Below are 111,417 nucleotides of genomic sequence, written 5' to 3' on the forward strand. Positions count from 1 at the left end.
GTCAACGCCGCCCTCATGAACGACCTCACCGGCGAGCGCAACGTCATATTGGGCGGGCTCGCGATGGGCATGTCCCGGGAGCAGATCAAGGAGCGCTACCAGGAGATCGTCGACTTCTCCGGCATCAACGAGAAGGGCGACTTCATCACCCTGCCCATGCGGACGTATTCGTCCGGCATGGCGGCCCGGCTCCGCTTCTCCATCGCCGCCGCCAAGGACCACGACGTCCTGATGATCGACGAGGCCCTCGCGACGGGCGACCGCAAGTTCCAGAAGCGGTCCGAGGCGCGCATCCGCGAGCTGCGCAAGCACGCGGGCACGGTGTTTCTGGTCAGCCACAACAACAAGTCGATCCGGGACACCTGCGACCGGGTGCTGTGGCTGGAGCGCGGCGAGCTGCGCATGGACGGGCCCACCGACGAGGTCCTCAAGGAGTACGAGAAGTTCACGGGCAAGTAGTCCACCCGGACCTGGACGCCCCGGACCAGGACGTTTCTCAGGGCCCCGCCGGAACTGCCGCCGCGGGGCCCCGCGTCTGCAAAGGAAACGTCAACTTCGGTACCGCGTAGGAATCTTGAAGTCAATCGGTGTGTTGTTGTGATGTGCAGGACACCCCGGGGATCCTCCGTGCGCTGTACAACGTAAGCTGTACCGGTCCCGAATCGCGGCAAGTGGGGCGATAATGCCCGACGTCCCCAGGCAGGGCGGCCGCGCGGAAGGCCGGGCGGCGTGTCCGAAATAGTGCGTATTGGGTCTGCGGTGTAGAACGGGAGATGTGACGGCCATGGCTATGGAAACTCCCCAGCTCAACGCAGCGAGTGCGGTCTGTGGCCCGGGTGACGGACGGTGACGGGGACGAGCACGGCGCGCGCCTCGGACACGGAGCGGGGCACGCTGGACAAGGCCGCGGGTGAGAACTTCCCCGTGGCCCCCTTCTTCCTGCCCCGCGCCTGGCGCGCGGACCTCATGGCGGTGTACGGCTTCGCCCGTCTCGTCGACGACATCGGCGACGGCGACCTGGCCCCCGGCGGCGCCGACGCCCGCCTCCTCGGCGTCGCCCCCGAGCAGGCCGACGACCGGATCGTGCTGCTCGACGCCTTCGAGGCCGACCTGCGCCGCGTCTACGACGGCACCCCCCGCCACCCCCTGCTGCGCCGGCTCCAGCCCACCGTCCGCCGCTGCGCGCTGCCCCCCGAGCCCTTCCTCGGCCTGATCGCCGCGAACCGCCAGGACCAGACCGTCAAGCGGTACGAGACCTACGACGACCTGCTCGCCTACTGCGAACTGTCCGCCAACCCGGTCGGCCGGCTCGTCCTCGGCGTCACCGGCACCTCGACCCCCGAGCGGATCCGGCTCTCCGACGCGGTCTGCACGGCGCTCCAGATCGTCGAGCACCTCCAGGACGTGGCCGAGGACCTCGGCCGCGACCGCATCTACCTGCCCGCCTCCGACATGAAACGCTTCGGCGTCCAGGAGACGGATCTCGCCGCGCACACCGCGGGCGCATCGGTGCGCGCACTGGTCGCCCACGAAGCAGAACGCGCCCGTGGCCTCCTGAATGAAGGCGCCCCCCTCGTGGGTAGCGTCCACGGCAGGCTCAAGCTGCTGCTCGCGGGGTTCGTGGCGGGGGGAAGGGCGGCCGTCCACGCGATCGCCGCCGCCGAATACGACGTACTTCCCGGCCCGCCCAAGCCCGGCAAGCTCCGGCTGCTGCGCGAGGTGGGCCTGACTCTGCGAGGAGAGGGGTGATCCGGACCGTGGAGGCCGAACCACACGTGTCCGCACCGGTACTCGCCGCCTACAGCTACTGCGAGGCCGTCACCGGACAACAGGCCCGGAACTTCGCGTACGGCATCAGGCTGCTCCCGACGACCAAACGCCGGGCGATGTCCGCGCTGTACGCGTTCTCGCGTCGCGTCGACGACATCGGTGACGGGACGCTGGAACCGGACGTGAAGACCGTCAGGCTGGAGGAGACCCGGGCGATGCTGACCCGGGTGCGCGAGGGCGCGGTGGACGAGGACGACACCGACCCGGTCGCGGTCGCCCTCTCCCACGCCGCCACCGCCTTCCCGATCCCGCTGGGCGGCCTGGACGAGCTGATCGACGGCGTCGTGATGGACGTGCGCGGCGAGACCTACGAGACCTGGGACGACCTGAAGGTCTACTGCCGCTGCGTCGCCGGGGCCATCGGGCGGCTCTCGCTCGGGGTGTTCGGGCCGGACGCGGGGGCGCGCGGCGCCGAGCGCGCGCCGGAGTACGCCGACACGCTCGGGCTGGCGCTCCAGCTCACCAACATCCTCCGGGACGTCCGGGAGGACGCCGAGGGCGGACGCACCTATCTGCCCGCCGACGACCTCGCGAAGTTCGGCTGCTCGGCCGGGTTCGACGGACCGACCCCGCCCGAGGGCTCCGACTTCGCGGGGCTCGTGCACTTCGAGGTGCGCCGGGCCCGGGCCCTGTTCGCCGAGGGTTACCGCCTGCTCCCCATGCTCGACCGGCGCAGCGGCGCGTGCGTCGCGGCCATGGCGGGGATCTACCGGAGGCTCCTCGACCGCATCGAGCGCGACCCCGAGGCGGTGCTGCGGGGCCGGGTGTCGCTGCCGGGACGCGAGAAGGCGTATGTCGCCGTACGCGGTCTGTCGGGGCTGGACACCCGGCATGTGACACGGCGAACCGTCAGGAGGCGCACCTGATGGACAATTCGGTCCAAGGTGATGCCACCGGCGAAAGGTGGCACGCAACCCTCCGGCGGGGGACCGCGTCCCTGACTGCAACGGCCTGCCGTCCCACGTTCAACCGACGCGGCGGTCGCTCGGGGGAGGACGCGTGATGACCGACGGCAAGGAGCCGGGACGGGACGCCGTCGTGATCGGCGGCGGGCTCGCCGGCGTCACCGCGGCACTGGCCCTCGCGGACGCGGGTGTCCGCGTCACCCTGCTCGAAGGGCGGCCACGCCTGGGCGGGCTCGCCTTCTCCTTCCAGCGCGGCGAGCTGACCGTCGACAACGGACAGCACGTCTATCTGCGCTGCTGCACCGCCTACCGCTGGTTCCTCGACCGGATCGAGGGCAGCGCGCTGGCGCCGCTGCAGGATCGTCTCGACGTGCCCGTACTCGACGCGGCCAGGCCCGAGGGGCGGCGGCTCGGCAGGCTGCGGCGCGACGCGCTGCCCGTGCCTCTGCATCTGGGGCGCAGCCTCGCGACGTATCCGCATCTCTCGCTCGCCGAGCGGGCCATGGTGGGCCGCGCCGCGCTCGCGCTCAAGGGGCTCGACCTCGCCGATCCGGAGCTGGACGCGCAGAGCTTCGGCGGCTGGCTGACCGCCCACGGTCAGTCGGCGCGTGCCGTCGAGGCGCTGTGGGACCTGGTCGGGGTCGCGACCCTCAACGCGGTCGCGGGCGAGGCCTCGCTGGGGCTCGCCGCGATGGTGTTCAAGACCGGTCTGCTGTCCGACCCGGGCGCGGCCGACATCGGATGGGCGCACGTCCCGCTGGGCGAACTGCATGACCGGCTCGCCCGCAAGGCGCTCGACTCAGCGGGCGTGCGTACCGAGGTCCGTACACGCGTCACCTCCATCTCCACCGAAGAGAACGGACGGTGGAGCGTTCAGGTTCCCGGCGAGACGCTGTCCGCCGACGCGGTCGTCCTCGCCGTACCCCAGCGCGAGGCCCACGACCTGCTGCCGGACGGGGCTCTCGACGCCCCCGGGAAACTGCTGGAGATCGGCACCGCGCCGATCCTCAACGTGCATGTCGTCTACGACCGCCGGGTGCTGGAGAAGCCGTTCTTCGCGGCGCTCGGCACCCCGGTCCAGTGGGTCTTCGACCGGACCGAGGCGTCCGGTCTCAAGGAGGGCCAGTACCTCGCCCTGTCCCAGTCGGCCGCCCAGGACGACATCGACGCACCCGTCTCCGCGCTCCGGGAGAAGTACCTCCCCGAGCTGGAGCGGCTCCTGCCCGGCACCCGGGGTGCCGAGGTGAAGGACTTCTTCGTGACCCGGGAGCGCACGGCGACGTTCGCCCCCGCCCCAGGCGTCGGCGTGCTGCGGCCCGGCGCCCGTACGAAAGCCCCCGGCCTCTACCTGGCCGGAGCGTGGACCGCCACAGGGTGGCCCGCGACCATGGAGAGTGCGGTCCGCAGCGGCGTGAGCGCGGCGGACGCCGCGCTGGACGCCCTGGGCCGGCCCCGCCCCAGCCACCTCTTCGACCTGGAAGAGGCGGCGTGATGCTGAACCAGCGCACGGCGGCAGGTCTCCGCACCTCCGGTACAGCAACAAGAGGAGAACCTGTGCCCACTGTGCCCCCGGCCGCCGAGACGGCCGCTCGAGCGACCGCGGTGGACGTGACCGCGCTCCTGGAGCGCGGTCGGACCCTCGCCACACCGGTACTGCGGGCGGCCGTGGACCGGCTGGCCCCTCCCATGGACACCGTCGCCGCCTACCACTTCGGCTGGATCGACGCCGCGGGCAACCCGACCGCGGGCGACGGCGGCAAGGCCGTGCGCCCCGCGCTCGCCGTCCTCTCCGCCGAGGTCACCGGTGCCGCGCCCGAGGTCGGCATCCCGGGCGCCGTCGCCGTCGAACTGGTCCACAACTTCTCGTTGCTGCACGACGACCTGATGGACGGCGACGAACAGCGCCGCCACCGCGACACCGTCTGGAAGGTGCACGGCCCCGCCCAGGCGATCCTCGTCGGCGACGCCCTGTTCGCGCTGGCCAACGAGGTGCTGCTGGAACTCGACTCCGTCGAGGCCGGCCGTGCCACCCGCCGCCTGACCACCGCCACCCGGGCCCTGATCGACGGCCAGGCCCAGGACATCTCCTACGAGCACCGCGACCGCGTCAGCGTCGAGGAGTGCCTGGAGATGGAGGGCAACAAGACCGGCGCCCTGCTGGCCTGCGCCAGCTCCATCGGCGCCGTCCTCGGCGGCGCGGACGCCCGCACCGCCGACACCCTGGAGAAGTACGGCTACCACCTCGGCCTCGCCTTCCAGGCCGTCGACGACCTCCTCGGCATCTGGGGCGACCCCGAGTCCACCGGCAAGCAGACCTGGAGCGACCTGCGCCAGCGCAAGAAGTCCCTGCCGGTCGTGGCCGCGCTCGCGGCGGGCGGCGACGCCTCCGACCGGCTCGGTGAGCTCCTCGCCGCCGACGCCAAGAGCAGCGACTTCGAGACCTTCTCCGAGCAGGAGTTCGCCGCCCGCGCCGCCCTCATCGAGGAGGCGGGCGGTCGCGACTGGACCGCCGAGGAGGCGCGCCGCCAGCACGTCATCGCGGTCGAGGCCCTCGACGCCATCGACATGCCCGACCGGGTACGGGACCGCTTCACGGCGCTCGCGGACTTCGTCGTCGTACGGAAGAGATGAGCACCACCGGGCGAAAAGAGATGATCAGTATCGGCCGAATAGCCCTCGCGTAGTCGCCGGCCGGACGCGTACCGAAGCGCTCCGGCCGACGGCGGACCCACAGCAGAGCACCGATTGCACACTGCACGAAGGGGAAGCCATGACAGCGACGACCGACGGAAGCACCGGGGCCCTGCCGCCCCGCGCTGCCGCGGCCACCGAGACCGACACCGAGACCTCACGCGCGGCCGGGGTACGGGACACCGCCGCGTTCGCCGTACAGCGCGCCACGGACTTCCTGCTGGCCCAGCAGGACCCGCAGGGCTGGTGGAAGGGCGACCTGGAGACCAACGTCACCATGGACGCCGAGGATCTGCTGCTCCGTCAGTTCCTGGGCATCCGCGACGAGTCGACCACACGCGCCGCCGGTCTGTTCATCCGCGGCGAGCAGCGCGAGGACGGCACCTGGGCCACCTTCTTCGGCGGCCCCGGCGACCTCTCCGCCACCATCGAGGCGTACGTCGCCCTGCGGCTGGCCGGTGACGCGCCGGACGCCCCGCACATGGCGAAGGCCGCGGAGTGGGTCCGCGCCCAGGGCGGGATCGCCGCCGCCCGGGTCTTCACCCGGATCTGGCTCGCCCTGTTCGGCTGGTGGAAGTGGGAGGACCTGCCCGAACTCCCGCCGGAGCTCATCTACTTCCCCAAGTGGGTGCCGCTCAACATCTACGACTTCGGCTGCTGGGCCCGGCAGACCATCGTCCCGCTGACGATCGTCTCGGCCAAGCGTCCGGTACGGCCCGCGCCCTTCGCGCTGGACGAGCTGCACACCGACCCGGCGAACCCCAACCCGGCCAGGCCCCTGGCCCCGGCGGCGAGTTGGGACGGCGCCTTCCAGCGCCTGGACAAGGCGCTGCACCAGCTGCGCAAGGTCGCGCCGCGCCGGCTGCGCAGGGCGGCCATGAACACCGCCGCCCGCTGGATCATCGAGCGGCAGGAGAACGACGGCTGCTGGGGCGGCATCCAGCCCCCGGCCGTCTACTCGGTCATCGCCCTGCACCTGGTCGGCTACGACCTCCAGCACCCGGTCATGCGCGCCGGGCTGGAGTCACTGGACCGTTTCGCCGTCTGGCGCGAGGACGGCGCCCGGATGATCGAGGCCTGCCAGTCCCCGGTGTGGGACACCTGCCTGGCGACCATCGCCCTCGCCGACGCCGGGGTCGCCCCGGACCATCCGCAGCTCGTCAAGGCGGCGGACTGGATGCTGGGCGAGGAGATCGTCCGGCCCGGCGACTGGGCCGTCAAACGGCCGCAACTCCAGCCGGGCGGATGGGCGTTCGAGTTCCACAACGACAACTACCCCGACATCGACGACACCGCCGAGGTGGTCCTCGCGCTGCGCCGGGTCCGGCACCACGACCCCGAGCGGCTGGAGCGGGCCATCGGGCGCGGGGTGCGCTGGAACCTCGGCATGCAGTCCAGGAACGGAGCCTGGGGCGCCTTCGACGTCGACAACACCAGTCCGTTCCCCAACCGGCTGCCGTTCTGCGACTTCGGCGAGGTGATCGACCCGCCGTCGGCGGACGTCACCGCCCATGTGGTGGAGATGCTCGCCGTCGAGGGCCTCGCCCACGACCCGCGCACCCGGCGCGGCATCGAGTGGCTGCTCGCGGAACAGGAGCCGGACGGCTCGTGGTTCGGGCGCTGGGGCGTCAACTACGTCTACGGCACCGGGTCCGTCGTCCCCGCCCTGGTCGCGGCCGGCATCCCCGCCGCGCACCCCGCGGTCCGGCGGGCGGTGGCCTGGCTGGAGTCCGTCCAGAACGACGACGGGGGCTGGGGCGAGGACCTGCGCTCCTACAACGACGCCCAGGGCTGGAGCGCCAGAGGTGCCTCCACCGCCTCCCAGACGGGCTGGGCGCTGATGGCGCTCCTCGCGGCCGGGGAGCGGGACTCCAAGGCCGTCGAGCGGGGCGTGGAGTGGCTCGCGGCCACCCAGCGGGAGGACGGCTCCTGGGACGAGCCGTACTTCACCGGCACCGGCTTCCCGTGGGACTTCTCCATCAACTACCACCTGTACCGGCAGGTGTTCCCGCTGACCGCGCTCGGACGCTACGTCCACGGCGAACCGTTTGCGCAGCCGGGCCCGGGCCTTCTCGCCGAGGCCGGGGAGGGCTGAGATGGACAGCCGGCCCGCGCGGACGCCGCTGCTGATCGCCTGTGCGCTCGGCATCGAGCGGCTCGCGCTGCGCGGCGGCGACCGGGGCGCGGCGGGCGGGCCCGTCACGGTGCTCCGCACCGGCATGGGGCCGCGGGCGGCCGAGCTGGCCGTCACCCGGGCCCTGGCCGCACCGGAGCTGGCGGACGCCGCGGTGCTGGCCACGGGCTTCTGCGCCGGTCTCGCGCCGGGTATGCACCCGGGCGACCTGGTCGTCGCGGAAGAAACCCGCGGACCGAAGGGAACCGTTCCGTGCGTGGGGACCGACCTACTCGTCAAGGAGCTGGTTCGGGGGGTACCCGGACGAACCGTCCACACCGGACCGCTGACCGGCTCCGACCATGTCGTCCGTGGTCCTGAACGGTCCGATCTGCTCGCGACCGGCGCGATCGCGGTCGACATGGAGTCCGCCACCACACTCCACAGCGCCGTGCGCGCGGGCACGCGCCCCGTTGCGGCCGTCCGGGTGGTCGTGGACGCTCCAGAACATGAACTAGTCCGTATCGGCACGGTGCGCGGTGGAATATCGGCCTTCCGCGTCCTTCGTTCCGTACTTCCAGCTTTCTTTGAATGGCACCGTAATGTGATGCTCCCCCGGAGGTGAGCCAGATGGCCATGCCGCTGCGTCAGTCCATCAAGGTCGCTACATACCTGGCCGAACAGAAGCTCCGCAAGCGGGACAAGTTCCCGCTGATCGTGGAGCTGGAGCCCCTCTTCGCCTGCAACCTCAAGTGCGAGGGCTGCGGGAAGATCCAGCACCCGGCGGGCGTGCTCAAGCAGCGCATGCCGGTCGCGCAGGCCGTCGGAGCGGTGCTGGAGTCCGGTGCGCCGATGGTGTCCATCGCGGGCGGCGAGCCCTTGATGCACCCTCAGATCGACGAGATCGTGCGGCAGTTGGTGGCGAAGAAGAAGTACGTCTTCCTCTGCACCAACGCGATGCTGCTGCGCAAGAAGATGGACAAGTTCACGCCCTCCCCGTACTTCGCCTTCGCGGTGCACATCGACGGGCTGCGCGAGCGGCACGACGAGTCCGTCGCCAAGGAGGGCGTGTTCGACGAGGCCGTGGAGGCGATCAAGGAGGCCAAGCGGCGCGGCTTCCGGGTCACCACCAACTCGACCTTCTTCAACACCGACACCCCGCAGACCGTCATCGAGGTGCTCAACTTCCTCAACGACGACCTGCACGTCGACGAGATGATGATCTCGCCCGCCTACGCCTACGAGAAGGCGCCCGACCAGGAGCACTTCCTCGGCGTGGAGCAGACCCGCGAACTGTTCAAGAAGGCCTTCGCGGGCGGCAACCGGCGCAAGTGGCGGCTCAACCACTCCCCGCTCTTCCTGGACTTCCTGGAGGGCAAGGTCGACTTCCCCTGCACCGCCTGGGCGATCCCCAACTACTCGCTCTTCGGCTGGCAGCGCCCCTGCTACCTGATGAGCGACGGGTACGTGCCGACGTACCGCGAACTCATCGAGGACACCGACTGGGACCAGTACGGCCGCGGCAAGGACCCGCGGTGCGCCAACTGCATGGCGCACTGCGGCTACGAGCCCACCGCCGTCCTCGCCACCATGGGGTCCCTGAAGGAGTCCCTGCGCGCCATGCGCGAGACGGTCTCAGGAAACCGGGAGTGACGTCATGACCGCCGTTTCGCTGGGCGTCCCCGAGATGCCGGTCCGCCCCCTCGCCGAACGGCGCCTGTCCCGGCAGATCCAGGTCGGGCCGGTGGCGGTCGGGGGCGGGGCCCCGGTCTCGGTGCAGTCGATGACCACGACCCGCACCTCCGACATCGGGGCCACCCTCCAGCAGATCGCCGAACTCACCGCCTCCGGCTGCCAGATCGTCCGCGTCGCCTGTCCCACGCAGGACGACGCGGACGCCCTCGCCACCATCGCCCGCAAGTCGCAGATCCCGGTGATCGCGGACATCCACTTCCAGCCGAAGTACGTGTTCGCCGCCATCGAGGCGGGCTGCGCGGCGGTGCGCGTCAACCCGGGCAACATCAAGCAGTTCGACGACAAGGTCAAGGAGATCGCGCGGGCCGCGAACGACCACGGCACGCCGATCCGGATCGGGGTCAACGCCGGGTCGCTGGACCGGCGGCTGCTCCAGAAGTACGGCAGGGCGACACCCGAGGCGCTCGTCGAATCGGCGCTGTGGGAAGCCTCGTTGTTCGAGGAGCACGGCTTCCGGGACATCAAGATCTCCGTCAAGCACAACGACCCGGTCGTGATGGTCGAGGCCTACCGGCAGCTCGCCGCCCAGTGCGACTACCCGCTGCACCTGGGCGTGACCGAGGCGGGTCCCGCCTTCCAGGGCACGATCAAGTCGGCCGTCGCCTTCGGCGCCCTGCTCAGCCGGGGCATCGGCGACACCATCCGGGTCTCGCTGTCCGCGCCGCCCGCCGAGGAGGTCAAGGTCGGCATCCAGATCCTGGAGTCCCTGAACCTCAGGCAGCGGCGCCTGGAGATCGTCTCCTGCCCGTCGTGCGGGCGGGCACAGGTCGACGTCTACAAGCTGGCCGACGAGGTCACGGCGGGCCTGGAGGGCATGGAAGTGCCCCTGCGGGTCGCGGTGATGGGGTGCGTGGTCAACGGCCCCGGCGAGGCGCGCGAGGCGGATCTGGGGGTCGCCTCGGGCAATGGCAAGGGGCAGATCTTCGTGAAGGGCGAGGTCATCAAGACCGTGCCCGAGTCGAAGATCGTGGAGACCCTCATCGAAGAGGCGATGAAGATCGCCGAGCAGATGGAACAGGACGGCGTCGCCTCGGGGGAGCCGGCCGTCACCGTGAGCTGAACAGCACGGACCTAAGGGGGCCCGACCGTGACGATTCTGGAGAGCATCCGCGGACCACGCGACCTGAACGCGCTGTCCGAGACGGAACTTCGCGAACTGTCGGAAGAGATCAGGGAGTTCCTCGTGCACGCGGTCGCCAGGACCGGCGGTCATCTCGGGCCCAATCTGGGGGTGGTGGAACTCTCCATCGCCCTCCACCGGGTCTTCGAGTCGCCGGTCGACCGCCTGGTGTGGGACACCGGCCATCAGAGCTATGTGCACAAACTGCTGACGGGACGTCAGGACTTCTCGAAGCTGCGCGGCAAGGGCGGCCTGTCCGGCTACCCCTCCCGCGAGGAGTCCGAGCACGACATCGTCGAGAACAGCCACGCCTCCACCGCGCTCGGCTGGGCCGACGGACTCGCCAAGGCCCGCCAGGTGCAGGGCGAGAAGGGGCATGTCGTCGCCGTCATCGGGGACGGGGCGCTCACCGGCGGCATGGCCTGGGAGGCGCTGAACAACATCGCGGCGGCCAAGGACCGGCCGCTGATCATCGTCGTCAACGACAACGAGCGCTCCTACGCGCCCACCATCGGCGGCCTCGCCAACCACCTGGCCACCCTGCGCACCACCGACGGCTACGAGCGGGTGCTCGCCTGGGGCAAGGACGTCCTCCAGCGCACCCCCGTCATCGGCACCACCGTGTACGAGGCGCTGCACGGCGCCAAGAAGGGCTTCAAGGACGCCTTCGCCCCGCAAGGACTCTTCGAGGACCTCGGCCTGAAGTACGTCGGCCCGATCGACGGACACGACATCGGCGCCGTCGAGTCCGCGCTGCGCCGGGCGAAACGCTTCCACGGCCCCGTGCTCGTCCACTGCCTCACCGAGAAGGGGCGCGGCTACGAGCCCGCCCTCGCCCACGAGGAGGACCACTTCCACACCGTCGGGGTGATGGACCCCCTCACCTGCGAACCTCTCGCCCCCTCCAACGGGCCGTCCTGGACGTCGGTGTTCGGCGACGAGATGGTCGCCATCGGCCAGGAGCGCGAGGACGTCGTCGCGATCACCGCGGCCATGCTGCACCCCGTCGGGCTCGGCAGGTTCGCCGAACGGTTCCCGGACCGGGTGTGGGACGTCGGCATCGCCGAGCAGCACGCCGCCGTGTCCGCGGCCGGCCTCGCGACCGGGGGCCTGCACCCCGTCGTCGCCGTCTACGCGACCTTCCTCAACCGGGCCTTCGACCAACTCCTCATGGACGTCGCCCTGCACCGCTGCGGGGTCACCTTCGTCCTCGACCGGGCCGGGGTCACCGGCGTCGACGGCGCCTCCCACAACGGCATGTGGGACCTGTCGATCCTCCAGGTCGTCCCGGGCCTGCGGATCGCCGCGCCGCGCGACGCGGGCCAACTGCGGGCCCAGCTGAGGGAGGCCGTCGCGGTGGACGACGCGCCCACCCTCGTACGGTTCCCCAAGGAGTCGGTGGGGCCCGACATCCCCGCGGTGGACCGGGTGGGCGGCATGGACGTACTGCGCCGCGCCGAGGGGAAGAAGCAGGACGTCCTGCTGGTCGCCGTCGGCGTGATGGCGCCGGTCTGCCTCCAGGCCGCCGACCTGCTGGCCGAACGGGGCATCGACTGCACGGTCGTGGACCCCCGGTGGATCAAGCCCGTCGACCCCGCGCTGCCCGCGCTGGCCGCCGGGCACCGGCTGGTCGCCGTCGTCGAGGACAACAGCCGTGCCGCCGGGGTCGGCGCCGCCGTCGCCCTCGCGCTCGGGGACGCCGAGATCGACGTACCCGTACGGCGGTTCGGGATTCCGGAGCAGTTCCTCGCGCACGCCAAACGCGGTGAGGTGCTCGCCGACATCGGGCTCACCCCGGTCGAGGTGGCCGGCCGGATCAGCGCGAGCCTCGCCGTCAAGGACACGGAACAGGCCGACGGCCCTCTCAAGGAGAACGCTGAATGACCACCGAGTTCGACCTCGGCCGACTCCTCGCCGAACGCGGGGCGGAGCGCTACGAGTTGCACACCAGACACCTCAACCACCAGCTCCCGCGCATGCTGCGCACCATCGGCTTCGACAAGGTCTACGAACGGGCCGAGGGCGCCTACTTCTGGGACGACGAGGGCAACGACTACCTCGACATGCTCGCCGGGTTCGGAGTGATGGGCGTCGGCCGCCACCACCCCGTCGTCCGCAAGGCGCTGCACGACGTCCTCGACGCCCAGCTCGCCGATCTCACCCGCTTCGACTGCCAGCCGCTGCCCGGACTCCTCGCCGAGAAGCTCCTCGCCTACAGCCCGCATCTGGACCGGGTGTTCTTCGGCAACAGCGGCACCGAGGCGGTGGAGACCGCCCTGAAGTTCGCCCGCCGCGCCACCGGCAAACCGCGGATCCTGTACTGCGACCACGCCTTCCACGGCCTCACCACCGGCTCCCTGTCCGTCAACGGCGAGGACGGCTTCCGCGACGGGTTCGCCCCGCTGCTGCCCGACACGGCCGTCCCGCTCGGTGATCTCGACGCCCTGGCAAGGGAGTTGAAGAAGGGCGACGTCGCCGCCCTGATCGTCGAACCCATCCAGGGCAAGGGCGTCCTGGAGGCCCCGCCGGGCTGGCTGCGGGCCGCGCAGGACCTGCTGCACCAGCACAAGGCGCTGCTCATCGCCGACGAGGTGCAGACCGGCCTCGGCCGGACCGGGGACTTCTACGCCTACCAGCACGAGGACGGCGTCGAACCGGACCTCGTCTGCGTGGCCAAGGCGCTCTCCGGCGGCTACGTCCCCGTGGGTGCCACGCTCGGCAAGGACTGGATCTTCAAGAAGGTCTACTCGTCCATCGACCGCGTCCTCGTCCACTCCGCGAGCTTCGGCTCCAACGCGCAGGCCATGGCGGCCGGGCTCGCCGTCCTGTCGGTCATGGAGAACGAGCAGATCGTCGCCAACGCCCGGGTGACGGGGGAGCTGCTGAAGTCCCGGCTCGCCGCGCTGGTCGACAAGTACGAACTGCTCGCCGACGTGCGGGGCCGGGGGCTGATGGTCGGCATCGAGTTCGGGCGGCCCCGGTCCCTCGGGCTGCGCAGCCGCTGGACCATGCTCCAGGCCGCCCGCAAGGGACTCTTCGCCCAGATGGTCGTCGTCCCGCTGCTCCAGCGGCACCGGATCCTCACCCAGGTCTCCGGCGACCACCTGGAGGTCATCAAGCTGATCCCGCCGCTGACCGTCGGGGAACGGGAGGTCGACCGGTTCGTCGACGCGTTCACCGCGATCATGGACGACGCCCATGGCGGGGGCGGGCTGATGTGGGACTTCGGGAAGACGCTCGTCAAGCAGGCGGTGGCCAACCGGTAGCGACGGGGGCGCGGGAGGAAGATCCCCATGGTTTGCCTCTGAGGCAAGGAATTTGCCGCAGGGGCAAATCTTCGGCTGAATGGAGGGCATGAGCTCTCCGGAACCTCCGCCGGACGATGTCACCACCGTCGTCGCCCCGCAGCTGCGCTCCCTGCGCCGCCGGGCCTCCCTCACCCTGGAGGCCGCGGCCCGCTCGGCCGGGCTCTCGCCCGCGCATCTGTCCCGGCTGGAGACCGGACAGCGCCAGCCCTCGCTGCCGATGCTCCTCGCGCTGGCCCGTATCTACGGTACGACGGTCTCGGAGCTGCTCGGCGAGACGGTCACCGAACGCGACGCCGTACTGCGCGGCGCCGACATGGAACCGACCGAGGCGGGCGGCTGGATCTACCGCCAGGCCGGCTCGCCCGGACGCGGCATGCAGGCGCTCCGCGTCCAGGTGCCGTACGGCTCCCAGGGCGACATCGTGCGGGTCCACCCCGGCGAGGAGTGGCTGTACGTGCTGCGCGGCCGACTGAGGCTGCGCCTCGGGGACGCCACCCACCGGCTCGGGGCCGGGGACAGCGCGCACTTCGACTCGCTGACCCCGCACCGCATCGCCGCACTCGACGCCGACGGTGTCGAACTGCTCTTCGTCCACACCCTGCTGCAGAGCCCCACGGCCGCCCTGTGCCTGGGCCCCCTCACCGGAGAGACGCCATGACCGACATGGAAGAGAAGTTCCCGCGCGCCCTGTGGGTGCGGCTGCTCATCTACATCGCCGTGGGGCATGTCTTCGCGGCCTTCATCTATCTGCTGTTCGAGGTGGGCGCCGGGCAGTGACCCGCCGGGCCCGCCGCCCGGCCCGGGATCAGTCGAGGAGCCGCTCGCGCAACCGCTCCCGGATCGGCGGGGTCACGGCCAGGCCCCGCTCCAGATAGGCGTCGACGCCGCCCCAGGTCTCGTCGATGGTCTCGAACGCGGCCTCCAGATACTCGGCGCGCGCGTCGAACAGGGGGCTCAGCAGCTCCATGACCTCGGGGGAGTACGCGGCGGCGTCACTGCCGCTGCGGCGCACCTTGTAGCGGCGGTGCTTGGCGTTGGACTCCAGGTAGTCGGTGACGATCGCCTCCCGCTCCACGCCCAGCGCCAGCAGTGTCACGGCTATCGACAGGCCCGCGCGGTCCTTGCCCGCCGCGCAGTGCATCAGCGCGGGCACGCTGTCCTCGGCGAGCGAGTGCAGCACCCGCGCGTGCTCGGCGGTGCGCTCCCTGACGATCGTGCGGTACGACACGATCATCCGGTTCGCCGCCTTGCCGTCGCCCAGCAGCCCGCGCAGCTGCTCGATGTCGCCGTCCCGGACCATCTTCCAGAACTCGGCGCCGTCCGCCGGGTCGCTCAGCGGCAGATTCACGTTGCGCACGCCCGTGAGGTCGACGTCCGGGCCCTCCAGCTTCTGGTCCGCGGCGTTGCGGAAGTCGAAGACCGTGTGCAGCCCGAGGGAGGTCAGGAACGCGGCGTCCGTGTCGGTCGCGTGTGCCAGATGACCGCTGCGGAACAGTACTCCGTACCGCACCCGCCGGCCGTCCTCGGTCGGCAGACCGCCCACATCACGGAAGTTGCGGACTCCGGCCAGCTCCGGCTCGGTCGACGGGATCTGCTGCGTCACGGGGGCTCCTCCCGGTCGGCTCCGTCGCCGCGGCTCGTCGACGGGCGCCTCCTCGACGATACGACATGGCTTCGCAGGGCAATCAGTTGTCCACAGGCGTTGCACACGGGCCCCGCGGCACTTGATGATGTTCGTACTTGTGCATGACTGTTCGTCTCTGTGAGGATTTGATGCTGGAGATCTCCGCCGCCGGCCGTACCTGGCTCCTGACCGGCCCCACCAGCGGGTACGCCGTCCATCTCACCGAGGGTGACGAACTGCTGCACCTGCACTGGGGTGCGGCGATCACCCTCGCCGACGCCGAGGCCCTCGCGGCCCTGCCGCTCCCGCAGACGTCGTCGTTCGAGTCCCCGCTCGACGGGCGCGAGGAGTACCCCGTCGAGGGCGGCCCCCGCTTCGCCCGCCCCGCCCTGTCCGTGCGCACCGCCGAGCGGCGCGGCACCGAGTGGGCCTTCGAGGGGTACGACACCGAGGGCGACGAGCTGCGGCTGCGCTTCCGCGACGCGGGCCTCGCGATCACCCTGCACTACCGGATGCGCGGCGACGTGCTGGAGCGCTGGGTCACCCTGGAGAACCAGGGCACGGAGGACCTGGAGCTGCTGCGCGCCGACTCGGCCACCTGGACCCTGCCCGAGCGCGACCAGTGGCGGCTCTCCCAGCTGCACGGCCGCTGGGCCGCCGAGTCCCGGCTCACCCGCACCCCCCTCACCTACGGTGAGAAGGTCATCGGCAGCCGCCGCGGCCACACCGGCCACCCGCACCTGCCCTGGGTCGCCCTCGACACGGACGCCACCGAGGAGCACGGCGAGGTCTACGGCGTCGCCCTCGGCTGGTCCGGCTCCTGGCGGATCGCCGTCGCCCAGCTCCCGGACGCGCGCGTGCAGATCACCGGCGGCGCCGGCCACGACGAGTCGGGGCTGCTGCTCCTCGCGCCGGGCCGGTCCTTCGTGACACCCCTCTTCGCCGGACTGTGGAGCGACGGCGGCCACGGCGGCGCCAGCCGCACCTGGCACGCCTACCAGCGCGACCACGTCATCCCGCAGGCCGATCAGGACCGGCCCGTCCTGTTCAACTCCTGGGAGGCGACCACCTTCGACATCTCCGAGGAGCAGCAGGCGGCCCTCGCCCGGCGGGCCGCCGACATGGGCGTCGAACTGTTCGTGGTCGACGACGGCTGGTTCGGCGCCCGCACCAGCGACCGTGCCGGGCTCGGCGACTGGACGCCCAACCCCGAGCGCTTCCCGCACGGCCTGAAGCCCCTCGCCGACTCCGTGCACGACCTCGGGATGCAGTTCGGCATCTGGGTCGAGCCCGAGATGGTCAACGCCGACAGCGACCTCTACCGCGCGCACCCCGACTGGGTGCAGTACCAGGACGGTCGAAAGCGGACGGAACTTCGCAATCAGCTCGTACTGAACCTCGCGCGGGAGGACGTCCAGGAGTACCTCTGGCAGCGGCTCGACACCCTGCTCTCCAGCGCCCCGATCGACTACGTCAAGTGGGACTTCAACCGCAGCTTCACCGACGCGGGCTGGCCCGGTGACCCCTACCCGCAGCGGCTGTGGGTCGATCACGTGCACGCCTTCTACGCCCTGTTGGACCGACTGCGCGCCGCCCACCCCGGCGTGGCCTTCGAGTCCTGCTCGGGCGGCGGCGGCCGGATCGACCTCGGGGTGATGAGCCGCACCGACCAGGTGTGGACCTCCGACAACACCGACCCGCTCGACCGGCTCACGATCCAGCACGGCTTCAGCCAGATCCACCCCGCGCGCGTGATGGCCGCCTGGGTCACCGACAGCCCCAACCACCAGCTCAACGACCGCGTCAGCTCGCTGCGGTTCCGGTTCGTGAGCGCCATGGCGGGCGTGCTCGGCGTGGGCGGCGACCTGTCGAAGTGGAGCGAGGCCGAGCTCGCCGAGGCCCGGGAATGGGTCGATCTCTACAAGGAGATCCGCCCCCTGGTGCAGCGCGGCGACCTCTACCGCCTCCGGGCTCCCCAGGGCGGTCTGAGCGCCGTCCAGTACGTCCTCGGTGACGAGACCGTCGTGCTCGCCTGCCTCCAGGCGCAGAGCTACGGCGAGACCGTGCCGGCGCTGCGGCTGCGCGGCCTCGACCCGACAGCCGCATATGAATGCCGCGAAACGGGCGAAGTCCACCGCGGGGGCGTCCTGCTGCACCACGGACTGCGCACCGGGCTGCGCGGCGATCTGGATGCGACGGTTCTCCGGCTACGTCGTATCTGATCCATCTGTCCGAATTGCAGCCTTCCTCATCGTTCATTCCAACTCGCTCTGGAATAAAGGGAGCTGTGAAATCGGCACGTGAGCAGCGTCATATCCGTGACGGTGAGTCGCCCGTCATGTTCACGTAATTCAGCTGTGTTCGCAGCGTGTTCGCGGTGTTCGGGCGGTGTCGAATATACGGAGGGTGACCGGGAAATTCACAGGTGATCAAGGGGAATCCATTCCGCCGGGAAACCCTCACTTGTCCCTTTGCGTCTCTCTCGCTTACGTTCGCCACCGATCCGGTCGGAACGCCTAATCCTGCCGCCGCCCGGACCCCGCGCACACCCACCCGTGCCCGGCAGGAGCGGGGGACCCACAGGTAGAAACGCCTGTCCCGGTCTCCGGAACAGGCTTGGGGTAAAGCCGCACACGCTGCGGCCGGACATCTCCAGTCCGCACCCGACAGCTCACCTCGTAGGCGCCGGAGAGGAATTCGTCATGCCCGCCAAGGGTAAGCACCGCCGTCCGAAGTCCCAGCGCCTCACCCGCTCGATCGCCGTGGCCGGAACCGGCGGGGCCGCTCTCGCCCTGCCGTTGATGGGCGCGTCCGGTGCCCACGCCGCCACTTCGCAGTCCGTTTCGGAAAAGCCCGTTCAGAGTCTTCCGGTCGCCCAGAAGACGGCCACCGCGAAGAAGAGCGCCGCGAACTCCACGAGTGCCGCGAACTCGGCGAGCACCGCGAACACCTCGACCGTGCACACCTATTCGGTGCGGTCCGGCGACTACCTCTCGAAGATCGCCGAGGAGCAGAACGTCAGCGGTGGCTGGCAGAAACTCTACTCGGACAACCGTGAGGCCGTCGGCTCCGACCCGTCGCTGATCCACCCCGGCCTGAAGCTCTCCATCGGCAAGAAGGCCACCGCGCGCACGGAGTCGTCGTCGGGCTCGGCGAAGTCCTCCGGCGGCAACGCGTCGACGAGCGCGAAGGAATCCTCCTCGTCGTCGTCTTCGTCGTCGTCTTCGTCCTCCTCCTCGTCCGGCGGCACGGCGAGCCAGAGCAGCGAGTCGTCCGGGAGCACCACCTCGTCGAGCGGCTTCGTCCTGCCCGTCTCCGGCGCGACCGTCGGCACCGCCTACCACACGGCGGGCAGCATGTGGTCCAGCGGCTACCACACGGGCGTCGACTTCGTCGTCCCGACCGGCACCACCCTGAAGGCCGTCGGCGCGGGCACGGTCGTCTCCGCCGGATGGGGCGGCGCGTACGGCAACCAGGTCGTCATCAAGCTGGCCGACGGCTACTACGCCCAGTACGCCCACCTCTCCTCCCTCTCCGTCTCCGCGGGCCAGAGCGTCACCGCGGGCCAGCAGGTCGGCCTCTCCGGCGCGACCGGCAACGTGACCGGGCCCCACCTCCACTTCGAGATCCGCACCACGCCGGACTACGGCTCGGACGTGGACCCGGTCGCCTACCTCCGCGCGAAGGGCGTCGCCGTCGGCTGACGGCTCCCGTCGGCGCCTCCCTCGGACCCCGGTCCCCCGGACGCCTCCCCCCTGTGCCACCGAAGGCCGGACCCAGATCCCCGGGTCCGGCCTTCGGTGTCCGTCGGCGCGGGTGCTCCTCGTCAAAGGAGCCACTCGTCAAAGGCGCCGCTCCTCAAGGGCGTTCCCCGGCACGGGCGTTGCTCGTTCATGATCGCTCGATTGCGGTCTTGTGGCGCGGGGGTCCAAGGCGTCGACAGGGGCGGGAGGGTGGGGCGAGAGTGAGGGCGACATCGGGGGGCAAGCGCTTTCCCCGGTGGTGTCGCCCCTCTCGCAAAGGAGCACCCGTGCACACCCGTTCGCGCCGTCGAAGAACCGTCGCCATAGCCGCGACGGCCCTGCTGGCCGGGCTGTTCTCCGCGCCCGCCGGGCATGCCGCGCAGGAGGACCGGCCCCGGCGGACCGTGGAGGACCTCGACCGCGGCCTGGTCGCCGTGCCGTCCGGTGACGGCCGTTTCCTCAGCTGGCGTCTGCTCGGCACCGAGTACGCCCGGTACGGCGACGCCATCGCCTTCAACGTGTACAAGAACGGCCGACGCCTCAACCGCGCCCCCGTCACCCGGTCCACGACCTACCAGGACGACACGCCCGGCGCCGGCACCTACACCGTGCGCGCCGTCGTCAACGGCAAGGAGAGCGGGCCCGGTTCGGCCGCGCTGGACTTCGCGCAGGGGTACGCCGAGATCCCGCTCGCCGCCGCCGACGGCTACACCGTGCAGCACGCCTGGCCCGGCGATCTCGACGGCGACGGACGGTACGAACTCGTCGTGAGCCGCCTGTCCGGGACCCGAGACAGGCCCGACCTGCTGGAGGCGTACACGCTGACCGGCCGGCGGCTGTGGCGCGTCGACCAGGGGCCCGGCTCGTACACGCAGGTGGGCGGGAACGGCGCCAACGACCCGGCGCCCGCGGCGATCAGCGGCTCCACGGCCATCGGCGGCTACCGCAACGACGACAACGTCACCGTGTTCGACCTGGACGGCGACGGCCGGGCCGAGGTGCTCACGCACACGGCCGCCGGGACCACCTTCGCGGACGGCTCGCAGGTCACCGCAGACTCGCCCGCCGACCAGTTCGTGTCCGTCGTCGACGGGGCGACCGGCGTGGAACGCGCCCGGCAGCCCGTACCCGACGACTTCGTCGCCGACGGCCCCTCCGGCGGCCACTTCGGGGTCGCCTACCTCGACGGCGTCCACCCGAGCCTGGTCACCAAGCTGGTGACCCGCGTCGGCGCCAAGCGGGGCGCCTTCCGGATCCTCTTCCAGACCTGGGACTTCAACGGCACCGATCTGAAGCCGCGTTGGAAGTACGTGGTGCCGTCCGGCAGCGGTGCGACCAGCTTCCACCAGATCCGCACCGTCGACGTCGACCTCGACGGCAAGGACGAGATCGCCGACGGCAACTACGTCGTCAACAGCGACGGCACCCTGCGCTACGTCGTCGACGGCGCCGGGCACGGCGACCGCTTCCACATCGCCGACCTCGACCCCGACCGCCCCGGCCTCGAAGGATTCGCCATCCAGCAGGCCGAGTCGGGCGTCATCCCGAACTTCCCCTGGTACTACTACGACGCCGACACCGGCGAACGCCTCGTCACCGGGCAGCACCCCGCCGACTGGGTCGACGACACGGACATCGACGTGGGCCGCGGCAGCACCGGCGACATCGACCCGGGCCACCGCGGCTACGAGTACTGGACCTCCACCGCCGACGTCACCGCCCCCGGCGCGGGCGTCCGCAACGTCCAGGACGGCAAGGTGTCCACAACCACGCCCAGCGTCAACTTCCGTATCTGGTGGGACGGCGACAAGGCCTCCGAGAACCTCGACCGCACCTACGTCGAGAAGTGGGACCCGGCCACACAGACCAGCGCGAAGGTCTTCGAGCCGTCCGGAGTCGTCTCCGGCGCCCGCAACGCCACCCCCTTCTACGGCGACCTGCTCGGCGACTGGCGCGAGGAGATCCTCGCCGAGACCGCCGACCACACCGCGCTGCGCCTCTACACCACCACCGAGCCCACCGGGACGCGCATCTACACGCTCGCCCAGAACCCCGAGTACCGACTCGGCTGGACCGTGCGCGGCTATCTCCAGTCCACGTACACCGACTACTACCTCGGCACCGAGACCCGTCGCGTACCGAAGCCCTCGATCAGCCTCCCGGAAGGAACCGTCCGACGTGACCACCACGCGTAGAACCTTCGGCGCCCTGGCGGCTGGCGCCGCCCTCGCGGCCCTCGCCCCCGCGGCCGGCGCGAGCGCCTCGGGCCGGGGCCCCCGCCACCGCCGTCTCCTCGCCCACGACGACTTCCGGCACGGTCTGGGCCAGTGGGCCGTCGAACTGGAGCAGGGCGGTACCGTCACCGCCTCGCGCGGCACCCTGGAGGCCGAGGTGCCCGCCGGGGCCACGATCTGGTTCAGGCAGCGCCTCGACGGCCCGTACCTCATCGAGTACACGGCGACCCCCGTCTCCGAGGGCGGCGCGAACGACCGGGTCTCCGACCTGAACAACTTCTGGAACGCGACCGACGTCCGTTCCCCCGACGACCTCTTCGCCACCCCGCGAGGCGGCGCGCTCGCCGAGTACGACCACCTCAAGACGTACTACGTGGGCTACGGCGCCAACACCAACACCACGACCCGGCTGCGGCGCTACGTCGGCGAGGCGGGGGTCCGGCCGCTGGTCTACGACTACACCGAGCCGCTGCTCGTGGCGAACGCGCCCCACCGGGTCCGGATCCTCTCCGACGGCTCCACCCAGCGGTGGTGGAACAACGGGCGGCTCGTCTTCGACTACACCGACCCGGAGCCCTACACGAGCGGTCACTTCGCCTTCCGGACCACCTGGAGCCATTTCCGCTTCCAGGACTTCCGGGTGTGGCGGTTGAGCGGTCAACGTCCCTGATCGGGGCTGTATTCCTCGCTTGGCGAACACTTTAGAAGTGGCTTATCTCACCGCAAGTCAACCCCTGGCTACGGTCGCGTAGGTCACAAACGAAGGTGAATCATGGCCTGTCGTGGCAGACGATTCGAAGAGTGACAGCAGAGCAGTGATCGGGTCGTACATCGCGGTGGGGGACAGCTTCACCGAGGGTGTGGGCGACCCCGGCCCGGACGGGTCCTTCGTCGGCTGGGCCGACCGGTTCGCGGTACTCCTCGCGGACCGGCGGCCCGAGGGCGACTTCACCTACACCAACCTGGCCGTGCGCGGGAAGCTGCTCGACCAGGTCGTCGAGGACCAGCTCCCCAAGGCGGCGTCCCTCGCGCCGGACCTGGTCTCCTTCTGCGCGGGCGGCAACGACATCATCCGGCCCGGCACCGACCCCGACGAGGTCGCCGAGCGGTTCGAGCGGGCCGTCTCCCGGCTCACCTCCGCCGTCGGCTCCGTCATGGTGACGACCGGCTTCGACACCCGCGGCGTCCCCGTGCTCAAGCACCTGCGCGGCAAGATCGCCACCTACAACGGACACGTCCGGGCGATCGCCGACCGGTACGGCTGCCCGGTGCTCGACCTCTGGTCCCTGAAGACGATCCAGGACCGCCGGGCCTGGGACGACGACCGGCTCCACCTCTCTCCCGAGGGGCACACGCGCGTGGCGCTGCGCGCCGGTCAGGTGCTCGGCATGGACGTCCCGGTCGACCCCGACCAGCCGTGGCCTCCGCTCCCGCCGCGCGGTCCGCTCGACGTGCGGCGCGACGACGTCCACTGGGCCAGGGAGTACCTGGTGCCGTGGATCGGGCGCCGGCTGCGCGGCGAGTCCTCGGGCGACCACGTGACCGCCAAGGGCGCGCTGTCGCCGGAGGACATCAGGAGCAGGATCACGAAGGTGGCCTGACGGCTGCCGCACCGGCGGTCGGCAGGACGACGGGCCGAGCGGCGGCGTCGGGGGCCGCTCGACCAGTGAGGTGATCGCACGGGAGTGGTGCGCGGCCCGGTCCGGGACGCGGTGCTGGGATGACCGCACATGTCACCCGCACCCCGGAAGGACCGGCCGCGCATGCCCGTTCCCGTTCCCCGTACGACCGTCACCGCCGCCGCCGTGGCCCTCCTGGCCCTCGGCCTGCCCCTGCTCGCCGCGCCCACGGCCGTCGCCGCGCCCGCCCTCACGGCCAGGGTCGCCCAGGCCCCCGCCCCGGCCACGGTCACCGTCACCGGGAACGGCAGCGCGACCGGCGCCGCCGACATCGCGCTGGTCAACGCCGGTGTGGAGGTGACCGCCAAGACCACCACGGCCGCGCTGAGCGCCCAGAGCAAGGCGGCGGGCAGACTGCTGGACGCGGTACGGGGCCAGGGGATCGCGGAGAAGGACATCCGCACCGACAGCGTGAGCCTCAGCCCCGTCTACGACTACCAGGACGGCGCGTCCACGCTGAAGGGCTACCAGGCCGCCCAGTCCTTCACGGTCAAGGTCCGCGAGGTGGCCGCCACCGGCGCGCTGCTCGAAGCCGTCGTCAAGGCCACGGGCAACGCCGGACGCGTCAACTCCGTCACCTTCGACCTGGAGGACCGAAGCCCGCTCCAGGCCCGCGCCCGCAAGGCCGCGCACGACGACGCCCACGCCAAGGCGGCCCAGTACGCCCGCCTCAGCGGCCACCGCCTCGGCCGCCTCGTCTCCCTCGCCGAGAGCGACACCGGCTACTTCGCCCCCGCCCCGCCCGTCGCCGCCGACGAACCCGCGGGCGGCGGGGCGGGCGTCCCGGTCGCCCCGGGGGAGATCCGGGCGACCTCCACGATCACGGCGGTCTACGAACTGGACTGAGCGGGCCCTGTGGACGGGGTGCCGGTGTCCAGCCCCAGCTCCCGGGCCAGGGCCTCGTCCACCCACTCCTGGGCGCGGGTCCGGGACACGGCGCCCGCGCCGGCCCCGCCGTAGGACGTCAGCTGGACGGCGAGGCCGTCGAGGAGGGCTGTCAGGCGCAGTGCCGTGGCCGACGGGTCGGGGCACCGGAACTCGCCCGCCGCGACGCCCTCCTCGATGACCTCGGCCAGCGCCGCCTTCCAGCGCCTGTCCAGGTCCCGGGTCACCTCGCGCAGGGCGGGCTCGCGCAGGGCCGCGGCCCAGCCCTCGATCCACAGCCGCCAGCCCTTGGCCGGACCGGTGGGCGCGTACCAGCGCACCGCCGAGCGCAGCCGCCGCAGCGCGGTCGTCCGGCGGCCGAGCAGCTTGCCCAGCTCGGCCAGGTCCCCCTCGGCGGCGTGCGCGAACGCGGCGGCCACCAGCTTCTCCTTCGTCGAGAAGTGGTACAGGACCAGCGCGTTGCTCACGCCGAGCGCCGAGGCCACGTCGGCGATCCGGACGGCGACCACACCGCGTTCCTCGATCTGCCCGACGGCGGCCCTGAGCAGCTCCTCACGCCGCTCGGCCACGCTCAACCGCACTCTCGCCACGACGTCACCCTATGCGGTGCGCCCGCCGTCAGCGGTACCAGCCGAACCGCTCGGCGATGACCGGCAGCCGGTCCGCGACGATCGCGTGCGCCGCCGCTCTGGGGGACGTGCCGTCCGCCTCCGCGCGGGCCAGCATCCGCTCCACCAGGTCCCGCATCGAGCGGCGCGTGTACGCGAACGCGTCCTCCGCGTCCGCCCCGATGTCACCGAAGAGGGTCCACCACCACCAGGCGTTCGTACCGGAGTTGACGACCACGTCGGGCAGCACGGTCACCCCCCGCCCGGCCAGCAGCTCCTCCGCCTCGGGCCGTACCGGCATGTTGGCCGCCTCGACGATCCAACGGGCCCTGATCTCCGCCTGGTTGGCCGCGTCGATCGCGTACGAGACCGCTGCCGGGACGAGGACGTCGACGTCCGCCGACAGCCAGGCGTCGCCCGGCAGTTCACGGTCCTCCTCGCGCAACACCGCGCGGTCCACGGTGCCGTAGGAGTCGCGCGCGCCGAGCAGCGCCTCGACGTCCAGGCCCGCCGGGTTGGCGACCGTGCCCTTGACGTCGGCGACGGCCACGACCTTCAGCCCCGCGTGCGACAGGAAGCGCGCCGTGGCGCCGCCCATGGTGCCGAGCCCCTGCACCGCGACCCGCGTGCCCGCGTGCGGCACCCCGGCCCGGTCCAGCGCGGCCAGCGCCGCCTCGGCGACCCCGCAGCCGCCGACCAGCTCGTCCAGGCCGATGCCGTCCACGTCGACCGCGAAGGCGTCCGCGAGCCGCTCCCGCGCGCTCGCCTCGTCGTCGAGCAGCGGGTACACGGCCTGGATCGACGACACGAGCCCCGCCTCCGCCGCCGCCCGGTCCACCAGGTCCTGGGTCAGGCCCAGGTCCTCGCCCGTGGTCCAGAAGTTCTCCACGTGCGGTCTCATGGCCCGCAGATAGCGCACCAGCAGCTCGTACGACCCCGGGTCCCGCGGGTCGCAGTCGATGCCGCCCTTGGCGCCGCCCAGCGGGATGTACCGCCCCTGGGCACGGTCGGGGTCGTAGTGCAGGGCCTCCTTCATCGTCATCCCGCGCGCGAGCCCGGTGACCTCGTCGAGCGTGCATCCCGCGCGCATGCGCAGCCCGCCGCTGGAGACGCCGCGCACCAGCCGGTCGACGACCAGGAAGCCCTGGCGGCCGGTGACATGGTCGGTCCAGGTCAGCGACATCAGCGGGGCGGGGAGGACGGCCATGCGGGCTCCTGGGGGACGGCGACGCGGGCACAGGGCCCGATGGACTGCTACTGAACGGCGAGTCAGTATCTGAGCCGGGGCGCACCTCTGTCAACGCACGCCCCGCCGGACACACGCGGGTGGCTTCGACGGCGGGAGCGGGAAGCGATCGACGATGGGTCGAATGCGATTGACGCCGCCGGGCGGCCCCCTGGATGGTGTGTCCCGGAAGGTTCTCCCCGGGGACGGCCGGGCGGCCCGGCGATCCGAACGGGAGCGTGGCATGGGGACGGTCACGGAGCTGACGTACTACCCCGTCAAGGGGTGCGCCTCGGTGACGGCGAGCGAGGCGGTGGTGACCCCGGCCGGGCTCGCCCACGACCGCGCCTTCATGGTGGTCGGCGAGGACGGGGTCTTCCGGACGCAGCGCCGTGACCCGCTGCTCGCACTGATCCGGCCCGCCATCGACGCGGGCGGCGAGCGCCTCGCCCTGCGCGCGCCGGGACACGGCGAGGTCGTCGTCGACGTCGAGGCGCGCGGGTCCGGGCGGCCGATCGAGATGTTCGGGACGCCGTACCGGGGGATCGACCAGGGCGACACCGTGGCGCGGTGGCTGACCGAGGTGCTCGGCGGCCCCGTCAGGCTGGTGCGGGTGCCGGAGGACCACGGCCGGGTGACCGACGGCATGACACCCGGCACCTCCGGCTACGCCGACAGCAGCGCCGTGCACCTCCTGTCGCGCGCCAGCCTCGATCACCTCAACGGGCGGCTCGCGGAGCGCGGCGCGCAGCCCCTGCCGATGGACCGCTTCCGCCCCAACATCGTCATCGGCGGCTGGGACGCCCCGCACACGGAGGACACCCTCCGGCGCCTCGACATCGGCGGCGTCACCCTCGGCTACACGAAACTCGCCGTGCGCTGCGTGGTGACCACGGTCGACCAGGAGACCGGCGACAAGGACGGGCCGGAACCCCTGCGGACCCTCGCCGCGTACCGCAGGGCCGCCGGGGGAGGAGTCGCCTTCGGCAGCAAGTTCTCCGTGCTGCGGACGGGCAAGATCGCGGTCGGAGACCAGGTGGAGGTCCTGGAACGGGGCGAGAGCGAGCTGAGGTAGCGCGGGCTGGTGTAGGCGATCGGGACTTGTGCCGGTGAGTCGGGACTCGTGTCGGCGATCGGGACTCGTGCCGGTGAGCCAGGACTCGTGCCGGTGATCAGGAAGAGAACAGGGGCGAACATGGTTTGTCGTGGGGACGGACCATAATGGAACACCTCACCGACTCCACCTGGAGGTACCGTGGCCGGTTCCCGTTCCCTGAGCTCCGGGCTCCGCGCACTGCAGCCCGAGGCTTTCGGCGTGGACCCGAGCGGCGAGCGCATGGCGCGCATCCGCAGATCGCCCCACTTCAAGGACGGCGTCTTCCTGAACCCCGGCGGTGAGGCCCGCACCCGCCCCTCCGGCTCGATGGTCGAGTTCGCGAAGCTCTACTTCGACAAGGACGACCGGCGGCGGCGCGCCCCGCAGGGCACGATCCCGGTGCACCCCACCACCCTCGCCGACATCGCCCGGCCGCCCGCCACCGGCCTGCGCCTGACCTGGATGGGTCACTCCAGCGTCCTCGCGGAGATCGACGGCCACCGCGTGCTGTTCGACCCGGTCTGGGGCGACCGCTGCTCCCCGTTCCCCTTCGCGGGCCCCAAACGGCTGCACCCCGCGCCCCTGCCGCTGGCCGCGCTCGGCCCGGTCGACGTCGTGGTCATCTCCCACGACCACTACGACCATCTCGACCTGCCCACGATCAAGGCGCTGGCGGGCACCGACACCCTGTTCGCCGTGCCCCTCGGTGTCGGCGCCCACCTCGAACACTGGGGCGTCTCCGCCGACCGCCTGCGCGAGCTGGACTGGAACGAGGCCACCAAGGTCGGCGGCCTCACCCTCACCGCCACCCCGGCCCGCCACTTCTGCGGACGCGGTCTGCGCAACACCCAGCACACCCTGTGGGCCTCCTGGGTCGTCGCCGGCGAGAACCACCGCGTCTACCACAGCGGCGACACCGGCTACTTCGACGGCTTCAAGGACATCGGCGCCGAACACGGCCCGTTCGACGCCACGATGATCCAGATCGGCGCGTACAGCGAGTACTGGCCCGACATCCACATGACCCCCGAGGAAGGCATGCGCGCCCACCTCGACCTCCAGGGCGGCCCCGACTCCGGCCCGCTGCTCCCCATCCACTGGGCCACCTTCAACCTCGCCCCCCACCCCTGGGCCGAACCCGGCGAGGGCACCCTCGCCGCCGCCCACGCCACCGGCGCCCGTATCGCCCTGCCCCGCGCGGGCGAGCCCTTCGAGCCGACGGCGGTGGAGTCCGTACCGGTCGCCCCGTGGTGGCGTGGCATCGCGACGGAGCCGGCCGGGGGATGGCCGACGTACGGGACGCGGGAGCCGTCCGCCGAGGGCAGCGGTGCGCCGGAGACCGTTCCGGCGGGCTGAACGAGTCGTACCCCGAACAGGCACCCTCCGGGACCGGAGGGTGCCTGTTCGTGTGTGGAGCCGGTTCGCCCGGTCGCCTCCGATGACGTTTCCGGTCACGTTCGGTGGCGATGCCGCGATGCCCCGGCCGCTCCCCGACCGTGCCGTGCGGCGGCGCAGAGCCGGGTGAGGGGCGACGCGGCCCGTCGGCGGGCGGCTTCCTCCGCGGGGCTCCGCCTGGCTCCGCCGTTCGATCGTGACCGTTTCTGAACAGCGGCGATCGTTGCGTTGTCCAATTCGTTCCATGGCCTGAGGGGTTTATCGGGCTGTCGTACGAAGGCTCATACCAGAGCGGGAAGCTCACCGGGGGACTTTGTCAACTGCCCACCGCACCTGACGCGTTGCCGACTACTGTGAGTGCCCGTCGGGCGACGCAGGGCCGAACATCTCGGCGGGCTCGACCGACACCGCGATGGCGTCTGTGCGGCCGCGAGCCGGAGGAGGGAGTCGAGGCGATGGGGATCCCCCCAGCCCGACCAGGGAGCCGGGGGACGCCGGTGACCGACGACCGTGCGGCGGCACGCGCCGCCCGCGGCGGACGTGCCCAGGACGGCACGGGCGCACGCAACGGGCCGCGCGAGCCGGGCCGGGGCCGTCCGGGCCCGCCCGGGGACCAGGCCCGACGGACGGGCCCGAGGACACCGGTGTCCCAGCTCCGCGCACCGGCGGCACGACCGGACCGCCGTGAGGGCGGCCGGCACGGAAAGCCAGCGGCCCGCCCCGTGCCGCTGCCCGAGACCCACATACGGTCACAGCTGCTGCGACTGGCCGTGCTGCCGCCCGTCGCGGTGGCCCTCGCCGCCTCGGCCGCCGTCCTGTTCACGGTCCGCTCCACCCAGGCCCCGCCCGGTCCGACCCTGTGGGGCGTCCTCGCCGGGGCGATCTGTGTGGCCCTCGCCGGCATCCTCATCGCCGCCGTGGCCGCCGACCGTGCCGCCCGCTCGGTGAGCGACCGGATCGGCGCGCTGCGCCGCAGCAGCGCGCGCGGAGAAGCGGACCTGCGGGCCCTTGTCGAGGCGCTGCGGCGCGGGGAAGCGCCCGCCCCGCGCAAGCCGCGCGGCGGTCCGCCCGAGGACGCCGACGACTTCGAGCTGCTCGCCGCCGACCTGGCCCGCGCGCACGACGGCGCCGTCACCGCCGTCGTCTCGGCCGCGCAGCTGTCCAGCCACGCGGGCAGTGAGCAGAAGCTGGAGGTGTTCCTCAACCTCGCCCGCCGCCTCCAGTCGCTGGTGCACCGCGAGATCTCCATCCTCGACGAGCTGGAGAACGAGATCGAGGACCCCGACCTGCTCAAGGGGCTCTTCCACGTCGACCATCTCGCCACCCGCATCCGGCGGCACGCCGAGAACCTCGCCGTGCTCGGCGGCGCGGTCTCCCGCAGGCAGTGGAGCCACCCGGTCCCCATGACCGAGGTGCTGCGCTCCGCCATCGCCGAGGTCGAGCAGTACTCCCGGGTCAAGCTCGTACCGCCCATCGACGGCACCCTGCGCGGACACGCCGTGGCCGACGTCATCCACCTGCTCGCCGAACTCGTCGAGAACGCCACGGTGTTCTCCGCCCCGCACACCCAGGTCCTGCTCCGCGCCAACCTCGTCACCTCCGGACTCGCCGTCGAGGTCGAGGACCGGGGCCTCGGTATGCCCGTCGGGGAACAGAGCAGGATGAACGCCCTGCTGGCCGATCCCGACCAGGTCAACGTGGCCAGCCTGCTCGCCGACGGCCGTATCGGACTGTTCGTCGTCTCGCAGCTCGCCCGGCGCCACGGCATCAACGTCCGCCTCCAGAGCAACATCTACGGCGGCGTCCAGGCCGTGCTCGTCGTGCCCCAGGCCCTGCTGGGCGGTGAACCCGGTGCGCCGGGAGCCGTACCGGGCGCGGCGGGGGCCCTCGGGACCTCCGCCGGCGGGGGTGCTCCGGCCGCACCGCTTCCGCCTCAGGCGTACGTGCCCGGCTCGGGCGGCGCGGGCGGTGCCCTCGCCGGTGACACCGGAGCGCAGCGCGTGGTGCCGAACCCGATCGGTGGGTTGGACAGTGCTGGGTTGGACAGTGCGTCGAGCGGCGGGTCGCCCGGTGTGTCGACCAGAGTGTCCGCCGCCGCGGCCCGGCGTCGGCCGGAGGGCCGGCAGCCCGGCGCCGAGCAGTCCGGCGTCCAGCGACCGGAGGCCACCGGTCCCGCCGTCCCGCTCCCCGTACGGGGGGCCGGGCAGGGGCGGGCCAATCCCGCCGAGGCGGTGCCCGGCATCCGGCCCGACGACCGGCGGATCCTCGCCGAGCGTCCCGCCGAGCCGCCGGTCCCGCGCACCGGCGCCGTCCGCGGCACCATGGGCAAGCCCCAACTGCCGCGCCGCCGCGCCCAGGAGCACATCGTCCCGCAGCTCCGCGACGGTCCCACGCCGCTCCCGCGCCAGGACGCCGAGAACCATCCCGGCCATGACCCGGGCCTGATGGCCGCCTTCCAGCGCGGCGTCGGCCTCGCGGAGACGCAACAGCACATGGAGGCCGAGGACATGGCGTCCCCCCACACGGGCGTCTCGCACATGGCGGCCCCGCATTTGGACGCCCCGCACATGGACTTCCCGCACATGGACTTGCCGCGCAGGAGTTCCTCGCCCACCGACTCCCCGCACAGGGGCGCCCCGCACGCCAGCCCTTTGCACACGGACGCGGACCACACGGCTGCGGGCCACACGGCCGCGGGCCACACATCCGCCGAGTACGCCGAGCACACAGCCGCGGGCCACCTCGACGGACCACACCCGGACGGACGGCACGGCGGCACACGCTCCTGGGAGGTCCCCCACCCGGACGTGACCCCCCTGCGCCCGCTCCTCGACGGCGAACCCGCCCCCACCTCCGCCCCGTCCCCCCTGGACCTCACGCACCTCGACTTCCCCCACAGCCCGACCCGGCACGACGGGAGCGCGACAGCCGGATGACCAGCATCCCCCTGCCCACGGACACCCCCACGCCCACCCCCGCCTCCACCCCCCTGACCCTGTCCGGCGCTCCCGCGGACCTTCGTACCTCAAGGAGACGATCCACCATGGCGAGCGAAGCGCCGACCGGCCATGTATCCGATCTCGACTGGCTGATGAGCGGCCTCGTGCAGCGCGTGCCGCACACCACGAGCGCGGTGCTGCTCTCCTGCGACGGGCTGGTGAAGTCCGTCCACGGCCTCGACACCGACAGCGCCGACCACATGGCCGCCCTGGCCTCCGGCCTGTACTCGCTCGGCCGGAGCGCCGGAATCCGCTTCGGCGACGGCGGGGACGTCCGCCAGGTCGTCGTCGAACTCGACTCCACGCTGCTGTTCGTGACCACCGCGGGGTCCGGCACCTGTCTCGCCGTGCTCGCCGGGCGCGAGGCCGACGCCGCCGTCCTCGGCTACGAGATGGCCATGCTCGTCAAGAGCGTCCGCCCCTACCTGGTCACCGCGCCCCGGCAGCACGCTGCGGAACCCCCGGCGTTGAGGCCTTGAGCGTGGCGGCGGCCGGCGACGGGCCGTGGCTCGACGACGCGGCCGGACGCCTGGTGCGCCCGTTCACCGTCAGCAACGGCCGCACCAAGCCGACCATCGCGCTCGACCTCCTGTCCCAGGTGCGCGGTACCGGGGCGACCCCCTTCGGCTACCTCGGACCCGAGCACACGCTCGCCCTCGACCTGTGCCGCGCGCCCGTCTCGGTCGCCGAGGTGTCCGCCCATCTGAAGCTGCCGGCGGCCGTCACCAAGGTGCTGCTGTCGGACCTCGTCGACTGCGGGGCGCTCACCACCAAACCCCCGGAGTTCCACCACAACCCGACTGACCGGGCCCTTCTGGAGGCAGTGCTCGATGGACTACGACGACAGCTCTGACGCCTTCCCCACCGCACTGAAGATCCTGGTGGCGGGAGGGTTCGGAGTAGGCAAGACGACCTTCGTGGGCGCGGTCAGCGAGATCGCCCCGCTCAGCACGGAGGAACTGCTCACCACGGTCAGCGCCGCGACCGACTCCCTCGACGGGATCGAGAACAAGGTCGAGACGACGGTGGCCATGGACTTCGGGCGGATAACGCTCGATCAGGAACACGTGCTGTACCTGTTCGGCACACCCGGCCAGGAGCGGTTCTGGTTCATGTGGGACGAGCTCTCCGAGGGCGCGCTCGGCGCGGTCATCCTCGCCGACACCCGGCGCCTGGAGGAGTGCTTCGCCGCCGTGGACTTCTTCGAGCAGCGGGGCCTCGGATTCATCGTGGCCATCAACGAGTTCGACGGCGCCTACCGGTACGACCCCGAGGAGGTCCGTGCCGCCATAGACCTGGCCCCCGAGATCCCCATCGTGCGCTGCGACGCGCGGATCTCCAGTTCGGGGGTGCAGACCCTGCTGACCCTCGTCCGCCATCTCATCGCCCACGCCCCGGCGCCCGCGCCGGGCCACGGCGTCCCCATGGAGCCGCACATGACGTTCACCCCCGGCGACGGAACCCGCCGATGAGCTACGACCCGGTACGCCCCGCCGGCCGGCTGCTGCTCACCCCCGAGGACCGGGACGCCCCCGCCCGTGCGCGCCGACTGCACGGGCTGGGGCTGGGCACCTGTGCCGAACCCGCCCTCGACGACTTCGCCGACCGGCTCGCCGAGCGCACCGGGGCGCCGTACGCCATGGTCAACTTCATCGACGAGAACCGGCAGTTCTTCGCCGGTCTGCACACCCCGGACGCACGGCCGCTGCCCGCGGCCGACAAGCCCCGCCCGGAGCTGGGCCGCCAGCTCGCCCGCGACCACGGGTTCTGCCCGCACGTGGTGGCGCGGCGCAAGGCCCTGGTCCTCGAAGACGTCTGCGACTACCCGAGATTCGCCGGGAACGCCGTCGTCGACGAGTTCGGCATCCGCTCCTATCTCGGTGCGCCCCTCATCGACCGGTCCGGGATGGTCCTCGGCACGGTGTGCGTCGTCGACATCGAGCCCCGGCCCTGGGGACGGCCCGGACTGGAGACCATAAAGTCCGCGGCGGCCGAACTCGTCGCCCGGGTGGAGCGCATGGAGGCCGACGGGCTGCCCCTCTGAGCCGGAGCAGGCTCCCGGTCCGCGGACCGCCGTCACACGCCGCCGCGCCAGATGTTGTCGAACGCGGCGTTCTCGACGGCCCGCCGCTGCCTGACGCCCTCCAGTTCCATCACCGCGTCGCCGACCGCGGCCAGCACGGCGGTCACGGTGTCGTCGAACTCGTCCTGCCCCTCGGCCGGTTCGCCGGACGGTTCGTCCTGGACGCCCGCCGCGGCGGCCAGCGCCGCCAGCACCGGCTCGCCCGCGGCCCGCCGCTCCTCGGCCCGGCGCCGCTCGGGCGACTCGGCCAGTTCGGTGCGCGCCGTGCGCAGCGGTATCCGGCGGCCCCGCGTCCGGGTCGCCAGCCCTTCCGACTCCAGGGCCTTGGAGTACACCGCGGACAGCCCGTCGCCCCGGCGCCACAGCCAGTCCTCGACCGACTCGTACGGCTCCTGCCGTACGGCCGCGGCGGCGGCCTCCGTCAGCAGATGGTCGTCCGGCACCGGCTGCCCGCCGGGCACCACCCGGTCGCCGTCCACGGCGAGGGCGCCCGCCTCCACCAGGTCGAGCAGCTCGGACCCCGCGAGCGCGAGGGAGAGGTCGCCCTGCTCCACGGACCGGCCGGGCGCCACGTCCAGGGCGACGAGCGCGAGATCACGTGCGGTGTTCATGAGCGGCTCCAGGTCGGACAGGTCCGGCGGACGGGTCGAGCGTCCTCGCCGGTACCAACGGGCAGGTCGACGCGGGTGTTCCCGCTTCCGTGGCGGGCGTCGACACGCGCGTGAAGGTGAGCTGCGGCGCGGCTTAAGAAATCCTCGATGGACCCGGGGCGGTGCCGTACGGCAGATTTCTTCCTGATCCCACCCCTCTTCCCGGACACGGGCGTCTTCGGCGTGCCCGGGAACCGCACCCACAGGAGCCGTGGCGTTGAAGGCGCTGGTCAAGGACAAGGCGGAGCCCGGACTGTGGCTCGTGGACGTGCCGGAGCCGGCCGTCGGCCCCGGTGACGTGCTGATCAAGGTGCTGCGCACCGGTATCTGCGGCACCGACCTGCACATCCGCGCGTGGGACGGCTGGGCGCGGCAGGCGATCCGCACGCCGCTCGTCGTCGGGCACGAGTTCGTCGGCGAGGTCGTGGAGACCGGCCGGGACGTCACCGACATCGCGGCCGGCGACCGGGTGAGCGGTGAGGGCCATCTCGTGTGCGGCAAGTGCCGCAACTGTCTCGCCGGCCGGCGTCATCTGTGCCGCGCCACCGTAGGGCTCGGCGTGGGCCGCGACGGCGCCTTCGCGGAGTACGTCACGCTGCCCGCCGCCAACGTGTGGGTGCACCGCGTCCCCGTGGACCTCGACGTGGCCGCGATCTTCGACCCGTTCGGCAACGCCGTGCACACCGCGCTGTCCTTCCCGCTGGTCGGCGAGGACGTCCTCATCACCGGCGCCGGACCGATCGGCCTGATGGCGGCGGCCGTCGCCCGGCACGCGGGCGCCCGCAACGTCGTCGTCACCGACGTCAGCGAGGAACGCCTCGACCTCGCCCGCAAGATCGGCGTCAGCCTCGCCCTGAACGTCGCCGGGTCCACCATCGCCGACGGACAGCGCTCCCTGGGGCTGCGCGAGGGCTTCGACATCGGCCTGGAGATGTCCGGCAACCCCACCGCGATGCGCGACATGATCGCCAACATGACCCACGGCGGCCGGATCGCCATGCTGGGCCTGCCGTCCCAGGAGTTCCCCGTCGACTGGGCGCGGATCGTCACCTCGATGATCACCATCAAGGGCATCTACGGCCGTGAGATGTTCGAGACGTGGTACGCGATGTCGGTCCTCCTGGAGGCGGGTCTCGACCTCGCCCCCGTGATCACCGGCCGCTACGGCTACCGCGACCACGAGGCGGCCTTCGCCGACGCCGCGAGCGGCAAGGGCGGCAAGGTCATCCTCGACTGGACCGCGTGACCCCGCCCGGCACCTCGCACCTCGTACCTCCTCCCCGGCGACAGCACCTCAGGAGCCCCTCATGTTCGACTCCGTCCGCGACGATCTGCGCACCACCCTCGACGAGATCCGCGCCGCCGGTCTGCACAAGCCCGAGCGCGTGATCGACACCCCGCAGTCCGCGACCGTCCGCGTCTCCGCGGGCGGCCGGCCCGGCGAGGTCCTCAACTTCTGCGCCAACAACTACCTCGGCCTCGCCGACCACCCCGAGGTGGTCGCCGCCGCCCACGAGGCCCTCGACCGGTGGGGCTACGGCATGGCGTCCGTGCGCTTCATCTGCGGCACGCAGGAGGTCCACAAGGAGCTGGAGGCGCGGCTGTCGGCGTTCCTCGGCCAGGAGGACACGATCCTGTACTCCTCCTGCTTCGACGCCAACGGCGGTGTCTTCGAGACCCTGCTCGGCCCCGAGGACGCGGTGATCTCCGACGCCCTGAACCACGCGTCGATCATCGACGGCATCCGTCTGTCCAAGGCCCGCCGTCTGCGCTACGCCAACCGTGACATGGCCGACCTGGAACAGCGGCTGAAGGAGGCGGCCGAGGGCGGCGCGCGGCGCACGCTGATCGTCACCGACGGCGTCTTCTCCATGGACGGCTATGTGGCGCCGCTCGCGGACGTCTGCGACCTCGCCGACCGCTACGGCGCGATGGTCATGGTCGACGACTCGCACGCCGTCGGCTTCGTCGGCCCCGGCGGACGCGGCACCCCCGAGCTGCACGGCGTCATGGACCGCGTCGACATCGTCACCGGCACCCTCGGCAAGGCGCTCGGCGGGGCGTCCGGCGGCTATGTCGCGGCCCGCGCGGAGATCGTCGCCCTGCTGCGTCAGCGCTCGCGCCCGTACCTGTTCTCCAACACGCTCGCGCCGGTGATCGCCGCCGCCTCCCTGAAGGTCCTCGACCTGCTGGAGGCGGCCGACGACCTGCGGGTCCGGCTGAACGAGAACACCGCCCTGTTCCGCCGCCGGATGACCGAGGAGGGCTTCGAGATCCTCCCCGGCGACCACGCGATCGCCCCCGTGATGATCGGCGACGCCGCGAAGGCCGGACGCCTCGCGGAACTGCTCCTGGAGCGCGGCGTGTACGTGATCGGCTTCTCGTACCCGGTGGTCCCGCAGGGGCAGGCCCGCATCCGGGTCCAGCTCTCCGCCGGGCACTCCACCGAGGACGTGAACCGGGCCGTGGACGCGTTCGTCGCGGCGCGGGCCGAGCTGGAGGGCTGAGCCGGATCCGGAGCACACGGGGGCATTTGAGACAATCGGTCTCATGATCGAAGCGCGGCGGCTCCACATCCTCCGTGCGGTGGCCGACCACCGTACGGTGACCGCGGCTGCCGCCGCGCTCTACCTCACCCCCTCCGCGGTCTCCCAGCAGCTCACCGCCCTGGAGCAGGAGACCGGGCACCGTCTGGTCGAGCGCGGCGCGAAGGGCGTACGGCTGACCCCGGCGGGGGAGATCCTGCTCGCCCACACCAACGCGGTCCTCGCCCAACTGGAGCGGGCCGAGGCCGAACTCGCCGCCTACGGCTCGGGCGAGGCGGGCACCGTCACCGTCGCCTCCTTCGCGACCGGCATCGCCCAGGTCGTCGCCCCCGCCGTGGCGCGCCTCGCCGCCACCTCGCCCGGCATCCGCATCCGCGTCCAGGACGCCGAGGGCGACGCCAGCCTGCCGATGGTCCTGGACCGGCAGGTGGACGTGGCCGTCGCCGTCGAGTACCGGGGCGCCCCGGCCGCCGACGACCCGCGGCTGACCCATGTCCCGCTGTACGCCGAGCCGTTCGACGCCGTCGTGCCCGTGACCCACCGGCTGGCCGACGCCGCCGAGGTCCCGCTGGCCGAGCTGGCCAAGGACCCCTGGATCGGCCCCTATCCCGGCAACCCCTGTCACGACGTGGTCGTCCTCGCCTGCGAGAGCGCGGGCTTCGACCCCCGCCTCGAACACTCCTCGGACGACTTCCGTGCCGTCGTCGCCCTCGCCTCGGCGGGCGTCGGCGTCGCCCTCGTCCCCCGCTCGGCGCTGCGCGGCATGGACCTCACGGGCGTCGTCGTCCACCCCGTCGACGGCGTCGCCCCCACCCGCCGCGTCTTCGCCGCGGTCCGCCGGGGCGCGGAGGACCATCCACTGATCCGGACGGTGCTGGAGGCGCTGGGGGAGGCGGCGGGGGTGTAGGACCGCGGGCCGGGAGCGGTCGTCAACCCGCCTGTTTCATATCTGGGATATCGTCCCTGATATGAAACAGGCAGAACAGGGCGCCGAAGTCCGCCCCGACCCCGTCGACGCGCGGCTCGGCGCGCGGCTGGCCGAGCTGCGGGGTGAGCGGGGCTGGTCGCTGGGGGAGCTGGCGGAGCGCAGCGGGGTCAGCCGGTCGACGCTGTCACGTGCCGAGAGAGCCGAGATCAGTCCGACCGCCTCCCTGCTCAACCGGCTGTGCGGGGTGTACGGGCGGACCATGTCCCAGCTCCTCAGCGAGGTCGAGACCGAGCCCGCGCTGCTGGTGCGCGCGGGCGAGCAGACGGTGTGGGAGGACCGGGCCTCCGGGTTCGTCCGGCGCTCGGTGTCGCCGCCGCACCCCGGACTCCGGGGCGAACTGGTCGAGGGCACCCTCGCGCCCGGTACGGACATCGCCTACGACCGGCCGCCCGTGCCCGGCCTCGAACAGCACATCTGGGTGCTCGACGGAGCCCTCGACGTCACCGAGCGCGAGATCGGTCACCGGCTCGGCGTCGGCGACTGCCTGCGCATGCGGGTGTGGGGCCCCACGCGCTTCCGGTGCGCCGGGGACACGCCCGCGCGGTACGTCCTCGCGGTGGTGCTGCCGTGAACGTCATCCGCCTCGACGCCGGACAACTGACCCGCCGGATCGTGGAGTTGGCCGATCTGCTCGTCGACACCGTGGGCGGCGGCGCCTCCATCGGGTTCCTCGCCCCGCTCGACCGCGCCACGGCCGCCGCCTGGTGGGAGGGGCGCGTCACGGACGTGGCCGCGGGCTCCCTGGCCGTGTGGGTGGCCGAGGACGGGGAGGGACGGATCCTCGGGACCGTCGGTCTGGCCTTCCCCGACAAGCCCAACAGCCGCCACCGCGCCGAACTGGTCAAGCTGATGGTGCACCGGGACGCCCGCGGGCACGGCCTCGGCCGCACCCTGCTGGGCACCGCCGAGGAAGCCGCCGCCGAGACCGGGGTGACCCTGCTCCACCTCGACACCGAGACCGGCAGCCCCGCCGAACACCTCTACGGCCGTGCGGGCTGGACCAGGGTCGGCGTCATCCCCGACTACGCGGCCGACCCCGGCGGCGTCCTGCGCGGGACGACCCTCTACTACAAGAGGCCCACCGCTCCCACCAGGTGAATGTCAGTGGCAGCGGCTACGGTGCGGTGCATGCCGGATGCCGAAGACGTACGCCGTATCGCCCTGTCCCTGCCGGACACCTCCGAGAAGGTCGCCTGGAGCATGCCCACCTTCCGGGTCGCGGGCAAGATGTTCGCCACGCTCCCCGAGGACGAGACGTCGATCGCGGTGCGCTGCCCCAAGGAGGAGCGGGACGAACTCGTGCTCGCCGAACCGGAGAAGTTCTGGATCGCCGAGCACGAGGCGCAGTTCGCGTGGGTGCGGGCCCGCCTCGCCGCCGTCGAGGACGAGGACGAACTGCGGGACATCCTCGCCGACTCCTGGCGCCAGGCCGCCCCGCCCCGGCTGCTCGACAGCCACCCCGGGCTGGGGCGTCCGGCCGACGCCTGAAAATCCCCCGGGCGCCACCGGCTGGCCGTGGCATGATCCGCACAGGCGGGCGCGGGGAGAGCGGGCCACCGGGGCGCGGAGGGGTACGGCATGGCGGCGCGTGGCGTCTGGTCGCGGGACTTCGCCCTGTTCTTCGTCGCCCGGGCCGTCGCCGCCCTCGGCCACACCATGCTCCCCGTCGCCCTCGCCACGGGCCTGCTCCAGCACGGGTACGGCGCCGGTGCCGTCGGCCTCGCGATGGCCTCGACCACCGCCGCCTTCGCCGGGTTCGTCGTCTTCGGCGGGGTGGTCGCCGACCGCTTCGACACGCGCCGGCTGATGATCGGCGCCGACCTGGTCCGGCTCGGCACCCAGGCCCTGGCCGCCGCCCTCTTCTTCTCCGGGCATGTCGTGCTCTGGGAGGTCTGTGCGATCGGGTTCGTCAACGGCCTCGCCGGTGCGCTGTTCCAGCCCGGCGTGGCCAGCACCGTCCCCCGCCTGGCCACCGACATCCAGGGCGCCAACGGCGCGATCCGCATCGCCGAGGCCGCCGCCCAGCTCGCCGGGCCGGCGGTCGCGGGCGTGCTCGTCGGGTTCACCTCGGCCGGCGGGGTCTTCACCGCCGACGCCGCCACCTACGCGGTGAGCGCCCTGTGCCTGATCCTGCTCAGGCTGCCCCCGCGCCCCCTCGACGACAGCGTCCCGCCCCGGCGCACCGCCGGCTTCCGGGCCGATCTCGTCCAGGGCTGGCGCGAGTTCAGCTCCCGGACCTGGCTCTGGGGTGTGATCGCCGTCTGGGGCCTGTACATGATCGCCGTGTCCGGGCCGACCGTCCCGCTCGTCGCCACCGAGGTCGTCCAGGAGCACGGCCCGCGCGCCTACGGCCTGGTCAACTCCGCCCTCGGTGCCGGAACCGTCGTCGGCGGACTCCTCGCCCTGCGGCTGCGCCCCCGGCGGATGCTGCGCGCCGGGTCCCTCGCCCTGGTCGGCTTCGGGGCGTTCCCCGCGGCCGTCGGCGCCGGGTTCGGGCTGCCCGTGATGGCCGCCGGAGCCGCCGTCGCCGGAGCGGGCATGTCCTTCTGGAGCGTGATGTGGACGACCAGCATCCAGACCCAGGTCCCGCCCGACGCCCTCAACCGCATCCACGCCTACGACGTCGCCGGTTCCCTCGCCCTGATGCCCGTCGGCCAGGCCCTCGCCGGACCCTCCGCCGCGGCCCTCGGCGCCGACCGGGTGCTCCTGGTGGCCGGGGCGATGAGCCTCGTCGTCTGCGCCGTGCTGCTCTCCGTGCCCGCCATCCGCGACCTGGTCCGCGCGGACGCCCCGGCACCGGCACGGGGCCCGGTGCCCGGGAAACGGGTGCGCGACCACTGACCCGAGTGCGGTATTGTTTCCCTGCACGTTGGCCCAGGGGAAACCCCAGGTCAGACAGGCACCGGGACGTGGCGCAGCTTGGTAGCGCACTTGACTGGGGGTCAAGGGGTCGCAGGTTCAAATCCTGTCGTCCCGACGGTGTTCATCAGCGGGTCCGCCGATCACGGCGGGCCCGCTGATCTGTGTGCGCCGGTCAGGCGGGTGTCTTCAGCACGGAGTCGAGCGCCGCGTCGATCGTCGGGTGCGCGAACTCGAAGCCGGCCGCGAGCAGGGCGTTCGGCACGGCCCTGCAACTACAGGTGACGGTCTCCGCGAACTCGCCGAGGGCGGCGCGCAGCGCGAAGGCGGGGACCGCCGCGGGCGTCGGACGGTGCAGCGCCCGGCCGACGGCCCGGGTGACGGCGGCGTTGGTGACGGGCTCAGGGGCGGTGAAGTTGGCCGGACCGGAGAGCCCTTCGTGCTCGATGGCGAAGCGCAGGGCCGCGATGTGGTCGGTGAGCGAGATGAACGGCCAGTACTGCTCGCCCGAGCCCAGCCGGCCGCCGAGACCGAACCGGGCCGGCGGGAGCAGCTTGCCGAAGGCGCCGCCCTTGGCCGACACGACCAGCCCGGTGCGCGGGTGCACGACCCGCACCCCCGCCTCCCGGGCCGGGTCCGCGGAGGCCTCCCAGTCGGCGCAGACCCCGGCCAGGAAGTCGTCGCCCACGGGCGCGTCCTCCCCGATCACCCGGTCGCCCGTGTCGCCGTAGTAGCCGGTCGCCGAGGCGGAGACCAGGACGCGGGGCGGGGCGGCCGACTCGGCGACGGCCCGTGCGACGGTCGTCGTGCCCTTGACCCGGCTGTCGCGGACGAGCCGCTTGTACGCCTCGGTCCAGCGCTTGTCCCCGATCCCGGCGCCCGCCAGGTGCACGACCGCGTCCGCTCCGTCGAGCGCGCCGGGCGTGATCCGTCCCGCGTCCGGGTCCCACACCGCCGACTCGCTGCCGTCGCCGTGCGGCGCGGACGCCGACCGCTCACGGACCAGACGCAGCACCTGATGGCCGTCGTCGAGGAGCGAACGGGTGAGGGCGGAACCGATGAGTCCGGTGGAACCGGTGATCGCGACGCGCATGGCGTCCTCCCAGGTGGGGCTGGACAAGCTGGCGATGATTCAAATTTGAACCCATCGTACTCCGGTGCTCCGGACGCCGGCCGGTGACGGGCCGTGCGACCTCGGTCATCCATGATCCCCGGCGAGCGCCGAGCACGGCGGCGAGCGGCGAACCGGGCTCGACGCGGCAGCCGTCGCCCCGCACCATCCGGTGCGCCCGGAGGATGTGGTCCCGGGTCGCCGCCACCGCCTCGGGGTCCCGGCGCTCGCAGGCCGCGAGGCTGGCCGCGTGATGCTTCCTCGGCCGGGCTCTCGCGCAGGTCGAAGTGCATCCGCACCCGCTCCGCCTGCCCGGCGAGGCTCTCGATCTCCCGCAGCAGCACCGGGGACTGCGCCCGCCGGTGCAGCGCCCTGTGGAAGCGGCGGTGGAGCTCGTTGAACTCCCGCTGCGGATGCTCCCCGGCGAGCGCCGGGCCCGACCGCTCGTGCGCCGCCCCCACCTCGGCCAGATCCTCCTCGCGCAGCCGCGGTACGGCGATCCGCGCGGCCTGCGTCTCCAGGTGGATGCGGAGCGCCGTCACCTCCTCGGCGAGCTCCAGGTCCGGCCCGGCGACGACCACGCCCCGGTGGGGGAGGCGCTGCACCGGCCCGGCGCTGTCCAGCTGGAGGATGGCCTCCCGGACCGGGGTCCTGCTCAGGCCCAGGCTCGCGGCGATCTCGGTGGGGTCCCTCGGTCCCCGGGAGCCGGTTCGCCGGACACGACGCGCTCCTGGAACCGGATGCGGGCAGCCCGCCGGACGCCGTCCATCGCGCGCAGCGTCACCAGCGAGTCCTCCAGTGTCCGCAGCGGTGACCGGAGCCGCCCCGCACCGCGCGACCTCCGCCGCCTCGAAGTGCAGGGCGGCGTGGCCGGTTGCGGGCCCGGTGTACGTCAGGGCCGGTCCGCCGCCCGAGGGAGATCAGCCCGCCGTCCGAGGCCCGCTCGGCCGAGACGACCTGCGGGCACTGCTCGGCCGTCGGCGCCGGTGGCTGCTCGCACAGCACGGGATGTTCGCAACCGCCGCTAAGACGGCGCCGGAGACCTGGCCGTGCAGGATGCGGGCGTGCTCGGCGCCCATGGCCCCGGCGCCGATCACCCGACCCGTATCGCGCTCACCCGAGGTCCACCCACGTCCGCCGCTCGGCGGAGCGGGACATGGCGTCCAGTGCCGTCGCGCTCGCCACCGCGTCGTCGAGGGTCGCTCCGTAGGGGGTGTTCTCGGCGACGGAGCGCAGGAACCGGTACGCCTCGACGACCTTCAGGTCGTCGTAGCCCATGGTGTTGGCCGCGCCCGGCTGGAAGGCGCCGAACTCGCCCGCGCCCGGGCCGACGTACACGGTGCTGACCGGCTGGTCCTGGTAGGTGGTGCCCTGGCTGACGGCCAGTTCGCCCATGCGGCGGTAGTCCCAGAAGACGGCGCCGGTGGTGCCGTGGATCTCGAAGCCGTAGTTGTTCTGCTCGGCGACCGAGACCCGGCAGGCCTCCAGGACCCCCCGGGCGCCGGAGGCGAAGCGCAGCAGGCAGCTCACGTAGTCGTCGTTCTCGACCGGGCCCGGTTCGCCGCCCGTCGCACGGGTGTGCCCGGCGGTGGCGCCGCCGGGGCGGGCCCGCTCGGGCACGAAGACCGCGGTGTCGGCGCACAGCGACTCGATCTCGCCGAGCAGATGGCGGGCGAGGTCGACGCCGTGCGAGGCCAGGTCGCCGAGGACGCCGCTGCCGCCGCGCTCCTTCTCGTACCGCCAGGTCAGCGCGCCCTCGGGGTGGGCGGCGTAGTCGCTGAGCAGCCGCACCCGGACATGGGTGACCCGGCCGATCCCGCCGGAGGCGATCAGCTCGCGCGCGGCCTCCACGGCGGGCGCGTTGCGGTAGTTGAAGCCGACGGCGCCCTGGACCCCGGCCGCGGCGACCGCGTCACGGACCGCCCGGGCGTCGTCGGCGGTGAGCCCGACCGGCTTCTCGATCCAGATGTGCTTCCCGGCCTCGGCCATGGCCACGCCGATCTCCCGGTGCAGGAAGTTCGGGGCGGTGATGCTCACGGCCCGCACCCGCGGATCGGCGGCCACCTCGCGCCAGTCGCGGACCGCGGACGCGAAGCCGTACTGCTCCGCCGCCTCCTCGGCCCGTCCGGGCACCTCGTCGGCGACCGTCACCGGGTCCGGTCGCAGGGGGAGGCCGGGGAAGTGGTGCGGGAGACGGGCGTAGGCCTGCGCGTGCACCCGTCCCATCCAGCCGAAACCCACCACGGCGATGCCGAGCCTGTTCACGATGACTGCCCTTCCCGCGCTGCTGACTGGGGACCGCGGACCGTGGAACGCCACTCTTTGGACCGTTCCAAAGCCTCGACGGCTCACGATGGGTCGGTTTCCGGCAGGTGTCAAGGCCTTTACAACGAGAGGCGCTCCATGGAACGGTCCATGTCATGAGGACCCCGACCATCCGTGACGTCGCCGAGCGGGCCGGTGTGTCCAAGTCCCTGGTCTCGCTGGTGCTGCGGGGTTCCGAGGGGGTGCGCCCCGAGAAGCGCGCGGCCGTGCTCGCCGCCGTCGAGGAGCTCGGCTACCGGCCCAACGCGGCGGCCCGGAGCCTGAGCGAACGCCGCACCCGCACGGTCGGCGTGCTGCTGAACGACCTGCGCAACCCCTGGTTCGTGGAACTCCTCGACGGACTCAACTCCCGCCTGTACGACAGCGGGCTGCGCATGCTGCTCGCCGACGGCCGGCTCAACCGGCGGCTCGGCGAGGACCTCACCCGCGCCTTCACCGATCTGCGCGTGGACGGCCTCATCGCGGTCGGCACCCTCCAGGACCCCGAGGCGCTGCGTGCCGCGGCCGGACGCGTCCCGACCGTCGTCGCGGGCGCCCGGGAGCCCGAGCTGCCCGGGGTGGACGTCGTCGCCAACGACGACGAGCACGGCGCCCGGCTGGCCACCGAGCATCTCATCGGCCTCGGCCACCGGCACATCGCGCACATCACCGGGCCCGGCGCGGTGGGGGAGCTGCGGCGGCGCAGCTTCGAGGCGGTCATGCGGGAGCACGGACTGGCGGGGGAGGCGGTCACCGAGCAGGGCGACCTGACCGAGGAGGGCGGCTACCGGGCCACCGTGCGGCTGCTGAGCCGTCCCCGGCGGCCCACCGCGGTCTTCGCGGTCAACGACATGACCTGTGTCGGCGCCCTGTCCGCCGCCGAGGAGAGCGGCCTCACGGTGCCCCGGGACCTCTCCCTCGTGGGCTACGACAACACGTACCTCGCCCGGCTGCGCCACCTGTGGCTGACCACCGTCGACAACGCCAGCCACGACGTGGGCCGCCGCGCCGCCCAGCACCTCCTCGACCGTATCGAGACCCCGGACCGTCCCCGCGCCGTCGACCTCGCCCTGCCGGCCCTGGAGGTGCGCGGCAGCACGGCACCGCCCGCCTAGCCGGTCCGCATCCGGTCGTTGACCGCTTCCAGGCCGTCCGCGAGGGACGTCAGCTGCTCCGGGGTGAGCACATCGATGAGGAGCTCGCGGACCAGGCCGACATGGCCGGGGGCGGCCTCCTCCAGTGTGCGGCGTCCGGCGTCGGTGAGGACGGCGAACACCGCGCGGGTGTCCGAGGGGCAGTGCCGGCGGCCCACCAGGCCGGCCTTCTCCAACTGGCCGATCTGGTACGTCAGTCCGCTCCTGGTGTTCAGCAGCGCGTCCGCCAGTGTGCTCATCCGCATCTCACCGCCGGGCGCCCCGCCGAGCCGCACGAGGATCTCGTACTGGAGGTGCGTGATCCCCGCGTCCTCCTTGAGCTGCTGGTCCAGCCGCCGGTCCAGGCGCGCGCCGGCGGCGAGGAAGGCGCGCCAGGCTCGCTGCTCTTCGGGGTTCAGCCAGCGGGTCATCCCTCCACGGTACCCACGGGTCGTTCACATGTGACAGCGGATGAGGCGCTCAGCCGCCGCCGTCGAGGTCGTCGCGCCGGCGCAGTATCCGCAGCTCGTCACCGTCCAGCCCCATCTCGTACAGCTTGCCGCGCGCGTTCTCGAACGGCCGGTGCAGGACCAGCATCAGCGTCCCGTCGAAGGTGTGGAACAGCATCCCGTGCCCGCTGTCCTCCCGCACCAGCGGCCGGCGCTGCTCCCACGGCCCCTGGAGCTCACCGGACCGGGAGACCGCGTAGGTCTGCACATAGCCGCCGGTGATGTTCCCGTCCGGGCCGACGGTGTCCTTCTCGTACGTCGACCACAGCATGAGCAGCGAGCCGTTCGGCGCCCGGTGGAGCTGGGGTCCGTCGGTGATGTACGGCGGGAGCTGCGCGGGAACGCCCGCCGGGATCCGCTCGCCCAGCCAGCCCGCGTCCGAGCCCTTGAACAGGAAGACCGGGTCGCCGATGGTCCCGGTCAGGTCCGGGGCGAGGCGGATCGCCTCCATGGTGCCGTCGACCGTCTGGAGCCACTCGTGGGCGTACACCATCCACGGCTGCCCCGACGGGTCGACGTACAGGGTGCCGTCGAGCGTCATGAGCCGCGCGGGCGGGGTGGGCCCGGACGGGTCGACGACCGTGAACGGGCCCGTCAGGGAGTCCGACACGGCGGTGACGGTGCCGCGCGCGTGGTTGGGGAGCTGGAACGGCGTGCCCCACCGGCCGGCCGGCGGCACCGGCAGAGGGCTGTTCTCGTCGTGCAGCGTGGTGAACAGGTAGTACCGGTCACGCCACTTGTGCACCTCGGGCGCCCAACAGCCCTCCGTGGCCCACAGGTTCTCCTGCGCGTCCGTGCGGAACACGACGTCGGGGCGGGTCCAGTCCCGCAGGTCCCGGCTCCGGTAGACCATCGTGCCGACGCCGGAAACCCCCGACACGGACGGCTCGTTGGCGGTGTAGAGGTGATAGGTGCCGGTCGTCGCGTCGGCGACCACGAACGGGTCGTGCAGCGGCATGCCGGGCAGCCGCAGGGGTGCGTTCTCGATCACGGCGGAAGGATACGCGGCGGTGTCCCGGCGCCCACCACGTCGTGCGCCAGCGCCACCAGGTCCGGGATCGCCGGATGCCCCTTCCCCTCGCGCCAGGCCAGCACCACCGGCACCGGCGGCGCGTCCGCCAGCGGCCGGTAGACCAGCGAGGGGTGGGCGTGGCTGCCGGGCGTGGCCGTCGTGGAGATGCCGACGGCCCGGCCCGCCGCGATGGCCATCAGCCATTCGTCGGTGTTGGTCACCTCGATGCTCGCGCCCGGCCGCGCCGACACCGGCCACAGGTCCATGGTCGTCGTGCCCGCGACCGTGTTCAGGGCGATCGGGTACGGCGTGAGGTCCGCCAGCGTGACCCGGTCCAGTGCGGCCAGCGGACTGTCCGACGGCAGGACCACCACCCGCTCCTCCCAGGTCAGCAGTTCGGTGCGGAGCCCCGGCGCGGTCACCGCCCCGCGCAGCAGCGCCGCGTCCACCGCGCCCCGGGTCAGGCCGGCCGTGCGGTCGTCGACGCGGAGCAGTTCGAGGCGGGTGCCGGGGTGCGTCTCGTCCCAGCGGCGCAGCAGCGCGACCGTGTGATCGCCGAGCGCCGCCCACGGATGCCCGAGCCGCAGCGGCCAGCTGCGCAGCCCGCCCGGGTCGAGGGCGGCGTCCACGGCGGAGAGCGCGGCGGCGGCCTTGTCGCGGAACACCCGGCCGTCGGCGGTCAGCTCCAGATGGTGCGTCGACCGGTCGGCCAGCCGTGCGCCGAGGTGGTCCTCCAGCTGTCGCAGCGTGCGCGACAGCGCGGGCTGGCTCATGTGCAGCCGGGCGGCGGCACGGGTGATGGTGCCCTCCTCGGCGATGACGAGGAAGGCCCGCAGATGACGCAGCTCGACGGTCATGTCCGCAGAGCATAACCGCAGGGAAAACGGCATTTCACGGCGAGCGTCCGGCTCCCTACCGTGGACGGCATGACTTCCCCGGTACGCACGGCGACCGTCGACGCCCCGCTCACCTCGCGCGCCCCGGACGGGCCCGGCTCGCTCGGCGGTGTCGGCCTGGTCCTGGCCGGCATGGTGTCCGTGCAGTTCGGCTCGGCGAGCGCCGCGCTGCTCTTCCCCCGGGCCGGAGCGCTCGGCACGGTCGCGGTGCGCGTCGCGTTCGCCGCACTGCTGCTGCTCGCCGTGGCCCGGCCCCGGCTGCGAGGGCACTCCCGCGCCGACTGGACGGTCGTCGTCGGCTTCGGCCTCGCCCTCGGCGGTATGAACCTGCTCTTCTACCAGGCCATCGCCCGCATCCCGCTGGGCGCGGCCGTCACCCTCGAGGTCCTCGGCCCGCTCCTGCTGTCCGTCCTCGTCGACCGCCGTGCCGCCGGGCTGCTGTGGGCCGCGCTCGCGCTCGCCGGGGTCGGTCTGCTCGGCGGTGGCGGCTTCGGCGGTCTCGACCCGGTGGGAGCCGCCTGCGCGGTCGGCGCCGGGGCCCTGTGGGCGGCGTACATCGTCCTCAACGCCCGCGCGGGCGCCCGGTTCCCCCGCCTGGACGGACTGGCCATCGCGCTGTGCGTCGCCGCCCTCGTCAGTCTCCCGCTCGGTGTCGCCTCGGCGGGCGGCGCGCTCCTGGAACCCGGGGTGCTGGGCCTCGGCCTGGCCATCGCGGTGCTCAGCTCCGGGGTGCCGTACACCCTCGAACTCCTCGCCCTGCGCCGGCTGTCCGCGGCCACCTTCGCCGTCCTCACGAGCCTCGCCCCGGCGGTCGCGGCCCTCGCCGGGTACCTGGTCCTGGGGCAGGGCATGACGGCCGCGCAGTGCGGGGCGGTGGCGCTGGTGGTCGCGGCGAGCGTGGGGGCGGTCAGGTCGGCCTGAGCGGCGACCGGTTCAGCGGCCCGCGGTGAACCGGTCGAGCAGCGCGTCCAGTCCCGCCGCCAGCCCGTCGGCCCCGCCCCGTTCCGCCAGGGACGGGGCCGCGGCGCGCAGCCGGGGGAGTTCCTGGGCCGGCATGTGGTGCAGGCCGAGCCGGAAGGCGGGGTCGGGCTCGTCGGGGCTGTCGACCATGGCCTGGAGCTCCACCGAGACATAGCCGAGCACCCAGGCCGTGAAGGCGCGGAACACGGCGGCGGAGCGGTCCGCGTCCAGCCCGGCCTCCTGGAGCAGGGCGATCACGCGCTCGTGGTGGCGCAGTGTCGCGAGCGGGCGGCGGGCCAGCGGCACGGCCAGCATGCGGGTGGACAGCAGCGGCACGACCTGGGGGTGGGTGAGGCACACCGCGTACGTCTCCCGCGCGATCCGCTCCAGCTCGGCCCGCCGGTCCGCCCGGGGCGGCGCGGCGGCCAACCGTTCCTCCAGCTCCAGATGGAGTGCCTCCACCAGCCCGTCCAGCAGGGCGTCCTTGCTCGCCGCGTACCGGTACAGGGCCATCGCCTCGACGCCCAGTTCGGCACCGAGGCGGCGCATGCTCAGCGCGGACAGGCCGTCCCGGTCGACCAGGTCGAGGGCGCTCGCCAGGACGCGCTCGCGGCTGAGCCGGCCGTAGCGGCCCCGGTCGCCCGCGCGCCGCGCCGGAGCGGGATCGTCGTCCGCCCCGTCCGCCTTCGACCGCTCCTTGGTCATGCCCGCCTCCAGACGGTCGCCGGCGGGGTGCCCCGCTCGTGTTGACTCTACGCACGCACGGGAGCAAGGTGTACGTATACGACGTAAATATACGCCAATCGGGTGAAGCGGGACTCCGGAAGCCGGTGTCACCGCGCAGACGCACCACCCCCCGGGGAGCTCCCCATGACCGTCCACCGCCTGCGGCCCCGCCCTCGGCCCCCGGCCGCCGACCCGGCCGCCGTGCCGTTCGCCGCGACCTGGATCAGCCCTCAGGCGCGCCGCGCCGTCCGCCGGGTGCTCGCCTCGGGCTGGGTGACCACGGGCCCCGAGACCCACCGCTTCGAGGACGAGTTCGCCACCCGGGTCGGCGCCCGGCACGCCGTCGCCGTCAGCTCCTGCACCGCCGCCCTCGAACTGTCCCTGCGCGCCCTGCGGCTCCCGCCCGGCAGCCCGGTCCTCGTCCCCGACATCACGTTCTGCGGCGCCGCCCAGGCGATCCTCCACGCGGGCCTGCGCCCCGTCCTCGTCGACGTCGACCCCCGGACCGCGACGGCGACCCCCGCGAGCGTCGCCCGTGCCGCCGAGGCCGTCGGCACACCCTCCGCGCTGATGGTCCTGCACTACGCGGGCGCCCCCGCCCCCGTCGCCGAACTCGCCGACGCGGCACGCCTGCCGACCGACCGGGTGGTCGAGGACGCCGCGCACGCGCTGGGCACGACCGTCGGGGACCGGCCGGTCGGCGCCCTGTCGCGGGCCACCTGCTTCAGCTTCTACGCCACCAAGAACCTCCCCGTCGGCGAGGGCGGCATGGTCACCACCGACGACCCCGGTCTCGCCGACTGGCTGCGCCGCGCCCGGCTGCACGGCATGTCCGCCGACGCCTGGCGACGCAACCTGCCCGGCGGCACCTGGCGCTACACCGTCGACGAGCCCGGCCTGAAGGCCAACATGACCGACGTCCAGGCCGCCATCGGCCGCGGCCAGCTCCCCTACGTCGAGACCTGGCAGCGCAGACGGCAGGCGCTCGCCGAACGCTACGACGACGCCCTGAAGTCCGTCCCCGGACTCGAACCCCTCGACGTCACGACCCCCGGCCGGCACGCCCGCCACCTCTACCCCGTCCGGGTCACCGCGGAGTACGGCACGGGACGCGACGAACTGATCGCCGAACTGGCCGCGCGCGGCATCGGCACCTCGGTCCACTTCGTCCCGCTGCACCGGCTGCCGCTCCTGCGGGACGCGGACGCGCCGGGCGGACTGCCGGGCGCCGACGCCCTGTACGGCGAACTGCTGTCGCTGCCCCTGTACCCGTCGCTGACGGACGACGCCCTCGACCGGGTCTGCGCGGAGCTGGCCCGATGACCCCGCACCGCCCCTGGCCCACCTGGGAACCGCGCCGCCCCCACCGCTCGCGGCGCCGGACCCTGCTCGCCGTCCTGGTGTGCGGACTCGCCGCCGTGCTCGCCCTCGCCGGACTCGGCGCCGGCGCGGTGTGGTGGGGCACCGAGCACTACGGCGGCCAGGTCACCCGCATCCCCGACGCCTTCCCCACCCAGCCCCGCCCGCCCCGGCCCACCGCCCACGACGGCGGCACCACCTTCCTGCTCGCCGGGGTCGACAGCCGCTCGAAGAAGCCCACCACCGGCAGCGACGCCACCGCCGAGCTGTGGCGGTACGGGGCACAGCGCAGCGACACCCTGATGCTCGTCCACCTCAGCGGCGACGGGCGCTCCGCGTACACGATGTCCATCCCCCGCGACAGCTGGGTGCCCATCCCCGGCCACGGCTCCGCGAAGGTCAACGCCGCGTTCTCCTGGGGCGGACCGCCCCTGCTGATCCGGACCGTGGAGCAGCTCACCGGCACCCGGATCGACCACTTCGGCGTCGTCGACTGGCACGGCTTCACCGCCCTCACCGACGCGGTCGGCGGGGTCCGGGTCACCGTCCCGCGCGACGTCTACGACCCCGAGCAGCACCGGCACTTCGCCGCGGGCACCCGCACCATGGACGGCGAGGAGGCCCTCGCCTACGTCCGCCAGCGGCACGGCCTGCCCGGCGGTGAACTGGACCGGATCGAACGCCAGCAGGACTTCCTGCGCAGCCTGGTCCGCCAGGTGCGCTCCCAGGTCGGGGTCACCCACCCGCTGGCCACCGCGCGCATGCTCGACGCGATCACCCGCGCGGTGAGCGTCGACGACCGCATGTCCGACTCCGACCTGCGCGACCTGGTGCTCGGCCTGCGTCATCTGGACGCCTCCGACGCCGCGTTCGCCACCGCGCCGATCGTCCGCTCCCGGATGATCGACGGACAGTACGCGCTGATCCTGGACAAGCAGCGGCTGCGGGCGCAGTGGCGTGCGGTCGAGACGGGACACGCGCCCACCGGGACGTGAGCGCCGTGCGCACCGCGGCGGACGCGCCCGCCCGGAGCCTCTTCCCGGCGGTCGGGTTCAGCGCCCTCGCCCAGGCGGCGCCCCTGCTCACCAACCTGGTCCTCACCCCGTACCTCATCGCCGCCCTCGGCCTGGACCGGTTCGGCGTCTGGTCGCTGATCCTGGTCCTGCTGGCCACCCTGACCGTGCTCGACGGCGGCATCGGGGCGTCCCTGGCCCGCTTCCACGCCCGCTTCGCCGCGCGCGGCGACCGCGAGGGCGCCGGACGCCTGGTCGTCGCCTCCCTCGCGGTGTTCGTCCTCCTCGGCGGCCTGGTCACCCTGCTGTGCCTGGCGTTCACCCCGGCGCTGACCGTCGCCCTCGACGTCCCGGTGCGGCTGCGCGGCGAGGCGGGGCGGCTGCTGCTCGCGCTCGGCCCGCTGCTGACCCTGGCGCTCGCCTCCAACTCCGCCGTCGCCCTCCTCCAGGCCCACGGCCGCTTCCGCACCCTCGCCGGGATCAGCGCGGGCTCGTGCCTGACGTACGCCGTCGCCGTGACCACGCTCGTCGGCCACGGAAGCGACCTCCCGCTGCTCGCGTACCTCGCCGCCGGACGGTATCTGCTCGTCACCCTCGCCGCACTGGCCGCCGGCGCCCGGCATCTGAGCGTCCGGCGCCCGCTGCTGCCCTCCCGCGCCGAGCGCCGCGACTTCGGCGGCTACGCCGCGCGCATGCAGATGTCCGGGTTCACCGTCTTCCTCAACGGCGAGATCGACGCCCTGGTGATCGCCGCGCTGCTGCCCGTCCGGTACGTCGGCGTCTACGCCGCCGGCTACCAGGCCGCGACCGCCCTGCGCAGCCTCCCGCTGTACGCCTTCCCGCCCCTGCTGACCCGGATGACCCACACCTACGCCCGGCACGGACTGCCGGGCGCGGTGGGGGAGTTCCAGCTCCTCCAGGCGCGCTGGCTGCCCTCGGTCCTCACCTACGGCGTCGTCACGACGGCCGCCGCGGGGCTCGCCGTGCAGATCTGGCTCGGCCCCGAACTCGCCCTCAGCGGAGCCGTCGCCGCCGTGCTCCTGGCGGGCTACGCGGTCCAGGTCGCCTTCACCGGCGTACGCACCTGTTTCGTGCGGGCGATCGGCAGGCCCGGGCACGAGACGCGCTACTCCTGGTTCTCCACGGCGGTCAACCTCGCCCTCACCGTGCCGCTGACGCTGCTGTTCGGGGTCGTCGGCGTGGTCCTGGCGACCGCGCTCGGCCTCATGGCCGGCTCCCTCTACTTCACCGTGCTGTGCCGGCGGCTCGCCGGACTGCGCGACCGGCGCCTGCCGCACCGCTGGCTGCCCGCGACCCTGCTCGCCACCGTCGTCGCCGTCGCCGGCGACCTGCTGATCCTGCGGACCGGCGCCCAGGGGGCGCCGGCGCTGCTGCTGGCCGGACTGCCCGTGCTCGCCGGTCTCGGCACCGCGGCGGCCCTGCTCCTGCCCCAACTGGCCGCTCTCCCCGAGGAGGAGCCGTCATGAACCCCGAACCCGACCGTCCCCGGAGGGTGTTGATCGTCGCCCAGCTCGACGGCTACGCCAACAGCGTCAAACCCCTCGCGATCCAGACGTATCTGCGCGAGCGGGGGCACGACGTGGACCTCGTCGACACCAACTACCTCGCCCGCGCCTCCGGCCGGCCCGGCAGCCTCGGCAGGATGCTCCCCGGCTCCCTGCGCCCGGCCCGGCTCACCCTGTACGCCAACGACGTGGCGTCCAAACTCCTCACCCGCCGCTGGGGGTTCGGGCGCCGTCACCTGTCGTACTACGTGCTGATGGCCGACCACCGGCTGCGCCGCCGCATCCTCGCCGGGCAGCTGGGACTGGACGACTACGACGTCGTCATCTGCGAGACGCCCTACGACTCCGGGGTGCTCGCCACCCCCACGACCGCCCGGACCCTGTACGACTGCCCCAACCCCTGGGCCGACGAGGTCCATTGCGAGGGACGCCTCACCGAGCGGCAGCACCGGCGCTTCCGCCGCTGGGAGACCGGCTTCCTGGAGGACCGCGAACACCTCTCCTTCTCCTGGGAGTCCTACGCCCGCTACGCCGTCGAGCGCTACGGGCTCAGCGGCGACAACTTCCTCCAGCTCAACTGGGGCTGCACCCCCTCGGGGCAGCGCGCCGCGTTCGCCGACCCGCCCCGGGTGGCCTATCTCGGCTCCCTCAGCTCGCAGTTCATCGATCTGCCCCTGCTGGCCCGGCTCAGCCGCCGCTACCCGCACCTGCACGTCTACGGCGGCCCCCCGCCCGACCCGGCGCTCGGCCTCGACTACCGGGGCTACGCCTCGGCCGAGGTGCTGCGCGACTACCAGTTCGGGCTGATCACCTGCACCCGGGACCTGCTGCGCCAGGAGGGCTTCTCCGCCAAGCACCTGCACTACCTGGCCCACGGCCTGCCCGTCCTGGTCCCCGGCTGGCGCCGGCACCTCGATCTGCTGCGCGGCTCGGTGCCCTACACGGAGGACACGTTCGCGTCGGTCGTCGAGGAGCTCAGCGACCCGGCGCGGTGGCGGCGGGCGAGCGCGACGGCGTACGAGCAGGCGCGGCGGCTGGACTGGAACCGGACCCTTGAACCGCTCGGGGAGCTCCTCGGCGCACGGTCGTAGGGGCGATCACCACGGCCAGCAGCGCGAAGGTCAGCGAGTTGGTGATCCCGAACGACCAGGGGCGTTCCAGGATCGAGGCCAGCAGCACCGGCAGCACCAGGCACGCGGCGGCCGGGAAGCCGCGCGTCCCGCCCACGGTGAGCAGGCACACCAGCAGGAGCGCGAAGAGCGCGAGGCCCACGACCCCGCCCGCGTACAGGACGTCGAGCCATTGGTTGTGCAGCGAGGGGGAGAGGGCGGCCGGGATCTCACCCGCCTCGTACTTCGCCGACCAGGCCTTGGCGCCGAACCCGACGAACGGCGACTCGTGCAGCTCGCGCACGGCCATGTCCCAGATCGACGCCCGGTCGCCCAGCCGGTCGGGGTCCAGGTGCCGGAACGGCAGCGAGAGTCCGACGACGGCCGCGGCGCAGAGGACCGGCACACCGAACAGCACCCGGCCCGGCGACGGCCGTGCGGCGCGCTCGCTGGGCAGGCGGGGGCGCAGGAGCGTCAGGAACACCACGACCAGGACCGCCGAGGCGCCGGCCAGCCTGCTGCCGGTGGCGACGGCCACGAACGCGGTGTACCAGGTCAGCAGCACCCGCACCCGGCCGCGCAGCCCGAGCCACACGAAGGGCAGCCCGACGATCAGCAGCAGGCTGAAGATGTTCTCGTTGGTGAACACACCGGTGTAGAGCACGCCCATCGGTCCGCACGGGTTGTCCTCGCGGCACTCGCGCAGCACGGACGCGGGCTCGACGAGCGCTTCGACGCCGCCGAGGACCGTGGACAGCATGACGACCGCCGCCCCGCCGAGCAGCGGTCCGCGCCCCGGGCGGGCGACGGCCGCCGCGAGCAGCAGGGCCATCAGCAGGAGCTGGCGGGGCGCCAGGAGCTGCTGGTCGCGCAGTCCGTCGGACAGGGCGACCAGCACGACGAGCGCGAGGGCGAGCAGGGGCGCGGTGTTGAGCGGGGCCCGTCCGGCGAGGAACCGGTGGAGGACGAACAGTCCGCAGCCCACGAGCAGGAGGCCGTTCGCCACGACACCCAGCACGTTCACCCACCCGGGGAAGCCGATGACCACCTCGCCGAGCGGGTCGAGCCGCTCCGGGCGTCCGGAGCGCAGCACGAAGGCCACGGTCGGCAGGTTGGCCAGCACACCGGTCGCGAGGACCAGGGTGGAGCCGAGGTCCCAGTCCCCGGCGGCGCGTGCGCGGCGCAGCGCGATCGTCCAGGGGATCACCGACAGGACGGCCAGGACGCCCAGGAGCAGCGCCATGTCGGTCTGGGTCCTCGTCATGCCGAGGTCACCGCCTGCTCCCGGTCGCCGGGTCCGCCGGGCTCGGCGGGCCGCGCGGGCTCCTCGTGGCGCGGAGGCCGCCAGTCGGCGCGGTCCTCGGGCCTGGCGCCCGTCAGGACGGTGCCCAGGACCCGTGCCCGGACCGCCGCGAGGGCGTCGAGCGCGCGGTCCGCGTCACCGCGCCGGGTGCGTCCGGCCCGGATCACGAGGAGCGTGCCCTCGGTCGCCGGGGCGAGCACGGCCGCGTCCCCGAAGGGCAGCAGCGGCGGGCTGTCCAGGACGACCAGATCGGCGTCCGAACCGAGCGCGCGCAGCAGCCGCGGCAGATCCTGCGAGGACAGCAGCGTCCCGGGATCGGCGGGCACGGGTCCGGCGGGCAGCACGCGGATGCCGTCCCAGGTCCTGAGCGCCTGGTAGAGCGGGACGCCGCGGGCGAGGACGCCGGACAGTCCCGGGCCGTCGCCGAGCGCGAGGTCGGCGGCGAGGCGGGGCCGGCGCAGATCGGCCTCGACGAGCACCACGCGCCGTCCGGTGCGGGCGACGCTCGTGGCCAGGTCGAGGGCGGTGCGGGTGCGGCCCTCCTCGGGCAGTGCGCTGGTCACCAGCACCGTCGCGGGCAGGCCGCCCTCGGTGCCGAACCGGAGTCCGGTGCGCAGCCGGGCCAGCGCCTCGGTGCGCTCGGTCGGGTCGGGGCGGCCCCGGACGGGCGCGGGCACCGCCGCGAGCGGGTCGAGGTCGGCGATGTCCCGGGTGGAGCGGACCGTGGTGTCCCACTGCTGCCGCAGCACGGCGCCGCAGAATCCGGCCGCCAGGCCGAGGAGCAGGCCGATGCCCAGGTTCAGGGCCGGGCGCGGACTGGTCGGCGTGGTGGGCGGCTCGGAACCGCCGACCACGCTGGCCTTCACGAGCGGCGGGGCGTTCGAGGCGGAACCCTCGATCGCGGCGATGTACTTGGTGAACTGCAGGGCCGTCTGGTCGGCGATCGCCTGCGCCCGCTGCGCGGACCCGTCCGAGACCCGGATGTCGACCAGGGTCGTGTCGAGCGGGGCCTGTGCCTCGATGCGCTGCGCGAGCCGTCCCGGCGTGGTGTCCAGGCCCAGTTCGGTGATGACTCCGTCGAGGACCGCGGGGCTGGTGACGATACGGGTGTACGACTTCACGCGCTGCTGGGTGAACAGGCCGCCCTGGTAGGCGTTTCCGCTGTCCTCGTCGCTGGTGGCGACGAAGAGCTGTGCGGTCGCCGTGTAGGTGCGGGGCATCAGCGCGGTGACCGCGATGGCCCCGGCCAGTCCGAGGAGCACACAGACGGCGACGAACCGCCACCGCCGGCGCATGGTGCCGATGTAGTCGTGGAGATCCATGGAGGTTCCTTCCACGATTCGCCTGATTTACGATGTAAACGTACGATATCAGCATACGGCTGGAACGACACGCTTCGAACGACATGCCTCGAACGACACGGCGGGAACGCGGAACGATGGACGGTCCTCTCGACCGCTGCGCGGTCACCCCCTACGGCCGGGGAGCGGGAAGCTCCCGGGTCCGGGTCTTCTCCTGGCTCGACCGCGTCGGCACGGACTTCACCGTCGGCAGCTACCTCTCCCTGCCGGACGCCCGCGCCTCCCGCCTGCTGCGCCACCCCCTGTCCCTGGCCCGCGCCGAACGGCGCCTCGCCGCCATCGCGGACGGCCGGCCCCGCCGGCTGCTGCTGCACCGCGAGGCCTCCCCGCTCAGCCGGGGCTGGTGGGAGCGGCGCCTGCTGACGAGCGCCGAGTTCGCCGTCTACGACTTCGACGACGCCCTCCAGTGGGACCACGGCGCCGGCGGTCTCCTGCGCCGGGCCGCCCCCAAGGCCGACAAGGCCCGCACCGCCGTCCGGTACGCGGACCGGGTCATCGCCGGCAACGCCCTGCTCGCCGACTGGGCCGCACGGCACACCCGCGACGTCGTCGTGATCCCGAGCTGCGTCGCCCTGGAGGACTACGCGCCCAAGACGGTGTACGCGCTGCACGACCCGCCCCGGCTCGGCTGGATCGGCTCGCGCGGCAACGAGCGCTGTCTGCTGCTGATCGCCGACGCGCTCACCGAGGTCCACCGCCGCACCGGGGCCCGCCTCACCCTCGTCGGCACCACCGGGCGCGGCCTCGGACCGCTGGAGGAGTTCACCGACCGGATCCCGTGGTCGACGGACACCCAGCGCACCGCGCCCGCCGGCATGGACATCGGCCTGATGCCGCTGCCCGTCACCGCCTACAACATCGGCAAGTGCGGCTACAAACTCCTCCAGTACGCCGCCGCCGCGCTGCCCGCCGTCGCCAGCCCGCTCGGCGTCAACGCCGAACTGCTGCGCCAGTTCGGCATGCCCGCCCCGCGCACCCAGGACGAATGGACCTCCGCGCTCCTCGCCCTGCTCGACGCCCCCGCCGCCGCCCGCGAGCGGCTCGGCCTGCTCGCCCGGGACGTCGTCGGCCTCAAGTACTCCTACGACGTCTGGCTGCCCCGCTGGTCGGCCGCCCTCGAACTCGGACCGGTGCCGTCATGACCCCGCGCGCCGTGGACGTCGTGATCGTCAACTGGAACACGGGCCCCTGCCTCGCCGACTGCGTCCGGTCCATCGCCCGCGCCGACCGCTCCGCGCTGCGCGTGGCCCGCATCGTCGTCGTCGACAACGCCTCCACCGACGGCTCCCTGCGCGACCTGGCCCCCGGCCCCATTCCCCTCGACGTCGTCCGCAACACCCGCAACCTCGGCTTCGCCACCGCCTGCAACCAGGGCGCCGTGCGCGGCGACGGCGACCTCCTGCTCTTCCTCAACCCGGACACCGAGCTGTACCCCGACACCCTCGGCGCCGTCGCCGCCTTCCTCCCCACCGAGGCGGCCCGCGGCATCGGCATCTGCGGCGGACGCATGCTCGACGCGCACGGCCGGCCCGGCGTCTCCTGCTCCCGCTTCCCGACCCTGCGCGTCCTCGCCGGCAAGGCCACCGGACTGGACCGCCTCGCCCCCGCCCTGTTCCCGCCGCACCACCTCAGCCCCACCGCCTCGGGCCCCGTGGACGAGGTCATCGGCGCGTTCTTCCTGTTGCGCCGCACCCTCTTCGAACGCCTCGGCGGCTTCGACGAGCGCTACTTCCTCTACTTCGAGGAGACCGACCTCGCCCTGCGCGCCCGGCACCGCGGCCTCGCCTCCTACCACCTGCACGAGGCCCGCGTCCGCCACCTCGGCGGCGTCAGCTCCGCCCAGCTCGGTGCCGGACGGCTCACCCACTCGCTGCGCGGACGCACCCGCTACACCTTCTCCCACTGGCCCCCCTCCCACGCCCGCCTGCTGCTCGCCCTGACCCTCACGGTCGAACCGGCCGCCCGCCTCGCGCGGGCCGCCCTGCGCCGCAGCGCACCGGAGGCCCGCGCCGTGCTCGCCGGATACGAGGGGTATCTGCGCTGGCTCATCCACGACTGGAGGCGGTCCGTATGAGAGCGCTGGTCACCGGCGGCGCCGGGTTCATCGGCTCGCACCTCGTCGAGCACCTGCTCGGCCTCGGCCACGAGGTCGTCGTCCTCGACGACCTCAGCACCGGCTCGGCGGACAACCTCGCGGCCGTCGCCGACGCCGTGACCGTCGTGGACGGCTCGATCCTCGACGAGGACGTCCTGGAACGGGCCACGGCCGGCTGCGACACCGTCTTCCACCTGGCCGCCGCGGTCGGCGTGCACACCATCGTCAACCGGCCCATGGAGTCCCTGCGCCGCAACCTCCTGGGCACCCAGGCCGTCCTGGAGGCGGCCCGCCGTCACTGCCGCCGGCTGCTGCTCGTCTCGTCGTCCGAGGTCTACGGCAAGAACGCCAAGGACAGCCTCGGCGAGGACGACGACCGCATCCTCGGCTCCCCGCTCAAGAGCCGCTGGTCCTACGCCGCCGCCAAGGGGCTCGACGAACTCATGGGCTACTGGTGCTGGCGCGAGTACGGTCTCGGCGTCGTCATCGTCCGCCCCTTCAACGTCGTCGGCCCCCGCCAGTCCGGCGCCTTCGGCATGGTCCTGCCGCACCTCGTCGAACAGGCCCTGTCCGGACTCCCGCTGACCCTGTACGGCGACGGCAGCCAGCGCCGCTGCTTCTGCGCGGTCGGCGACGTGGTCCCCGCGTTCACCGCCCTCGTCCAGGACGAGCGGGCCCACGGACAGGCCTTCAACCTCGGCGGCACGGAGGAGGTCACCATGCGCCGGCTCGCCGAACGCGTCCTGCGCGTCACCGGCTCCGCCGGCCCCGTCGTCCACGTCCCCTACGACCGGGCCTACGAACCCGGCTTCGAGGACATGGCCCGCCGGTGCCCCGACACCACCCGGGCCCGCGAACTGATCGGCTTCCGCGCCCGCACCGGCCTCGACGACATCATCGCGGCCGTCGCGGCGGACCGGGCCCGGGCCATGGAGGGTGCGCGATGACCGACCTCGCCGTCATCGGACTCGGATACGTCGGACTGCCCCTGGCCCGCGAGGCCGTGGCCGCCGGGCTCGCCGTGGCGGGCTACGACGAGAACCCCGACGTCGTGACCGGACTGAACCGGGGCCGCTCCCACGTCGACGACGTCTCCGACGCCGAGGTGCGCGCCATGCGGGCCGCCGGGTTCACCGCCGACCACCGGGCCGCCGTGCTCGGCGCCGCCCATGTCGTCGTCATCTGCGTGCCGACCCCGCTGCACACCGACGGCACCCCCGACCTCGACCCGGTGTGCCGCGCCACCCGCACCCTCGCCCCGCACCTGACCCGCGGCACGCTCGTCGTCCTGGAGTCGACGACCTACCCCGGCACCACCGACGAGGTGGTGCGTCCCGCACTGGAACAGGCCACCGGGATGACCGCGGGCGCCGACTTCCACCTGGCGTTCTCCCCGGAACGCATCGACCCCGGCAACAAGGGCTTCGGGCTCCGTAACACCCCCAAGGTCGTCGGGGGACTCACCCCCGGCTGCGCCCAGGCCGCCGCCGCGTTCTACGGCAAGGTCTGCGACACCGTCGTGATGGCCAAGGGCACCCGCGAGGCCGAGATGGCCAAGCTCCTGGAGAACACCTACCGCAACGTCAACATCGCCCTGGTCAACGAACTCGCCCTGATCGCGCACCAGTTGAACGTCGACCTGTGGGACGCCATCGCCTGCGCGGCCACCAAGCCCTTCGGCTTCCAGTCCTTCCGTCCTGGGCCCGGCGTCGGCGGCCACTGCATCCCCGTCGATCCGGGCTACCTCATCCACCAGGCCCGGGCGGCGGGCTGCGCCGTCCGCCTGGTGGAGCTGGCCCAGGAGATCAACCGGAGCATGCCCGCCCACGTCGTACGGCGCGCCGCCGAGGTGCTGGGCCGGCCGCTGCGCGGCACCTCCGTGCTGCTCGCCGGGGTCACCTACAAGGCCGACGTCTCCGACCTGCGCGAGACGCCGGCCCGTCCCGTCGTGCGCGGACTGCGCGCCGCGGGAGCCCGGGTCGCCTACCACGACCCGCACGCGCCCGCCTTCGCGGTGGACGGGCGCCCGGTGCGCCGGGTCAGGGACGTCGTCCGGGCCGCCGCCGCGGCCGACCTCACCGTCCTGCTCCAGCCGCACACCGTCTACGACCTGGACGCCATCGTCGCCGCCGCGCCGCTGGCCCTGGACGTCCGGGGCTGCACCCGCTCCGGCGCCGAACTGCTGTGAGGTGAGGTCATGGAAGGCCGTGTCGCCGCCCCGCCCCTGCGCCCCATGACGCCGGTGCCCCTCGCCCGGCCGCTGCGCACCCTCGACATCACGGTGTCCCTGGCCCTGCTGCTGCTCCTGTCCCCGCTGCTGCTGGCTCTGGGCGCGGTCGTCCTGCTCCTCGACGGCCGCCCGGTGCTCTTCCGGCAGCGCCGCACGGGGGAGGGCGCGGGGGAGTTCACCCTCTACAAGTTCCGCACCATGCGCCGGGACTGCGCGGGCCCCGCCCTCACCCCCGGCCACGACCCGCGCGTCACGCCCTTCGGCCGCCGCCTCAGGCGCTCCCACCTGGACGAGCTGCCGCAGCTGTGCAACGTGCTGCGCGGCGACATGACCCTGGTCGGGCCGCGCCCCGAACCCGTCGAGACGGCCCGCCGCTACCCGCCCGAGTGCCGCTGGCTCTTCCGCCACCGCCCCGGGCTCACCGGCCCCTGCCAGCTCCGCTCCCGCGGCGAGGCCGCCGACCTCGACGGCCGCCCCGACCCCGAGACGTACTACCTCACGGTCCTGGTGCCGCGCCGCGACCACCTCAACGCCGACCTGCTGACCCGGCTCACCCCCGCCGTCGTCCTCGGCTATCTGGCCCGCACGGCCTGGTACGTCCTGTCGGCGGCCTGGGACCCACCGCAGAGCCCACCCGAAGGAGGGCGGCCGTGATGCGTGCCGTGGTGACCGGAGCGGCCGGGTTCATCGGCTCCCACCTGTGCGAACGCCTGCTGGCCTGCGGCGACGAGGTGACCGGGATCGACGCCCTGACCGAGTACTACGACCCCGCGCTCAAACGGGACAACCTGCGCGAGCTGCTCGGCCTCGCCCGCTTCACCTTCCGGCGCGCCGACCTGCTGACCGCCCCGCTCGACCCGCTGCTCGCCGGCGCCGACGTCGTCTACCACCTCGCCGGGCAGCCCGGCGTACGCGGCTCCTGGGGCCCGGAGTTCACGCTCTACCTGGAACGCAACGTCCTGGTGACCCAGCGCCTCCTGGAGGCCGCCCGCCGCACCGGACTGCGCCGCCTCGTGTACGCGTCCAGTTCCTCGGTGTACGGGGACGCCGAGACCTATCCCACCCGGGAGACCGTCCGCCCGCGGCCCGTCTCGCCCTACGGCGTCACCAAGCTCGCCGCCGAGCACCTGTGCGAGACCTACCGCACGGTCTTCGGCGTCCCGGCGACCTCACTGCGCCTGTTCAGCGTCTACGGGCCCCGCCAGCGCCCGGACATGGCCTTCTCCCGGCTCGTCGCCGCGGCCTGCGCGCACCGGCCCTTCCCGCTGTACGGGGACGGCGGCCAGAGCCGCGACTTCACCTACGTCGGCGACGTCGTGGCGGCCATGAGGGCCGCCGCGCTGTCGCCGTGGACGGGTGTGGCCAACCTCGGCGGGGGAAGCGAGGTGTCGATGCGCCAGGCCATCGCGCTCGTGAGCCGGCTGGCGTCCCCCGTCCGCGTGGTGCCGGGTCCTGACCGCCCCGGCGACGCTCGTCGTACGGCCGCGGACATCGGCGTCGCGCGTGCCGCGTTCGGCTACCGGCCCGCCACCGACCTGCGGTCGGGGCTGGCCGCGATGGTGCGGGCCGAGCGGGCGCCGCGTGCGGAGGTCTGCGCGCCCCGGTAGGAGGCGGTCGCGGTCATCGGCCGGCTGGCGTCCCCCGTCCGCGTGGTGCCGGGTCCTGACCGCCCCGGCGACGCCCGCCGTACGGCCGCGGACATCGGCGTCGCGCGTGCCGCGTTCGGCTACCGGCCCGCCACCGACCTGCGGTCGGGGCTCGCCGCGATGGTGCGGGCCGAGCGGGCGCCGCGTGCGGAGGTCTGCGCGCCCCGGTAGTAGGCCACGACCTCCCGGTCCGTCATCTCCCGCTCCCGCCTGCGCCCCAGGAAGTACAGGGCCGACGCGGAGTCCCGTGCGTAGTCCTCCGGGACGAGCCGGTCCAGCGCGCGCAGCCAGCAGCACAGCCCCCGTGCGACGCGCCCGGCGGACGCGGACCGGGTCACGCCCCGCACCAGGTGGTCCACGCTCCACAGGAGCTGGGTGCCGGGACCGGCGACCGGCCCCGCGGCGATCTCCTCGAAGCGCCCGAACAGCCGACGGTGACCGCTCGCGGTGAACCGGGTGAAGTCGAGCGGCCCGGCGTGCACCTGCTGGAGGAACGGGGTCTCCGCGTAGACGAGGCCGTCCGCCGTGAGGACCCGGTGGATCTCCGCGACGACCGCCGCCGGATCGAGGACGTGTTCCAGCACGGCCTGCACCACCACCGCGTCCACGCTCGCCGCGGCCAGCGGGATGCGGTGCGCGTCCGCGACGAACTGGGTCACCGGGCTGGGCGCGAGATCGAAGGCGACGACCCGGACTCCCGGCTCGCGGTAGACGGCGTCCACACCGTTGCCGACGGTCGCCCCGCCGACGACGAGCACCACCGGCGCGCCGCCGAGACCGCCCAGCAGCAGATCGGCGTTGCGGACCGCGACCCGGTTGCGCGGCTTCCACGCGCGGCGCAGCGCGGCGGGCAGCCGCCGCGCGGGCCCGGGAGCGGCGGCGGCCACCTCCTCCCGGGTCACGGCACTGCGCTCGAAGTCCACCAGCACCGGCCGGCGCCCGGCCGTCGGGAAGCCCGAGGGGGCGCCGTAGGGGCAGTCGGCGGCCCGGCAGCGGAGCGTGCCGGGGCGTGCCGTCAGCGGCGATCGGCAGCGCGGACAGATCAGCAGATCCCGTATCTCGTCCAGCGTGGCCAGCGGCATGGCGGTCCTCCGGCGGCTCGGCCGGGTGCCCGGACCATCCCTTCCGCTTCGGATTGACCGCGGGCGCCCTGGGGGTGAAGATGTACGTATACGTCGTAAATATACATCTTTACCCCTGTCCTGGTGGTGACCGATGAAGCACGACGGGACCCTCCTCCCCGGCGCGGCCCGCGCGGACGTCATGTCCTTCCGCTGGCCCGCGCCGCCCCCACGGGTGGCGTCGGCGGCTCGGCTGCCGGAGTCGCCGACGCTGCCCAGGGTCAAGGTCCTGCACGTGATCACCCGCTTCGTCACCGGAGCCGGCGGCAACACCCTGCTCACCGCCGAGGGCACCGACCCCGACCGCTACGAGGTGTGGATCGCCGGAGTGCCGGGCGGGGAGCTGTGGGAGCGGGCCCGGGCCGCCGGCCTCAGGACCGTCGAGATACCGGGGTTCCGGCACACCCTCAGCCCGCTCGACCCGCTCGTCCTGGTCCGCCTCGTGCGGCTCGTGCGCCGGGAACGGTTCACCGTCGTGCACACCCACTCGGCCAAGGGCGGCTTCCTTGGCCGGGTCGCGGCCCGCCTGTGCCGGACACCGGTCGTCGTCCACACCTTCCACGGCCTCAGCTTCCACCCGTACATGTCCCGCTCCCGGCGGCTGCTCTACCGCTTCCTGGAACGGGCCACCCGCCGCTTCACCCACGCCTTCCTCGCCGTCGCCCCGCGCGTGGCCCAGCAGGCCGTCGAGGAACGGCTGGCCCCGCCCGGCACGGTCCGCGTGGTGCCCTCCGCGGTCGACCTCGGCCACATCCCCGAGCGCCGCGACCCCGCCGCCCGCCGCATGCTGGGCGTGCCCCGCGGCACGGCCCTGATCGGCACCGTCGGCCGCGTCGACACCCAGAAGGCCCCGCTGGACTTCGTCCGGGCCGCGGCGGCGATCCACGCCGAACGGCCCGCCACCGCGTTCGTCATGATCGGCGACGGACCGCTCACCGGGGACGTCCGGCGGCTCGCCGCGGAACTCGGTGTCGACATCACCGTCACCGGCCACCGCCCCGACGCCGCCCGGCTCGCGGCAGCCCTCGACGTCTTCGTCATCACCTCCCTGTACGAGGGCCTCGGCCGGGCCCTCACCGAGGCGCTGGCCTCCGCCCGCCCGGTCGTCGCGACCGCCGTCAACGGCGTCCCCGACCTCGTCGAGCACGGCGCCACCGGCCTCCTCGTCCCCCCGGCCGACCCGGACGCCGCCGCCCGCGCCGTCCTGTGGCTCCTCGACCACCCCGACCAGGCCGCCGCCATGGGCCGCCAGGGCTGCCGGCGCGTCCGCGGCACCTTCGCCCCCGAGGACATGTGCGCGGCCGTCGACGCCTGTTACCGCGAGCTGCTGGGCCTGCCCACGCCCGGGTTCTGAAGAGCACGGAGTACGCCATGCGCCTCACCGTCATCGGCACCGGATACGTCGGAGCGGTCCACGCCGCCTGCCTCGCCGACCTCGGACACGACGTCCTGGGCGTCGACATCGACCCCGAGCGGACCGCCGCCCTCGCCTGCGGCAGACCACCCTTCTACGAGCCGGGCCTGTCCGAACTCCTCAAGCGGGCCGTGGACACCGGCCGGCTGCGCTTCACGACCTCCCTCGCCGAGGCCGGGCACTTCGGCGACACGCACTTCCTGTGCGTCGGCACCCCGCAGCGGCCCGGCTCCCACGCCGCCGACCTCACCTACGTCCACGCCGCCGCCGACGCCCTCGCCCCGCACCTGCGCGACGGGGCCCTGCTGGTCGGCAAGTCGACCGTCCCGGTCGGCACCGCGGACGCGCTCGCCGAACGGCTGTGCGCCGAGGTCGCCTGGAACCCGGAGTTCCTGCGCGAGGGCTGCGCCGTCGAGGACACCCTGTGCCCGGAACGGATCGTCGTCGGCGTGCGCTCCGCCGAGGCCGAGGGGCGGCTGCGGGCCGTCTACACCCCGTTGCTCCAGGCGGGCACCCCGTTCATCGCCACCGACCCGCCCACCGCCGAACTCGTCAAACTGGCCTCGAACTCCTTCCTCGCCACCAAGATCTCCTTCATCAACGCCCTCTCGGAGATCTGCGAGGCCGCCGGCGCCGACGTCCTGACCCTGGCCGAGGCGATGGGTCGGGACTCCCGCATCGGCCCGCACTTCCTCGCCCCCGGTCTCGGCTTCGGCGGGAGCTGTCTGCCCAAGGACATCCGGGCGCTGACCGCCCGCGCCGAGGAACTCGGGAAGGGCGGCTCGGTGAGCTTCCTGCGGCAGGTCGACGCGATCAACACCCGCCAGCGGCTGCGCACCGTGGACCTCGCCGAACGCCTCGTCGGCGGCACCCTCGCGGGCCGTCACGTCGCCGTGCTGGGCGCCGCGTTCAAGCCCCTGAGCGACGACGTGCGCGACTCCCCGGCCCTCGCGGTCGCCGACGCCGTGCACCGCCGGGGCGCCCAGGTGCGGGTGCACGACCCGGAGGCCGTCGACAACGCGCGGGCCGTCCACCCGGAACTCCAGTACGCCCTCGACGTCACCAAGGCGTGCGAGGACGCCGACGTCGTCCTGCACCTGACGGAATGGCCCCAGTACCGGGAACTGGACCCGGCCGCGCTCGCCACGGTCGTCCGCGCCCCGGTGATCGCCGACGCCCGCAACGTCCTCGATCCCCTGACCTGGCGCGCGGCGGGCTGGACCGTCGGTGCCCTAGGACGCCCGGAACCGGGCCGCCGGACGGGAGGACGACCGTGCGCGTCGTGGTGAGCGGTGGAGGCGGCTTCCTGGGATCGCATCTGTGCGAGGCCCTGCTGCGGCGCGGCGACAGCGTCTGCTGCCTGGACAACTTCTCCTCCGGGCGCTCCGCGAACATCGCCCGTCTCATGCCCGACCCGCGCTTCGAGTGCGTGGTCTGCGACGTCACCGAACGCTTCCGCTTCACCGGCGACGCCGACGCCGTCCTCCACCTGGCGAGCCCCGCCTCCCCGGCCGACTACGAACGCCACCCGCTGGAGACCCTGGCCGCGGGCAGCCGCGGCACCGAGAACCTGCTGAGACTGGCGGAGCGGCACCACGCCCGCTTCGTCCTCGCCTCCACCAGCGAGGTCTACGGCGACCCCCTCGTCCACCCCCAGCGCGAGGACTACTGGGGCCACGTCAACCCCGTGGGACCGCGCAGCGTCTACGACGAGTCCAAGCGCTTCGCCGAGGCCCTCGCCACCGCCCACCGCCGCACGCTCGGCGCCGACACCGGCATCGTCCGCATCTTCAACACCTACGGGCCCCGCATGCGCGCCCACGACGGCCGCGTCGTCTCCACCCTCGTGCGCCAGGCCCTCGACGGCGAACCCCTGACGCTGTTCGGGGACGGCGGCCAGACCCGCAGCTTCTGCTACGTCGACGACATGGTCCGCGGCCTGCTCGCCATGCTCGACAGCCGCCGCCCCGGCCCCGTGAACCTCGGCAACCCGGTGGAGCGGACCGTGCTGGAACTCGCGGAACTCGTCCTGCTCGCCACCGGCTCGGACAGCGGGCTGCGCTTCCTGCCGCTGCCCGTCGACGACCCCGTCCGCCGCCGCCCCGACATCGGCCGCGCCCGCGCGGAGCTCGGCTGGTCACCCAGGGTGCCCCTGGAGGAGGGGCTGCGGCACACCGTGGCCTGGTTCGCGGCCGAACGCCTGGCCGCGCGACCGGCGGTGGGGCGCCCGACATGACCGCGTCCGGACCGCGGACCGCCCAGGGCGCGGGAGCCGGACCGGTGATCCCCGGCTCCCGCGCGGGACCGTGAGCGAGGCCGCCCCATGAGCCCCCGCATCGAGGACTACGCCCTCGTCGGCGACCTGGAGACCGCCGCGATGATCGGCCGCGACGGCTCCGTCGACTGGCTCTGCCTGCCCCGCTTCGACTCCCCGCCCTGCCTCGCCGCCCTCCTCGGCACCGGCGAGCACGGCTTCTGGAAGGTCGCGCCCACCGCCCCCGGTGCCCGCGCCCGCAGGTCCTACGAACCGGACACGCTCGTCCTGGTGACCGAGTGGGAGACCCCCGACGGGACGGTCCGCGTCACCGACTTCATGCCGCCCCGGCGCCGGCTGCCCTGCCTGGTCCGGCTGGTGGAGGGCCTGTCCGGCGCCGTGCCGCTGCGCAGCGAACTGCGCCCACGCTTCCACCACGGCCGCGTCCAGCCCTGGGTCCGGGTCGCCGACGGGCGCACCGTCGCCGTCGCCGGACCGGACGCCCTGTGGCTGGGCACCGACGGACCCGGCGCCGACACCCGGGGCGAGGACCCGATGGTCCGCGACGTCACCGTGCCCGCCGGACGACGGCTGGCGTTCGTCGTCGTCTGGTCGCCCTCCCACCTGACCGAGCCGCCCGGCCCGCTGCTCCTCCCGGCGGAGACCGCCCTGAAGGAGACCCGCGACTTCTGGCGCCGCTGGACGGCACGCTGCCGCTACCGGGGCCCCTGGCGCGACGCCGTCGTGCGCTCCCTGATCATCCTCAAGGCGCTCACCCACGCGCCCACCGGCGGCATCGTCGCCGCCCCGACCAGCTCCCTGCCGGGCCGCATCGGCGGCGAACGCAACTGGGACCACCGCTACTGCTGGCTGCGCGACTCCACCCTGACCCTGTCCACCCTGCTGCGCGGCGGCTACCGCGAGGAGGCCACGGCCTGGCTCGACTGGCTCGTCCGGGCCGTCGCGGGCGACCCCGCGGGCCTCCAGACCGTGTACGGCGTCGCGGGCCAGCGGCTCCTGCCGGAGACCGAGGCCCCCTGGCTGCCCGGCTACGAGGGCTCCCGCCCCGTCCGCTTCGGCAACGCCGCCGTCGACCAGTTCCAGCTCGACGTGTACGGCGAGGTCCTGGACACCCTGTACCTCTCGCTGCGCGCCGGCATCCCCGTACCGGCCCATGTCCGGGACCTGGTCGAGGGCCTCATGACCCATCTGTGCCGCCACTGGCGCGAACCCGACCAGGGGCTGTGGCAGGTGCGCGGCCCCGCACGGCAGTTCGTCCACTCCAAGATCATGGTGTGGGTGGCCGCCGACCGGGCGCTGCGGATGGGCCGCGTCCTCGGCCGGGACGGCGACCGGGCCGCGTGGCGGGCGCTGCGCGACGAGGTGCACCGCGAGGTGTGCCGCGAGGGCTTCGACCCGCGCCTGCGCTCCTTCACCCAGTCCTACGGCTCCCCGGCCCTGGACGCCGCCGCGCTGCTGATCCCCCGCTCGGGCTTCCTGCCCGCCGGTGACGCGCGGGTGCGGGGCACGGTCGACGCCCTGCGCGGCCTCGCGCACGGCGGTTTCCTGCGCCGGTACGCGCCCGGGGGCCCAGGACCGCACGCCGTGGACGGGCTGCGCGGCGACGAGGGCACCGTCCTGGCCTGCACCCTCTGGTACGCGGACGCCCTCGCCGCCACCGGCCGGGTCGGGGAGGCCGAGGAGGTCTTCGCACGCGTCCTCGGCGTCCGCAACGACGTCGGGCTGCTCTCCGAGCAGTGGGACCCCGACGCCGGGCGTCAACTCGGCAACGCGCCCCAGGCGTTCAGCCACATCGCCCTCGTGGAGACCGCGTTCACGCTCACCGCGGCGGGCCGGGACGGCGCGCGGACCCGGCGTACCCCTGCGGATTGAGCCGCTGGAACCGCCAGGAGTCCCGGCACATGTCGTCCAGGTCCCGGCCGGGCCGCCACCCCCAGTCCGCGGCGACGGCCCCGGCGTCCGCGACCAGCTCCGCCACGTCCCCCGGGCGCCGCCCGACGACCTCGTGGGGGATCGCCCGGCCGCTCGCCCGCGCGTAGGCGTCGATCACGTCCAGCACCGAACTGCCGCTGCCCGAGCCCAGGTTGTAGACATGCAGGCCCGGCGCGTCGCCGAGGTGGTCGAGGGCCAGGCGGTGGGCCTCCACGGTGTCCATGACGTGGAGGTAGTCGCGCACGGCCGTGCCGTCGCGGGTGGGGTAGTCGCCGCCGAAGACCCGCAGCACCTCCCGCCGGCCCGCCGCGACCTGCGCCACGTACGGCATCAGGTTGTCGGGCTCGCCGCGCGGGTCCTCGCCGAGCAGCCCGCTGGGATGGGCGCCCACCGGGTTGAAGTAGCGCAGGCTGAGCACGGTGAACTCGGGCAGGCGGGCGCAGACGTCGGCCAGGACGCGCTCGCACAGCCACTTCGAGGTGGCGTAGGGGTTGGTCGGCCGGGCCGGGGTCCGCTCGTCCAGGGGGCCGCGTCCCGCGTCGCCGTACAGGGAGCAGGAGGAGGAGAAGACCAGGCGGTGCACGCCGTGCTCGCGCATGGCGCGGAGCAGGGCGGTCGTGCCGCCCACGTTGGTGTCGTAGTACTCGACCGGCAGCCGTGTCGAGGCGCCGACGGCCTTGAGGGCGGCGAAGTGGAGCACCGCGTCCACGGAGTGCCGGTCGAAGACGGCCGACAGGGCCCGGCGGTCGCGGACGTCCAGTTCGTAGACGGCGCCGACGAACCGGCCCGCGATCCGCTCCACCCGGGTCAGCACCTCGGGCGTGCTGTTGGAGTAGTCGTCGACCACGATCACCTCGTAGCCGTGGTCGAGGAGTTCCACGCAGGCGTGCGAACCGATGAAGCCGGCGCCGCCCGTGACGAGGACGGTCGACGGCGGGCCCGGTCCGCTGCGCGTCATGGCACGACCCTCCCGGAGGCGAGAGGCCCCGCAAGGTCACCGAGGTGTGTCACCGAGGTGTGTTTACACCGTATATGTACAACTTTGCGCCCCTTGACGTGCGGCGTCAAGGGGCGGTCGCCGATCCGGGCCGCGGCCTCAGATCACACAGCCCACATGGGCCAGCGCCTGCCGCAGCAGCACCCCGTGGCCGCCCGGCATCTCCGACTGGACCGCCTCCGACGCCGCCTCCTGCGGAGTGAACCAGACCAGGTCCAGCGCGTCCTGGCGCGGCCGGCAGTCACCGGTGACCGGGACGACATAGGCCAGCGACACCGCGTGCTGACGCGGGTCGTGGTACGGCGTGATGCCGATCGTGGGGAAGTACTCGGCGACCGTGAAGGGCTGCGGCGCCGCCGGGATACGGGGCAGCGCCACCGGGCCCAGGTCCTTCTCCAGGTGCCGCATCAGCGCGTCCCGGATGCGCTCGTGGTGCAGGACCCGACCGGACACCAGCGTCCGGCTGACCGTCCCGTCCGGGCCGATGCGCAGCAGCAGGCCGACGCTGGTGACTTCGCCGCTGTCGTCGACGCGCACGGGCACGGCCTCGACGTACAGGATCGGCATCCGGGCGCGCGCCTGTTCGAGGTCGTCGGGCGCGAGCCAACCGGGCGTGGTTTCGGTCATGTCAGACATTGCTTGATCATACTTTCAGGAGGCGCCGGGCAGGTGGTACACCCGGCGGGCGTTGTGTGCTCCCGCCCACTCGGCGAGACGCACGGCGTCGTGCGCGCTCATCTCGTCGGCGGCCACCCGGTCCTGGAGCAGTTCGCCCAGTCCCCGGCGGAAGGCCAGTGCTCCGAGACGGTAGAACTCGGCGAGACCGTACGCGTCGGAGCTGTACAGCAGTTTGCGGAACGGTGTGATCTCCAGAGCCTCCTCCAGCACCGCCCGCGCCCGCACCGGACCCACATGGTGCAGGGTCAGACCCACATCCAGGTACACCTGCTCGAACACCGACGCCAGATAGCCGGCCTGACGCTGGTAGGGCCAGCAGTGCAGGAGCAGCACCGGGATCGTCCCGGCGGTCGCGTGGAGCCAGTCGGTGAGACGCGCGGGGTCCACCCGGTGCAGCCGGATGTCGTTGTCCCCGAACCCCGTGTGCAGCTGGAGCGGCAGCCCCAGGTCGACCGCCGTCCACAGCAGATGCCGGACCAGCACCGGGTCCCGGAGCCGGCCCCCGGCCGCGAGCCGCTCCCTGGCGGCCCGCTCCACCTCGGCCGCCGAGGGGCGCCGGGGATCGAGGTCGAAGCCCGTGCGGTACGCCGCCACCGACTTCACGGCCACCACCCCGGGCCGCCGCACGGCCTGGAGGGCGGCGGCCCGGAACGCCTCCGCGTACGCGTCCGGCTCCACGCCCCCGGCCGCCAGCTCCTCCTCGACGCTCTCCAGCCGCACGACCTCGTACACCCGCTCGGCGGCCAGGTCGGTCGGGCCCAGCCCCGTGTCCAGGCAGTACGTGTCCGTGCCCGCGGCTTCGAGGAAGCGCCGGTTGACCTCCGGCGCGCCCAGCTCCGCCCGGCGGGCCAGGTACTCCTCGGGCGGGGCGTGCCGGTCCAGGCCGAGCAGCGGCGCGCAGTGGCGGCGCACGGACACGCCCACCGGGGTGTCGAACGCCGAGACGCCGGGCCAGCGGTCGCCCTCCGTGAGGAGCGACTCGAAACCGTCCCGGTCCAGGTCGTCCGTGACCACGCCGTGGCAGTGGTGATCGACCAGCCGCAGCGCCGCCAGCGCCTGACGCACCTCGCTCATCTCAGTACGTCCACCGGTAGGCCGCCGCGATCCGCTCGTCGTCCAGCCCGGCCACCGCCGCGCTCTCCCCCTCGCGCACGGCGATCACGGCGTCCGCGAGCACCGGCCCCAGCGCGGCGCGCAGCCGCTCCTGCGCGCGGAACTCCGCGACCGCCTCCGCCAGCGACACCGGCAGCCGCCGCACCCCGGGCACCTCGCCCGGAGGCAGCCCGGCCGGGTCGCCGGTGATCTCCCCGGGCAGCACCGCCCCGTCCACGATCCCGTCGACGCCACTGGCGATCACCGCGGCGAGCGCCAGATACGGGTTCGCGGCCAGGTCGACCGGTTTGACCTCCAGGTTCGCGGCCCGGTCCGTCAGGCCCCGGGTGCCGGTGACGACCCGGAGCGCCGCCTCGCGCGCCTCACGGCCCCAGGCGGTGAACACCCCGGCCCACTGGGACGGCTTGAGACGCAGATAGCTGGCGGGGCTCGGGGCGGTGACCGCCAGGAGGGCCGGGAGGCGGGCGAGGATCCCGGCCGCGAACGACTCCGCGTCCGCCGTCATGCCGTACCGTCCCTCGCCCCCGCCGTGCAGGTTGCGGCCCGCGCGCCAGGCGGACAGATGGAGATGGCCGCCGTTGCCGACGCCCCGCGCGAGGACCGCGGGGGAGAAGGACACCACCAGGCCGTGCCGCTGGGCCACCGCGCGGATCGTCTGCCGCACCAGCACACTGCGGTCGGCCGCCGCCACCGGGTCGAGCGCGCCCACCGACACCTCGAACTGCCCGGCCGCGTACTCGGGATGGAACTGCTCCACCTCCACGCCCTGGGCCGCGAGCGCGGCCAGCAGATCGGCCCCGCAGTCGCTCGACCCGACCTGCCGCGCCGCCCCGTACGCCGGACCCGGGACCGCGGGCACGAACTCCCCGGCCGCCTCCGGGCCCCGGCCCATCGTCCACTCGACCTCGATCGCCGCCCGGAAGGTCAGGCCGTGCCGCCGCTCGGCGTCCGCCACCAGATGGCGCAGCAGGGTCCGGGTGCAGCCGGGGTGCCGCTCGCCCTCCTGGGTGATCCGGTCCACGGGCGCCCACGCCCAGCCGGGCTGGGCGGCGAGGACGGTGAGCCGGTCCAGGTCCGGGTACAGGCGCAGATCGCCGTCGGGGGAGCCGAGGACGTCCGTGCTGACGATCGAGTCGTCGGCGAGGAACGTGTCGAAGACGGGCGACATACCCACCCCCCAGGCCGCCGCCGAGGCGAGCTTCGCGGTCGGGACCGTCTTGACCCGGCAGACGCCCGCCGTGTCGACGTACGCCAGCACGACACCGTGCACGCCCCGGCCCTCCAGCTCGCCGGCGAGCGCCGTCGCCCGCTCGACGTCACCGGGACGGCCCCCGGGCACGGGATCGGCAAGGGTGGTCATACGTCCTCCGCTCCACGGCGCGACCGGCCACGACGGTCCCGCGTCAGGGTTTCACGCCCACCGCCGCGAACTGCGGTACCACGGCCGGGGAGTTCGATTCCGCGCCCCACAGGGAGCAGGACACCAGGCCCGGTTCGAGCAGGTCGAGCCCGTCGAACCAGCCGGCGACGTCCGTGCCGCCGCGCGCGGTGATCGGCGGGGTCGCGTGCTCGTTCCAGAACGCCATCGCCGGTATCTGGCCCGCGCCGCCGAGCGCGTCGTCCGCGGTGGGATGCGTCAGGACGAGACAACTGCCCGACGGCACCCCCTCCATCAACCGGCGGACGATCCCGCGCGCCGTGTCGTCGTCGAGGACGAAGTTGAGGACGCCGAGCAGCATCACGGCGACCGGCCGCGTGAAGTCCAGGGTCCGCGCGGCGCGTTCGAGGATCGCCGCCGGGTCGTGGACGTCGGCCTCGATGTAGTCGGTGCGGCCCTCGGGGGTGCTCGTCAGCAGGGTGCGGGCGTGGGCGAGGACGAGGGGGTCGTTGTCGACGTAGACGATCCGCGCGTCCGGCGCGATCCGCTGCGCCGTCTCATGGGTGTTGTCCACCGTCGGCAGGCCCGAGCCGATGTCCAGGAACTGCCGCATCCCGTGCTCGGTGGTCAGCCGGCGCACCGCACGGCCCAGGAACTCCCGGTCGGCGCGCGCGATGTCCCGCACCAGGGGGAACATCGCCGCGATCCGGTCGCCGACCCGCCGGTCGATCTCGTAGTTGTCCTTGCCGCCGATCCAGTGGTTCCACACCCGCGCGTTGTGCGCGACGGAGGTGTCGGGCCTCGACGGTGTCTCGCTCACGTGCGGTGGTCCTCTCCTCGCCCGGCGGCCGTGACGGCCGTGAGCGCCATTGTGCCGCCCGGTGATCACGGTGTCCGGGGAATCGGCCCCTCGTCCGCGGGCCGGATCCGCACCCGGCGGCTGCCGCACCGGGGACAGACCGCGTCGGTGAGCGGTGAGCTGATCGCCCTGCCGTCCTCGTCGACGTACTCCTGGGTGCTGGCGGAGGTCGGGTCGAGGGGGTTGGTGAAGAACATCAGCCGGAACGTGGCCTCCCAGGTCCGGCCGCAGGCACCGCAGGCGAACGCGAAGGTCTCCGGCACGGAACCGGGGTCTGCGGTCATGGGTCCTCCGTCCGACGGGCGTCCTGCCCCCAGCCAAGGTCGGCGGCGCGGCCCCGGCAACTCGAACGCCCCGCCCGGCATGCCCGCCCCGGCCCGGGCCCCGACACTGGCCCCAGAACCGCCCGTCCCCGCCCGCACCCCCAGGAGTGGCCATGCTGCCCGGATTCCTCGCCAGGGCGGTCGCGGCGCTGCTCGGCCGCGACGGCCACGGCGGCCGGGAGGGACGCTCGCTGCACCTCAAGGCGGCGGGCACGGCGACGGCGGTCCTCGGCGTGGTGATGCTCGCCGGGTCATGGGCGGTCGTCGCCGCCGAACAGGGCGCGCGCGGAGCCAATCTGACGACGTATCCGCGGGGACTGTGGTGGTCGATCGAGACGGCCACCACCGTCGGGTACGGCGACTTCTACCCGGTGACGTTCTGGGGCCGTGTCGTCGGCACCGTCGTCATGGTCGTCGGCATCACCACCTACGGCATGGTCACCGCCGCGCTCGCCACCTGGTTCGTCGGCCGGGAGCAGCAGCGCAAGCACCATCTCGCCGAGGGGGCAAGGGAGTTGGAGGAGGAGACGGTCCGGGCGCTGCACGAACGCTTCGACCGCGTCGAGCGGTTGCTGGCCCGCAGGGGCGGACCGGAGTGATTACCCGTGAGTACCCCGGGACTTGACGGCGCCGCCGCCTCGGGTAGGGTCCGTGCGGTTCGTGACGGACTCGCGTCGAACGGGCGGGTGGCTGAGGGGGGCGCACCATGGAGTTCCAAGTGGTCGACGGCGGCGGGACGGTGCCGGACGACACGCGGCTGGAGGACCTGGCCGCCGACCCGCTGCTCACCCGGGACTACGAGACCCGCCCCGCCCTCGTCTACGAGCGGCTGCGCGAGCGGCACGGCCCGGTGGCGCCGGTGGACCTGCTGGGCGTGCCGGCATGGCTGGTGCTCGGCTACCGCGAGTCGCTCCAGGTGCTCCAGGACGACAAGGGCTGGCCCAAGGGGCTGGAGAACTGGCGGGCCAGGACCGAGGGCCGGGTGCCCGCCGACTGGCCCCTCGCGCCCTCCCTGGAGGTCAACCACGTACTGATCCAGGGCGGCGACGGCCACCGCAGGCTGCGCGCCGCCTGGGACACCGCCCTGCGCCCCTTCCAGGACCCGCGCAACCCGCAGGCCAAGCGGCTCAGGGCCGCCGTCACCGGGTACGCCGACGAGCTGATCACCCTGCTCTCCCAGGGAGGCCGCACCGGCCACGCCGACCTGTCCGCGCAGTTCTCCCGCCCGCTCCCGCTGATGGCGGCGAGCCACCTCCTCGGCTTCCCCGGCTCCCAGGGCGACGAGGCCCTCATGGACATGTGGCGGGTCCTGGACGCGGGCCCCGACGCCGAACCCGCCCTGGAACGGCTGCTGAAGACCCTCTCGGACCTCGCCGTCACCAAGACCGGGCAGCCCGGCGACGACTTCCCCTCCCACCTCCTCGCCGCGCAGCCCGACCTCAGCGTCGACGAACTCGCCCGCGAACTGTTCATGCTGCTCGGCATGGTCTCCGACCACGTCGGCATCCTCATCTCCAACACCGTCGTCGAGGTGATCTCGGGGGAGGGCGACGGCGGGGTGCGCCGCACCCTGTCCGCCGGAATGGTCCGCGAGACGATGAACCGGGTCGTCATGCGCAAGCCCCCGCTGGTCAACTTCGTCCCGAGGTTCCCCGTCGAGGACACCGCGCTGGGCAACTACACCATCCGCGCGGGCGACCCCGTCTGGGTCTCCGCCGCCGCGGCCCACGCCGACCCCCTGTTCGCCGGGCAGACCAGCCCGGGCTCCTCCAGCATCAGCAGCCGCGCCCATCTCTCCTGGGGCGCGGGCCCCCGCCAGTGTCCCGCCCGGGAGCTGGCCTTCACGATCGCGGCGGCCGGGGTGAGCCGTCTCGTCGAACGGTTCGGCCACCTCGAACCCGCCCTCCCCGTCGACCAGCTCCCCTGGCGCTCCTCCCCGTTCATGCGCGGCCTGCGCTCACTGCCGGTGCGGTACGAACTGACGGGCCCGGTCCAGCCGCTGCCGGAGCCGGCGCCGGAGACGGCCGAGGCGGCGGACACCCCGGAGGCGGCCGAGGAGGCGGCCGAGCGGGCGGTGCGGCGGCGGTCGTCGCTGTGGCGGTATCTGACGGGGCTCATCCGCCGCTGACGGCGGCCGGACCGTGCGGGGGCCGGGTTCGTGTGTCACGGTGACTCGTGCGCACGTGTTCGACCTTCGACGAGAGGTGACCAGCATGACCGACGCCGCCCGTGTGGCCCGGCTCACCGAGGACCTGACGTCCGCGCTGAAGACGGGTGACCTGGAGGACTTCTACCGGGACCTGCACCGGCACCCGGAGCTGTCCTTCCAGGAGCACCGCACGGCGGCACGGCTCGCCGCGCGGCTGCGGGCGGCCGGGTTCGAGGTCACCGAAGGCGTCGCCGGGACGGGCGTGGTCGGCGTCCTCGCCAACGGCGACGGGCCCGTGGTGTGGCTGCGCGGCGACATGGACGCGCTCCCGGTGACGGAGGCCACCGGACTGCCGTACGCCTCGACCGCCGACGGGGTGATGCACGCCTGCGGGCACGACCTGCACGTGACCTGGCTGACGGGCGCGGCCGAGGCGCTCGCGGCCGGGCGGGAGACCTGGTCGGGGACGCTGGTGGTGATCGGCCAGCCCGCGGAGGAGTCCGGCGGGGGAGCGGCGGCGATGGTCGCCGACGGACTCCAGGAGCGCTTCCCGCGCCCCGACGCGGTCTTCGGACAGCATGTCGCGCCCGGACCCGCCGGGTTCTACCCGCACACCCCGGGGCTGATCATGTCCGCCGCCGACGAGATCGAGGTCGTCATGCACGGCCTCGGCGGTCACGGCTCGCGCCCGGAGGCGACCGTCGACCCGGTGGTCACGGCCGCGTACATCGTGACGCGGCTGCAGACCGTGGTCTCCCGGGAGGTCGCCGCGAGCGACGCGGCCGTGCTGACCGTCGGGCAGCTGCACGCGGGCACCAAGAACAACATCATCCCCGCCGAGGCGCGCCTCGGGCTGAACCTGCGCACCCAGGAGACCCGGGTGCGCGAGCGCGTCCTCACCGCGGTGCGGCGCATCGTCGAGGGCGAGTGCCGGGCGGCGGGCTGCCCCGTGCCGCCCGAGGTCACCCTCACCCAGGGCTACCCCAACACCGTCAACGACGCCGACCTCGACCGGGAGATCGCGGCCGTCCACCGCGAACTCTTCGGCGAGCACACGGTGTTCGACTTCGGCCCGGCGATGGGCAGCGAGGACTTCGGGCTCCTCGCGCCCCAAGGCGTGCCGTACGACTTCTGGTTCGTGACGTCGACCCCGGCGGACGTCTGGGCCGCGGCGCGGGGCGAGGAACTGGCGGAGCAGCTGGGTGACGTGCCCGCCAACCACAGCCCGCTCTTCGCCCCCGACCTCGCCGTCCTCGTCCCCGGGGTGCGGACGCTGGCGTCCGCCGCGCTCAGCCGCCTCACGGCCTGACGCCCGCCGCCTACGGCTTGACGCCCACCGCTCCGTACAGGGACACCGGCCCGGGGCCGATGTCGGACTCGCCGTCGGCGAGCTCGGGACGCCAGTCCCGCACCGACACGATCCCGGGCTCGACCAGGTCCAGGCCCTGGAAGAAGCGGCCGAACCGGTCCTTGTCGCGGGCGACCAGGGTGACCCCCGACGCCTTGTAGGCGGTGATCCCCTGCTCGACCTCCTCCGGTTCGAAGTCGGCCGTCATCGCCGACAGCACCAGGCGGCTGCCCGGGGCGAGCGCGCCGACGAGGGTGTCCACCACCTCGTGGGCGCCGTCCTCGTCCGCGATGAAGTGCATCAGCGCGATCAGCGACAGGGCCACCGGGCGGTCGAGGTCCAGGATCGCGCCCGCCCGGTCGAGGATCTGCCGGGGATCGCGGGCGTCGGCCTGGACGTACTCCGTCACACCGTCGTCCGTGCCGCGCAGCAGCGCGCCCGCGTGGGCCAGGACGATCGGGTCGTTGTCGACGTAGACGACCCGGGCGTCCGGGGTGACCTGCTGGGCGATCTGGTGCAGGTTCGGCTCGGTGGGGATGCCGGTGCCGATGTCGAGGAACTGGCTGATGCCCTGGCCCACCAGAAGCCGGGTGGCCCGGTGCATGAACCAGCGGTTGGCGCGCGCGGCCCGCGGGGCGTCGCCGTTCAACCCCGCGATCCTGCGGCCGAGTTCCTCGTCGACCGGGTAGTTGTCCTTGCCGCCCAGATACCAGTCGTACACGCGGGCCGGATGCGGCTTCGTCGTGTCGATTCTCGGAGAGGCCGGTTCGGTGCCGGTCACGGATGACTCCCTCTGCTCGCTCGGCAAGGCTGCGAGCAGTGTTGCACGAGCGGCGACCTGCGACGCAGCCGGAGCCCGGTCCCCGCGGCAGGTCAACGGCCTTGCCCGGGAGGGGCGTTGCCGGGTTGATGGGCTTGTCGGACGTCTTGTCCCGGCCCCCGTGCGCACGGACGCGTGCGGTCGCCCTCCCCGCGCCCGTTACCGCACGGTAGGGACCAAACAGCGAGACGCCCCTGACGGCGGCGGATGCGTGCGCATAGCATCGGTTTCCGCATGAACACGATGACCCTCTGGCACATCACCGGCTGGGAGTTCGCGGCGCTCGCCTGCGCCGCCCTCCTCGTCGGTTTCTCCAAGACCGCCGTGAGCGGGGCCAACACGGTGAGCCTCGCCATCTTCGCCGCGGTCCTGCCCGCCCGCGCCTCCACCGGCGTCCTCCTGCCGATCCTGATCGCCGGTGACGTCCTCGCCGTGCTCACCTACCGGCGGCACGTGCACTGGCCCACCCTGTGGCGGCTGTTCCCGGCGGTCGCCGCGGGCGTCGTCGCCGGGACGCTGTTCCTGATGTGGGCCGACGACGGGATCGTCCGCACGTCGATCGGCGCGATCCTGCTGCTGATGGCGGGCGTGACGGTGTGGCGGCGGCGCCGGACGGACACGGAGGACGCCCCGGACTCCGTCGCCACCCGGGCGGGCCGGGTCAAGGCCCGCTCCTACGGCGTCCTCGGCGGCTTCACCACCATGGTCGCCAACGCGGGCGGCCCCGTGATGTCCCTCTACCTGCTCTCCGCGGGTTTCCGGAAACTGGGCTTCCTCGGCACGTCCGCGTTCTTCTTCCTCATCGTCAACGTCTCCAAGGTCCCCTTCAGCGTCGGCCTCGGCCTCATCGACGCGAACTCCCTGCTCCTGGACGCCGCGCTCGTCGCCTTCGTCGTCCCCGGCGCGGTCATCGGCAAGTGGGCCGTGGACCGGATCAACCAGCGCCTCTTCGAGCGGATCGTCATCGCGGCGACGATCGTCGGCGGCCTCCAGCTCCTGCTGCGCTGACCGCGGCGGCGAGAGGGCCGCGCGCCCCCTTAGGCTCTCCCCATGTCCCCGCACGTCCTCATCCTCGGCGGCACCACCGAGGCCCGTGAACTCGCCGCGGCCCTCACCGCGCTGCCCGGGGTCCGTGTCACGACCTCGCTCGCGGGCCGGGTCAGGAGCCCCGGCACGGTCACCGGGGACGTCCGCATCGGCGGCTTCGGGGGCGCGGACGGCCTCGCCGCCTGGCTGCGGGAACAGCGCGTGGACGCCCTCGTCGACGCCACCCACCCCTTCGCCGAGGTCATCACCGCCCACGCGGCCCGCGCCGCCGCGGACACCGGCGTCCCGGCCGTCGTGCTGCGCCGCCCCGGCTGGCTGCCCGGGCCCGAGGACCGGTGGCACACCGTCGGCTCGCTCGCCGAGGCCGCCGACGTCCTGCCCCGGTTCGGCCGCCGTGTCTTCCTCACCACCGGCCGCCTCGGCCTCGCCGCCTTCGCCCACCTGACCGGCCTCCACTTCGTCGTACGGTCGGTGGAGCTGCCCGATCCGCCGATGCCCCCGCACACCGAGGTCCTCCTGGCCCGGGGCCCGTTCACCGTCGACGACGAGACCGCGCTGCTGTCCACGCACTGCGTCGACGTCCTCGTCACCAAGGACAGCGGGGGAGAGGCGACCGCCGCCAAACTCACCGCCGCCCGCCGTCTGGCCCTGCCCGTGGTGGTCGTCCGCCGTCCGGGCCTGCCCGACGGACCGGTCCCCGTCCCCGACGTCGAGGGCGCGCTGAGCGCGCTCGGCCTCAGCCCGAGACGACCGAGGCCCGCATCCGGTCGATGACGCGCAGGATCTCGGCACGGTTCTTGGCGCTCTTGACCCAGGCGGGCAGCCGCCCGATGTACGTCATCTTCCGCCCGTGCTCGTACCAGGGGGCTCGCTCCCGCAGGTCCGCCGCGACGAACCGGCGCAGCAGATCCAGATGCTCCAGGTTGTACGCCCACACCTCGCCGTGCCGGGTGTCGCCCCGCAGCCACAGCGCCGGCCGCGACCGGTGGGGCCCGAGCGCCCGGCACAGCCCGCAGGACCGGCAGATCACCCGTGCTCCGGCGGCGTGGGCGACACGGTCGCAGCGCGGGCAGCGCACCAGCGCGGAGGTGGCGAAGTGCCAGGCGTCCAGACCGGGGTCGTGGAAGCGGACGGGGGCGTGGGCGCGGGACATACCGGGAGTATGGCGGGCGGCGGGGAGGCGGGGCATCCGGATTTCCCGAGGGCGACCGGAGGCCCCACGGGTCACCGCGCGGTGGTCAGCTCGTCCTGTTTCTGCGGCAGCCCGGTGCTGAGGTCCTCCACCAGGAGGCGCTTGGAGATGGCGTCGACGGCGGCGCGCAGATCGACGCCGGCCGGGCGGCCGATGTCCTGCTGGACGCGGCCCTCCAGCCAGGTCGCCCAGGCCTTCCCGATGACCTGTGCCTCGCGGGCGCCCGCCGCGGTGTGGGACAGCAGTGAACCGGAGCGGGTGAGGAAGCCCTCCTCGACCATCCGGTCGAAGACCGGCAGGAGCACCTCGGGCGGCATGTGCCGACGGGCCGCGATCATGCCGAGACTGGCATGGCCGACGATCCGCGTGTGCAGCTCGACCTGCATCACCGCCCAGGAACCGGCGATGTCGAGGCGGGTGTCGGCCGACGCGAGGATGCCGCGCGCCGTGTCCAGGTCGGTACTGCCGATGATCTTCCCGACGGACGCCTCCAGCACCCGCTGCGAGTTCGCCCCGGACGGCTGGCCGAAGCCCTCGCCCATGTCGGTGGAGCCCGCGCGGGCACTGTCGCGCAACTGCACCTGCTTGAGGAACAGCGCCACCACGAACCCGACGGCGGCGACCGGGACCGTCCACAGGAAGACCGTCTGGATGGTGTCCGCGTACGCGTCGACGATCGGCGCGGCCACCCCCGACGGCAGCTCGTGCAGCCCCTCCGGACTGGTCGCCGCCTTGGTGACGACCGCCGGGTCCACCGCCCCGCCGCCCACCCGTACGGCCTCGGTGACCGCCTCCTCGAGGTTCGGCGAGAGCGTGTTGGCGTAGATCGTGCCGAAGACGGCGGTGCCGAAGGAACTGCCCAGCGTGCGGAAGAAGGTGACCCCGGAGGTCGCGGTGCCCAGATCGGCGTACTCGACGGTGTTCTGCACGGCGATCGTCAGCACCTGCATGCACAGCCCGATCCCGGTGCCGAGCACGAACATGTACAGCGACTCCAGCCACGCGCCGGTGCCCGGACCCATCAGCGACATCAGGTACAGCCCGAGGCCCATCACCAGGGAGCCGGCGATCGGGAACAGCCGGTACTGCCCGGTCCTGCTGACCACGGTGCCGCTCGCGATCGACGCGATCAGCAGCCCGACGACCATCGGCAGGGTGCGCACACCGGAGACCGTCGCCGAGTCGCCGTCGACGTACTGGAGATAGGTCGGCAGATACGTCATCGCGCCGAGCATCGCGAAACCGACGATGAAGCTGAGGATCGAGCACACCGTGAACACGGGGTTCGAGAACAGCCGCATCGGCAGCATCGGTTCGCTCGCCCGGGTCTCCACCCAGCAGAACAGCCCGAGCGCGACCACCCCGCCGACGAACAGCCCGACGATGACCCCGGAACCCCACGCGTACTCGTTGCCGCCCCAACTCGTCGCCAGGATCAGCGCGCTGGCGCCCACCGCGACCAGCGCGATGCCGAGGTAGTCGATGACGGGCCGCGCCGCCGACTTCACCACCGGGATCGTGCGCGCCGCCGCGAACACCACGACGATCGCGATCGGGACGTTGACGTAGAACGCCCAGCGCCAGGTCAGATGGTCGGTGAACAGACCGCCCAGCAGCGGCCCGATGACGGTCGCGACACCGAACACGGCGCCGATCGCCCCCTGGTACTTGCCGCGTTCCCGCAGCGGGATGACGTCCGCGATCAGCGCCATCGACGTGACCATCAGACCGCCCGCGCCGATGCCCTGCACCGCCCGCCAGGCGATCAGCAGCGTCATGTTCCCGGCCAGACCGCACAGGAACGAACCCGTGATGAACACGACCGTGGAGACCTGGAAGACGACCTTGCGGCCGAAGAGGTCACCGAACTTGCCCACCAGGACCGTCGACACGGTCTCCGCGAGGAGGTACGCGGTGACCACCCACGACATGTGCTCGGCGCCGCCCAGATCCGACACGATCGTCGGCAGGGCCGTGCCCACGATCGTCTGGTCGAGCGCCGCGAGCAGCATGCCGAGCATGATCGTCACGAAGACGATGTTCCGCTGCCTGCTGCTCAGCACCGGCGGCTCCGCGACGGGAGAGGGCGACGCGCTTTCCTCGGTCACTGTCACGAGGTCACGATCACACCGGTGGCCTACAGCCGCACGCGGGGCGGAGCCGCTCGGGTGGCCCGCTCAGGCCCGGGGGTTGCGGCGCAGCAGATACGTGTCCATGATCCAGCCCTTGCGCTCCCGCGCCTCGGCCCGCAGCCGCTCGATCCGCGGCCCCGCCTCGGCGATCGGACCCGAGACGAGGATCTCGTCCGGGGTGCCGACGTAGGCGCCCCAGTAGATGTCGATGTCGTCGTCCGCGTACGCCCGGAACGCCTGGTGCGCGTCCAGCATCACCACGACGTCGTCCACCCCGTCCGGGAACCCCTCGGCCAGCCGCCGCCCCGTGGTGATCTGCACCGGACGCGCCACCCGGTTCAGCCCCGTGCGATGCCGGGCGACCAGCGCCGACACACTGCTGATGCCCGGCACCACGTCGTACGCGAACTCCACCGCGCCCCGCTCCAGGATCTCCTCCAGGATGCCGAGCGTGCTGTCGTACAGCGCCGGATCGCCCCACACGAGGAACGCGCCCGTGTCGTCCTCGCCCAGCTCGTCCGTGATCAGCCGCTCGTAGATCGCGGCCCGGGCGCTGCGCCAGTCCCCGACCGCGGGCGAGTACGCCGCCCCGCCGGCCGTCCGGTCCCGCTCCGGGTCCCGCGCCCGCACCACCCGGTACGCGCCCGGTGTCGCGTGCGCCTCCAGGATGTCGCCGCGCAGATCCGTCAGATCGCTCTTCACCTCGCCCTTGTCGAGGACGAAGAACACGTCCGTGCCCCGCAGCGCCCGCACCGCCTGGAGGGTGAGCTGCTCGGGGTCGCCCGCACCGATACCGATCACATGAATCTTCCGCACGCCCCGAGTCTGCCGTACGCCCCCGCGCGCCACGGCACCGCGTCCCAGGTCAGGAGGTCAGCCGCGGTGCCCTCGCCGCCGCGTCCACCGGCGGCCCGCCCGCCTCCACGTCCGCCGCCAGCCCGCGCGCCCACCCCGCGACCGAGGCCAGGTCCAGCCCGTACGGCTCCGGCCGCCCCGTATCCGCCGCCCACTCCTGGACCACGTCCGCGCCCCGCCGCAGCAGCCGCGCCCCGCCCGTCGCGTTGCCCCGCGCGGAGTGCGTGAGCCCCACCGCGAGCTGGGCCAGACCCCGCCACAGGGCGCGCTCCTGCTCCGGGCCCGACTTCCAGGCGTCCTCGAACACCTCGTGCGCGTGGAACGGCTTGCCCGCCGCCAGCAGCTCCTGCGCCTCGGCGACACTGCGCTCCGGGGTCCGCACCACGCCCTCCGGCTGCCGCTCCACCCCCTCGGCGCCGTACGGCAGGGGCCGTCCGAGGCCGTCCCGGGGCCGGGCGTTGCGGGCCCGCCCCTCCGTGTCCCGGTCCCGCGCGTCGGCCGTCCGGCCGGAGAATGAGCTGCCCATACGTCGATTGTCCCGCGCCGCCCGGACCGTTTTCGAAGTGCCCCCGCGGGTGGGGTAAAGTAATCGACGCGTGATCACGCGGTTCCACCGCGCGAACACCGGGACGTGGCGCAGCTTGGTAGCGCACTTGACTGGGGGTCAAGGGGTCGCAGGTTCAAATCCTGTCGTCCCGACTCTGCGGAGTCGTCGTCCGAGGGGCGGTTCGGGAGAGATCCGGAACCGCCCCTCGGTCGTTCTCCGGGGACCTGGTCCCGCGTGATAGGCAGACGTGCATGAACTCCGCGCACCTCCTCCTCTTCCCGGCCGGCCCCCGATGACCGCCGGTGCCGACACCCCCGACGGCCGGGGCCGCACCGGACTCCACCGCACCGGGCTGGGCCTCACCGGCAACCCCCGGGTCAAGGTCCGTGACGTGACGCTCCTGTCCAGCCACTGGTACGTCGAGCGGACCACGACCTTCGACGTCCAGCGGGCGGACGGCAGTTGGACCACCCAGCAGCGCGAGACCCACGACCGGGGCAACGGCGCGACCATGCTGCTGTACGACGCCGGACGCGAAACCGTGCTGCTGACACGGCAGTTCCGCTTCCCCGTGTACGTCAACGGCCACCCCGACGGCATGCTCATCGAGACCCCGGGCGGAGTGCTCGACGACGAGGACGAGCACCCGGAGGTGGCGGTGCGGCGCGAGGTGGTCGAGGAGACCGGGCACACCATCGGCGCCGTCCGGCACGTCTTCGACGTCTACATGAGCCCCGGGTCGGTGACCGAGCGCGTCAGCTTCTACGCGGCCGAGTACGGCAGCGCCACCCGCACCCACGAGGGCGGCGGCCTCGACGAGGAGGGAGAGGACATCGAGATCCTCGAACTCCCCTTCCGCAGAGCCCTGGAGATGATCCGCAGCGGCGAGATCAACGACGCCAAGACCATCATGCTGCTCCAATGGGCGGCCCTGGACGGCCCGTTCGCGACCTCGTAGCCAACCGGCGGCTCAGGACCTGACCAGCAACTGGAAGTCGAAGGCGTACCGGGACGCGCGGTAGATGTGCGTCCCGTACTCCACCGGCCGCCCCGTGTCGTCGTACGCCGTGCGCTGCATCGTCAGGACCGCCGCGCCCACCGTCTCGTCGAGGCGGGCCGCCTCCCGCGCGGTCGCGGAGCGGGCGCCGACCGTCTGCCGGGCGCTGTGCAGGGTGATCCCGGCCGTCCGCATCAGCCGGTACAGGCCCGTCGACTCCAGCCGGGCCGTGTCCAGGTCCAGCAGCGTCGCGGGCAGGTAGTTGCACAGACACGCCACGGGCTGCCCGTGCGTGGCCCGCAGCCGCTCCAGGACGACGACCTCGGCGCCCTCCGCGAGGCCCAGCGCGGCGGCCACGTCGGCGGGCGCGGGCATCCGCTCGTTGCGGACGACCTCCGTGGTGGGGCCCTGTCCGGCGGTCTCCAGGTCGTCGTACAGGCTGCTGAGTTCGAGGGGGCGCTTGACCTGGCTGTGCACGACCTGCGTGCCCACGCCGCGCCGCCGGACCAGCAGGCCCTTGTCGACCAGGGACTGGATGGCCTGGCGGACCGTCGGGCGGGACAGGCCGAGGCGCACGGAGAGGTCGATCTCGTTGCCGAGCAGGTTCCCCGGGGCGAGGACGCCGTGCTCGATGGCCGCCTCCAGCTGCTGGGCGAGCTGGTAGTAGAGCGGTACCGGACTGCCCCGGTCCAGGGCGAAGTCCAGCGAGTCGAGCGCGGGCGCGCCGGCCGCGCGTGCGGTGGCGCCGGGCTTCGCCATGGACGTACCTCCCTCTGAGGTGTGCGAGCGGGACATCACAGGTGGCGGCGGCGGTCGGCGACCTGACGGTCGTACTCCTCGCGCGCCCGCACCGCGGCCTCGCGGGACGCCGTCTGCGCGACCGGCACGTCCCACCAGGCCTCGGCGCCGGGCGAGGTCGGCGTGGCCGTGTCCGTCTCGACGTAGACGCAGGTGGGGCGGTCGGAGGCGCGGGCCGCGGCGAGCGCCTCGCGCAGTTCGCCGACCGTCTTGGCGCGCAGGACGTCCATGCCGAGGCTGGCCGCGTTGGCGGCGAGGTCGACGGGGAGCGGGGCGCCGGAGAAGGTGCCGTCGGCGGCCCGGTAGCGGTAGGCGGTGCCGAAGCGTTCGCCGCCGACCGTCTCGGAGAGGCCGCCGATGGAGGCGTAGCCGTGGTTCTGGAGGAGGACCAGATTGACCGGCAGGCCCTCCTGGACGGCCGTGACGATCTCGGTCGGCATCATCAGGTACGTGCCGTCGCCGACCAGCGCCCACACGGCCGTGGCGGGGGCGGCCTGCTGCACGCCGATGGCCGCCGGGATCTCGTAGCCCATGCAGGAGAAGCCGTACTCCAGGTGGTACTGGCGCGGGCCGCGCGCCCGCCACAGCTTGTGCAGGTCGCCGGGGAGGGAGCCCGCCGCGTTGATCACCACGTCCGTGTCGCCGACCACCGCGTCCAGGGCGCCCAGCACCTGCGTCTGCGTCGGCACGGCGGCCGGGTCGTCGGCGCGGTAGGCGGCTTCGACGACCCGCTCCCAGCGGGCCTTGCCGTCGCGGTACCCGGCCTCGTGGGCGGCGTCGACACGGTGGCCGTCGAGCGCGGCGGTGAGCGCGTCGAGGCCGGTGCGGGCGTCGCAGACCAGGGTCCGCGCGGACAGCTTGTGGGCGTCGAACGCGGTGATGTTGAGGTTCACGAACCGGACGCCGGGGTGCTGGAAGAGGGTGCCGGAGGCGGTGGTGAAGTCGGTGTAGCGGGTGCCGACGCCGATGACCAGGTCCGCGGTGCGCGCGAGGTCGTCGCTGACGGCCGTGCCGGTGTGCCCGATGCCGCCGAGGTCGGCGGGGTGGTCGTGGCGCAGCGAGCCCTTGCCCGCCTGGGTGGAGGCGACGGGGATGCCGGTGGCGTCGACGAGTGCCTTCAGGGCCTCCTCGGCCCGGCTGTGGTGGACGCCGCCGCCCGCGACGATCAGGGGGCGCTCGGCGGCCCGGATCGCCCGCACCGCCTCGGCCAGCTCCGCCGGGTCGGGCGCGGGACGCCGTACGTGCCAGACGCGCTCGGCGAAGAACTCCTCCGGCCAGTCGTACGCCTCCGCCTGCACGTCCTGGGGGAGCGCGAGGGTCACCGCGCCGGTCTCGGCCGGGTCGGCGAGGACCCGCATGGCGGCGAGGGCGGACGGGATCAGCGCCTCGGGACGGTTGATCCGGTCGAAGTAGCGGGAGACCGGGCGCAGCGTGTCGTTGACGGACACGTCCGCCTCGGTGGGGTGCTCCAGCTGCTGGAGCAGCGGGTCGGGCGCGTGCGAGGCGAAGTAGTCGCCGGGCAGCAGGAGCACCGGGAGCCGGTTGACGGTGGCGAGGGCGGCGCCGGTGACGAGGTTCGTGGCGCCGGGGCCGATCGAGGTCGTCACGGCCTGCGCGGAGAGCCGGTCGAGCTGACGGGCGTGGGCGACGGCCGCGTGCACCATGGCCTGCTCGTTGCGGCCCTGGTGGAACGGCATCACCGCCTCGCCCGCCTCCAGCAGTGCCTGCCCGACCCCCGCCACGTTGCCGTGACCGAAGATGCCCCAGGTGCCGGCGATCAGCCGCTGCCGCACCCCGTCGCGCTCGGTGTACTGGACGGACAGGAAACGCACGAGGGCCTGGGCGGTGGTCAGGCGGCGTGTGCGGGTGCTCATGAGGACGTCTCCGAGGCCGTGGGGAAAGGGGTGGTGGGATGGGGGGAAGGAGGCGGTGGACGGGGGTGCCGCCGCGGTCGGCGCCGAATCTCCCGGGAATGTCCCGGGGATCTCCTCCTTCGGTGGAGAACTCTGGCGGAAATGCGGGCCCTGGAGGAGCCTGCGACTCTCAGGTGTAGGCCGCACAGGGTGGCCATGTCAATGATTTGTACTTACATCCGGACCTGTACGTGAAATGATGTCTTAACAAAGTATTGACGGCGGGCGTATCAGGGGATTGGATTCCGTCCCAGTGCAAGCGCCGTGTTTGCGGCTCGCGACTCGGACATGCCAAGATCCCGGACCTCGGATCCTCGTGATCTCTCCCTTTCCCCCGTAAGCACAGTGAGGTGCAGGAAAGATGGACCGCTCTTCTCAGCCACGCTCCCGCAGAATCGTCCCTCTGGTGGCGGTGGCCGCCGCGGCCGCCCTGGCCCTCGCAGGATGCTCCAGCGGCTCCGGCGGCAAGAAGTCCGAGGAGAGCGCGGACGGCGCCTCCGCGGGCAAGGCGAACACCCCCCGGATGACCGTCGCCCTGGTCACCCACCAGGCGGCCGGTGACACCTTCTGGGACATCGTCCGCAAGGGCGCCGAGGCCGCCGCGGCCAAGGACAACATCAAGCTCATCTACTCCAACGACCCGAGCGCGGCGGCCCAGGCCACCCTGGTGCAGAACGCGATCGACCAGAAGGTCGACGGCATCGCCGTCACCCTCGCCAAGCCGGACGCCCTCAAGGACGTCATCGGCAAGGCGACGGCCGCGAAGATACCCGTCGTCGGCCTCAACTCCGGCGTCAGCGAGTGGAAGAAGCTCGGCCTCCTGGAGTTCTTCGGCCAGGACGAGACGGTGGCCGGCGAGGGCCTCGGCAACAAGCTGAACTCCCTCGGCTCCAAGAAGGCCATCTGTGTCATCCAGGAGCAGGGCAACATCGGCCTCACCCAGCGGTGCGACGGCGTCGCCAAGACGTACAAGGGCGACATCGAGCCCCTCTACGTCAACGGCACCGACATGCCCTCGGTGAAGTCGACCATCACCGCCAAGCTCAAGCAGGACTCCTCGATCGACCGGGTCGTCACCCTCGGCGCCCCGATCGCGCTGACCGCCGCTCAGTCGGTGGACGAGACCGGCAGCAAGGCCAAGGTCGACACCTTCGACCTCAACAAGGAGCTGACCACCGCCATCAGCAAGGGCACGGTCGAGCTGGCCGTCGACCAGCAGCCCTACCTCCAGGGCTACCTGGCCGTCGACTCCCTGTGGCTCTACAAGAACAACGGCAACTACATGGGCGGCGGCGAGCAGCCGGTCCTGACCGGTCCCGCCTTCGTCGACAAGTCCAACGTCGACGCCGTCGCCCAGTACGCCGAAAAGGGCACGAGGTGATGAGCATGACCCAGGGTGCCGAGCCGGCGGTGACCACACCGCCGGCCCCCGGCCCGCACAAGGAGACGGACGGCCGTACCGCTCGGCGTCCGCTCCCGCTGCGCCTGCTGGCCCGCCCCGAGGTGGGCGTCTTCCTCGGCGCGGTCGCCGTGTGGGTGTTCTTCCTGATCGCCGCCCCGCCGGTGCGCGACGGCAGCTCGATGGCGAACATCCTCTACCAGTCGTCCACCATCGGGATCATGGCCCTGCCGGTCGCGCTGCTGATGATCGGCGGCGAGTTCGACCTCTCGTCCGGCGTCGCGGTCATCACCTCCGCGCTGACCGCCTCGATGCTCGCCTACCAGCTCACGCTGAACGTGTGGATGGGCGTCGTCGCCGCGCTGGTCGTGTCGCTGGCGATCGGGTTCCTCAACGGCTGGCTCGTGGTGAAGACCGGGCTGCCGTCGTTCCTGATCACGCTGGGCACGTTCCTGATCCTGCAGGGCGTGAACCTCGCCGTCACCAAGCTCGTCACCGGCAACGTCGCCACGGACGACATCAGCGACATGGACGGGTTCGCCTCGGCGCGGAAGGTGTTCGCCTCGTCGTTCGAGGTGGGCGGCGTGCAGGTGAAGATCACGATCGTGTACTGGCTGGTGTTCGCGGCGCTCGCCACCTGGGTCCTGCTGCGTACCAAGTACGGCAACTGGATCTTCGCGGTGGGCGGGAACAAGGACTCCGCGCGGGCCGTGGGTGTGCCGGTGACGTTCACGAAGATCAGCCTGTTCATGCTGGTCGGGTTCGGCGCCTGGTTCGTCGGGATGCACAACCTGTTCTCCTTCAACACCGTGCAGTCCGGTGAGGGTGTGGGACAGGAGCTCATCTACATCTCGGCCGCGGTGATCGGCGGGTGTCTGCTGACCGGTGGTGCGGGCTCGGCGATCGGGCCGGTGTTCGGGGCGTTCATGTTCGGCATGGTCCAGCAGGGCATCGTGTACGCGAACTGGAACCCGGACTGGTTCAAGGCGTTCCTGGGCGTGATGCTGCTCGGCGCTGTGATGATCAATCTGTGGGTCAGCCGCACGGCGACCAGGAGGTGACCGCTGTGACGGTGAACGAGAAGGACACGGCGATCGTCGAACTGCGGGGCGCCGGCAAGGCGTACGGCAATGTGCGTGCCCTGCACGGGGTGGATCTGAAGGTCTTCCCGAGTCAGGTCACCTGTGTGCTGGGCGACAACGGCGCGGGCAAGTCGACGCTGATCAAAATCATTTCGGGTCTGCATCAGCACACCGAGGGCGAATTCCTCGTCGACGGCGAGCCGGTGAAGTTCTCCACGCCGCGCGAGGCGTTGGACAAGGGCATCGCGACGGTCTATCAGGACCTGGCGGTGGTGCCGCTGATGCCGGTGTGGCGGAACTTCTTCCTCGGCTCGGAGATGACGAAGGGGCCGTGGCCGCTGCGGCGTCTGGACATCGAGGGCATGAAGGCGACCGCGGATCGCGAGCTGCGGAACATGGGCATCGTCCTGGACGACCTGGAGCAGCCGATCGGGACACTGTCGGGCGGCCAGCGCCAGTGCGTCGCCATCGCCCGTGCCGTCTACTTCGGCGCCCGGGTGCTGATCCTGGACGAGCCGACGGCCGCGCTGGGCGTGAAGCAGTCGGGTGTGGTGCTGAAGTACATCGCCGCCGCCCGCGACCGCGGCCTCGGCGTCATCTTCATCACCCACAACCCGCACCACGCCTACATGGTCGGCGACCACTTCAGCGTGCTGCGCCTGGGGACCATGGAGCTGAACGCCTCGCGGGACGAGGTGAGCCTGGAGGAGCTGACCAACCACATGGCGGGCGGGTCCGAACTCGCCGCGCTCAAGCACGAGTTGGCGCAGGTCCGGGGCGTCGACGTCGAGGAACTGCCCGAGGCGCGGGATCTCAAGGCGCCGGTGGTGACAGCCGGGGAGGACGCGTCGTGACCGTCCTGGACCGGATCCGGGTCGGCTCCGCCCCCGACTCCTGGGGGTTCTGGTTCCCGGACGACCCCCGGCAGGTGCCGTGGGAACGGTTCCTGGACGAGGTGGCCGAGGCCGGCTACCCCTGGATCGAGCTGGGTCCGTACGGCTATCTGCCGACCGACCCGGCCCGGCTCACCGACGAGCTCGGCAGGCGCGGCCTCAAGGTGTCGGCGGGCACCGTCTTCACCGGGCTGCACCGCGGCCCGTCCGTGTGGGAGTCCACCTGGGAGCACGTGGGCCAGGTGGCCGCGCTCACACGGGCGACGGGCGCGAAGCACCTCGTCGTCATCCCGTCGTTCTGGCGGGACGACAAGACCGCCGAGATCCTCGAACCCCCGGAGCTGACCCACGAGCAGTGGGCCCACCTCACCAAGGGGATGGAACGGCTCGGACACGAGGTCAAGGAGACGTACGGGCTCGACATCGTCGTCCACCCGCACGCCGACACCCACCTCGACACCGAGGACCACGTCGAACGGTTCCTCGACTCGACGGACTCCGAACTCGTCAACCTCTGCCTGGACACCGGGCACTACGCCTACTGCGGCGGAGACAGCGTCAAGCTGATCGAGACCTACGGCGAACGCGTCGGCTATCTCCATCTCAAGCAGGTCGACCCGGAGATCCTCGCCCAGGTCGTCGCGGACGGGGTGCCGTTCGGCCCGGCCGTCCGGCGCGGAGTGATGTGCGAACCGCCCACCGGCGTACCGGAGCTGGGGCCGGTGCTGGAGGCCGCACAGCGGCTCGGCGTGGAACTGTTCGCCATCGTCGAGCAGGACATGTACCCGTGCGAGCCGGACGCACCACTGCCGATCGCCGTGCGCACCCGCAGGTTCCTGAGGTCCTGCGGCGCCTGAGGGGGGACGTCTTGACCAGACCCGACACGACCACGTCCGACACGACCACACCCACGACCACGTCCGACACGCTCCGGGTCGCCGTCATCGGCACCGGGAAGATGGGCGCCGACCATGTGCGCCGCCTCCAGGAGGTCATCAGTGGGGCACGCGTCAGCGCCGTCGTGGACGTCGACGCGGAACGCGCCAAGGCCGTCGCGGCCCGCGTCGACGGCTGCACCCCCTACACCGACCCGGCGACCGCGCTGACCGCGGACGACGTGGACGCCGTCCTCGTCGCCTCACCGGGCCCCGCGCACGAGGCCACGCTGCTCGCGGCCCTCGAACGCGACCTGCCCGTGCTGTGCGAGAAGCCGCTCACCCCGGACGCGGCCTCCGCGCTGCGCGTGGTCGACGCCGAGCGGGCGCTCGGACGGCGCCGCATCCAGGTCGGCTTCATGCGCCGCTACGACCAGGAGTACGTGCGGCTCAAGGCCCTCCTGAACACCGGCCAGCTGGGCCGCCCGCTCCTGCTGCACAACCGGCACCGCAACGCGGCCAGCCCGCCGTTCTTCACCAGCTCCATGCTGATCAGCGACTCCGTCGCCCATGAGACGGATGTGACGCGCTGGCTGCTCGGCCAGGAGATCAGGGCGGTCACCGTCCTGCGGCCCACGGCCAGTTCCAGCGCGCCGGAGGGTCTCCAGGACCCCCAGTTCGTGGTCTTCGAGACGGACGGCGGCGCGGTCGTCGACGTCGAGATCTTCGTCAACTGCGGCTTCGGCTACCAGGTCCAGGCCGAGGTCGTCTGCGAACGCGGCACCGCCCGGATCGGCGACGGCCACGCCATGGTCACCAACATGGCCGGCCGCTGGGGCGGCACCATCACCCAGGACTTCACCGACCGCTTCGCCGACGCCTACGACCGTGAGCTCCAGGCCTGGGCCGACGCCACCCGCCGCGGCGAGGTCACCGGCCCGAGCGTCTGGGACGGCTACGCGGCGGCAGCCGTCTGCGAGGCGGGCGTCCGGTCGCTGGAGGACGGCGGCCGGGTGGAGGTGCAACTCGCGGAGCGCCCCGAGCTGTACGCGACGTGAGCGGGGGCGACGCCTCGGTGCCACCACGGCACGGCTTCGGCTGTCCTTCCGTGTGGGGTGCGGCCGTTCAGGGTGAGCCCGCTTCGCGGTGAGGCCGTTCGGGGTGTGACGGGGGCGTGCGCATGCGGGTCCCGGTGCCGCCGGTCCGGGTCCTGGCACGGCTGGCGCCGGGCGTGGGCGGACCGCTGCTCGCCGCCTTGCTGCTGGGCCGTCCGAGCCCGGGGTGGATGCCGGTGCGTCCGCGTCCGGCGGGTCGGCAACTGGCCTGGGCCGAGGAGGCCGTGCTCCTGGACCACCCCGACGCGCCCGGAGCCGCGACCGAACTCGCCTCGACCCGCTCGGCGCTCGCCGGCGCGCTGAAGGAGTGGGCCGCCGCCGGTGACCGTGACGCCACGGTCACCGCGCTGCGCTCCCTGCTGGACCTCACCCGCCGCACGGACGCCTCCCGCATCCACGCGCTGTGCGTGCGCGCGTTCGCCCGGGCCCGCACCGAGGAGGCCGTACGGGCCTGGGAGGACGCCACCGGGCGGCCGTACCCGACGTTCGTCTACCGGGCCACGGCCGAGCGTGGGCGGGGGGCGAATCCGGCGGAGCGGTAGCTCGCGTCGATGAGTTCCATCGTCGCCAGCGCGTCGTCCGGGCCGATCGGGAGCGGGGTGCCCTCGTGGACGCGGGCGGCGAAGGCGTCGAGCTGGTAGCTGTACGAGGAGCGGGTGCCCAGGTGTTCGGTGCGCTCGCCCCCGGCGGTGCGGACGACGATCCGGTCGTCGAGGTGGGGGAGCACGAAGTTCGGCGCGTAGGCCTCGCCCCGGGTGCCGGTGATCCGGCAGCTCATCTCCAGCCCGTCGTACGCCATGTGGCAACGGGCCGACCCCTGCGCGCCGTTGGGGAACTCCAGGTCGGCGTCGAGCCATTCGTCGACGCCGGGCGCGCCCGCGCGTTCGCCGCCCCGCGCGGCGACGAGCCGGGGCGTGCCGCCCGCGAACGGGGCCAGCAGACGCTGGGCGTGCAGGCTGTAGCAGCCCAGGTCCATCAACGCGCCGCCCGCGAGGGGCAGGGACCAGCGGGGGTCGGTGCCAGGTGGGGCGGCGATGGCGACGAGGGTCTCCACCCGCTGCGGCTCGCCCAGTTCACCGCTCGCGAGGAGCTCGGTCAGGCGCCGCCACACCGGGTGGAACAGGTAGTGGAACGCCTCCATGAAGACCGTTCCCGACGCCGCGGCGGCTTTCCGCACCTCGGCGGCCTCCTCCGCGTTGCTCGCCGACGGCTTCTCGCTCAGCACGTGCTTGCCCGCCGCGAGCGCGGCCAGGTTCCACGGGCCGTGCAGGCCGTTGGCGAGCGGGTTGTAGACGACCTCCACCTCGGGGTCGGCGAGCAGCGCGGCGTAGGAGTCCACGACCCGCTCCACGCCGTGCTCGCGCGCGAACCCCTCGGCGCGCGACCGGTCGCGGGCGGCCACCGCGACGAGGCGGTGGCCGGTCGTCCGGGCCGGGTCGACGAGGGCCTGCGCGGTGATCCGCGCGGCTCCCAGTACTCCGATGCGCAGTGGTTCCCGGCCCGGGGTGCTCATGCCTGCCGTACCTCCTCGATGGTGACGGGGCGGTGCTCGTGCAGGGACAGTGTGCACGCCTCGGCGATCCAGCCCGCCTCCAAGGCGTCCTCGATCGTGCAGGGCGAGGGCCGGGTGCCCGCGACGACCTCGGTGAACGCGGTGAGTTCGGCGCGGTAGGCGGCGGTGAAGCGGTCCATGAAGAAGTCGTGCGGGACCCCGGCCGGGAAGGTCACCCCGGGCTCGACCGAGCGCAGCGGCAGCTTGTCCTCCAGGCCCACCGCGATGGAGTCCTCGAAGCCGTGCAGCTCCATGCGGACGTCGTAACCGCGCTTGTTGTGACGGGAGTTGGAGATGACGGCGATCGTGCCGTCGTCGAGGGTGAGGATCGCGCCGGTGGTGTCGGCGTCGCCCGCCTCCTTGATGTACTCGGCACCCCGGTTGCCGCCGACCGCGTACACCTCGGTCACCTCGCGGCCGGTCACCCAGCGGATGATGTCGAAGTCGTGCACCGAGCAGTCCCGGAAGATGCCTCCGGAGGCGGCGACGTACGCGGCGGGCGGCGGCGCCGGGTCCAGCGTGGTCGAGCGGACGGTGTGCAGCTTGCCCAGCTCACCGGCCTGGACGGCGGCCCGCGCGGCGGCGAAACCGGTGTCGAAGCGCCGGTTGTAGCCGATCTGGATCGGCACGCCCTTGCCCTCGACGGCCTTGAGGACCTGGACGCCCTCGCTCATGTGCTTGGCGACGGGCTTCTCGCAGAAGACGGGGATGCCGGCCTCGACACCGGCGAGGATCAGCGCGGGGTGCGCGTCCGTCGCGGCGGCCACGACGATGCCGTCCACGCCCGCGGCGAGCAGCGCCTCGGGCGAGTCCACGACCTCGCCGCCGAACTTCTCCGCGGCGGCCTTGGCGGCGTCCGCGAACGGGTCGGTGAGCACGAGCGACTCGACGGCGTCGAGTCCGGAGAGGGTCTCGGCGTGGAAGGCGCCGATCCGGCCGAGGCCGAGGATTCCGATGCGCATGGGGGTGCAGCTCCTTCGGTTCTTGCTGTTGTTGCTGTTCTTGCTGTTCTTGCGTCTGGCGCTTCTGCTGCTTCGGAGGGGGCGGTCGGGTCCCCCGGGGTCAGTCGAGGCCGCCGAGGACGTTCTGGTCCCAGTCGATCACCGAACCGGTGACCACCCCGGAGCGGTCGGAGAGCAGCAGGACCACGAAGTCGGCGATCTCGTCCGGCTGGCCGAGCTTGCCCATGGGCAGCTTCGCGGCGGCCTCCTCGCGCCAGTCGTCCCCGGCGCCGTGGAAGGTCTTCTGGGTGGCGTCCTCGCCCTCGGTCGCCGTCCAGCCGATGTTCAGGCCGTTGATCCGCACGCGGTCCCAGCGGTGGGCGTGCGCCGCGTTGCGGGTGAGCCCGATCAGGCCCGCCTTCGCGGCCACGTACGGAGCCAGGAACGGCTGCCCGCCGTGCGCGGACGAGGTGATGATGTTGACGACCGTGCCGGGCGCCTCGCGGCCCACCATGTCGGCGACCGCGGCCTGCATCGCGAAGAACGGTGCCTTCAGGTTGATCGCGATGTGCTGGTCGAACAGCTCGGGCGTGGTGTCCAGGAGCGTGCCCCGGGAGGTCAGGCCCGCGGAGTTGACGAGGCAGTCGACCCGGCCGTACGCCGCGACCACCTCGGCCACGGCGGCCTTCGCCTGCTCGGCGTCCGCGAGGTCGGCGCGTACGAACAGTGCCTTGCCGCCCGCGGCCGTCAGTTCGGCCACCAGCGCGTCGCCCGGCTCGGCGCGGCGCCCGGACACGGCCACGACCGCGCCCTCACGGACGGCGGCCCGCGCGATGGCGGCGCCCACGCCCTGGCTGCCGCCGTTGACGAGAACGACCTTGTCGTCGAGGAGTCCCATGGTGGTGCGGTCCTTTCAGCTCTTCAGCTCTCGCGGCGTTCGGCCGCCGCGCGCAGCCCGTCCCTCAGGGTGCGCGGAGTCCACCGCTCGCGCAGCGCGTGCCGGACGAGGGCGGCCTGCGAGGGCGGGGCCAGGCCGTCGACCGGCGGGTCGCTGTCGAGATTGGTGGGGAAGGGGTAGCCCTCGGCGCTCGCCGCGACCACGTTGTCCAGCCACTCCTCGCCCGCGCCCTCCGAGGCGCGGCGCAGCAGCACCGGGTACACGGCGTTGGCCATGGTCTCCCGGTCGACGGTCTCCATGGCCCGCCCGAAGGCGGAGGAGACCTGGAGGAGGTTGGCGATCCGGCGCACGTCCGTGGTGCGGTTGGTGCCCGCCGCGTGGAACAGCGCCGGGTTGAAGAACACGGCGTCGCCCTTGGCCAGGGGCAGCTGGACGTGGTGCTCCTTGAAGTACGCCTGGAACTCCGGCCGCCGGGAGGCCAGGTACCCGGCGTCGAACAGCTGCGAGTACGGCAGGTACAGCGTCGGCCCCGACTCCACCGGCATGTCGCAGTGCGCGACCGCGCCCTGGAGCGTGAGCACGGGGGAGAGGCGGTGCACATGCCTCGGATACGCCGCGGCGGCCTCGTCGGAGAGGAAGCCGAGGTGGTAGTCGCGGTGCGCGGTCTGGGCGAGGCCGCCCGGGTTGACCACGTTGACCTGGGACGTCACCTGGTAGCCGGGGCCGAGCCAGGCGTGCGCGGCGAGCGCGAGGACCGGGTTGGCGTAGTAGTCGGCGAAGGTGGCCGGGTCGTAGAGCGCGGTCTTCTCCAGGGCGTTCCAGACGCGCTCGTTGGTGCCGGGCGGCGCGAAGTGGTCGCCCGCGGGCACGCCCGCCGCGTCCTGCTCCCGCAGCAGCGCCTCGAACACCGCCGTGGTGCGGTCCACCACCGCCGGATCGGGGAACGCGCCCCGGAACACGACGACCCCGGGTCCGTCCGTCAGGGCGTGGACCAGCTCCTCCTGGACGGCCCGGCGGTCCGCGGCGGCGACGCGCTCGCTGTCGTAGACCAGGACGCCGCGTTCCACGGACGCGGCGTGCGGGAAGTCCGCGGGGTCGGTGCTGCGCTCGACGAGCGCGCGGAACGCCGCGAGGTCGCAGTCCTGCTCGGACAGCCACGCATGGCGTTGTACGGCGGTGAAGGACATCGACGTCCTCTCGGTGACAGGGGCGACGCGGCGCTGTCATTCTTGTCAGTACAAACCCGTCGAACAACTGGCACGGAGCCATCAAAAACCCCTCAAGGAGCCGGCGCATGGGTCATCCCTTCCCGATCCGGGAGATCGCACGTCAGGCGGGGCTGAGCGAGGCCACCGTGGACCGGGTCCTGAACGCGCGGGGCGGAGTGCGGGATTCCACGGCCCGTGAGGTCCAGCAGGCCATCGCCGACCTGGACCGGCAGCGCACCCAGGTCAGGCTCGTCGGCCGCACCTTCATGATCGACATAGTGATGCTGGCGCCGGAGCGGTTCACCACCGCCGTGCGGGGCGCCCTGGAGGCCGAGCTGCCCGCCCTGCACCCGGCCGTCGTGCGCTCCCGGTTCCACTTCCGGGAGACGGGACCCGTCGAGGAGCAGCTCGCCACCCTGGACCGGATCGTCCGGCGCGGCTCCCAGGGCGTCATCCTCAAGGCCCCGGACGTCCCCGAGGTCACGGCGGCGGTCGGACGGCTCGTCGCGGCCGGCATCCCCGTCGTCACCCTGTTCACGGACCTGCCGGCCAGCGCCCGCCTCGGGTACGTCGGGATAGACAACCGGGCGGCGGGCGCGACCGCCGCGTACCTGACGGGCCAGTGGCTGGGCGACCGCCCGGGGAACGTCCTCACCAGCCTGAGCAGTGGCTTCTTCCGCAACGAGGAGGAGCGCGAGATGGGCTTCCGCAGTGCCATGCGGGCCCGGCAGCCGGGCCGCGCGCTGGTCGAGATCGCCGAGGGACAGGGCCTGGACGCCACCCAGTACGACCTGGTCCGCGCCGCCCTGGAGCGCGATCCGGAGATCCGTGCCGTCTACTCGATCGGCGGCGGCAACATCGCCACCCTGCGCGCCTTCGAGGACGCGGGCCGCGCGTGCGCGGTGTTCGTGGCCCACGACCTGGACCACGACAACACCCGGCTGCTCGGCGAGGAGCGCATCTCCGCCGTCCTCCACCACGACCTGCGGCAGGACATGCGCGAGGCCTGCCGGCTGGTCATGCGGGCGCACGGGGCGCTGCCGCCCGCCGGGCCGACCCTGCCGTCCTCGATCCAGGTCGTGACGCCCTACAACCTGCCTGGCCAATCTGCCTAGCCCAGGTTGATCGAGTACACCTTCCGCAGCGTCTCGTGCACCGTCCACGTCGTACGGTCGCCCTCGCGCAGCACCGCCATGTCCCCGGGGCCGACCTCCAGGGTGGGGCCGCCCTCGACCTCGACGGTCGCCGAGCCGCTGACCACCACGAACAGCTCGTCCGCCTCGGTGTCGGTGACCACGCCGGGCGTGATCTGCCAGATCCCGCGCAGCCGCCGGCCGTCCGGCGACTCCCACACCACCTTCCCGGTGACCTCGGGCGACCCGGAGACGATCTGCTCCGGGTCGAGGGGCTCGGGTGCCAGCTCGGCGTCGGGCACGTGGACTGCGAAACTGTGGCTCATGGCAGGACCCTAAGCCGGGACCGGGTGCCCGGGCGCTGGACAGCGTGTGGGCCGTACGGCCGGGCGGGAGGACACATCGTCGCGACTGGCGGGGGTCCGGCGGCCGGGTGATCGTGGAGGGCATGGCACAGGACAGCCTGGTCGGCGCCGCCCCCACCGGGCACAGCACCCGCGAGGCCTTCCTGTTCGGCGGGGTCTACGGCTCCGTCCTCGCCTGCTCGATGGTCGCCGCGCTCACCCAGTACGGTCACACCTCGGCGGACAGCCGGCGCTACGACGCCCTGTGGCTGCTGGTCACGGCCCTCGCCTCCGCGCTCGCCCACGGGTACGCCCACTTCATCGCCGAACGGACCCCGCACCGGCGCTGGGACGCGCTGCGCAGCCTGGGCGACGAGTGGCCGCTGGTCGCGGCCGTCCTCCCCACGGCCCTGATCCTGGCGGGCGCCGGCTGGGGCTGGTGGCCCTCGGACGACATCGAGTACCCGGCGTTCACCCTGAACATCGTCCTGCTGTTCGGCCTGGGCCTGCTGACCGCCCGTCACGCCCACCGGACCTGGCTCGCCGCGCTGCTGATCGGGGTGGTGGACGCGTTGCTGGGGGTGGGGGTCGTCATCGCGAACGCCGTGATCAAGTGACGCCCCGGTCCGCCCCGGCCTTCAGCTCCGGCCCCAGCCCCCGGACCCGGTTTCCGGTCCCGTCGGGCCGCCGTCCTCCCAGGGAACGGGCGTAGGGTCGTCTCGCTCAGAGGGAGGAGCCGACATGACCGCCGACGCCACCGGTGTCACCGACGTCACCGACGAGGCCGTGCGCAGTCTGCACGCCACCGACGACCCGCGGCTGCGGGAACTGCTCACCGGTCTGATCCGCCATCTGCACGCCTTCGCCCGCGAGACGGAGCTGACCACCGAGGAGTGGGAGGCGGCGATCCGCTTCCTCACGGCGACCGGGCAGACCTGCACGGAGACCCGTCAGGAGTTCATCCTCCTGTCCGACGTGCTCGGGCTGTCGATGCTGGTGGAGGACATCAACGGACGGCACGGCTCCGAACACACCGAGTCGACGGTCCTCGGCCCCTTCCACATGACCGAGTCCCCGGCACGCGAACTCGGCGCCGACATCGACCTGGTGGGCGGCGGCGAACGGTGCGTCGTCAGCGGGCGCGTGCTGTCCGGGGACGGCACCCCGCTGCCCGGCGCGGTCCTCGACGTGTGGCAGGCCGACGGCAACGGCTTCTACGACGTCCAGCGGCCCGACGTGCAACCCCCGGGCAACGGGCGCGGGTTGTTCACCGCGGACGCCGAGGGCCGCTTCTGGTTCCTCACCTGCGTGCCGAGTTCGTACCCCATCCCCACCGACGGCCCCGTGGGCGGCCTGTTGCGCGCCACCGCCCGGCACCCCTACCGCCCCGCGCACATCCACTTCATCGTGTCGGCCCCGGACCACACCCCGGTGACCACGCACATCTTCGTCGCGGGTGACGAATACCTCGCCTCCGACGCGGTGTTCGCCGTCAAGGAGAGCCTCGTACGCGACTTCACCCCCGTGCGCGACGCGGACGCGGCGAAGGAGTTCGGCGTCCCGGTCCCCTTCCGGCACGCGCGCGTCGACCTGGTCCTGGAGCACACGTGAGGTTCGTGCACGACACCCCGCCCGCCCGGGTCGTCTTCCGCCCCGGCGCCTCGACCACCGCGACCGCCGGGGAGGCCGAACGGCTGGGCCTGCGACGGGTGCTGGTCGTCTCCGGCACCCGTGGCGCCGACACCGCGCGGGCGGTGGCGGACTCCCTCGGCGCGGCCTCGGCCGGTCTGCACACCGGCGCCCGGATGCACGTGCCCGCGCAGGTGGCCGAGGAGGCGGTGCGGGCGGCCCGCGCCGCGGACGCCGACGGCTGCGTGGCCGTCGGCGGCGGCTCGGCCATCGGCCTCGGCAAGGCCGTCGCCCTGCGCACCGGCCTGCCCCTGATCGCCGTGCCCTCCACGTACGCGGGCTCCGAGGCGACCCCGGTGTGGGGGCTGACCGAGCACGGCGTCAAGCGCACCGGCCGCGACCCGTCCGTCCTGCCCCGCAGCATCGTCTACGACCCCGAACTCACCCTCGGTCTGCCCGTACCGCTCTCGGTGACCAGCGGCGTCAACGCCATCGCCCACGGTGTCGAGGCCCTCTACGCGCCCGACGCCTCCCCGCTCACCGCGCTCACGGCCGAGGAGGGCGTCCGGGCCATGGCGCGGGCCCTGCCCGCCCTGGCCGAGGCGCCCACGGACCTGGACGCCCGCTCCGATGCCCTGTACGGCGCCTGGCTCTGCGGCTCGTGCCTGGGCGCCACCACGATGGGCCTGCACCACAAGCTCTGCCATGTCCTCGGCGGCTCCTTCGGCCTGCCCCACGCCGAGACCCACACCGTCGTCCTGCCGTACGCCCTCGCGTTCAACGCCCCCGCCGCGCCGGACGCCGCGACCGCTGTCGCCCGCGCCCTGGCCGCGGACGACGCCCCGACCGCCCTGTGGCACCTCGCCGGACGTCTCGGCGCCCCCCGCTCGCTGGCCGAACTGGGGCTGAAGGAGGACGACTTGACGGTGGCGGCGGAACTGGCGACCCGGCAGGCGTACGCCAACCCGCGCCCCGTCACCGCCGATGCCGTGCTGGAGGTGCTGCGGGCGGCGTACGCGGGCGGACCGCCGTAGCCCGCGTGCCGCACCCCGGGCACAGGACCGTCACTCCCCGGCGTCGTCGAACGTCACCACGACCTTCTCCGCGGCCCCCGGCGTCAGCGCCAGCTCGAAGGCGCGGCCGACCTCGGCGAACGGCACACGGTGGCTGATGAGCCGCGCGAACCGCTCGTGGTGCTCGACGAGTTCGGGGGTGACCTCGAAGATCTCGGTGGGGTAGCCCTGCGAGGCGATCAGCGTCAGCTCGCTGCGCAGCATCCCGCCGAGGTCGATCGCGTCGGACTTCTTCTGCACGGCGACCATCACCAGCCTGGCGTGCCACTTCGCGGCGTCGATCACGGTCTGGAAGACGGCGGGGGCACCGGCCGCGTCGATGTAGACGTCGGTGCCCGCGCGCGGCTGGCCGAGGGCATTGGCGGCCTGCCCGTGCAGCTCGGTGAGGCGCGCGAGGACGTCCTCCTGCGCCGGGTCGATCACCGCGTCGGCGCCGACGGCCAGCGCGGTCTCCAGCCGTTCGGGCAGCACGTCGACGACGACCACGTGCCCGACCCCGCGCAGCTTCAGCCAGATCGTCGCGCCCAGGCCGATCGGCCCGGCGCCGAACACGACGACCCGGTCCTCGGGCCGCGCGCCGGAGCGGTTCACGCAGTGCCGGGCCACCGCCATCGGCTCGTTGAGCGAGGCCACGTCGAAGGGCACCGAGTCGGGGAAGACCGCCACGTTCCGGCCCACCTCCACGCCCTCGATCAGCAGATACTCGCTCATGGCGCCGTGCGCCCCGCCGCAGCCGATGATCCCGGACGGCACGCCCTGCGGATTGACGACGACCCGGTCGCCCACCTCCACGCCCGTGACCTCGGCGCCGATCCCGACGATCTCACCGGCCGGTTCGTGGCCCAGGGGAATGGCCCGCGTGGTGCCGTCGGCACCGGCCGGCATGCCGCCGAGGTGGAGGAAGAAGGTGTCGGTTCCGCAGATGCCGCAGGCGCGGACGCGGACCAGCGCGTCGTGCGGTCCGGGGACGGGGCGCTCGGTCTCGGTGACGTCGACGAGGTTCCGTGCGCCGGTCAGGACGGACTTCATGGTGGCCATCGACTGTCTCGCCTTCTGGGGGTGGACCTTCTCGGGGTGGAGGCAGGGGGCCGCCGCACGGCAGCCCGCTCGAATGCTTGAGTTAGGCAAGCGTATTCGTATTACTTGAGTCAAGCAAGGAATGGTCGATAGGCTGGCGCCCGGACCCGGGGAAGGGGCGCCGTGACAGCACGACCACCCGCGAGCGGGGCCGCCGCGGCTGTCGCCGGCATCGCGTGCGCGCCCGCCCGGAACGCCCGCCTCGCCGGCCGCCCCCGGCGGCACGAGCGGCTCATGTCGTGCGCGGAGCTGACCCCGGACCGGGCGTCCGTGGCGATCCTCCGGCGCATCGCCGAGAGCGAGCCGCCGCGCCCCGCAGGGCTCGCGGTCCGGCTCTCCGCGCAGGCTCCCCATGTCGCCCGCCGGACACGGCAGCCGGAGCGGTCCGGGCTCGTCGCGCAGACCGCCGCCCCGGACGACCGCCGCTCCCGGCTCACCGGCGCCGGTCTCTGCGCCGTCGCACGCGTCCGTGCGGCGATCGGACACGGTTTCGGACCGGCCCTCGGGGACCGGTCCGAGGAGGACCCGAGCCTGCTCGCCGCACTCGCCCGCCGACTCGTCGACGACTTCGTCCCCCACACCGGGACCTGGCTGCCCCCACGGCCGCCTCACGGCCCGGCGGTCCCGCTGCCGGTACGGCCATCCTGTGGTCCGGCGGTCCCGCTTCCTGTTTGGCCGCTGTACGGCCTGGCGGTCGGGCTTTCCGTTCGGCTGCCGTGCGGTCCGGCGGTTCCGCTTCTGGCGATGCCGCCTCACGGTCCGGCGGACTCGCTTCCTGTATGGCCGCCGGACGGCCTGGCGGACTCGCCTCCCGTCCGGCCGTCACCGCACGGCCCGGCGGACCCGATTCCCGTACCGCCGCCCCACGGTCCGCCGGACCCGGCTCCCGCCTGACGGACACTCAACTCCACGTCCCCGCAACCGATGTACGCCCCACGGCCTCGCCCCCCACACGATTGGCCCGCCATGTACGCGCACCTCATGGAGAAACCCGCCCCGCCGCGCGGCGCCGGACAGCGCCTCCTCGTCATCGCCGGCGACTGTGCGGAGACCGAACTGCTCACCACCACCCTGGAGTTGGCCGACTACCGCGTCCGCACCGCGCATACCGGCGCCGAGGGCATGGCGCGACTGGCCAGGTGCCCCTACGACCTGGTCGTCCTCGACGTCACCCTGCCCGACCTCGGGCAGCTCGCCCGGGGCCGCCGTATGGCACCCGCCGACCGGCCCCCGCTGCTCTACCTGGCCTCCTGCGACGCGCTGCACCGGCTGCTGCCCGAACTCGGCCTGGAAGGCGAGGACTACGTGATCAGGCCGGTGCGGGTGCCCGAGGTGCTCGCCCGGGTCCAGGTGCTGCTGCGCCGCCGTGCTCCTGAGCCGCGCCCCGGCGCCCTCGGCCGCGGCGGCCTGGTCCTGGACGACCTCACCTGCCGTGCCGTGCGCGGGCCCCGCGCGCTCGACCTGACGCCCGCCGAGTACCGGCTGCTGCGGCACCTGCTCGCCAACGCGGGGTGCGTGCTGTCGAAGGAGCAGATCAGCCGGCACGTGTGGGGTGAGTTCCGGGGGCATCAGGCCATCGAGAAGCTGGTGTCCCGGCTGCGGCACAAGGTCGACCGGGAGGAACCCGCGCTCATCCACACCCGGCGCGGGTTCGGCTACTGGCTCGGCGCCTGCTGACGGGTGGTGCGGGCGGACGTCAGGATGCCGATCGCGTTGGCCGCGACGACCGCCGCGATGCCCGCCCACTCCGGCCCGCCGAGCCCCTGTCCGAGGACGGCCAGGCCGACGAGCGCGGCGAGCACCGGATTGACGCTCATGAACAGCCCGAACACCGGCGCCGGGACGCTCCGCAGGGTGAACAGGTCGGCGAGGTAGGGAACCGCCGAGGACAGCACCCCGGCCGTCACCGCGCAGCCCACCGCGGCGAGCGTCGGCGGACGGTGCACGGCGACCACGATGCCGACCGGCAGGAACATCAGGGCGGACACCCCGGCCGCCGCGGCCGAGCCCTGCGCCCCCGGGATACGGTGGCCGACCGTGCGGTTGAGCAGGATGTACGCCGCCCAGCAGGCCGCGGCGAGCAGCCCGAGCCCCATGCCCAGGTAGTCCGCCGAGGGGCGCGGGCGCATCAGCGTCACGACCCCCGCGAGCGCGAGCAGCGCGCAGCACGCGTCCACCCGGCGCCGGGAGGCGGCGAGGGCGATGGCCAGCGGGCCGAGGAACTCCAGTGTCACCGCGAGGCCCAGGCCCACCCGGTCGACGGCGGTGTACAGCGACAGGTTCATCGTCCCGAACACCGCGGCCAGCGCCAGCACCGGCCACCACTGCCGCCAGGTGAACGACCGCAGCCGGGGCCGTCCCACCGCGAACAGCACGGCGGCGGCGACGTACTGCCGTACGGCCACCACCCCCACCGGACCGATGACGGGGAACGCGAGCGAACCGACCGCGGCGCCGAACTGGTTCGACAGTCCGCTGCCGAGCATCGTGGCCACCCCGGCGATCCGCACCCGGGACGCGGCGACGGGCGGGAGGGGGACGGCGGGGGTGAGGGGGACGGCGGGGCGTGCTGCGGGGCGTGCGGAGGCTCCTGGCATGAGCCGATCCTGGGCCCGGTCCGTACATGTGCAAAATGCATGGGACGCGCGATCTATACGCTGGAGTCATGGCTGTGGACCTCAGACAGTTGCGCTGTCTCGTCGCGATCGTCGACGAGGGCACCTTCACGGATGCCGCGCTGTCCCTCGGTGTCTCCCAGGCCGCCGTCTCCCGCACCCTCGCCTCCCTCGAACAGGCCCTGGGCGTCAGGCTGCTGCGGCGGACCTCGCGCGAGGTCACCCCGACCGTGACGGGCCTCAGGACCGTCGCGCACGCCCGGCGGGTCCTGGCCGAGGTGGACGACCTGGTGCGGGACGCCACCTCCGGACACGCCCATCTGCGGATCGGGTACGCCTGGTCGGCGCTGGGCCGGCACACCCTGGCCTTCCAGCGCCGGTGGGGGAGCGAGCACCCCGGGACCGATCTGCACCTCGTGCGCGTCAACTCGGCGACGGCCGGGCTCGCGGAGGGCGCCTGCGATCTGGCCGTCGTACGCCGCGCGCCCGCCGACCGGCGGTTCGAGTCGGTCATCGTCGGGCTGGAGCGGCGGCTGTGCGCGATGGCCGCCGACGATCCGCTGGCCCGGCGGCGCTCGGTGCGCATGGCGGATCTGGCGGGGCGGACGATCCTGGTGGACCGCCGTACCGGCACCACCACCGAGGACCTGTGGCCGCCCGAGGCGCGGCCCGCGCTGGAGGAGACGCACGACGTCGACGACTGGCTGAACGTGATCTCCACCGGCCGGTGCCTGGGGACGACGGCCGAGTCCACCGCCAACCAGTACCCGAGGCCGGGTGTGGTCTACCGGCCGCTGCGCGACGGCGAGCCGATCGCCGTGCGCCTCGCGTGGTGGCGCGACGACCCGCACCCCGCGACCCAGGCCGTGCTGGAACTCCTCACGGCGCTGTACCGCGAGGAGTGACCTCCGTCCCCGGTCCTTGGTCCCCGGTCCTCGGTCCCCGGGCCATCGCGAGCGGCGATCCCAGGCATCGGGAACACCCCGCAATACGGCAGACAAAATTGTTGACAATGTTGTCGGGCTAGATTTACGTTCGACAGGCACTCACTCAGGGAGGGCAACGATGCCGAAGGAAGCCCGTCCGGGCACCGGAGAGCAGGCCAAGCAGCATGCGCTCGCGCAGTTGCGGCAGGCGATCCTGCACGGCGAGATGGCACCGGCGCAGCGGCTGGTGGAGAACGAACTCGCCGAGCAGTTCGGTGTGACGCGGGCCAGCATCCGCGCGGCACTCATCGATCTGGAGGCCCAGGGCCTCGTCGAGCGCATCCGCAACCGGGGTTCCCGGGTGCGGGTGGTGACCGTCGAGGAGGCGGTCGCCATCACCGAGTGCCGGATGGCCCTCGAAGGGCTCTGCGCGGCCAAGGCCGCCGTCGCCGCCAGCGACGAGCAGCTCGCCGAACTCACCGAGCTGGGCACGGCGATGACCAAGGCCGTGGCCGACGGCGAGCCGGTGACCTACTCGGAGCTCAACCAGGCGCTGCACGCCCGGGTCCGCGAGTACTCCGGCCAGCAGACCGCCGTGGACCTGCTGGAGCGGCTCAACGCCCAACTGGTGCGGCACCGCTTCCAGTTGGCGCTGCGACCGGGTCGTCCGCAGCACTCCCTGAACGAGCATCTGGCGATGATCGAGGCGATCAGGGCCAGGGACCCGCAGGCGGCCGAGGCGGCCGTCCGCGCCCACCTCACCAGTGTGATCGCGGCGCTGCGCGACTGAGCCGTGTGCCGGTCGGGGCGGGCGCTCACCTGTCAGCAAGGAGATCCCAGCAATGACCGAGGCCAACGCGCCCGCCGACCCACGCTCCACCCTTGTGATCACCGCGCACGCCGGCGACTTCGTGTGGCGCGCGGGCGGTGCCATCGCCCTGGCCGCCGCGCGCGGCGAGAAGGTGACCATCGCCTGTCTCACCTTCGGTGAGCGCGGTGAGTCCGCGAAGGCGTGGCGCGAGGGCAAGGGCCTGGAGGAGATCAAGGAGATCCGCCGGGCCGAGGCCGAGCGCGCCGCCGCCGTCCTCGGTGCCGAGGTGCGCTTCTTCGACGCCGGGGACTACCCCCTCCTGGCCACCCCCGAGCTGACCGACCGGCTCGTGGAGGTCTACCGCGACACCCAGCCCGACGTGGTCCTCACCCACCCCGTCGAGGACCCCTACAACGGCGACCACCCGGCCGCCAACCGGATGGCGCTGGAGGCCCGCATCCTCGCGCAGGCCATCGGCTACCCCGGCGAGGGCGACATCATCGGCGCCCCGCCCGTCTTCTACTTCGAGCCGCACCAGCCCGAGATGAGCGGCTTCCGGCCCGAGGTCCTGCTGGACATCACCGAGGTGTGGGACACCAAGCGCAAGGCCATGGAGTGCCTGGGCGCCCAGCAGCACCTGTGGGCGTACTACACCGACCTCGCCGTGCGCCGGGGCGTCCAGCTCAAGCGCAACGCGGGCCCGAACCTCGGCCTCGCGCACACCACGATGGCGGAGGCGTTCATGCGCCCCTTCCCGCAGATCGCCAAGGAGCTCGCATGAGCGGCGTGATCGTCACCGGCCCCCCGAAGGCCGCCCTGGCCGACGTCGACGCGCTCGCCGCGTTCGGGGTCGCCACCGTCAGCGAGGCCATGGGCCGAACAGGCCTGCTCGGCCCGGAGATCCGCCCCGTCCAGCAGGGCGTACGCGTCGCGGGGACGGCCGTCACCGTGCTCGGCTGGCCCGGCGACAACCTCATGATCCACGCGGCCGTGGAGCAGTGCGGCGAGGGCGACATCCTCGTCGTCACCACCACCTCCCCCTGCACGGACGGTCTGTTCGGCGAACTGTTCGCCACCGCCCTCCATCAGCGCGGCGTCCGCGGCGTCGTGCTCGGCACCGGCATCCGCGACACCCAGGAGCTGCGCGACATGGGCTTCGCCGCCTGGTCCCGCGCCGTCTCCTCCCAGGGCACCGTCAAGGCCACCGGCGGCTCGGTCAACGTGCCCGTCGTCCTCGACGGCCAGGTGATCCGCCCCGGCGACGTGATCCTCGCCGACGACGACGGTGTCGTGGTCGTCCCGCGCGAGTCGGCCGCGGAGACCGCCGAGCGCTCGGCCGCCCGCGAGGCCAAGGAGGCCGCCACCCGCGCCGCGTTCCTCGACGGCCAACTCGGCCTGGACCGCTACGGGTTGCGGGAGAAGCTCAAGGAACTCGGCGTGCGCTACCAGTCGTACGACGCGTACGAACGGGAGCGGCCGTGACGGCCGGCGGGGTGCCCTGCCTCCTCATGCGGGGCGGCACCTCCAAGGGCGCCTACTTCCTCGCCGCCGACCTGCCCGCCCAACCCGCCGCGCGTGACGGCCTGTTGCTGCGGATCATGGGCAGCCCGGACGTCCGCCAGATCGACGGGCTCGGCGGCGCGCACCCGCTCACCAGCAAGGTCGCCGTCGTCTCGCCCTCCGCCGACCCGCGGGCGGACGTCGACTACCTCTTCCTCCAGGTCGCCGTCGACGAGGCGGAGGTGAGCGACCGTCAGAACTGCGGGAACATCCTCGCCGGCGTCGGCCCGTTCGCCGTCGAGCGCGGACTGGTGACGGCCGGACAGGAGCGGACCTCCGTCCGGATCCGCATGGTCAACACCGGCGACCTGGCGACCGCCACGTTCCCCACCCCGGGCGGACGCGTCGACTACGACGGCGACGCCGAGATCTCGGGCGTCCCCGGGACGGCCGCGCCCGTGGTGATCGAGTTCCCGCCGGGCGAGCACCCCCTGCTGCCCACCGGGCGGGCCCGCGACGACATCGACGGCGTCCAGGTGACCTGCGTGGACAACGGCATGCCGACCGTCCTGATCGCGGCCACCTCCCTCAAGGTCACCGGGTACGAGTCCCCCCGGGATCTGGAGGAGGACCAGGTGCTCGCCGACCGGCTGCGCGCCGTCCGCCTCGCGGCGGGCCGGCTGATGGGGCTCGGGGACGTGTCCGGCACGACCGTCCCCAAGCTCACGCTCCTCGCGCCGCCCCGGAACGGGGGAGCGGTCAGCACCCGCACCTTCATCCCCGTGCGCTGTCACACCTCGATCGGCGTCCTCGGCGCGGCCAGTGTCGCCGCGGGTCTGCGGATCGACGGCGGCGTGGGCGCGGACCTCGCCCGCCTCGACCCCGGCGGCGACCGGGTCCGGATCGAACACCCCACCGGATTCCTCGACATCGAGAGCGCCCTCGGCACCACGTCCGGCGGACTGCCCTCGGCGCGCCGCACCGCCGTGGTGCGCACGGCCCGCAAGATCCTCGACGGCACCGTCTTCCCCCGGCCCGCCGCACGACCCCTAGGAGGTCACCGATGACTCCGCCGCTCGGCGACATCGCCCACATCGGCCACGCCCAGCTGTTCACCCCGGACCTGGACGCCAGCGTCGCCTTCTTCACCGACTACCTGGGCCTCACGGTCAACGGGCAGGACGGCGACACCGTCTATCTGCGCACCTTCGACGACTACGAGCACCACAGTCTCGTCCTCACCGCCCGCGCGCAGCCCGGCCTCGGCCGGCTCGCCCTGCGCACCTCGAGCGAGGAGGCCCTGCACCGCCGGATCGAGGCCGTCGAGGCGGCGGGCGGCACCGGCAAGTGGGTCGAGGACGAACCCGGGCTCGGCCCGCTCTACGTCACCACCGACCCCGACGGCCATGAACACGCCCTGTACTGGGAGAGCGAGCACTACCGGGCGCCCGAGGAGCTCAGGCCCGCGCTGAAGAACCAGCCGCAGGCCAAGCCCAACCGGGGCGTCGGCGTACGCAGGCTGGACCACGTCAACTTCCTCGCCTCCGACGTCCTCGCCAACGCCGAGTTCCAGCAACAGGTCCTCGGCGCCCGCGCCACCGAGCAGATCCGGCTCGACTCCGGCCGCATCGCGGCCCGTTGGCTGACCTTCACCGCCAAGTCGTACGACGTCGTCTACACCGAGGACTGGACCGGGACCTCGGGGCGGCTGCACCACATCGCCTTCGCGACCGACACCCGCGAGGACATCCTGCGCGCCGCCGATCTCGCCATCGACAGCGGTGTGTTCATCGAGACCGGCCCCCACAAGCACGCGATCCAGCAGACGT

General features: G+C 73.0%; 105 protein-coding genes, 2 tRNA genes, 3 pseudogenes and 1 riboswitch (2 of these 111 only partly in view). Of the genes and pseudogenes, 76 read left to right on the plus strand and 34 right to left on the minus strand.

Annotated elements, in window-relative coordinates:
- The 14 genes and pseudogenes from ACIPSE_RS26100 to ACIPSE_RS26165 form a co-directional block, all read left to right on the plus strand.
- Positions 1–459, plus strand: the 3' portion of a protein-coding gene (locus tag ACIPSE_RS26100; RefSeq protein WP_401666551.1) for an ABC transporter ATP-binding protein. 321 nt of this gene lie to the left of the window's left edge; the window shows 459 of its 780 coding nt (coding positions 322–780); its start codon lies off the left edge, out of view; it ends in the stop codon at positions 457–459.
- Between the two features lie 387 nt (positions 460–846).
- A complete protein-coding gene (gene hpnC, locus ACIPSE_RS26105) occupies positions 847–1,749 on the plus strand; it encodes a squalene synthase HpnC (RefSeq protein ID WP_401666553.1) in 903 nt (300 codons plus the stop codon).
- A complete protein-coding gene (gene hpnD / locus ACIPSE_RS26110) occupies positions 1,746–2,696 on the plus strand; it encodes a presqualene diphosphate synthase HpnD (RefSeq protein WP_401666556.1) in 951 nt (316 codons plus the stop codon). Before hpnC ends, hpnD begins: the two co-directional genes overlap by 4 nt.
- Positions 2,696–2,770: pseudogene (locus ACIPSE_RS26115) on the plus strand (DUF6380 family protein); the annotation flags it as partial. The gene hpnD and the pseudogene ACIPSE_RS26115, both read left to right, overlap by 1 nt.
- Positions 2,764–4,227 (plus strand): annotated as a pseudogene (hpnE, locus tag ACIPSE_RS26120) (hydroxysqualene dehydroxylase HpnE); the annotation flags it as partial. The pseudogenes ACIPSE_RS26115 and hpnE, both read left to right, overlap by 7 nt.
- Complete coding sequence (locus ACIPSE_RS26125; protein WP_401666558.1) at positions 4,227–5,366, plus strand: polyprenyl synthetase family protein; 1,140 nt, start codon at positions 4,227–4,229, stop codon at positions 5,364–5,366. The pseudogene hpnE and the gene ACIPSE_RS26125, both read left to right, overlap by 1 nt.
- Before the next feature lie 139 nt (positions 5,367–5,505).
- Positions 5,506–7,521: a squalene--hopene cyclase gene (gene shc, locus ACIPSE_RS26130; RefSeq protein ID WP_401666560.1), complete on the plus strand. Its 2,016-nt coding sequence runs from the start codon at positions 5,506–5,508 to the stop codon at positions 7,519–7,521.
- Position 7,522: 1 nt separating this feature from the next.
- A complete protein-coding gene (locus ACIPSE_RS26135) occupies positions 7,523–8,164 on the plus strand; it encodes a 1-hydroxy-2-methyl-2-butenyl 4-diphosphate reductase (RefSeq protein ID WP_401666562.1) in 642 nt (213 codons plus the stop codon).
- Between the two features lie 5 nt (positions 8,165–8,169).
- A complete protein-coding gene (gene hpnH / locus ACIPSE_RS26140; RefSeq protein WP_401666565.1) occupies positions 8,170–9,192 on the plus strand; it encodes an adenosyl-hopene transferase HpnH in 1,023 nt (340 codons plus the stop codon).
- Positions 9,193–9,196: 4 nt separating this feature from the next.
- Positions 9,197–10,354 carry a flavodoxin-dependent (E)-4-hydroxy-3-methylbut-2-enyl-diphosphate synthase gene (gene ispG, locus ACIPSE_RS26145; RefSeq protein WP_401666568.1) on the plus strand — a complete coding sequence of 386 codons (1,158 nt, stop codon included), beginning with the start codon at positions 9,197–9,199 and terminating at the stop codon, positions 10,352–10,354.
- Between the two features lie 27 nt (positions 10,355–10,381).
- Complete coding sequence (gene dxs / locus ACIPSE_RS26150) at positions 10,382–12,298, plus strand: 1-deoxy-D-xylulose-5-phosphate synthase (RefSeq protein WP_401666570.1); 1,917 nt, start codon at positions 10,382–10,384, stop codon at positions 12,296–12,298.
- Complete coding sequence (locus ACIPSE_RS26155; protein WP_401666572.1) at positions 12,295–13,680, plus strand: aspartate aminotransferase family protein; 1,386 nt, start codon at positions 12,295–12,297, stop codon at positions 13,678–13,680. Before dxs ends, ACIPSE_RS26155 begins: the two co-directional genes overlap by 4 nt.
- Before the next feature lie 88 nt (positions 13,681–13,768).
- Positions 13,769–14,380, plus strand: coding sequence for a helix-turn-helix domain-containing protein (locus tag ACIPSE_RS26160; protein ID WP_401666574.1), 612 nt, complete (start codon positions 13,769–13,771; stop codon positions 14,378–14,380).
- A complete protein-coding gene (locus tag ACIPSE_RS26165; RefSeq protein ID WP_401666577.1) occupies positions 14,377–14,499 on the plus strand; it encodes a DUF6126 family protein in 123 nt (40 codons plus the stop codon). Before ACIPSE_RS26160 ends, ACIPSE_RS26165 begins: the two co-directional genes overlap by 4 nt.
- A 28-nt stretch (positions 14,500–14,527) precedes the next feature.
- On the opposite strand, the gene ACIPSE_RS26170 is transcribed toward ACIPSE_RS26165, so the two are convergent.
- The gene (locus tag ACIPSE_RS26170; RefSeq protein ID WP_401666579.1) at positions 14,528–15,325 is read right to left on the minus strand and encodes a tyrosine-protein phosphatase; all 798 of its coding nucleotides are present in this window, start codon (positions 15,323–15,325) and stop codon (positions 14,528–14,530) included.
- 170 nt (positions 15,326–15,495) lie between these two features.
- Between ACIPSE_RS26170 and ACIPSE_RS26175 the strand changes: the two genes are divergently transcribed.
- The 6 genes from ACIPSE_RS26175 (at position 15,496) to ACIPSE_RS26200 (ending at position 23,848) form a co-directional block, all read left to right on the plus strand.
- The gene (locus ACIPSE_RS26175; protein ID WP_401666582.1) at positions 15,496–17,568 is read left to right on the plus strand and encodes an alpha-galactosidase; all 2,073 of its coding nucleotides are present in this window, start codon (positions 15,496–15,498) and stop codon (positions 17,566–17,568) included.
- A 318-nt stretch (positions 17,569–17,886) separates the two neighbouring features.
- Positions 17,887–18,044, plus strand: a riboswitch (cyclic di-AMP (ydaO/yuaA leader).
- A gap of 4 nt (positions 18,045–18,048) precedes the next feature.
- Positions 18,049–19,050, plus strand: coding sequence for a peptidoglycan DD-metalloendopeptidase family protein (locus ACIPSE_RS26180; protein WP_401666584.1), 1,002 nt, complete (start codon positions 18,049–18,051; stop codon positions 19,048–19,050).
- Positions 19,051–19,376: 326 nt separating this feature from the next.
- A complete protein-coding gene (locus ACIPSE_RS26185) occupies positions 19,377–21,284 on the plus strand; it encodes a hypothetical protein (protein ID WP_401666587.1) in 1,908 nt (635 codons plus the stop codon).
- Positions 21,268–21,993 carry a DUF6250 domain-containing protein gene (locus ACIPSE_RS26190; RefSeq protein ID WP_401666590.1) on the plus strand — a complete coding sequence of 242 codons (726 nt, stop codon included), beginning with the start codon at positions 21,268–21,270 and terminating at the stop codon, positions 21,991–21,993. Before ACIPSE_RS26185 ends, ACIPSE_RS26190 begins: the two co-directional genes overlap by 17 nt.
- Positions 21,994–22,138: 145 nt before the next feature.
- A complete protein-coding gene (locus tag ACIPSE_RS26195) occupies positions 22,139–22,924 on the plus strand; it encodes an SGNH/GDSL hydrolase family protein (protein ID WP_401667252.1) in 786 nt (261 codons plus the stop codon).
- Between the two features lie 162 nt (positions 22,925–23,086).
- Positions 23,087–23,848 (plus strand): SIMPL domain-containing protein, encoded by a 762-nt coding sequence (locus ACIPSE_RS26200; RefSeq protein WP_401666593.1) that lies wholly within the window; start codon positions 23,087–23,089, stop codon positions 23,846–23,848.
- Here the strand turns inward: ACIPSE_RS26200 and ACIPSE_RS26205 are convergent.
- On the minus strand, positions 23,833–24,477 hold the full coding sequence (locus ACIPSE_RS26205) for a TetR family transcriptional regulator C-terminal domain-containing protein (RefSeq protein WP_401666595.1): 645 nt from the start codon (positions 24,475–24,477) through the stop codon (positions 23,833–23,835). The genes ACIPSE_RS26200 and ACIPSE_RS26205 overlap by 16 nt on opposite strands.
- Before the next feature lie 28 nt (positions 24,478–24,505).
- Positions 24,506–25,702, minus strand: coding sequence for a Glu/Leu/Phe/Val dehydrogenase dimerization domain-containing protein (locus ACIPSE_RS26210; protein WP_401666598.1), 1,197 nt, complete (start codon positions 25,700–25,702; stop codon positions 24,506–24,508).
- Positions 25,703–25,964: 262 nt separating this feature from the next.
- Here ACIPSE_RS26210 and ACIPSE_RS26215 point away from each other — a divergent pair, with 262 nt between their 5' ends.
- From ACIPSE_RS26215 to ACIPSE_RS26245, 7 genes are all read left to right on the plus strand, one after another.
- Positions 25,965–26,795 (plus strand): MOSC domain-containing protein, encoded by an 831-nt coding sequence (locus tag ACIPSE_RS26215; protein ID WP_401666600.1) that lies wholly within the window; start codon positions 25,965–25,967, stop codon positions 26,793–26,795.
- Between the two features lie 180 nt (positions 26,796–26,975).
- A complete protein-coding gene (locus ACIPSE_RS26220; protein WP_401666602.1) occupies positions 26,976–28,172 on the plus strand; it encodes an MBL fold metallo-hydrolase in 1,197 nt (398 codons plus the stop codon).
- Between the two features lie 683 nt (positions 28,173–28,855).
- Positions 28,856–31,147 (plus strand): ATP-binding protein, encoded by a 2,292-nt coding sequence (locus ACIPSE_RS26225; protein WP_401667254.1) that lies wholly within the window; start codon positions 28,856–28,858, stop codon positions 31,145–31,147.
- Between the two features lie 107 nt (positions 31,148–31,254).
- On the plus strand, positions 31,255–31,689 hold the full coding sequence (locus tag ACIPSE_RS26230; protein ID WP_401666604.1) for a roadblock/LC7 domain-containing protein: 435 nt from the start codon (positions 31,255–31,257) through the stop codon (positions 31,687–31,689).
- Positions 31,690–31,691: 2 nt separating this feature from the next.
- Positions 31,692–32,063, plus strand: a complete 372-nt coding sequence (locus ACIPSE_RS26235; protein WP_401667256.1) for a DUF742 domain-containing protein — start codon at positions 31,692–31,694, stop codon at positions 32,061–32,063.
- The gene (locus tag ACIPSE_RS26240) at positions 32,041–32,682 is read left to right on the plus strand and encodes a GTP-binding protein (RefSeq protein ID WP_401666607.1); all 642 of its coding nucleotides are present in this window, start codon (positions 32,041–32,043) and stop codon (positions 32,680–32,682) included. The genes ACIPSE_RS26235 and ACIPSE_RS26240 overlap by 23 nt, the downstream gene beginning before the upstream one ends.
- Positions 32,679–33,254 carry a GAF domain-containing protein gene (locus ACIPSE_RS26245; RefSeq protein ID WP_401666609.1) on the plus strand — a complete coding sequence of 192 codons (576 nt, stop codon included), beginning with the start codon at positions 32,679–32,681 and terminating at the stop codon, positions 33,252–33,254. The genes ACIPSE_RS26240 and ACIPSE_RS26245 overlap by 4 nt, the downstream gene beginning before the upstream one ends.
- Positions 33,255–33,286: 32 nt before the next feature.
- Here ACIPSE_RS26245 and ACIPSE_RS26250 read toward each other — a convergent pair whose 3' ends face one another.
- The gene (locus ACIPSE_RS26250; protein WP_401666611.1) at positions 33,287–33,904 is read right to left on the minus strand and encodes a GPP34 family phosphoprotein; all 618 of its coding nucleotides are present in this window, start codon (positions 33,902–33,904) and stop codon (positions 33,287–33,289) included.
- Positions 33,905–34,160: 256 nt separating this feature from the next.
- On the opposite strand from ACIPSE_RS26250, the gene tdh reads away from it, so the two are divergent.
- The 8 genes from tdh to ACIPSE_RS26290 all read left to right on the plus strand — a co-directional run bounded on the left by tdh (position 34,161) and on the right by ACIPSE_RS26290 (position 40,454).
- Positions 34,161–35,189 (plus strand): L-threonine 3-dehydrogenase, encoded by a 1,029-nt coding sequence (gene tdh / locus ACIPSE_RS26255; RefSeq protein ID WP_401667258.1) that lies wholly within the window; start codon positions 34,161–34,163, stop codon positions 35,187–35,189.
- 61 nt (positions 35,190–35,250) lie between these two features.
- Positions 35,251–36,450 (plus strand): glycine C-acetyltransferase, encoded by a 1,200-nt coding sequence (locus ACIPSE_RS26260; RefSeq protein ID WP_401666614.1) that lies wholly within the window; start codon positions 35,251–35,253, stop codon positions 36,448–36,450.
- Positions 36,451–36,493: 43 nt separating this feature from the next.
- Positions 36,494–37,396 (plus strand): LysR family transcriptional regulator, encoded by a 903-nt coding sequence (locus ACIPSE_RS26265; RefSeq protein ID WP_401666616.1) that lies wholly within the window; start codon positions 36,494–36,496, stop codon positions 37,394–37,396.
- 61 nt (positions 37,397–37,457) lie between these two features.
- On the plus strand, positions 37,458–38,048 hold the full coding sequence (locus tag ACIPSE_RS26270) for a helix-turn-helix domain-containing protein (RefSeq protein WP_401666618.1): 591 nt from the start codon (positions 37,458–37,460) through the stop codon (positions 38,046–38,048).
- Positions 38,045–38,575: a GNAT family N-acetyltransferase gene (locus tag ACIPSE_RS26275; RefSeq protein WP_401666621.1), complete on the plus strand. Its 531-nt coding sequence runs from the start codon at positions 38,045–38,047 to the stop codon at positions 38,573–38,575. Before ACIPSE_RS26270 ends, ACIPSE_RS26275 begins: the two co-directional genes overlap by 4 nt.
- On the plus strand, positions 38,576–38,965 hold the full coding sequence (locus ACIPSE_RS26280; protein ID WP_401666623.1) for an MmcQ/YjbR family DNA-binding protein: 390 nt from the start codon (positions 38,576–38,578) through the stop codon (positions 38,963–38,965).
- A 90-nt stretch (positions 38,966–39,055) separates the two neighbouring features.
- Positions 39,056–40,318, plus strand: coding sequence for an MFS transporter (locus ACIPSE_RS26285; protein WP_401666626.1), 1,263 nt, complete (start codon positions 39,056–39,058; stop codon positions 40,316–40,318).
- Between the two features lie 62 nt (positions 40,319–40,380).
- Positions 40,381–40,454: transfer RNA gene (locus tag ACIPSE_RS26290), tRNA-Pro, on the plus strand.
- A 57-nt stretch (positions 40,455–40,511) separates the two neighbouring features.
- Here the strand turns inward: ACIPSE_RS26290 and ACIPSE_RS26295 are convergent.
- The 3 genes and pseudogenes from ACIPSE_RS26295 to ACIPSE_RS26305 all read right to left on the minus strand — a co-directional run bounded on the left by ACIPSE_RS26295 (position 40,512) and on the right by ACIPSE_RS26305 (position 43,715).
- Entirely contained in the window at positions 40,512–41,429 is a 918-nt protein-coding gene (locus tag ACIPSE_RS26295; RefSeq protein ID WP_401667261.1) for a TIGR01777 family oxidoreductase, read from the minus strand.
- Between the two features lie 302 nt (positions 41,430–41,731).
- Positions 41,732–42,343 (minus strand): annotated as a pseudogene (locus tag ACIPSE_RS26300) (GntR family transcriptional regulator); the annotation flags it as partial.
- A 217-nt stretch (positions 42,344–42,560) separates the two neighbouring features.
- Positions 42,561–43,715: a Gfo/Idh/MocA family protein gene (locus tag ACIPSE_RS26305; RefSeq protein WP_401667263.1), complete on the minus strand. Its 1,155-nt coding sequence runs from the start codon at positions 43,713–43,715 to the stop codon at positions 42,561–42,563.
- Positions 43,716–43,867: 152 nt separating this feature from the next.
- Between ACIPSE_RS26305 and ACIPSE_RS26310 the strand changes: the two genes are divergently transcribed.
- A complete protein-coding gene (locus ACIPSE_RS26310; protein WP_401666629.1) occupies positions 43,868–44,866 on the plus strand; it encodes a LacI family DNA-binding transcriptional regulator in 999 nt (332 codons plus the stop codon).
- Here the strand turns inward: ACIPSE_RS26310 and ACIPSE_RS26315 are convergent.
- The 3 genes from ACIPSE_RS26315 to ACIPSE_RS26325 are packed head-to-tail and all read right to left on the minus strand — an operon-like array spanning position 44,863 to position 47,262.
- Positions 44,863–45,315, minus strand: coding sequence for a MarR family winged helix-turn-helix transcriptional regulator (locus tag ACIPSE_RS26315; RefSeq protein WP_401666631.1), 453 nt, complete (start codon positions 45,313–45,315; stop codon positions 44,863–44,865). The genes ACIPSE_RS26310 and ACIPSE_RS26315 overlap by 4 nt on opposite strands.
- Before the next feature lie 49 nt (positions 45,316–45,364).
- Positions 45,365–46,351: a glycoside hydrolase family 43 protein gene (locus ACIPSE_RS26320; RefSeq protein WP_401667265.1), complete on the minus strand. Its 987-nt coding sequence runs from the start codon at positions 46,349–46,351 to the stop codon at positions 45,365–45,367.
- A gap of 29 nt (positions 46,352–46,380) precedes the next feature.
- The gene (locus ACIPSE_RS26325; RefSeq protein ID WP_401666633.1) at positions 46,381–47,262 is read right to left on the minus strand and encodes a LysR family transcriptional regulator; all 882 of its coding nucleotides are present in this window, start codon (positions 47,260–47,262) and stop codon (positions 46,381–46,383) included.
- Between the two features lie 69 nt (positions 47,263–47,331).
- On the opposite strand from ACIPSE_RS26325, the gene ACIPSE_RS26330 reads away from it, so the two are divergent.
- Positions 47,332–48,222 carry an EamA family transporter gene (locus tag ACIPSE_RS26330; protein ID WP_401666635.1) on the plus strand — a complete coding sequence of 297 codons (891 nt, stop codon included), beginning with the start codon at positions 47,332–47,334 and terminating at the stop codon, positions 48,220–48,222.
- A gap of 12 nt (positions 48,223–48,234) precedes the next feature.
- On the opposite strand, the gene ACIPSE_RS26335 is transcribed toward ACIPSE_RS26330, so the two are convergent.
- Positions 48,235–48,966: a TetR/AcrR family transcriptional regulator gene (locus tag ACIPSE_RS26335; protein WP_401666638.1), complete on the minus strand. Its 732-nt coding sequence runs from the start codon at positions 48,964–48,966 to the stop codon at positions 48,235–48,237.
- 165 nt (positions 48,967–49,131) lie between these two features.
- Here ACIPSE_RS26335 and ACIPSE_RS26340 point away from each other — a divergent pair, with 165 nt between their 5' ends.
- From ACIPSE_RS26340 to ACIPSE_RS26355, 4 genes are read left to right on the plus strand one after another with little or no spacing between them, the layout of a single operon-like run.
- The gene (locus ACIPSE_RS26340) at positions 49,132–50,310 is read left to right on the plus strand and encodes a DegT/DnrJ/EryC1/StrS family aminotransferase (protein WP_401666640.1); all 1,179 of its coding nucleotides are present in this window, start codon (positions 49,132–49,134) and stop codon (positions 50,308–50,310) included.
- Positions 50,307–51,341, plus strand: coding sequence for an LCP family protein (locus tag ACIPSE_RS26345; protein WP_401666642.1), 1,035 nt, complete (start codon positions 50,307–50,309; stop codon positions 51,339–51,341). Before ACIPSE_RS26340 ends, ACIPSE_RS26345 begins: the two co-directional genes overlap by 4 nt.
- Positions 51,338–52,846, plus strand: a complete 1,509-nt coding sequence (locus ACIPSE_RS26350; protein ID WP_401666644.1) for a lipopolysaccharide biosynthesis protein — start codon at positions 51,338–51,340, stop codon at positions 52,844–52,846. Before ACIPSE_RS26345 ends, ACIPSE_RS26350 begins: the two co-directional genes overlap by 4 nt.
- Entirely contained in the window at positions 52,843–53,976 is a 1,134-nt protein-coding gene (locus tag ACIPSE_RS26355; protein WP_401666646.1) for a hypothetical protein, read from the plus strand. Before ACIPSE_RS26350 ends, ACIPSE_RS26355 begins: the two co-directional genes overlap by 4 nt.
- Here ACIPSE_RS26355 and ACIPSE_RS26360 read toward each other — a convergent pair.
- Positions 53,861–55,258, minus strand: coding sequence for an O-antigen ligase family protein (locus ACIPSE_RS26360; RefSeq protein ID WP_401666648.1), 1,398 nt, complete (start codon positions 55,256–55,258; stop codon positions 53,861–53,863). The genes ACIPSE_RS26355 and ACIPSE_RS26360 overlap by 116 nt on opposite strands.
- Complete coding sequence (locus ACIPSE_RS26365) at positions 55,255–56,619, minus strand: Wzz/FepE/Etk N-terminal domain-containing protein (protein ID WP_401666651.1); 1,365 nt, start codon at positions 56,617–56,619, stop codon at positions 55,255–55,257. The genes ACIPSE_RS26360 and ACIPSE_RS26365 overlap by 4 nt, the downstream gene beginning before the upstream one ends.
- Before the next feature lie 116 nt (positions 56,620–56,735).
- On the opposite strand from ACIPSE_RS26365, the gene ACIPSE_RS26370 reads away from it, so the two are divergent.
- From ACIPSE_RS26370 to ACIPSE_RS26395, 6 genes are read left to right on the plus strand one after another with little or no spacing between them, the layout of a single operon-like run.
- A complete protein-coding gene (locus ACIPSE_RS26370) occupies positions 56,736–57,800 on the plus strand; it encodes a glycosyltransferase (RefSeq protein WP_401666653.1) in 1,065 nt (354 codons plus the stop codon).
- Complete coding sequence (locus tag ACIPSE_RS26375; protein WP_401666655.1) at positions 57,797–58,732, plus strand: glycosyltransferase family 2 protein; 936 nt, start codon at positions 57,797–57,799, stop codon at positions 58,730–58,732. Before ACIPSE_RS26370 ends, ACIPSE_RS26375 begins: the two co-directional genes overlap by 4 nt.
- On the plus strand, positions 58,729–59,700 hold the full coding sequence (locus tag ACIPSE_RS26380) for an NAD-dependent epimerase/dehydratase family protein (RefSeq protein WP_401666657.1): 972 nt from the start codon (positions 58,729–58,731) through the stop codon (positions 59,698–59,700). The genes ACIPSE_RS26375 and ACIPSE_RS26380 overlap by 4 nt, the downstream gene beginning before the upstream one ends.
- Entirely contained in the window at positions 59,697–60,941 is a 1,245-nt protein-coding gene (locus ACIPSE_RS26385; RefSeq protein WP_401666659.1) for a nucleotide sugar dehydrogenase, read from the plus strand. Before ACIPSE_RS26380 ends, ACIPSE_RS26385 begins: the two co-directional genes overlap by 4 nt.
- A 9-nt stretch (positions 60,942–60,950) precedes the next feature.
- On the plus strand, positions 60,951–61,637 hold the full coding sequence (locus ACIPSE_RS26390) for a sugar transferase (RefSeq protein WP_401666662.1): 687 nt from the start codon (positions 60,951–60,953) through the stop codon (positions 61,635–61,637).
- Entirely contained in the window at positions 61,637–62,590 is a 954-nt protein-coding gene (locus ACIPSE_RS26395) for an NAD-dependent epimerase/dehydratase family protein (RefSeq protein ID WP_401666665.1), read from the plus strand. Before ACIPSE_RS26390 ends, ACIPSE_RS26395 begins: the two co-directional genes overlap by 1 nt.
- Before the next feature lie 119 nt (positions 62,591–62,709).
- Here the strand turns inward: ACIPSE_RS26395 and ACIPSE_RS26400 are convergent, their stop codons facing one another.
- Positions 62,710–63,711, minus strand: a complete 1,002-nt coding sequence (locus tag ACIPSE_RS26400; RefSeq protein WP_401666667.1) for a methyltransferase domain-containing protein — start codon at positions 63,709–63,711, stop codon at positions 62,710–62,712.
- Between the two features lie 133 nt (positions 63,712–63,844).
- Here ACIPSE_RS26400 and ACIPSE_RS26405 point away from each other — a divergent pair, with 133 nt between their 5' ends.
- From ACIPSE_RS26405 to ACIPSE_RS26420, 4 genes are all read left to right on the plus strand, one after another.
- A complete protein-coding gene (locus tag ACIPSE_RS26405) occupies positions 63,845–65,104 on the plus strand; it encodes a glycosyltransferase (protein ID WP_401666669.1) in 1,260 nt (419 codons plus the stop codon).
- Positions 65,105–65,121: 17 nt separating this feature from the next.
- On the plus strand, positions 65,122–66,453 hold the full coding sequence (locus tag ACIPSE_RS26410; protein WP_401666671.1) for a UDP-glucose dehydrogenase family protein: 1,332 nt from the start codon (positions 65,122–65,124) through the stop codon (positions 66,451–66,453).
- Positions 66,438–67,400: an NAD-dependent epimerase/dehydratase family protein gene (locus ACIPSE_RS26415; protein ID WP_401666674.1), complete on the plus strand. Its 963-nt coding sequence runs from the start codon at positions 66,438–66,440 to the stop codon at positions 67,398–67,400. The genes ACIPSE_RS26410 and ACIPSE_RS26415 overlap by 16 nt, the downstream gene beginning before the upstream one ends.
- 87 nt (positions 67,401–67,487) lie before the next feature.
- Entirely contained in the window at positions 67,488–69,311 is a 1,824-nt protein-coding gene (locus ACIPSE_RS26420; RefSeq protein ID WP_401666677.1) for a glycoside hydrolase family 15 protein, read from the plus strand.
- Here the strand turns inward: ACIPSE_RS26420 and galE are convergent.
- From galE to ACIPSE_RS26450, 6 genes are all read right to left on the minus strand, one after another.
- Entirely contained in the window at positions 69,259–70,329 is a 1,071-nt protein-coding gene (galE, locus tag ACIPSE_RS26425; protein WP_401666679.1) for a UDP-glucose 4-epimerase GalE, read from the minus strand. The genes ACIPSE_RS26420 and galE overlap by 53 nt on opposite strands.
- A 138-nt stretch (positions 70,330–70,467) precedes the next feature.
- On the minus strand, positions 70,468–71,004 hold the full coding sequence (locus ACIPSE_RS26430; protein ID WP_401666682.1) for an NUDIX hydrolase family protein: 537 nt from the start codon (positions 71,002–71,004) through the stop codon (positions 70,468–70,470).
- 15 nt (positions 71,005–71,019) lie between these two features.
- Positions 71,020–72,120 carry an amidohydrolase family protein gene (locus ACIPSE_RS26435; protein WP_401666684.1) on the minus strand — a complete coding sequence of 367 codons (1,101 nt, stop codon included), beginning with the start codon at positions 72,118–72,120 and terminating at the stop codon, positions 71,020–71,022.
- 1 nt (position 72,121) lies between these two features.
- Positions 72,122–73,519, minus strand: coding sequence for a glutamine synthetase (locus tag ACIPSE_RS26440; RefSeq protein WP_401666686.1), 1,398 nt, complete (start codon positions 73,517–73,519; stop codon positions 72,122–72,124).
- 43 nt (positions 73,520–73,562) lie between these two features.
- The gene (locus ACIPSE_RS26445; RefSeq protein ID WP_401666688.1) at positions 73,563–74,357 is read right to left on the minus strand and encodes an SAM-dependent methyltransferase; all 795 of its coding nucleotides are present in this window, start codon (positions 74,355–74,357) and stop codon (positions 73,563–73,565) included.
- A gap of 65 nt (positions 74,358–74,422) precedes the next feature.
- Positions 74,423–74,680, minus strand: a complete 258-nt coding sequence (locus tag ACIPSE_RS26450; protein ID WP_401666691.1) for a hypothetical protein — start codon at positions 74,678–74,680, stop codon at positions 74,423–74,425.
- 152 nt (positions 74,681–74,832) lie between these two features.
- Here ACIPSE_RS26450 and ACIPSE_RS26455 point away from each other — a divergent pair, with 152 nt between their 5' ends.
- The 3 genes from ACIPSE_RS26455 to ACIPSE_RS26465 all read left to right on the plus strand — a co-directional run bounded on the left by ACIPSE_RS26455 (position 74,833) and on the right by ACIPSE_RS26465 (position 78,177).
- A complete protein-coding gene (locus ACIPSE_RS26455) occupies positions 74,833–75,318 on the plus strand; it encodes a potassium channel family protein (RefSeq protein WP_401666693.1) in 486 nt (161 codons plus the stop codon).
- Between the two features lie 107 nt (positions 75,319–75,425).
- A complete protein-coding gene (locus ACIPSE_RS26460; RefSeq protein ID WP_401666695.1) occupies positions 75,426–76,847 on the plus strand; it encodes a cytochrome P450 in 1,422 nt (473 codons plus the stop codon).
- Positions 76,848–76,932: 85 nt separating this feature from the next.
- Positions 76,933–78,177: an amidohydrolase gene (locus ACIPSE_RS26465; protein WP_401666696.1), complete on the plus strand. Its 1,245-nt coding sequence runs from the start codon at positions 76,933–76,935 to the stop codon at positions 78,175–78,177.
- A 10-nt stretch (positions 78,178–78,187) separates the two neighbouring features.
- Here the strand turns inward: ACIPSE_RS26465 and ACIPSE_RS26470 are convergent, their stop codons facing one another.
- On the minus strand, positions 78,188–78,997 hold the full coding sequence (locus tag ACIPSE_RS26470; protein ID WP_401666698.1) for an SAM-dependent methyltransferase: 810 nt from the start codon (positions 78,995–78,997) through the stop codon (positions 78,188–78,190).
- Between the two features lie 273 nt (positions 78,998–79,270).
- Between ACIPSE_RS26470 and ACIPSE_RS26475 the strand changes: the two genes are divergently transcribed.
- Both ACIPSE_RS26475 and ACIPSE_RS26480 read left to right on the plus strand, forming a co-directional pair.
- Positions 79,271–80,044 (plus strand): sulfite exporter TauE/SafE family protein, encoded by a 774-nt coding sequence (locus ACIPSE_RS26475; RefSeq protein WP_401666701.1) that lies wholly within the window; start codon positions 79,271–79,273, stop codon positions 80,042–80,044.
- 42 nt (positions 80,045–80,086) lie between these two features.
- A complete protein-coding gene (locus ACIPSE_RS26480; protein WP_401666703.1) occupies positions 80,087–80,857 on the plus strand; it encodes a cobalt-precorrin-6A reductase in 771 nt (256 codons plus the stop codon).
- Here the strand turns inward: ACIPSE_RS26480 and ACIPSE_RS26485 are convergent.
- The 4 genes from ACIPSE_RS26485 to ACIPSE_RS26500 all read right to left on the minus strand — a co-directional run bounded on the left by ACIPSE_RS26485 (position 80,820) and on the right by ACIPSE_RS26500 (position 84,788).
- Positions 80,820–81,236 (minus strand): hypothetical protein, encoded by a 417-nt coding sequence (locus tag ACIPSE_RS26485; RefSeq protein ID WP_401666706.1) that lies wholly within the window; start codon positions 81,234–81,236, stop codon positions 80,820–80,822. The two genes, ACIPSE_RS26480 and ACIPSE_RS26485, sit on opposite strands and share 38 nt — an antisense overlap.
- A gap of 71 nt (positions 81,237–81,307) precedes the next feature.
- Positions 81,308–83,389 carry an MDR family MFS transporter gene (locus tag ACIPSE_RS26490; RefSeq protein WP_401666708.1) on the minus strand — a complete coding sequence of 694 codons (2,082 nt, stop codon included), beginning with the start codon at positions 83,387–83,389 and terminating at the stop codon, positions 81,308–81,310.
- Positions 83,390–83,452: 63 nt separating this feature from the next.
- Positions 83,453–84,223 (minus strand): precorrin-6A synthase (deacetylating), encoded by a 771-nt coding sequence (gene cobF, locus ACIPSE_RS26495; protein WP_401666710.1) that lies wholly within the window; start codon positions 84,221–84,223, stop codon positions 83,453–83,455.
- 49 nt (positions 84,224–84,272) lie between these two features.
- Positions 84,273–84,788 carry a DUF309 domain-containing protein gene (locus ACIPSE_RS26500; RefSeq protein WP_401666713.1) on the minus strand — a complete coding sequence of 172 codons (516 nt, stop codon included), beginning with the start codon at positions 84,786–84,788 and terminating at the stop codon, positions 84,273–84,275.
- A gap of 99 nt (positions 84,789–84,887) precedes the next feature.
- Between ACIPSE_RS26500 and ACIPSE_RS26505 the strand changes: the two genes are divergently transcribed.
- Together ACIPSE_RS26505 and ACIPSE_RS26510 are read left to right on the plus strand one after the other, a co-directional pair.
- Positions 84,888–84,961: transfer RNA gene (locus tag ACIPSE_RS26505), tRNA-Pro, on the plus strand.
- Between the two features lie 140 nt (positions 84,962–85,101).
- A complete protein-coding gene (locus tag ACIPSE_RS26510; protein WP_401666715.1) occupies positions 85,102–85,767 on the plus strand; it encodes an NUDIX domain-containing protein in 666 nt (221 codons plus the stop codon).
- A 12-nt stretch (positions 85,768–85,779) separates the two neighbouring features.
- On the opposite strand, the gene ACIPSE_RS26515 is transcribed toward ACIPSE_RS26510, so the two are convergent.
- Together ACIPSE_RS26515 and iolD are read right to left on the minus strand one after the other, a co-directional pair.
- Positions 85,780–86,565, minus strand: coding sequence for a GntR family transcriptional regulator (locus ACIPSE_RS26515; protein WP_401666717.1), 786 nt, complete (start codon positions 86,563–86,565; stop codon positions 85,780–85,782).
- A 35-nt stretch (positions 86,566–86,600) separates the two neighbouring features.
- The gene (gene iolD / locus ACIPSE_RS26520; RefSeq protein ID WP_401666719.1) at positions 86,601–88,478 is read right to left on the minus strand and encodes a 3D-(3,5/4)-trihydroxycyclohexane-1,2-dione acylhydrolase (decyclizing); all 1,878 of its coding nucleotides are present in this window, start codon (positions 88,476–88,478) and stop codon (positions 86,601–86,603) included.
- Positions 88,479–88,878: 400 nt separating this feature from the next.
- Between iolD and ACIPSE_RS26525 the strand changes: the two genes are divergently transcribed.
- The 6 genes from ACIPSE_RS26525 (at position 88,879) to ACIPSE_RS26550 (ending at position 94,423) form a co-directional block, all read left to right on the plus strand.
- Positions 88,879–89,898 (plus strand): sugar ABC transporter substrate-binding protein, encoded by a 1,020-nt coding sequence (locus ACIPSE_RS26525; protein ID WP_401666721.1) that lies wholly within the window; start codon positions 88,879–88,881, stop codon positions 89,896–89,898.
- Positions 89,898–90,977, plus strand: a complete 1,080-nt coding sequence (locus ACIPSE_RS26530; RefSeq protein WP_401666723.1) for an ABC transporter permease — start codon at positions 89,898–89,900, stop codon at positions 90,975–90,977. The genes ACIPSE_RS26525 and ACIPSE_RS26530 overlap by 1 nt, the downstream gene beginning before the upstream one ends.
- Positions 90,947–91,852, plus strand: coding sequence for an ATP-binding cassette domain-containing protein (locus ACIPSE_RS26535; RefSeq protein ID WP_401666726.1), 906 nt, complete (start codon positions 90,947–90,949; stop codon positions 91,850–91,852). Before ACIPSE_RS26530 ends, ACIPSE_RS26535 begins: the two co-directional genes overlap by 31 nt.
- Entirely contained in the window at positions 91,849–92,748 is a 900-nt protein-coding gene (locus ACIPSE_RS26540) for a sugar phosphate isomerase/epimerase family protein (RefSeq protein ID WP_401666728.1), read from the plus strand. Before ACIPSE_RS26535 ends, ACIPSE_RS26540 begins: the two co-directional genes overlap by 4 nt.
- Positions 92,749–92,759: 11 nt before the next feature.
- Positions 92,760–93,824 carry a Gfo/Idh/MocA family protein gene (locus tag ACIPSE_RS26545; RefSeq protein ID WP_401666730.1) on the plus strand — a complete coding sequence of 355 codons (1,065 nt, stop codon included), beginning with the start codon at positions 92,760–92,762 and terminating at the stop codon, positions 93,822–93,824.
- Between the two features lie 116 nt (positions 93,825–93,940).
- Positions 93,941–94,423, plus strand: a complete 483-nt coding sequence (locus ACIPSE_RS26550) for a hypothetical protein (RefSeq protein WP_401666733.1) — start codon at positions 93,941–93,943, stop codon at positions 94,421–94,423.
- Here ACIPSE_RS26550 and ACIPSE_RS26555 read toward each other — a convergent pair.
- The 4 genes from ACIPSE_RS26555 to ACIPSE_RS26570 all read right to left on the minus strand — a co-directional run bounded on the left by ACIPSE_RS26555 (position 94,372) and on the right by ACIPSE_RS26570 (position 98,459).
- Positions 94,372–95,394 (minus strand): Gfo/Idh/MocA family protein, encoded by a 1,023-nt coding sequence (locus ACIPSE_RS26555; protein WP_401666736.1) that lies wholly within the window; start codon positions 95,392–95,394, stop codon positions 94,372–94,374. The two genes, ACIPSE_RS26550 and ACIPSE_RS26555, sit on opposite strands and share 52 nt — an antisense overlap.
- On the minus strand, positions 95,391–96,395 hold the full coding sequence (locus ACIPSE_RS26560; protein ID WP_401666738.1) for a Gfo/Idh/MocA family oxidoreductase: 1,005 nt from the start codon (positions 96,393–96,395) through the stop codon (positions 95,391–95,393). Before ACIPSE_RS26560 ends, ACIPSE_RS26555 begins: the two co-directional genes overlap by 4 nt.
- A 100-nt stretch (positions 96,396–96,495) precedes the next feature.
- The gene (locus ACIPSE_RS26565) at positions 96,496–97,272 is read right to left on the minus strand and encodes an SDR family oxidoreductase (protein WP_401666741.1); all 777 of its coding nucleotides are present in this window, start codon (positions 97,270–97,272) and stop codon (positions 96,496–96,498) included.
- A gap of 23 nt (positions 97,273–97,295) precedes the next feature.
- A complete protein-coding gene (locus tag ACIPSE_RS26570) occupies positions 97,296–98,459 on the minus strand; it encodes a phytanoyl-CoA dioxygenase family protein (protein ID WP_401666744.1) in 1,164 nt (387 codons plus the stop codon).
- 107 nt (positions 98,460–98,566) lie between these two features.
- On the opposite strand from ACIPSE_RS26570, the gene ACIPSE_RS26575 reads away from it, so the two are divergent.
- The gene (locus ACIPSE_RS26575) at positions 98,567–99,595 is read left to right on the plus strand and encodes a LacI family DNA-binding transcriptional regulator (RefSeq protein ID WP_401666746.1); all 1,029 of its coding nucleotides are present in this window, start codon (positions 98,567–98,569) and stop codon (positions 99,593–99,595) included.
- Here the strand turns inward: ACIPSE_RS26575 and ACIPSE_RS26580 are convergent.
- A complete protein-coding gene (locus ACIPSE_RS26580; protein WP_401666748.1) occupies positions 99,592–99,939 on the minus strand; it encodes a cupin domain-containing protein in 348 nt (115 codons plus the stop codon). The genes ACIPSE_RS26575 and ACIPSE_RS26580 overlap by 4 nt on opposite strands.
- Positions 99,940–100,061: 122 nt before the next feature.
- On the opposite strand from ACIPSE_RS26580, the gene ACIPSE_RS26585 reads away from it, so the two are divergent.
- From ACIPSE_RS26585 to ACIPSE_RS26595, 3 genes are all read left to right on the plus strand, one after another.
- A complete protein-coding gene (locus tag ACIPSE_RS26585) occupies positions 100,062–100,574 on the plus strand; it encodes a hypothetical protein (RefSeq protein WP_401666751.1) in 513 nt (170 codons plus the stop codon).
- A 124-nt stretch (positions 100,575–100,698) separates the two neighbouring features.
- Positions 100,699–101,568, plus strand: coding sequence for a dioxygenase (locus ACIPSE_RS26590; protein ID WP_401666753.1), 870 nt, complete (start codon positions 100,699–100,701; stop codon positions 101,566–101,568).
- Entirely contained in the window at positions 101,565–102,620 is a 1,056-nt protein-coding gene (locus tag ACIPSE_RS26595; protein ID WP_401666756.1) for a maleylacetate reductase, read from the plus strand. The genes ACIPSE_RS26590 and ACIPSE_RS26595 overlap by 4 nt, the downstream gene beginning before the upstream one ends.
- 30 nt (positions 102,621–102,650) lie before the next feature.
- Here the strand turns inward: ACIPSE_RS26595 and ACIPSE_RS26600 are convergent, their stop codons facing one another.
- Positions 102,651–103,697 carry a zinc-binding dehydrogenase gene (locus ACIPSE_RS26600; protein ID WP_401666758.1) on the minus strand — a complete coding sequence of 349 codons (1,047 nt, stop codon included), beginning with the start codon at positions 103,695–103,697 and terminating at the stop codon, positions 102,651–102,653.
- A 162-nt stretch (positions 103,698–103,859) separates the two neighbouring features.
- Between ACIPSE_RS26600 and ACIPSE_RS26605 the strand changes: the two genes are divergently transcribed.
- Together ACIPSE_RS26605 and ACIPSE_RS26610 are read left to right on the plus strand one after the other, a co-directional pair.
- Positions 103,860–104,630, plus strand: a complete 771-nt coding sequence (locus ACIPSE_RS26605; RefSeq protein WP_401666760.1) for a MarR family winged helix-turn-helix transcriptional regulator — start codon at positions 103,860–103,862, stop codon at positions 104,628–104,630.
- Between the two features lie 72 nt (positions 104,631–104,702).
- The gene (locus ACIPSE_RS26610) at positions 104,703–105,413 is read left to right on the plus strand and encodes a response regulator transcription factor (RefSeq protein ID WP_401666763.1); all 711 of its coding nucleotides are present in this window, start codon (positions 104,703–104,705) and stop codon (positions 105,411–105,413) included.
- Here the strand turns inward: ACIPSE_RS26610 and ACIPSE_RS26615 are convergent.
- The gene (locus ACIPSE_RS26615; protein WP_401666765.1) at positions 105,392–106,333 is read right to left on the minus strand and encodes an EamA family transporter; all 942 of its coding nucleotides are present in this window, start codon (positions 106,331–106,333) and stop codon (positions 105,392–105,394) included. The two genes, ACIPSE_RS26610 and ACIPSE_RS26615, sit on opposite strands and share 22 nt — an antisense overlap.
- A gap of 68 nt (positions 106,334–106,401) precedes the next feature.
- Between ACIPSE_RS26615 and ACIPSE_RS26620 the strand changes: the two genes are divergently transcribed.
- The 6 genes from ACIPSE_RS26620 to ACIPSE_RS26645 form a co-directional block, all read left to right on the plus strand.
- Positions 106,402–107,256: a LysR family transcriptional regulator gene (locus tag ACIPSE_RS26620; protein ID WP_401666768.1), complete on the plus strand. Its 855-nt coding sequence runs from the start codon at positions 106,402–106,404 to the stop codon at positions 107,254–107,256.
- A 160-nt stretch (positions 107,257–107,416) separates the two neighbouring features.
- Positions 107,417–108,067, plus strand: a complete 651-nt coding sequence (locus ACIPSE_RS26625; RefSeq protein WP_401666771.1) for a GntR family transcriptional regulator — start codon at positions 107,417–107,419, stop codon at positions 108,065–108,067.
- Positions 108,068–108,119: 52 nt separating this feature from the next.
- Positions 108,120–108,869 carry a PIG-L deacetylase family protein gene (locus ACIPSE_RS26630; protein ID WP_401666773.1) on the plus strand — a complete coding sequence of 250 codons (750 nt, stop codon included), beginning with the start codon at positions 108,120–108,122 and terminating at the stop codon, positions 108,867–108,869.
- A complete protein-coding gene (locus tag ACIPSE_RS26635; RefSeq protein ID WP_401666775.1) occupies positions 108,866–109,570 on the plus strand; it encodes a 4-carboxy-4-hydroxy-2-oxoadipate aldolase/oxaloacetate decarboxylase in 705 nt (234 codons plus the stop codon). Before ACIPSE_RS26630 ends, ACIPSE_RS26635 begins: the two co-directional genes overlap by 4 nt.
- Before the next feature lie 26 nt (positions 109,571–109,596).
- Positions 109,597–110,655 carry a 4-oxalomesaconate tautomerase gene (locus ACIPSE_RS26640; RefSeq protein ID WP_401667267.1) on the plus strand — a complete coding sequence of 353 codons (1,059 nt, stop codon included), beginning with the start codon at positions 109,597–109,599 and terminating at the stop codon, positions 110,653–110,655.
- On the plus strand, positions 110,652–111,417 hold the 5' portion of the coding sequence (locus ACIPSE_RS26645) for a catechol 2,3-dioxygenase (protein WP_401666777.1). The gene runs 185 nt beyond the window's last position; the window shows 766 of its 951 coding nt (coding positions 1–766); its start codon is at positions 110,652–110,654; its stop codon lies off the right edge, out of view. Before ACIPSE_RS26640 ends, ACIPSE_RS26645 begins: the two co-directional genes overlap by 4 nt.

The organism is Streptomyces sp. NPDC090106 (assembly GCF_044747265.1).
Classification (GTDB): Bacteria; Actinomycetota; Actinomycetes; order Streptomycetales; family Streptomycetaceae; genus Streptomyces.

Excerpts from the sequence above, each read along its gene's own strand:
- ACIPSE_RS26485 (WP_401666706.1), bottom strand. The coding sequence starts at position 81,236 with ATGTCCCGCGCCCACGCCCCCGTCCGCTTCCACGACCCCGGTCTGGAC.
- ACIPSE_RS26315 (WP_401666631.1), bottom strand. The coding sequence starts at position 45,315 with ATGACCCGCTGGCTGAACCCCGAAGAGCAGCGAGCCTGGCGCGCCTTC.
- ACIPSE_RS26325 (WP_401666633.1), bottom strand. The coding sequence starts at position 47,262 with ATGACCGTCGAGCTGCGTCATCTGCGGGCCTTCCTCGTCATCGCCGAG.
- ACIPSE_RS26420 (WP_401666677.1), top strand. The coding sequence starts at position 67,488 with ATGAGCCCCCGCATCGAGGACTACGCCCTCGTCGGCGACCTGGAGACC.
- ACIPSE_RS26625 (WP_401666771.1), top strand. The coding sequence starts at position 107,417 with ATGCCGAAGGAAGCCCGTCCGGGCACCGGAGAGCAGGCCAAGCAGCAT.
- ACIPSE_RS26285 (WP_401666626.1), top strand. The coding sequence starts at position 39,056 with ATGGCGGCGCGTGGCGTCTGGTCGCGGGACTTCGCCCTGTTCTTCGTC.
- ACIPSE_RS26335 (WP_401666638.1), bottom strand. The coding sequence starts at position 48,966 with ATGACCAAGGAGCGGTCGAAGGCGGACGGGGCGGACGACGATCCCGCT.
- ACIPSE_RS26640 (WP_401667267.1), top strand. The coding sequence starts at position 109,597 with ATGCGGGGCGGCACCTCCAAGGGCGCCTACTTCCTCGCCGCCGACCTG.
- ACIPSE_RS26515 (WP_401666717.1), bottom strand. The coding sequence starts at position 86,565 with ATGGCGAAGCCCGGCGCCACCGCACGCGCGGCCGGCGCGCCCGCGCTC.
- ACIPSE_RS26400 (WP_401666667.1), bottom strand. The coding sequence starts at position 63,711 with ATGCCGCTGGCCACGCTGGACGAGATACGGGATCTGCTGATCTGTCCG.
- hpnH (WP_401666565.1), top strand. The coding sequence starts at position 8,170 with ATGGCCATGCCGCTGCGTCAGTCCATCAAGGTCGCTACATACCTGGCC.
- ACIPSE_RS26125 (WP_401666558.1), top strand. The coding sequence starts at position 4,227 with ATGCTGAACCAGCGCACGGCGGCAGGTCTCCGCACCTCCGGTACAGCA.
- ACIPSE_RS26610 (WP_401666763.1), top strand. The coding sequence starts at position 104,703 with ATGTACGCGCACCTCATGGAGAAACCCGCCCCGCCGCGCGGCGCCGGA.
- ACIPSE_RS26155 (WP_401666572.1), top strand. The coding sequence starts at position 12,295 with ATGACCACCGAGTTCGACCTCGGCCGACTCCTCGCCGAACGCGGGGCG.
- ACIPSE_RS26365 (WP_401666651.1), bottom strand. The coding sequence starts at position 56,619 with ATGGATCTCCACGACTACATCGGCACCATGCGCCGGCGGTGGCGGTTC.
- ACIPSE_RS26560 (WP_401666738.1), bottom strand. The coding sequence starts at position 96,395 with ATGCGCATCGGAATCCTCGGCCTCGGCCGGATCGGCGCCTTCCACGCC.
- ACIPSE_RS26175 (WP_401666582.1), top strand. The coding sequence starts at position 15,496 with ATGCTGGAGATCTCCGCCGCCGGCCGTACCTGGCTCCTGACCGGCCCC.
- ACIPSE_RS26330 (WP_401666635.1), top strand. The coding sequence starts at position 47,332 with ATGACTTCCCCGGTACGCACGGCGACCGTCGACGCCCCGCTCACCTCG.
- ACIPSE_RS26395 (WP_401666665.1), top strand. The coding sequence starts at position 61,637 with ATGCGTGCCGTGGTGACCGGAGCGGCCGGGTTCATCGGCTCCCACCTG.
- ACIPSE_RS26600 (WP_401666758.1), bottom strand. The coding sequence starts at position 103,697 with ATGGCCACCATGAAGTCCGTCCTGACCGGCGCACGGAACCTCGTCGAC.
- ACIPSE_RS26530 (WP_401666723.1), top strand. The coding sequence starts at position 89,898 with ATGAGCATGACCCAGGGTGCCGAGCCGGCGGTGACCACACCGCCGGCC.
- ACIPSE_RS26210 (WP_401666598.1), bottom strand. The coding sequence starts at position 25,702 with ATGGCCGTCCTCCCCGCCCCGCTGATGTCGCTGACCTGGACCGACCAT.
- ACIPSE_RS26465 (WP_401666696.1), top strand. The coding sequence starts at position 76,933 with ATGACCGACGCCGCCCGTGTGGCCCGGCTCACCGAGGACCTGACGTCC.
- ACIPSE_RS26390 (WP_401666662.1), top strand. The coding sequence starts at position 60,951 with ATGGAAGGCCGTGTCGCCGCCCCGCCCCTGCGCCCCATGACGCCGGTG.
- ACIPSE_RS26240 (WP_401666607.1), top strand. The coding sequence starts at position 32,041 with ATGGACTACGACGACAGCTCTGACGCCTTCCCCACCGCACTGAAGATC.
- ACIPSE_RS26570 (WP_401666744.1), bottom strand. The coding sequence starts at position 98,459 with ATGTCCTTCACCGCCGTACAACGCCATGCGTGGCTGTCCGAGCAGGAC.
- ACIPSE_RS26475 (WP_401666701.1), top strand. The coding sequence starts at position 79,271 with ATGAACACGATGACCCTCTGGCACATCACCGGCTGGGAGTTCGCGGCG.
- ACIPSE_RS26345 (WP_401666642.1), top strand. The coding sequence starts at position 50,307 with ATGACCCCGCACCGCCCCTGGCCCACCTGGGAACCGCGCCGCCCCCAC.
- ACIPSE_RS26215 (WP_401666600.1), top strand. The coding sequence starts at position 25,965 with ATGGGGACGGTCACGGAGCTGACGTACTACCCCGTCAAGGGGTGCGCC.
- ACIPSE_RS26180 (WP_401666584.1), top strand. The coding sequence starts at position 18,049 with ATGCCCGCCAAGGGTAAGCACCGCCGTCCGAAGTCCCAGCGCCTCACC.
- ispG (WP_401666568.1), top strand. The coding sequence starts at position 9,197 with ATGACCGCCGTTTCGCTGGGCGTCCCCGAGATGCCGGTCCGCCCCCTC.
- ACIPSE_RS26265 (WP_401666616.1), top strand. The coding sequence starts at position 36,494 with ATGATCGAAGCGCGGCGGCTCCACATCCTCCGTGCGGTGGCCGACCAC.
- ACIPSE_RS26250 (WP_401666611.1), bottom strand. The coding sequence starts at position 33,904 with ATGAACACCGCACGTGATCTCGCGCTCGTCGCCCTGGACGTGGCGCCC.
- ACIPSE_RS26460 (WP_401666695.1), top strand. The coding sequence starts at position 75,426 with ATGGAGTTCCAAGTGGTCGACGGCGGCGGGACGGTGCCGGACGACACG.
- ACIPSE_RS26270 (WP_401666618.1), top strand. The coding sequence starts at position 37,458 with ATGAAACAGGCAGAACAGGGCGCCGAAGTCCGCCCCGACCCCGTCGAC.
- iolD (WP_401666719.1), bottom strand. The coding sequence starts at position 88,478 with ATGAGCACCCGCACACGCCGCCTGACCACCGCCCAGGCCCTCGTGCGT.
- ACIPSE_RS26320 (WP_401667265.1), bottom strand. The coding sequence starts at position 46,351 with ATGCCGCTGCACGACCCGTTCGTGGTCGCCGACGCGACGACCGGCACC.
- ACIPSE_RS26200 (WP_401666593.1), top strand. The coding sequence starts at position 23,087 with ATGCCCGTTCCCGTTCCCCGTACGACCGTCACCGCCGCCGCCGTGGCC.
- ACIPSE_RS26500 (WP_401666713.1), bottom strand. The coding sequence starts at position 84,788 with ATGGGCAGCTCATTCTCCGGCCGGACGGCCGACGCGCGGGACCGGGAC.
- ACIPSE_RS26410 (WP_401666671.1), top strand. The coding sequence starts at position 65,122 with ATGCGCCTCACCGTCATCGGCACCGGATACGTCGGAGCGGTCCACGCC.
- ACIPSE_RS26590 (WP_401666753.1), top strand. The coding sequence starts at position 100,699 with ATGACCGCCGACGCCACCGGTGTCACCGACGTCACCGACGAGGCCGTG.
- ACIPSE_RS26525 (WP_401666721.1), top strand. The coding sequence starts at position 88,879 with ATGGACCGCTCTTCTCAGCCACGCTCCCGCAGAATCGTCCCTCTGGTG.
- ACIPSE_RS26510 (WP_401666715.1), top strand. The coding sequence starts at position 85,102 with ATGACCGCCGGTGCCGACACCCCCGACGGCCGGGGCCGCACCGGACTC.
- ACIPSE_RS26615 (WP_401666765.1), bottom strand. The coding sequence starts at position 106,333 with ATGCCAGGAGCCTCCGCACGCCCCGCAGCACGCCCCGCCGTCCCCCTC.
- ACIPSE_RS26380 (WP_401666657.1), top strand. The coding sequence starts at position 58,729 with ATGAGAGCGCTGGTCACCGGCGGCGCCGGGTTCATCGGCTCGCACCTC.
- ACIPSE_RS26555 (WP_401666736.1), bottom strand. The coding sequence starts at position 95,394 with ATGAGCACCCCGGGCCGGGAACCACTGCGCATCGGAGTACTGGGAGCC.
- ACIPSE_RS26585 (WP_401666751.1), top strand. The coding sequence starts at position 100,062 with ATGGCACAGGACAGCCTGGTCGGCGCCGCCCCCACCGGGCACAGCACC.
- ACIPSE_RS26430 (WP_401666682.1), bottom strand. The coding sequence starts at position 71,004 with ATGTCTGACATGACCGAAACCACGCCCGGTTGGCTCGCGCCCGACGAC.
- shc (WP_401666560.1), top strand. The coding sequence starts at position 5,506 with ATGACAGCGACGACCGACGGAAGCACCGGGGCCCTGCCGCCCCGCGCT.
- ACIPSE_RS26340 (WP_401666640.1), top strand. The coding sequence starts at position 49,132 with ATGACCGTCCACCGCCTGCGGCCCCGCCCTCGGCCCCCGGCCGCCGAC.
- ACIPSE_RS26385 (WP_401666659.1), top strand. The coding sequence starts at position 59,697 with ATGACCGACCTCGCCGTCATCGGACTCGGATACGTCGGACTGCCCCTG.
- ACIPSE_RS26160 (WP_401666574.1), top strand. The coding sequence starts at position 13,769 with ATGAGCTCTCCGGAACCTCCGCCGGACGATGTCACCACCGTCGTCGCC.
- ACIPSE_RS26135 (WP_401666562.1), top strand. The coding sequence starts at position 7,523 with ATGGACAGCCGGCCCGCGCGGACGCCGCTGCTGATCGCCTGTGCGCTC.
- ACIPSE_RS26455 (WP_401666693.1), top strand. The coding sequence starts at position 74,833 with ATGCTGCCCGGATTCCTCGCCAGGGCGGTCGCGGCGCTGCTCGGCCGC.
- ACIPSE_RS26480 (WP_401666703.1), top strand. The coding sequence starts at position 80,087 with ATGTCCCCGCACGTCCTCATCCTCGGCGGCACCACCGAGGCCCGTGAA.
- ACIPSE_RS26165 (WP_401666577.1), top strand. The coding sequence starts at position 14,377 with ATGACCGACATGGAAGAGAAGTTCCCGCGCGCCCTGTGGGTGCGGCTG.
- ACIPSE_RS26355 (WP_401666646.1), top strand. The coding sequence starts at position 52,843 with ATGAACCCCGAACCCGACCGTCCCCGGAGGGTGTTGATCGTCGCCCAG.
- ACIPSE_RS26360 (WP_401666648.1), bottom strand. The coding sequence starts at position 55,258 with ATGACGAGGACCCAGACCGACATGGCGCTGCTCCTGGGCGTCCTGGCC.
- ACIPSE_RS26580 (WP_401666748.1), bottom strand. The coding sequence starts at position 99,939 with ATGAGCCACAGTTTCGCAGTCCACGTGCCCGACGCCGAGCTGGCACCC.
- ACIPSE_RS26620 (WP_401666768.1), top strand. The coding sequence starts at position 106,402 with ATGGCTGTGGACCTCAGACAGTTGCGCTGTCTCGTCGCGATCGTCGAC.
- ACIPSE_RS26230 (WP_401666604.1), top strand. The coding sequence starts at position 31,255 with ATGGCGAGCGAAGCGCCGACCGGCCATGTATCCGATCTCGACTGGCTG.
- ACIPSE_RS26435 (WP_401666684.1), bottom strand. The coding sequence starts at position 72,120 with ATGAGCGAGGTGCGTCAGGCGCTGGCGGCGCTGCGGCTGGTCGATCAC.
- ACIPSE_RS26635 (WP_401666775.1), top strand. The coding sequence starts at position 108,866 with ATGAGCGGCGTGATCGTCACCGGCCCCCCGAAGGCCGCCCTGGCCGAC.
- ACIPSE_RS26450 (WP_401666691.1), bottom strand. The coding sequence starts at position 74,680 with ATGACCGCAGACCCCGGTTCCGTGCCGGAGACCTTCGCGTTCGCCTGC.
- ACIPSE_RS26245 (WP_401666609.1), top strand. The coding sequence starts at position 32,679 with ATGAGCTACGACCCGGTACGCCCCGCCGGCCGGCTGCTGCTCACCCCC.
- ACIPSE_RS26575 (WP_401666746.1), top strand. The coding sequence starts at position 98,567 with ATGGGTCATCCCTTCCCGATCCGGGAGATCGCACGTCAGGCGGGGCTG.
- galE (WP_401666679.1), bottom strand. The coding sequence starts at position 70,329 with ATGACGCGCAGCGGACCGGGCCCGCCGTCGACCGTCCTCGTCACGGGC.
- ACIPSE_RS26280 (WP_401666623.1), top strand. The coding sequence starts at position 38,576 with ATGTCAGTGGCAGCGGCTACGGTGCGGTGCATGCCGGATGCCGAAGAC.
- ACIPSE_RS26375 (WP_401666655.1), top strand. The coding sequence starts at position 57,797 with ATGACCCCGCGCGCCGTGGACGTCGTGATCGTCAACTGGAACACGGGC.
- ACIPSE_RS26260 (WP_401666614.1), top strand. The coding sequence starts at position 35,251 with ATGTTCGACTCCGTCCGCGACGATCTGCGCACCACCCTCGACGAGATC.
- ACIPSE_RS26440 (WP_401666686.1), bottom strand. The coding sequence starts at position 73,519 with ATGACCACCCTTGCCGATCCCGTGCCCGGGGGCCGTCCCGGTGACGTC.
- ACIPSE_RS26405 (WP_401666669.1), top strand. The coding sequence starts at position 63,845 with ATGAAGCACGACGGGACCCTCCTCCCCGGCGCGGCCCGCGCGGACGTC.
- ACIPSE_RS26630 (WP_401666773.1), top strand. The coding sequence starts at position 108,120 with ATGACCGAGGCCAACGCGCCCGCCGACCCACGCTCCACCCTTGTGATC.
- ACIPSE_RS26310 (WP_401666629.1), top strand. The coding sequence starts at position 43,868 with ATGAGGACCCCGACCATCCGTGACGTCGCCGAGCGGGCCGGTGTGTCC.
- ACIPSE_RS26370 (WP_401666653.1), top strand. The coding sequence starts at position 56,736 with ATGGACGGTCCTCTCGACCGCTGCGCGGTCACCCCCTACGGCCGGGGA.
- ACIPSE_RS26565 (WP_401666741.1), bottom strand. The coding sequence starts at position 97,272 with ATGGGACTCCTCGACGACAAGGTCGTTCTCGTCAACGGCGGCAGCCAG.
- ACIPSE_RS26295 (WP_401667261.1), bottom strand. The coding sequence starts at position 41,429 with ATGCGCGTCGCGATCACCGGTTCCACCGGACTCATCGGTTCCGCCCTC.